General features: G+C 68.6%; 98 protein-coding genes. 54 read left to right on the top strand and 44 right to left on the bottom strand.

Annotated features, from left to right (window positions below):
* The coding region (gene rpoD, locus VKQ35_RS13020) for an RNA polymerase sigma factor RpoD (protein ID WP_324362250.1) at window positions 1–1657 on the bottom strand (1657 nt) is incomplete at its 3' end.
* A 571-nt stretch (window positions 1658–2228) separates the two neighbouring features.
* Here rpoD and VKQ35_RS13015 point away from each other — a divergent pair.
* Window positions 2229–2891: a response regulator transcription factor gene (locus tag VKQ35_RS13015; RefSeq protein WP_324362254.1), complete on the top strand. Its 663-nt coding sequence runs from the start codon at window positions 2229–2231 to the stop codon at window positions 2889–2891.
* Here the strand turns inward: VKQ35_RS13015 and VKQ35_RS13010 are convergent.
* The 3 genes from VKQ35_RS13010 to dnaG all read right to left on the bottom strand — a co-directional run bounded on the left by VKQ35_RS13010 (window position 2830) and on the right by dnaG (window position 8604).
* Window positions 2830–4653: a hybrid sensor histidine kinase/response regulator gene (locus VKQ35_RS13010; protein WP_324362248.1), complete on the bottom strand. Its 1824-nt coding sequence runs from the start codon at window positions 4651–4653 to the stop codon at window positions 2830–2832. The two genes, VKQ35_RS13015 and VKQ35_RS13010, sit on opposite strands and share 62 nt — an antisense overlap.
* A gap of 1 nt (window position 4654) precedes the next feature.
* Window positions 4655–6490, bottom strand: coding sequence for a hybrid sensor histidine kinase/response regulator (locus VKQ35_RS13005; RefSeq protein ID WP_324362245.1), 1836 nt, complete (start codon window positions 6488–6490; stop codon window positions 4655–4657).
* Between the two features lie 209 nt (window positions 6491–6699).
* Entirely contained in the window at window positions 6700–8604 is a 1905-nt protein-coding gene (gene dnaG / locus VKQ35_RS13000; RefSeq protein ID WP_324362243.1) for a DNA primase, read from the bottom strand.
* Window positions 8605–8785: 181 nt separating this feature from the next.
* On the opposite strand from dnaG, the gene VKQ35_RS12995 reads away from it, so the two are divergent.
* Window positions 8786–9031 (top strand): hypothetical protein, encoded by a 246-nt coding sequence (locus tag VKQ35_RS12995; RefSeq protein WP_324362241.1) that lies wholly within the window; start codon window positions 8786–8788, stop codon window positions 9029–9031.
* Between the two features lie 6 nt (window positions 9032–9037).
* Here the strand turns inward: VKQ35_RS12995 and VKQ35_RS12990 are convergent, their stop codons facing one another.
* Complete coding sequence (locus tag VKQ35_RS12990; RefSeq protein ID WP_324362239.1) at window positions 9038–9733, bottom strand: HAD family hydrolase; 696 nt, start codon at window positions 9731–9733, stop codon at window positions 9038–9040.
* A gap of 178 nt (window positions 9734–9911) precedes the next feature.
* On the opposite strand from VKQ35_RS12990, the gene VKQ35_RS12985 reads away from it, so the two are divergent.
* Window positions 9912–11018, top strand: coding sequence for a response regulator (locus VKQ35_RS12985; protein ID WP_324362237.1), 1107 nt, complete (start codon window positions 9912–9914; stop codon window positions 11016–11018).
* Here the strand turns inward: VKQ35_RS12985 and VKQ35_RS12980 are convergent.
* Entirely contained in the window at window positions 11015–11263 is a 249-nt protein-coding gene (locus tag VKQ35_RS12980; RefSeq protein WP_324362235.1) for a DUF1272 domain-containing protein, read from the bottom strand. The two genes, VKQ35_RS12985 and VKQ35_RS12980, sit on opposite strands and share 4 nt — an antisense overlap.
* A 61-nt stretch (window positions 11264–11324) precedes the next feature.
* Window positions 11325–11765, bottom strand: a complete 441-nt coding sequence (locus VKQ35_RS12975; RefSeq protein WP_324362233.1) for a DUF1330 domain-containing protein — start codon at window positions 11763–11765, stop codon at window positions 11325–11327.
* 119 nt (window positions 11766–11884) lie between these two features.
* Here VKQ35_RS12975 and carA point away from each other — a divergent pair, with 119 nt between their 5' ends.
* Window positions 11885–13054, top strand: coding sequence for a glutamine-hydrolyzing carbamoyl-phosphate synthase small subunit (carA, locus tag VKQ35_RS12970; RefSeq protein ID WP_324362231.1), 1170 nt, complete (start codon window positions 11885–11887; stop codon window positions 13052–13054).
* A 180-nt stretch (window positions 13055–13234) separates the two neighbouring features.
* Here carA and VKQ35_RS12965 read toward each other — a convergent pair whose 3' ends face one another.
* The gene (locus VKQ35_RS12965; RefSeq protein WP_324362229.1) at window positions 13235–13630 is read right to left on the bottom strand and encodes a GxxExxY protein; all 396 of its coding nucleotides are present in this window, start codon (window positions 13628–13630) and stop codon (window positions 13235–13237) included.
* Between the two features lie 101 nt (window positions 13631–13731).
* On the opposite strand from VKQ35_RS12965, the gene VKQ35_RS12960 reads away from it, so the two are divergent.
* Window positions 13732–14034 carry a hypothetical protein gene (locus tag VKQ35_RS12960; protein ID WP_324362226.1) on the top strand — a complete coding sequence of 101 codons (303 nt, stop codon included), beginning with the start codon at window positions 13732–13734 and terminating at the stop codon, window positions 14032–14034.
* Here the strand turns inward: VKQ35_RS12960 and VKQ35_RS12955 are convergent.
* From VKQ35_RS12955 to VKQ35_RS12945, 3 genes are all read right to left on the bottom strand, one after another.
* Window positions 14031–14753 carry an anti-sigma factor gene (locus tag VKQ35_RS12955; protein ID WP_324362224.1) on the bottom strand — a complete coding sequence of 241 codons (723 nt, stop codon included), beginning with the start codon at window positions 14751–14753 and terminating at the stop codon, window positions 14031–14033. The two genes, VKQ35_RS12960 and VKQ35_RS12955, sit on opposite strands and share 4 nt — an antisense overlap.
* Complete coding sequence (locus VKQ35_RS12950; protein WP_324362222.1) at window positions 14750–15304, bottom strand: sigma-70 family RNA polymerase sigma factor; 555 nt, start codon at window positions 15302–15304, stop codon at window positions 14750–14752. Before VKQ35_RS12950 ends, VKQ35_RS12955 begins: the two co-directional genes overlap by 4 nt.
* A 120-nt stretch (window positions 15305–15424) precedes the next feature.
* Window positions 15425–15649: a hypothetical protein gene (locus tag VKQ35_RS12945; RefSeq protein ID WP_324362220.1), complete on the bottom strand. Its 225-nt coding sequence runs from the start codon at window positions 15647–15649 to the stop codon at window positions 15425–15427.
* Window positions 15650–15929: 280 nt separating this feature from the next.
* Between VKQ35_RS12945 and VKQ35_RS12940 the strand changes: the two genes are divergently transcribed.
* Window positions 15930–16136 (top strand): cold-shock protein, encoded by a 207-nt coding sequence (locus VKQ35_RS12940; RefSeq protein WP_299540401.1) that lies wholly within the window; start codon window positions 15930–15932, stop codon window positions 16134–16136.
* A gap of 139 nt (window positions 16137–16275) precedes the next feature.
* Here VKQ35_RS12940 and VKQ35_RS12935 read toward each other — a convergent pair whose 3' ends face one another.
* Window positions 16276–16671 (bottom strand): GxxExxY protein, encoded by a 396-nt coding sequence (locus tag VKQ35_RS12935; RefSeq protein WP_324362216.1) that lies wholly within the window; start codon window positions 16669–16671, stop codon window positions 16276–16278.
* Window positions 16672–16894: 223 nt separating this feature from the next.
* Here VKQ35_RS12935 and carB point away from each other — a divergent pair, with 223 nt between their 5' ends.
* The 7 genes from carB to VKQ35_RS12900 all read left to right on the top strand — a co-directional run bounded on the left by carB (window position 16895) and on the right by VKQ35_RS12900 (window position 24974).
* Window positions 16895–20185, top strand: a complete 3291-nt coding sequence (carB, locus tag VKQ35_RS12930; RefSeq protein ID WP_324362214.1) for a carbamoyl-phosphate synthase large subunit — start codon at window positions 16895–16897, stop codon at window positions 20183–20185.
* Between the two features lie 41 nt (window positions 20186–20226).
* A complete protein-coding gene (locus tag VKQ35_RS12925) occupies window positions 20227–21231 on the top strand; it encodes an alpha/beta hydrolase (protein ID WP_324362212.1) in 1005 nt (334 codons plus the stop codon).
* Window positions 21232–21425: 194 nt separating this feature from the next.
* Entirely contained in the window at window positions 21426–21593 is a 168-nt protein-coding gene (locus VKQ35_RS12920) for a hypothetical protein (RefSeq protein WP_324362210.1), read from the top strand.
* Between the two features lie 461 nt (window positions 21594–22054).
* Entirely contained in the window at window positions 22055–22843 is a 789-nt protein-coding gene (locus VKQ35_RS12915; protein WP_324362208.1) for a glucose 1-dehydrogenase, read from the top strand.
* A 9-nt stretch (window positions 22844–22852) separates the two neighbouring features.
* Window positions 22853–23353 carry an ATP-binding protein gene (locus tag VKQ35_RS12910; protein ID WP_324362206.1) on the top strand — a complete coding sequence of 167 codons (501 nt, stop codon included), beginning with the start codon at window positions 22853–22855 and terminating at the stop codon, window positions 23351–23353.
* 11 nt (window positions 23354–23364) lie between these two features.
* Window positions 23365–24009, top strand: a complete 645-nt coding sequence (locus tag VKQ35_RS12905; RefSeq protein ID WP_324362204.1) for a carboxymuconolactone decarboxylase family protein — start codon at window positions 23365–23367, stop codon at window positions 24007–24009.
* Complete coding sequence (locus VKQ35_RS12900) at window positions 24006–24974, top strand: quinone oxidoreductase family protein (protein ID WP_324362202.1); 969 nt, start codon at window positions 24006–24008, stop codon at window positions 24972–24974. The genes VKQ35_RS12905 and VKQ35_RS12900 overlap by 4 nt, the downstream gene beginning before the upstream one ends.
* Before the next feature lie 309 nt (window positions 24975–25283).
* Here VKQ35_RS12900 and VKQ35_RS12895 read toward each other — a convergent pair whose 3' ends face one another.
* Complete coding sequence (locus VKQ35_RS12895) at window positions 25284–25916, bottom strand: glutathione S-transferase family protein (protein ID WP_324362199.1); 633 nt, start codon at window positions 25914–25916, stop codon at window positions 25284–25286.
* A gap of 82 nt (window positions 25917–25998) precedes the next feature.
* Here VKQ35_RS12895 and VKQ35_RS12890 point away from each other — a divergent pair, with 82 nt between their 5' ends.
* The gene (locus VKQ35_RS12890) at window positions 25999–26373 is read left to right on the top strand and encodes a nuclear transport factor 2 family protein (RefSeq protein ID WP_324362197.1); all 375 of its coding nucleotides are present in this window, start codon (window positions 25999–26001) and stop codon (window positions 26371–26373) included.
* A 13-nt stretch (window positions 26374–26386) separates the two neighbouring features.
* Here the strand turns inward: VKQ35_RS12890 and VKQ35_RS12885 are convergent, their stop codons facing one another.
* Entirely contained in the window at window positions 26387–27034 is a 648-nt protein-coding gene (locus tag VKQ35_RS12885) for a hypothetical protein (RefSeq protein ID WP_324362195.1), read from the bottom strand.
* Window positions 27035–27268: 234 nt separating this feature from the next.
* Here VKQ35_RS12885 and greA point away from each other — a divergent pair, with 234 nt between their 5' ends.
* The 14 genes from greA (at window position 27269) to VKQ35_RS12815 (ending at window position 41665) form a co-directional block, all read left to right on the top strand.
* Window positions 27269–27742 (top strand): transcription elongation factor GreA, encoded by a 474-nt coding sequence (gene greA, locus VKQ35_RS12880; protein ID WP_324362193.1) that lies wholly within the window; start codon window positions 27269–27271, stop codon window positions 27740–27742.
* A gap of 183 nt (window positions 27743–27925) precedes the next feature.
* Window positions 27926–28912: a mitochondrial fission ELM1 family protein gene (locus VKQ35_RS12875; RefSeq protein WP_324362191.1), complete on the top strand. Its 987-nt coding sequence runs from the start codon at window positions 27926–27928 to the stop codon at window positions 28910–28912.
* Window positions 28913–29013: 101 nt separating this feature from the next.
* A complete protein-coding gene (locus VKQ35_RS12870; protein ID WP_324362190.1) occupies window positions 29014–31182 on the top strand; it encodes a calcium-binding protein in 2169 nt (722 codons plus the stop codon).
* Between the two features lie 117 nt (window positions 31183–31299).
* Window positions 31300–32334, top strand: coding sequence for a UDP-2,4-diacetamido-2,4,6-trideoxy-beta-L-altropyranose hydrolase (pseG, locus tag VKQ35_RS12865; RefSeq protein WP_324362188.1), 1035 nt, complete (start codon window positions 31300–31302; stop codon window positions 32332–32334).
* Between the two features lie 106 nt (window positions 32335–32440).
* Window positions 32441–33580 carry a DegT/DnrJ/EryC1/StrS family aminotransferase gene (locus VKQ35_RS12860; RefSeq protein ID WP_324362185.1) on the top strand — a complete coding sequence of 380 codons (1140 nt, stop codon included), beginning with the start codon at window positions 32441–32443 and terminating at the stop codon, window positions 33578–33580.
* A 112-nt stretch (window positions 33581–33692) separates the two neighbouring features.
* Window positions 33693–34355, top strand: a complete 663-nt coding sequence (locus tag VKQ35_RS12855) for an acetyltransferase (RefSeq protein ID WP_324362183.1) — start codon at window positions 33693–33695, stop codon at window positions 34353–34355.
* 10 nt (window positions 34356–34365) lie between these two features.
* Entirely contained in the window at window positions 34366–35295 is a 930-nt protein-coding gene (locus VKQ35_RS12850; protein WP_324362181.1) for a hypothetical protein, read from the top strand.
* A complete protein-coding gene (locus tag VKQ35_RS12845) occupies window positions 35296–36054 on the top strand; it encodes a TylF/MycF/NovP-related O-methyltransferase (protein ID WP_324362179.1) in 759 nt (252 codons plus the stop codon).
* Window positions 36051–36842, top strand: a complete 792-nt coding sequence (locus VKQ35_RS12840) for a phytanoyl-CoA dioxygenase family protein (RefSeq protein WP_324362177.1) — start codon at window positions 36051–36053, stop codon at window positions 36840–36842. The genes VKQ35_RS12845 and VKQ35_RS12840 overlap by 4 nt, the downstream gene beginning before the upstream one ends.
* Entirely contained in the window at window positions 36839–37603 is a 765-nt protein-coding gene (locus VKQ35_RS12835) for a class I SAM-dependent methyltransferase (protein WP_324362175.1), read from the top strand. Before VKQ35_RS12840 ends, VKQ35_RS12835 begins: the two co-directional genes overlap by 4 nt.
* A complete protein-coding gene (locus VKQ35_RS12830; RefSeq protein WP_324362173.1) occupies window positions 37600–38475 on the top strand; it encodes a phytanoyl-CoA dioxygenase family protein in 876 nt (291 codons plus the stop codon). The genes VKQ35_RS12835 and VKQ35_RS12830 overlap by 4 nt, the downstream gene beginning before the upstream one ends.
* Before the next feature lie 9 nt (window positions 38476–38484).
* A complete protein-coding gene (locus tag VKQ35_RS12825) occupies window positions 38485–39138 on the top strand; it encodes a WbqC family protein (protein WP_324362171.1) in 654 nt (217 codons plus the stop codon).
* 51 nt (window positions 39139–39189) lie between these two features.
* The gene (locus VKQ35_RS12820; RefSeq protein WP_324362169.1) at window positions 39190–40905 is read left to right on the top strand and encodes a hypothetical protein; all 1716 of its coding nucleotides are present in this window, start codon (window positions 39190–39192) and stop codon (window positions 40903–40905) included.
* 49 nt (window positions 40906–40954) lie between these two features.
* Window positions 40955–41665 carry a class I SAM-dependent methyltransferase gene (locus tag VKQ35_RS12815; protein WP_324362167.1) on the top strand — a complete coding sequence of 237 codons (711 nt, stop codon included), beginning with the start codon at window positions 40955–40957 and terminating at the stop codon, window positions 41663–41665.
* A gap of 40 nt (window positions 41666–41705) precedes the next feature.
* Here VKQ35_RS12815 and VKQ35_RS12810 read toward each other — a convergent pair whose 3' ends face one another.
* From VKQ35_RS12810 to VKQ35_RS12780, 7 genes are all read right to left on the bottom strand, one after another.
* Window positions 41706–42563, bottom strand: a complete 858-nt coding sequence (locus VKQ35_RS12810; protein ID WP_324362165.1) for a class I SAM-dependent methyltransferase — start codon at window positions 42561–42563, stop codon at window positions 41706–41708.
* Between the two features lie 125 nt (window positions 42564–42688).
* Window positions 42689–43648 carry a hypothetical protein gene (locus tag VKQ35_RS12805; protein ID WP_324362163.1) on the bottom strand — a complete coding sequence of 320 codons (960 nt, stop codon included), beginning with the start codon at window positions 43646–43648 and terminating at the stop codon, window positions 42689–42691.
* A 43-nt stretch (window positions 43649–43691) separates the two neighbouring features.
* A complete protein-coding gene (locus VKQ35_RS12800; protein WP_324362161.1) occupies window positions 43692–44363 on the bottom strand; it encodes a DNA alkylation repair protein in 672 nt (223 codons plus the stop codon).
* A gap of 4 nt (window positions 44364–44367) precedes the next feature.
* Window positions 44368–45417, bottom strand: a complete 1050-nt coding sequence (gene pseI / locus VKQ35_RS12795) for a pseudaminic acid synthase (protein ID WP_324362159.1) — start codon at window positions 45415–45417, stop codon at window positions 44368–44370.
* Window positions 45414–45746 carry a DUF5615 family PIN-like protein gene (locus tag VKQ35_RS12790; RefSeq protein ID WP_324362157.1) on the bottom strand — a complete coding sequence of 111 codons (333 nt, stop codon included), beginning with the start codon at window positions 45744–45746 and terminating at the stop codon, window positions 45414–45416. The genes pseI and VKQ35_RS12790 overlap by 4 nt, the downstream gene beginning before the upstream one ends.
* Window positions 45743–45970, bottom strand: a complete 228-nt coding sequence (locus VKQ35_RS12785; RefSeq protein WP_324362155.1) for a DUF433 domain-containing protein — start codon at window positions 45968–45970, stop codon at window positions 45743–45745. Before VKQ35_RS12785 ends, VKQ35_RS12790 begins: the two co-directional genes overlap by 4 nt.
* 54 nt (window positions 45971–46024) lie before the next feature.
* On the bottom strand, window positions 46025–46219 hold the full coding sequence (locus VKQ35_RS12780; RefSeq protein WP_324362153.1) for a hypothetical protein: 195 nt from the start codon (window positions 46217–46219) through the stop codon (window positions 46025–46027).
* Window positions 46220–46252: 33 nt separating this feature from the next.
* Here VKQ35_RS12780 and trxB point away from each other — a divergent pair, with 33 nt between their 5' ends.
* From trxB to VKQ35_RS12765, 3 genes are all read left to right on the top strand, one after another.
* A complete protein-coding gene (trxB, locus tag VKQ35_RS12775) occupies window positions 46253–47278 on the top strand; it encodes a thioredoxin-disulfide reductase (RefSeq protein ID WP_324362151.1) in 1026 nt (341 codons plus the stop codon).
* 98 nt (window positions 47279–47376) lie between these two features.
* Complete coding sequence (locus VKQ35_RS12770) at window positions 47377–47577, top strand: hypothetical protein (protein ID WP_324362149.1); 201 nt, start codon at window positions 47377–47379, stop codon at window positions 47575–47577.
* Window positions 47578–47594: 17 nt separating this feature from the next.
* On the top strand, window positions 47595–48089 hold the full coding sequence (locus tag VKQ35_RS12765) for an N-acetyltransferase (RefSeq protein ID WP_324362148.1): 495 nt from the start codon (window positions 47595–47597) through the stop codon (window positions 48087–48089).
* Here the strand turns inward: VKQ35_RS12765 and VKQ35_RS12760 are convergent.
* The gene (locus VKQ35_RS12760) at window positions 48086–49231 is read right to left on the bottom strand and encodes a cell wall hydrolase (protein ID WP_324362146.1); all 1146 of its coding nucleotides are present in this window, start codon (window positions 49229–49231) and stop codon (window positions 48086–48088) included. The genes VKQ35_RS12765 and VKQ35_RS12760 overlap by 4 nt on opposite strands.
* A 285-nt stretch (window positions 49232–49516) precedes the next feature.
* On the opposite strand from VKQ35_RS12760, the gene VKQ35_RS12755 reads away from it, so the two are divergent.
* From VKQ35_RS12755 to VKQ35_RS12735, 5 genes are all read left to right on the top strand, one after another.
* A complete protein-coding gene (locus VKQ35_RS12755) occupies window positions 49517–51508 on the top strand; it encodes an ATP-binding protein (RefSeq protein ID WP_324362144.1) in 1992 nt (663 codons plus the stop codon).
* A 179-nt stretch (window positions 51509–51687) separates the two neighbouring features.
* Complete coding sequence (nadA, locus tag VKQ35_RS12750) at window positions 51688–52773, top strand: quinolinate synthase NadA (RefSeq protein WP_324362143.1); 1086 nt, start codon at window positions 51688–51690, stop codon at window positions 52771–52773.
* Entirely contained in the window at window positions 52774–54303 is a 1530-nt protein-coding gene (locus VKQ35_RS12745) for an L-aspartate oxidase (RefSeq protein ID WP_324362142.1), read from the top strand. It begins immediately after the preceding gene.
* Window positions 54304–54313: 10 nt separating this feature from the next.
* Complete coding sequence (gene nadC, locus VKQ35_RS12740) at window positions 54314–55159, top strand: carboxylating nicotinate-nucleotide diphosphorylase (protein WP_324362140.1); 846 nt, start codon at window positions 54314–54316, stop codon at window positions 55157–55159.
* A gap of 79 nt (window positions 55160–55238) precedes the next feature.
* Entirely contained in the window at window positions 55239–56696 is a 1458-nt protein-coding gene (locus VKQ35_RS12735) for a coniferyl aldehyde dehydrogenase (protein WP_324362138.1), read from the top strand.
* A 14-nt stretch (window positions 56697–56710) separates the two neighbouring features.
* Here VKQ35_RS12735 and VKQ35_RS12730 read toward each other — a convergent pair whose 3' ends face one another.
* Window positions 56711–58132 (bottom strand): ATP-binding protein, encoded by a 1422-nt coding sequence (locus VKQ35_RS12730; RefSeq protein ID WP_324362136.1) that lies wholly within the window; start codon window positions 58130–58132, stop codon window positions 56711–56713.
* A gap of 106 nt (window positions 58133–58238) precedes the next feature.
* Entirely contained in the window at window positions 58239–59843 is a 1605-nt protein-coding gene (locus VKQ35_RS12725; protein ID WP_324362134.1) for an MDR family MFS transporter, read from the bottom strand.
* Between the two features lie 147 nt (window positions 59844–59990).
* Here VKQ35_RS12725 and VKQ35_RS12720 point away from each other — a divergent pair, with 147 nt between their 5' ends.
* Entirely contained in the window at window positions 59991–60806 is an 816-nt protein-coding gene (locus VKQ35_RS12720; RefSeq protein WP_324362132.1) for a hypothetical protein, read from the top strand.
* A gap of 3 nt (window positions 60807–60809) precedes the next feature.
* Complete coding sequence (locus tag VKQ35_RS12715; protein WP_324362130.1) at window positions 60810–61490, top strand: hypothetical protein; 681 nt, start codon at window positions 60810–60812, stop codon at window positions 61488–61490.
* Window positions 61491–61674: 184 nt separating this feature from the next.
* Here VKQ35_RS12715 and VKQ35_RS12710 read toward each other — a convergent pair whose 3' ends face one another.
* The 7 genes from VKQ35_RS12710 to VKQ35_RS12680 form a co-directional block, all read right to left on the bottom strand.
* The gene (locus VKQ35_RS12710) at window positions 61675–62334 is read right to left on the bottom strand and encodes a YbhB/YbcL family Raf kinase inhibitor-like protein (protein ID WP_324362128.1); all 660 of its coding nucleotides are present in this window, start codon (window positions 62332–62334) and stop codon (window positions 61675–61677) included.
* Window positions 62335–62386: 52 nt separating this feature from the next.
* Window positions 62387–63103, bottom strand: a complete 717-nt coding sequence (locus VKQ35_RS12705) for a cytochrome c (RefSeq protein ID WP_324362126.1) — start codon at window positions 63101–63103, stop codon at window positions 62387–62389.
* A 74-nt stretch (window positions 63104–63177) separates the two neighbouring features.
* Window positions 63178–64128, bottom strand: a complete 951-nt coding sequence (locus VKQ35_RS12700) for an aldo/keto reductase family protein (RefSeq protein WP_324362124.1) — start codon at window positions 64126–64128, stop codon at window positions 63178–63180.
* A gap of 68 nt (window positions 64129–64196) precedes the next feature.
* Window positions 64197–64757, bottom strand: a complete 561-nt coding sequence (locus tag VKQ35_RS12695) for an AAA family ATPase (RefSeq protein ID WP_324362122.1) — start codon at window positions 64755–64757, stop codon at window positions 64197–64199.
* Between the two features lie 54 nt (window positions 64758–64811).
* Window positions 64812–65822: a GlxA family transcriptional regulator gene (locus VKQ35_RS12690; RefSeq protein ID WP_324362120.1), complete on the bottom strand. Its 1011-nt coding sequence runs from the start codon at window positions 65820–65822 to the stop codon at window positions 64812–64814.
* Window positions 65823–65888: 66 nt separating this feature from the next.
* The gene (locus VKQ35_RS12685) at window positions 65889–66164 is read right to left on the bottom strand and encodes a DUF4242 domain-containing protein (protein ID WP_324362118.1); all 276 of its coding nucleotides are present in this window, start codon (window positions 66162–66164) and stop codon (window positions 65889–65891) included.
* A gap of 118 nt (window positions 66165–66282) precedes the next feature.
* Window positions 66283–66981, bottom strand: a complete 699-nt coding sequence (locus tag VKQ35_RS12680; protein WP_324362116.1) for a DJ-1/PfpI family protein — start codon at window positions 66979–66981, stop codon at window positions 66283–66285.
* Between the two features lie 97 nt (window positions 66982–67078).
* Between VKQ35_RS12680 and VKQ35_RS12675 the strand changes: the two genes are divergently transcribed.
* Window positions 67079–68020 (top strand): GlxA family transcriptional regulator, encoded by a 942-nt coding sequence (locus VKQ35_RS12675; protein WP_324362114.1) that lies wholly within the window; start codon window positions 67079–67081, stop codon window positions 68018–68020.
* Here the strand turns inward: VKQ35_RS12675 and VKQ35_RS12670 are convergent.
* Window positions 68017–68937: a cell wall hydrolase gene (locus tag VKQ35_RS12670; RefSeq protein ID WP_324362112.1), complete on the bottom strand. Its 921-nt coding sequence runs from the start codon at window positions 68935–68937 to the stop codon at window positions 68017–68019. The genes VKQ35_RS12675 and VKQ35_RS12670 overlap by 4 nt on opposite strands.
* A gap of 408 nt (window positions 68938–69345) precedes the next feature.
* Between VKQ35_RS12670 and VKQ35_RS12665 the strand changes: the two genes are divergently transcribed.
* On the top strand, window positions 69346–69546 hold the full coding sequence (locus tag VKQ35_RS12665) for a hypothetical protein (RefSeq protein ID WP_324362110.1): 201 nt from the start codon (window positions 69346–69348) through the stop codon (window positions 69544–69546).
* Window positions 69547–69752: 206 nt separating this feature from the next.
* On the opposite strand, the gene VKQ35_RS12660 is transcribed toward VKQ35_RS12665, so the two are convergent.
* Together VKQ35_RS12660 and VKQ35_RS12655 are read right to left on the bottom strand one after the other, a co-directional pair.
* A complete protein-coding gene (locus VKQ35_RS12660; protein WP_324362108.1) occupies window positions 69753–70715 on the bottom strand; it encodes a hypothetical protein in 963 nt (320 codons plus the stop codon).
* Window positions 70715–71056 (bottom strand): PadR family transcriptional regulator, encoded by a 342-nt coding sequence (locus tag VKQ35_RS12655; RefSeq protein WP_324362106.1) that lies wholly within the window; start codon window positions 71054–71056, stop codon window positions 70715–70717. Before VKQ35_RS12655 ends, VKQ35_RS12660 begins: the two co-directional genes overlap by 1 nt.
* A gap of 123 nt (window positions 71057–71179) precedes the next feature.
* On the opposite strand from VKQ35_RS12655, the gene VKQ35_RS12650 reads away from it, so the two are divergent.
* The 7 genes from VKQ35_RS12650 to VKQ35_RS12620 all read left to right on the top strand — a co-directional run bounded on the left by VKQ35_RS12650 (window position 71180) and on the right by VKQ35_RS12620 (window position 79862).
* Window positions 71180–72118 (top strand): alpha/beta hydrolase, encoded by a 939-nt coding sequence (locus tag VKQ35_RS12650; protein ID WP_324362105.1) that lies wholly within the window; start codon window positions 71180–71182, stop codon window positions 72116–72118.
* Between the two features lie 61 nt (window positions 72119–72179).
* Window positions 72180–73352, top strand: coding sequence for a serine hydrolase domain-containing protein (locus VKQ35_RS12645; RefSeq protein ID WP_324362103.1), 1173 nt, complete (start codon window positions 72180–72182; stop codon window positions 73350–73352).
* Window positions 73353–73436: 84 nt separating this feature from the next.
* A complete protein-coding gene (uvrB, locus tag VKQ35_RS12640) occupies window positions 73437–75689 on the top strand; it encodes an excinuclease ABC subunit UvrB (protein ID WP_414692338.1) in 2253 nt (750 codons plus the stop codon).
* 486 nt (window positions 75690–76175) lie between these two features.
* On the top strand, window positions 76176–76976 hold the full coding sequence (locus VKQ35_RS12635; RefSeq protein ID WP_324362101.1) for a hypothetical protein: 801 nt from the start codon (window positions 76176–76178) through the stop codon (window positions 76974–76976).
* A gap of 139 nt (window positions 76977–77115) precedes the next feature.
* Entirely contained in the window at window positions 77116–77493 is a 378-nt protein-coding gene (locus tag VKQ35_RS12630; RefSeq protein WP_324362099.1) for a hypothetical protein, read from the top strand.
* Window positions 77460–78020 (top strand): type II TA system antitoxin MqsA family protein, encoded by a 561-nt coding sequence (locus tag VKQ35_RS12625; RefSeq protein ID WP_324362097.1) that lies wholly within the window; start codon window positions 77460–77462, stop codon window positions 78018–78020. Before VKQ35_RS12630 ends, VKQ35_RS12625 begins: the two co-directional genes overlap by 34 nt.
* A 6-nt stretch (window positions 78021–78026) precedes the next feature.
* Complete coding sequence (locus VKQ35_RS12620) at window positions 78027–79862, top strand: ParA family protein (protein WP_324362095.1); 1836 nt, start codon at window positions 78027–78029, stop codon at window positions 79860–79862.
* A gap of 75 nt (window positions 79863–79937) precedes the next feature.
* Here VKQ35_RS12620 and VKQ35_RS12615 read toward each other — a convergent pair whose 3' ends face one another.
* Complete coding sequence (locus VKQ35_RS12615) at window positions 79938–80225, bottom strand: hypothetical protein (RefSeq protein ID WP_324362256.1); 288 nt, start codon at window positions 80223–80225, stop codon at window positions 79938–79940.
* 428 nt (window positions 80226–80653) lie between these two features.
* Here VKQ35_RS12615 and VKQ35_RS12605 point away from each other — a divergent pair, with 428 nt between their 5' ends.
* Window positions 80654–80974 carry a hypothetical protein gene (locus tag VKQ35_RS12605; protein ID WP_324362094.1) on the top strand — a complete coding sequence of 107 codons (321 nt, stop codon included), beginning with the start codon at window positions 80654–80656 and terminating at the stop codon, window positions 80972–80974.
* 367 nt (window positions 80975–81341) lie between these two features.
* On the opposite strand, the gene VKQ35_RS12600 is transcribed toward VKQ35_RS12605, so the two are convergent.
* Window positions 81342–81620: a GNAT family N-acetyltransferase gene (locus tag VKQ35_RS12600; RefSeq protein WP_324362092.1), complete on the bottom strand. Its 279-nt coding sequence runs from the start codon at window positions 81618–81620 to the stop codon at window positions 81342–81344.
* A 71-nt stretch (window positions 81621–81691) separates the two neighbouring features.
* Between VKQ35_RS12600 and VKQ35_RS12595 the strand changes: the two genes are divergently transcribed.
* A complete protein-coding gene (locus tag VKQ35_RS12595; RefSeq protein WP_324362090.1) occupies window positions 81692–82432 on the top strand; it encodes a DUF3617 domain-containing protein in 741 nt (246 codons plus the stop codon).
* Window positions 82433–82666: 234 nt separating this feature from the next.
* On the opposite strand, the gene VKQ35_RS12590 is transcribed toward VKQ35_RS12595, so the two are convergent.
* The 5 genes from VKQ35_RS12590 to flgK all read right to left on the bottom strand — a co-directional run bounded on the left by VKQ35_RS12590 (window position 82667) and on the right by flgK (window position 88566).
* On the bottom strand, window positions 82667–83863 hold the full coding sequence (locus VKQ35_RS12590) for an acetyl-CoA C-acyltransferase (protein ID WP_324362088.1): 1197 nt from the start codon (window positions 83861–83863) through the stop codon (window positions 82667–82669).
* Window positions 83864–83902: 39 nt separating this feature from the next.
* The gene (locus VKQ35_RS12585) at window positions 83903–84094 is read right to left on the bottom strand and encodes a hypothetical protein (protein WP_324362086.1); all 192 of its coding nucleotides are present in this window, start codon (window positions 84092–84094) and stop codon (window positions 83903–83905) included.
* Window positions 84095–84132: 38 nt separating this feature from the next.
* A complete protein-coding gene (mnmA, locus tag VKQ35_RS12580; RefSeq protein WP_324362084.1) occupies window positions 84133–85317 on the bottom strand; it encodes a tRNA 2-thiouridine(34) synthase MnmA in 1185 nt (394 codons plus the stop codon).
* A gap of 161 nt (window positions 85318–85478) precedes the next feature.
* Window positions 85479–86414: a flagellin gene (locus VKQ35_RS12575; protein ID WP_324362083.1), complete on the bottom strand. Its 936-nt coding sequence runs from the start codon at window positions 86412–86414 to the stop codon at window positions 85479–85481.
* Between the two features lie 40 nt (window positions 86415–86454).
* Entirely contained in the window at window positions 86455–88566 is a 2112-nt protein-coding gene (flgK, locus tag VKQ35_RS12570; RefSeq protein ID WP_324362081.1) for a flagellar hook-associated protein FlgK, read from the bottom strand.
* Window positions 88567–88989: 423 nt separating this feature from the next.
* Here flgK and VKQ35_RS12565 point away from each other — a divergent pair, with 423 nt between their 5' ends.
* From VKQ35_RS12565 to VKQ35_RS12550, 4 genes are all read left to right on the top strand, one after another.
* Entirely contained in the window at window positions 88990–90546 is a 1557-nt protein-coding gene (locus VKQ35_RS12565; RefSeq protein WP_324362079.1) for a flagellar hook-length control protein FliK, read from the top strand.
* 7 nt (window positions 90547–90553) lie between these two features.
* Window positions 90554–91282, top strand: coding sequence for a flagellar hook assembly protein FlgD (locus VKQ35_RS12560; protein WP_324362077.1), 729 nt, complete (start codon window positions 90554–90556; stop codon window positions 91280–91282).
* A 118-nt stretch (window positions 91283–91400) separates the two neighbouring features.
* Entirely contained in the window at window positions 91401–92771 is a 1371-nt protein-coding gene (locus VKQ35_RS12555; protein ID WP_324362075.1) for a flagellar hook protein FlgE, read from the top strand.
* 164 nt (window positions 92772–92935) lie between these two features.
* Window positions 92936–93223: a DUF1153 domain-containing protein gene (locus VKQ35_RS12550; RefSeq protein ID WP_324362073.1), complete on the top strand. Its 288-nt coding sequence runs from the start codon at window positions 92936–92938 to the stop codon at window positions 93221–93223.
* Window positions 93224–93304: 81 nt separating this feature from the next.
* On the opposite strand, the gene VKQ35_RS12545 is transcribed toward VKQ35_RS12550, so the two are convergent.
* The 3 genes from VKQ35_RS12545 to VKQ35_RS12535 all read right to left on the bottom strand — a co-directional run bounded on the left by VKQ35_RS12545 (window position 93305) and on the right by VKQ35_RS12535 (window position 94237).
* Entirely contained in the window at window positions 93305–93508 is a 204-nt protein-coding gene (locus VKQ35_RS12545) for a DUF2007 domain-containing protein (protein ID WP_324362072.1), read from the bottom strand.
* On the bottom strand, window positions 93508–93852 hold the full coding sequence (locus tag VKQ35_RS12540) for a RusA family crossover junction endodeoxyribonuclease (protein ID WP_414692340.1): 345 nt from the start codon (window positions 93850–93852) through the stop codon (window positions 93508–93510). The genes VKQ35_RS12545 and VKQ35_RS12540 overlap by 1 nt, the downstream gene beginning before the upstream one ends.
* Before the next feature lie 64 nt (window positions 93853–93916).
* Entirely contained in the window at window positions 93917–94237 is a 321-nt protein-coding gene (locus VKQ35_RS12535) for a YbjQ family protein (protein ID WP_324362068.1), read from the bottom strand.
* 149 nt (window positions 94238–94386) lie between these two features.
* Here VKQ35_RS12535 and VKQ35_RS12530 point away from each other — a divergent pair.
* On the top strand, window positions 94387–95182 hold a 796-nt coding region (locus tag VKQ35_RS12530), incomplete at its 3' end, for a class II fumarate hydratase (RefSeq protein ID WP_324362066.1).

Below are 95182 nucleotides of genomic sequence, written 5' to 3'. Positions count from 1 at the left end.
CGCCGTCGCCGACGGGCGACTGGAGCGAGATCGGCTGCTGCGCCATCTTCATGATCTGCTGCACGCGCTCAACCGGGAGGTTCATCTCGTCGGCGACTTCATCGGGCGTGGGCTCGTGGCCGTATTCCTGCAGGAGTTGTTTCTGCACCTGCATGACCTTGTTCAAGGTCTCGATCATGTGGACCGGGATGCGGATGGTGCGCGCCTGGTCGGCGATGGAGCGGGTGATCGCCTGCCGGATCCACCAGGTGGCATAGGTCGAGAACTTGTAGCCGCGCCGATACTCGAACTTGTCCACCGCCTTCATCAGGCCGATGTTGCCCTCCTGGATCAGGTCGAGGAACTGCAGACCGCGGTTGGTGTATTTCTTGGCGATGGAGATCACCAGGCGCAGGTTGGCCTCGACCATCTCCTTCTTGGCCTGGCGGGCCTCGCGTTCGCCCTTCTGAACAGTCTGGACGATCCGGCGGTAGTCGTCGATCGGCACGCCGGTCTCGGTGGCCAGCGCCGCGATCTCGTTGCGGATGTCGGTGATCTGGCCGTTGTCGTTCTCGGCGAACTTGGTCCAGCGGACGCCCAGCGACTTGACCTGATCGGTCCAGGACGGGAGCAGTTCGGAGCCGAAATAGGCCTTCAGGAACTCGCCGCGGCTGATGCCATAGCTGTCGGCCAGCCGCAGCAGGCGCCCCTCCAGGCCCATCAGGCGCTTGTTGATCGCATAGAGCTGTTCGACCAGCGCCTCGATCCGGTTGTTGTTCAGCTTCAGCGTCTTGAGGTGCAGGACGATGGCGCCGCTGGCGGCGACATAGGCCGCGCGGTCCTTCTCCGAGAGGTCCTCGCCCTTCAGCCGTTGGCCGACCAGCTTTTCCTGCAACAGGCGGAAGCTCTCGAATTCGGACGCGATGGCGTCCAGCGTGATCATCACGCCTTCGCGCAGCTCGCCTTCCATGGCGCTGATGGTCGGGCCGGCGCCGTCGTCGAAGTCGTCGTCGTCGTCGCCCTTGGGGATCGCCTCGCCGTCGGCGTTGAGCTCGGGTTCGGATTCCTCCGCCTCGGCCTCGGCCGGCGGGGCGCTGGCGGCCAGCTCTTCGGCGGCCGCGGCGTTGACGCCGCCGTAGGTCTGTTCGAGGTCGATGACTTCGCGCAGCAGGATGCGGCCGCTACCCAGTTCCTCGCGCCAGACCATGATCGCTTCGAAGGTCAGCGCGCTTTCGCAGAGGCCGCGGATCATGGTGTCGCGGCCGGCCTCGATGCGCTTGGCGATGGCGATTTCGCCTTCGCGCGACAAGAGCTCCACCGAGCCCATTTCACGCAGGTACATGCGCACCGGGTCGTCGGTGCGGTCGTAGGCGGCTTCCTTGGCGGTCTCGACGACGGCGGACTCCTCGCGGACCGCGACCTCGCCGCCGCCCTCGGCGTCCTCTTCCGCCTCGACGACGTTGACGCCCATTTCGCTGAGCATCGCCAGGGTGTCTTCGATGGCTTCGGAGGTGACTTCCTCCGAGGGCAGGACCTTGTTCAGCTCGTCCATGGTGACGTAGCCGCGGGCCTTGGCCTGCTTGATGAACTTCTTGACCGCGGCGTCCGTCAGATCGAGCAGCGGACCGTCGCCACTGGTGGTTTCTGGCGTTTCGGCTTCGGCGGTGGTGGTGCTCATCTAAATCTCCGAGATCGGCGTACAAACCACATGCAAGGCTTGGGCCGAAAATGGTTACCGGCGGTCGGACGGATGAGCGGCCGCGGTCCTAGGACCCGCCGGCCATCCAAATCGTTCCCGTTCTGAATCGTGTGCTTCCAGTGCGTCGCGTTGCGTTTCCAAGCTCTGAACACCGCCGCCATAGCCTATCGACCGCGAAGGTTCCCCTTCACGGCTGGCGCGGTGTCGTCCAGGGCCGCCGGCAGGTTGCCGGCGAAACGGCGCGACCACTGGGATCACCGCACATCGAGGGAGGCATCTCTGATCTTTGCGAGGGGCGCGCCCGAAAAATCGCGGCGGCCCGATCGATGCCTGTCAACAGTGCGCTAAATCCGCAAGGGGCCAGATGGCGTCGATGGCCGTCTGTGTCAAGGTACGCGCGCGGCTGGCGAGAGCGGCGGAAATCCATCACCAGTACACCGACGATTAAGTGTCTGAATCTTAAAGGTCAATTTGTCGCAGGCCGAAAGTTGCGAATGACTCTCCGCGCGGGATGCGCCGGGCGGATCGGGAGGAGTGAGTCGCGGTGAAGATGCTGGTGGTCGACGATCACGCGGTCCTCCGCCAGGGTTTGGCCGCCCTGTTGATCGACAGCGGCGCGGCGCGCGAGGTGCTGCACGCCGCCGACCAGGCGCAGGGCCTGGCCCTGCTGGCGGCCCATCCCGACCTCGACGCCGTACTGCTCGACCTGAAGCTGCCGGACAGCGAGGGCCTGGGCGCCATCACCGCCTTTGGGCAGCAGAGCCCCAGCGTGCCGATTATCATCGTCTCCGCCTCCGAGGAGCCGGGCGATGTGCGCCGGGCGCTGGAACTGGGGGCGCTGGGCTATGTGCCCAAGTCGGCGAGCCCCGACACCCTGCTCTCGGCGATCCGGCTGGTGCTGTCCGGCGCGATCTATGTGCCGCCGCTAATGCTGGAGGCGGGCGAGGACCATGCCTCGGCCAAGGCGTCGGCGCTGACGCCCAGGCAGACCGAAATCCTCGCGGCGATCGCCGGCGGCGGCTCCAACCGCGACATAGGCCAGATGTTCGGCCTCTCCGAAAAGACCGTGAAGGCGCACGTCAGCGCGATCTTCCGCACCTTGGGCGTCAGCAGCCGCACCCAGGCCGCCGCCGCGGCGCAGGAGGCGCGGATCACGCCTCGACCGGTCCCGGCGTCCCCGCAGGCGGGTGGGACTGACGCAGAAGACTGGTGACCGTGGCGCGCAGCCGCGCGTGCGCCAGCGGCTTGTGCAGCAGGGGATAGCCGCTGGCCTGGGCCTCGCGGATGCGGTCGGCGGCGGTGTCGCCGGTCAAGAGGATCGCCGGGGTCTCGGCGCCGAGCGCCGCCGCCAGCCGGCGGATCACCGCCACCCCGTCCTCGCCGCCCTGCAGGCGGTAGTCGCAGATGATCAGGTCTGGTCGGGCCCCGCCACCTTCAGGGTTCAGGGCGTTGAGCGCCCTGAGCGCTTCTTCGCCGCCGGCCGCGGCCACCACCTCGTGGCCCCAGCTGCGCAGCAGTTCGGCCATGGCGGTGCGGATCGCGGCCTCGTCGTCGATGGCCAGGATCAGGCCGGGCCTGGGGTCGGCGAGCGCGATCGGTTCGGCCGGCGCCGGCGCGGCCTCCCCCGGATCGGCGCGCTCGGCGATCAGGCGGAACACCGAGCCGTGCCCCGGCCGGCTGTCGAAGGCCAGCCGGTGCCCCAGGATCTCGCTCAGCCGCCGCACGATGGCTAGGCCCAGCCCCAGACCCTTGGTCCGGTCGCGGTCCGGATTGGAGAGTTGGTAGAACTCCTCGAACACCGCCTCGCGCTGATCCTCGGCGATGCCGGGCCCGGTGTCCCAGACCTCCAGGCTGACCCGCCGCGATCCCAGCCGGCGCACGCCGATCACCACGCGGCCCGTCTGGGTGTAGCGCACCGCATTGCCGATCAGGTTGCGCAGGATGCGCTCCAGCAGGATCGGGTCGCTGCGCACCGCGAGCGACGTCGGCACGAGCGTCAGGCCGACGTGCTTGGCCGCCGCCTCGCCTTCCAGGTCGCGGCAGATGCGGGCGAGCAGCGGCTCGACCGGCACATGCACCGGATGGCCCTCGACCACGCCGGCGTCGAGCTTCGAGATGTCCAAGAGCGAAGTGAACAGGCTGTCCAGCGAGCCCACCGAGGCGTCGATATGGTCGATCAGGGTGACCGAGCGCGGCGGCAGGCTGTGGCTGCGCAGCGCGCCGATGAACATGCCCAGCGCATGCACCGGCTGGCGCAGGTCGTGGCTGGCGGTGGCCAGGAACCGCGACTTGGCCAGGCTCGCCTGCTCGACCATGACCTTCTGGGCCCGCAGGTCGTCGGCCAGCGCGGCGTTCTCCAGCTGCAGCGTCAGCGATCGGGCCAGCGTGCGTTCGTGCCGCCGCGCCAGGATCGAGACGGCGGGCAACCAGATGACGCAGCAGGCGGCGACCGCCAGGTGGGTCGCGTCCCCCTGCAGGGCGCACCAGACGCCGATGGGCGCGATGGAGGTCACCTCGAAGGCGAAAAACGCCGGGAACCAGCTCGCGAAGGCCGAGAGCGTCGCATAGACGATCGAGGTGACCGTCAGGATCAGCAGCATCTGCAGGTCGAAGCGCGCCGGCGGCATGATCAGGATTCCGCCGATGCCCCAGGTGATCCCCGCCACGGCCGCGCCGGCGGTGAAACGGTTGGCCCAGGCCCGCCAGTTGGACGCCGCCGTCGGTGAGCTCTGGAAGGACCGGCGAATGATCAGCCGGATCGAGATGTGGGCCACCATGACCCCCAGCCAGACCGCGGCGACCCAGGGCCGCATCACCCCCTGGTAGACGAACAGCGCGGCGATCGCGACGCCGGCCAGGAAGGTCGCGTACATGCCCAGCGCGGTGGCGTAGAGCAGCCGCACCTGCTCGGCGCGGACGGCCTCGATCTGCGGCGAGGCGGCGGTTTCGGCCCGGATCACCATCGGGCGGGACACCTCATTCGGCCGCCACGGCCGAGGCGCCGCCCAGACGGCGCAGCTGCAGGGTCACCGCCGCGCGCAGGCGGCCGGGCGCCAGCGGCTTGTGCAGCAGGGGATAACCGCCGCCCTGCGCCTCGCGCAGCTTCTCCGGCGCGGTCTCGCCGGTGAGCAGGATCGCCGGGATGCGCACTCCGCAGGCCGCCTGCAGGCGTGCGATGGCCTGTAAGCCCGTCTGGCCCTGGCCGAGGCGGAAGTCGCAGACGATGAGGTCCGGCACGATGATGCCGGTTTGGGGCCCGCCCTTCAGCGCTGCCAGCGCCGCGTCCGCGCCCGCCGCCGGGATCACTCGGTGGCCCCAGCTGGAGAGCAGCTCGGCCATGGCGGTGCGCACCACCGCCTCGTCGTCGATGGCCAGGATCAGGGCCGAGGCGGGATCGGCCGGCGGCGTGGCGGGCGCCAGCTCGGCGCCGACGCGCCTCGGCGTCGCGACGCGCGGGACCTGCACGCGGAACACCGAGCCGACGCCGGGCTCGCTCCACAACGTCATCGGATGCTCCAACAAGCCCGTCAGGCGCCGCACGATGGCCAGGCCGAGCCCCAGCCCCTCGCCGCCGTCGCTGGTCTTGCCGGCCACCTGATAGAACTCCTCGAAGATCACCTCCCGCTGTTCCGGCGCGATGCCGCGGCCGGTGTCCCAGACCTCCAGGCTCAGCGTCTTGCCGCCCCCCTCTTTCGCAAGGCGCCGGCAGCCGACCAGCACGGTTCCGGCGTCGGTGTAGCGCACGGCGTTGCCCACCAGATTGCGCATCACCCGCTCCAGCAGCACCGGGTCGCTGCGCAGCGAGACCGTGGTGGGCGCAAAGATCAGCCGCACGCCCTTGGCTTCGGCTTCGGCGGTCAGGTCGCGGCGGATGCGCGCGAAGAGCGGGCTGAGCTCCAGCGTCACCGGCCGGCTCTCGATCACGCCGGCGTCCAGGCGCGAGACGTCCAGGAGGGCGGTGAACAGGCCGTCGAGGCTGGCGATGGAGGCGTCCATGTGTTCGGCGAGCTCGGCGGACTTGGGCGCGAGGTCGTGACTGCGCAGCGCGCCCACGAACATCCCCAGCGCGTGCACCGGCTGGCGCAGGTCGTGGCTGGCCGCGGCCAGGAACCGCGACTTGGCGAGGTTGTTCTGCTCGGCCACATGCTTCTGGGCGCGCAGGCTGTCGGCGAGCGCGGCGTTCTCGAAGCGGAGCTCCAAGGCCTCGGTGAGGTTGGCGTTGTAGCGGCGGCCGAGCAGGGCCACGCTCGGCGTCCAGAGCACCATCACCAGCGCGAAGGTCAGGTGCAGGGCGTCGCCTTGCAGCACGAACCACAGCACCGCCGGCACGATCGGGATGAAGAAGGTGGAAAAGGCCGGCAGATAGGCGCCGGACGAGCCGATCAGGCCGTAGGTCCCGACCACGAACATCGCCAGCACCAGGGCCTGGAGGTCGAGGCGCCCCGGCGCCAACAGCCAGAAGAGACCTACGCCCCAGGTCACGCCGCCCGCGGCGGTTCCGGCCACAAAGGCGCGCGCCCACGGCCGCCACGCCGAGACCGCGGGCTTCGTCCGCCGGTACGCCATGACGGCGTAGAGCCGCGCGGCGGTGTGCAGCGTCATGAAGGCCATCCAGACGACCGCCGCCGTCAGGCTCAGGGTCTTTTCGTAGACCAGCAGGGCCGCCAGCATCCCGCTGATCACCAGAGTGTTGACCAGCGACACGCCACCGTCGGCGTAGATCAGGCGCACCTGCTCGGCGCGCACCGCGTCGCGCAGCGCGCCCTTTTCGCGGAGCGCCTGCAGATCGACCGATGTCGCCGCGTCCGCCATGGACGGCCTCCCCACGGCCAAGCCGAACCTTCCGGGAGGCATATTCGCGGACTTTCCCCTAAGCCGCCATGGCCAAGAGCTGGCGCATGGGCGCAGCCGTCCCAACGGCGGCCGCTATACGCTGTCCATTTATCAGGCGGGGCCGCGGCGCGGTATTGGACCAAAGTCCTAAGACCTTCGCGCCTGGTGCGAAGTCGGTGCGGCGGGCCTCAATGCGGCAGAACGGGGGCCTCGGCGTCCTCGGGGTGGGACCAGTCGCTGTTCAAGAGCTTGCGCAGGTGGTCGCGCTCGGTCTTCAGGCTGTTGAGGGTCGAGGAGTCGCGGTCGCGGTCGAGGTCGCGGGCGGCGGCCTCGACGGCGCGCTCCAGGCTCTCCAGCTGCATCAGCAGGTCGAAGGCCTGGCGCCAGAGGTCGCGGGCGCGCTCGCCGCTTTCGGCCAGGAAGGGGGCGCTGACGCCGGCGCGGCGGGCGTCCTGTTCCAGGAGGGTCAGCATGGCCGGATCGAAGCCGCGGGTCTGCAGGGCGGCGTCGAACTCCAGGCCGTCGGCCTCGTAGCGCAGGCGCACCAGTTCGTGGGCGAGGCCGTCCAGCTTCTCGTCGCCGAAGCCGCGGGCGCCGACCAGCTCGATCTTCTCGTCGATCACGCCGGGGTCGCGCACGGCGGCGAGCGCGAGCGCGGCGGCGAGCGGCTTGGGCGAGACCCGCAGGCGGCGGCTGGCGTCCTTGGCCTGTGGCGTCGAGGGCCCCTGCGAGACGCCGGACCGGTCCTTGTCCCAGCGGCGGCGCGACATCTCGCGGGCCGCCGCGCCGACGGTGAACACTGGCTGATGGGTCGGCCAGAGCTGCTCGTAGCGGCTGAGCAGGTCCTCCTTGTAGGCCTGGGCCAGGTCGGCGTCGGCGATGGTGGCGGCGAGCTTGCGCAGGCGGGCCTTCAGCGAGGTGCGCCGCTCGGGCGTGTCCAGCGGCTGGGCGTCCTCGAATTCGCGGGCGAACAGGGCCTGGGCGAAGGGCGTGGTCTGGGAAAGCTGGGTCTTCAGCGCTGCGGCCCCCTGCTCGCGCAGCACCTCGTCGGGGTCCTTGCCGCTGTCGATCAGCACGAACTGGAAACTGCGCCCGGGCTTCAGCAGCGGCAGCGCGCGGTCGAGCAGCCGGTTCGCGGCCTGCCGGCCGGCCCGGTCGCTGTCCAGGCAGATGGTCGGCTCGGGATGGTGGCGCCACAGCACGTCCATCTGGTCTTCGCCGAGCGCGGTGCCCATGGCGGCGACCGCGGCCACGCCCGCGCGCTGACAGGCGATCACGTCCATGTAGCCCTCGACCACCACGAGCGGCGTGACCTCGTCCGCCGGCGCCGCGGCGATGATCTTGCGCGCCTCCGCCAGGCCATAGAGCTGATGGCCCTTGTGGAAGACAGATGTCTCCGGGCCGTTCAGATATTTGGCGCGGGCCTGGGGGTCCATGGCCCGGCCACCGAAGGAGACGATGCGGCCGCGCGCGTCGCCGATCGGGAAGATGATCCGGTCGCGGAAGCGGTCGTAGGGGGCGCCGCCCTCCTCCGGCGCGATCAGCAGGCCCGTCTCGACCAGTTCGCCCGGGCGCGCGCCCTTGGCGACCAGATAGTCCTTGAGCGCGGTGCGGCCCGGCGGCGAGAAGCCCAGGCGGAAGCGCGCCCAATCCTTCTCCGGCAGGCCGCGCCGCTCCAGATAGGCGCGGGCCTCGCGCCCGGCGGGGCGGCGGAGCTCCGCTTCGAACCACTGGGCGGCCAGCTCCAGCCATTCGGAGAGCCCCTGGCGGACCTTTTCCTGCTCCACGGCGCGCGGGTCGACGGCGGGCAGCGGCACGCCGGCCTCGGCGGCCAGCCGCTCCACCGCTTCCACGAAGGTCAGCCGCTCGGCCTCCTGCAGGAAGGAGATGATGTCGCCGGTCTTGCCGGAGCTGAAATCGAAGAACTGGCCCTTGTCGTCGTTGACGTAGAAGGAGGGCGTCTTCTCCTTGGTGAAGGGCGAGAGGCCAACATATTCGCGCCCCTGCCGGCGCAGCTTCACCGTCTTGCCGATCACGTCGGAGGGGCGAAGGCGAGACTTGATCTCGTCGAGGAATCTTTCGTCGAAGCGCACGGCGCGATCATAAGGGACCTGCGAGCCGTGGGCGCAAGGCGCGCCTGTGGAGCGAACGCCGATGGCTGTGGGCGACGTCGGGAAACCGTCGCAATCTTGGTCCGGCAATTGACCCAAGGCCCCTCAAGGCCGATGTTACGGCCTTCTGTCGCGTTGTGATCTGGGGGATGAGCGCTTGCTCATGTGGCTCCGTCTCGCGGGCGCTGTTCTGGTGACGCTCGGCGCCATCGGCGCGCTCGAATATTTCGGTGTCAGCCGGATTCTGGGCGGCCGCACGCCTGACGACGCGCAGTCGAGCTATGCGCCGGCCAAGGAAATCTTCTGGGTGGCGATCTTCTTCGTCGTCTGGGCGACCTCGCTACTCGCCGCCGCGCGCCGCTGGGGCGGCCAGCTGAAGCGCGCGCTGGCGGGGCCCGCCAAGCGCTAGCGAAGGTCAGCTCAGTCCGGCGACCCATCCCGGCAGCTCGGAAATCGACTTGAGTTCGGCGAAGCGCGGATGGCCGGTGGGGGCATCGGCCATCTCGTGGGCCCAGGTGAGCGGATAGGGGATGTGGGCGGCGAAGGCGCCGGCCTGCAGCGCCGGCAGGATGTCGGAACGGATGGAATTGCCGCACATGGCCGCCTGCTCCGCGCCGGCGCCATGGCGGGCGAAGACGCGCTCGTAGGTGGCGGCGTCCTTCTCGCTGACGATCTCGACGGCGGCGAAGAGGTCGCCCAGGCCCGAGGCGGCGAGCTTCTGCTCCTGGTGCAGCAGGTCGCCCTTGGTGATCAGCACCAGCCGCCAGGCTTGCGACAGCTCGGCCAGGGCCTGGTCGACGCCCGGCAGGGTCTCGACCGGGTGGGCCAGCATCTCGCGCCCGGCGGCCAGGATGTCGGCGATGATCCGGCCGGGCGGATCGCCGCCGGTCAGCTCCATGGCCGTCTCGATCAGCGAGAGGGTGAAGCCCTTCACGCCGTAGCCGTAGAGGGCGAGGTTGCGCCGCTCCACCGCCGCCAGCCGCTCATCGAGCACCGCGGGCTCGGCGACCTCCGCCATCAAGGCCCGGAAACGGTCCTGGGTCAGCCGGAAGATCGTCTCGTTGTGCCAAAGGGTGTCGTCGGCATCGAGGCCGACCGTGGTGATACGCATGTGCGGGCTCATAGCAGCGCCCGGCGTTCGTTCGAAGCCTGCCCATTCCTGAGGCCCGGCGCCCAATCCGGCGGCGCCTGGGCAGGCGCCACGAGCGGACCCCTGCGCCTTAACCGCGAAATCGCCGGCCCGTGGAAAATGCGAAGCCGTGAGTCGGGGTGGGATAGCGGGAGCGCCTGTGGCGAGTCTCTGGCGTCGAGTTCTGGAGCGGCTGGCGCGCGGCGCGGTCAGCGCCGCCGACGCCGAGGCCAAGATCGCCCGCGACCGGCTGCACGACGCCATCGAGGCGATCCCCGAGGGCGTGGTCTTCCTGGACGCGGAGGGCCGCTACATCCTGTGGAACCGGCGCTATGCGGAGATCTATCACCGCTCCGCCGACCTGTTCCGGCCGGGCGCGCGGCTGATCGACACCCTGCGCGAGGGCGTCAGGCGGGGCGATTATCCCGCCGCGATCGGCCGCGAGGAGGCGTGGCTCGCCGAGCGGGAAGCCATGCTCCTGGCCGGCGCCGGCGAGCGCCATGAGCAGAAGCTGGCCGACGGCCGCTGGCTGATGATCGAGGACCGCAGAACCTCCGAGGGCGGTTCCATCGGCCTGCGCGTCGATATCACCGATATGAAGGGGCAGGCCGAGGCCTTGGCCCAGGCCTTGGCGCGCGCGGAGGCCGCCAACCGCGCCAAGAGTGAGTTCCTGTCCGACATGAGCCACGCGCTGCGCACGCCGCTGAACGGGGTCTCGGGGCTGGCGCAGGCGCTGGAGGGCACAACGCTGGATGCGGCCCAGCAGGCGCTGGTCGGCGACATCCGCGCCTCAGCGGCGGAACTGGAGCGGCTGGTGCACGGCCTGCTCGACTATGGCGAGGCCAGCCAGGCGAAGGAGGCCCCTGCCCTGAACAGCGGGAGCGGCACGGCGCAGTTGCGGGTGCTGGTGGCCGATGACAACCCGACCAACCGCAAGGTGATCGAACTGATGCTGACCGCCGCCGGCGCACGGCCAACCTGCGTCGAGGACGGCGCCCAGGCGCTGGAGGCGTGGCGGTCGGGCGCCTACGACGTGGTGCTGATGGACCTGCGGATGCCGGTGATGGACGGCCTTTCCGCCATCCGGGCGATCCGCGAAGCCGAGGCCGGCTCCGGGCGGCCGCGAACGCCGGTGATCGTGCTCTCGGCCAACACCTCGCCTCAGGACCTGCGGGAAAGCGCCGCGGCCGGGGCCGACGACCATATCGGCAAGCCGATCCAGGCCGACGCCCTGGTGGCCGCCCTCGGCAGCGCCCGCGCCGCTTAGGCCGCCGCGCAGGCCGCGTGCTGGCCGACCACGCGCTCCGTGGAGGGCGGGTGCCTGGCGAGGAGCGCCGCCGGGCGGATGGGGCGCGGCGTGAAATTCCCGCCGCAGTTGGGGCAGGCGCCGCCAAGCCGCGTCTCGGCGCAATCCGCGCAGAAGGTGCATTCGAAGGTGCAGATGCGCGCGTCGGCGCTGTCGGGGGCCAGATCGCGGTCGCAGCATTCGCAGTTGGGCTTGAGGATCAGCATGGCGTCATCCTGATCGCCCGGCGGCCTCGCCGAAAGGACGAGCTTCCCTCGTTTTGGGCCCTCAATGTCCCAGCTTGGCGTCCGGATCGAGCGGCTTGAGGCGCAGCAGGCGCGAGTCCGCCACCGCCGCCGTGCGGTGCGGCACGACGTTCTCGCGATAGTCCGGGTCACGGACCATGTCGATGAAGGCCTGCGAGCCGGGATATTCGACGATGAAGGCCAGGTCCCACGCCTCGGCGGCCGGCCCGGTGACCATCACCTGCGGCTCCCCCGCCCAGACCTGCCGGCTCTTAAGCCGGGCCAGGTGCGGGGCGATGGTGCGGCCATATTCGCGGTAGGCGTCCAGCCCGCTGATGGCCTTGCCGTGGCTGGGATGGCCTTCCGGATAGGCCGCGGTCTCGCGCAGGCGGATCAGGTTCAGCATGTGGATCGGCTGGTCGCGCGGCAGGCCCTTGAAGATGTCCCAGGCGGCGCGGTCGGGATCGATGTAGCCCTGGCTCAAAGGAAGTCCTCCCTGGGGTTATGTGGCCGGCCCGCGCATGCCATATGAGCGCGCATTGACCCGCCTTGCGGGACTCACTACCAACGCGCCCGTTTGCCCGCCAGAAGGACCCTAACCTCATGAGCCGCGATCTGCTGCCCGGATGCACCGGCGTGCTCGCCCTGGCCGACGGGACGATCCTGCAAGGCTACGGCGTCGGCGCGGTCGGCGCCGCGGTCGGCGAGGTCTGCTTCAACACCGCCATGACCGGCTACCAGGAGATCCTGACCGACCCCTCCTACATGGCCCAGATCGTCGCCTTCACCTTCCCGCACGTGGGCAACACCGGGACCACCGCCGAGGACCTGGAGCAGATGAGCGGCTCGGCGACCACGGCGGCCCGGGGCGCGATCTTCCGCGACCTGCCGACGCCGCCCGCCAACTGGCGCGCCGACGCGGACCTTGCGACCTGGATGGCGCGGCGCGGCGTGGTCGGCCTGGCCGGCGTCGACACCCGCGCGCTCACGCGGTCGATCCGCGAACACGGCATGCCGCACGCGGTCATCGCCCACTCGCCGGACGGCGTCTTCGACCTGGAGGCCCTGACCGCGCAGGCCAAGGCCTGGAGCGGGCTGGAGGGCCTGGACCTGGCCAAGGACGCCTCCTGCCTGCAGCCGTTCGTGTTCGACGAGGGGCTGTGGTCCTGGCCGGAGGGCTACGCCAAGCCTGCACCCGAACCGAAATACGAGGTCGTGGTCGTCGACTATGGCGTCAAGCGCAACATCCTGCGGGCGCTGACCAGCGTGGGCGCACGCGCCACCGTGGTGCCCGCCTCGACCAGCGCCGAAGACATCCTGGCCCGCAAGCCCGATGGCGTCCTGCTCTCCAACGGCCCGGGCGACCCGGCGGCGACCGGCGAATACGCCGTGCCGGAGATCCGGAAGCTGATCGACTCCGGCACGCCGGTGTTCGGCATCTGCCTGGGCCACCAGATGCTGTCGATCGCGGTGGGCGCCCAGACCATCAAGATGGAACAGGGCCATCACGGCGCGAACCATCCGGTGAAGGACCTGACCACCGGCAAGGTGGAGATCGTCTCCATGAACCACGGCTTCACCGTCGACCGCGCCACCCTGCCCGAGCCGGTGGTGGAGACCCACGTCTCGCTCTTCGACGGCACCAACGCCGGCATCGCATTGAAGGACCGTCCGGTGTTCTCCGTGCAGCACCACCCCGAAGCCTCGCCCGGCCCGACGGACAGCCTCTACCTGTTCCAGCGCTTCGCCGGCCTGATGGACGCGGCGAAGTAGCTGGCGGCGCGCTAAAGGTTTTTTCAACCACAGACGGACACAGACGCACACGGACGCGCCTTGGCTGTCGCGAGCGCAGCTCGCTTTCTGATCTCAAGCAGAGCCTATCGGTAGATGGCCTTCGGCCCTTCAAGCGGCAGGGCGCGTCCGTGTGCGTCTGTGTCCGTCCGTGGTTGACTCCTAGAGGACCAGCCGCTCGACCGTGGCGCGAGAGGCGCCCCCGAAATTCACCAGCAGGCCTACCGCCATTCCCGTGGCGCGCAGGTAGTTGAGAACCTGCGCCCGGTGGGCCGGTGCAATCTCCCGAGCCGCCTTCAGCTCCACGATGATCCTGTCGAAGCAAACGAAGTCCGGCACGTAGGTCTGCGCAAGGGCCGTCCCCTTGTAGGATAGCGCGACGCTCGGCATCTGCCGAAATGGAATCTCCCGGGCCGCGAATTCGAGCGCCAAGCATTCCTGATAGACGGCCTCCAGGAAGCCGCGGCCCATCACACGGTTGACCTCGAAGACCGCGCCGTGAATCCGATAGGTTTCAGAGGCGAAAAGGAGCGGGGGATCGGGCCGGACATCGGTCATGGGGCCAAGCTACACCAGGATGCCAATGGGAACAATACATGAACATCGCAACCTGTTTGACGATGCGCCGTTAGGTTCCGAACATTGTTCGGAGATTGATCATGTTGCGATTTTTGGTTCCTGCCGCGGCCGTCGCGCTGCTGAGCGCGGCGCCGGCCCTGGCGCAGCCGCCCTTCAAGTCGTCGACCGTGGGCCCGACGCCCGGCGAGCAGAACTCGATGCACACCGGCACGACGGCCTCCAACGGCTCATCGACCATCGTCACCGACCAGAACGGGACCCATCCCGAGGGCTACCCCGGCATGTCGCCGGTCAACCACGCCTCTGGTTCAAGCGCCTCGATCGCGCACGCGCGTCATCACCACCGCCGCCACGCCGCGGTCGGCGAGCCCTCAGCCCGCTAGATCTTGGCGAGTTTGCCGACGGCGGTGATCGGGCCGGTCGGCACGTCGACCTTCGGCGAGCCGCCGGGCGGTTCGATGGAGACGGCGAGCGCCGAGCCGGCGGCCAGCGAGGGCAGGAGCTTGTCCGACATCGGCATGGCGACCGTCTTGCCGGGCTGCAGGATGCCCAGCGGCCGGGGCTTGCCGTCGGCCGGGATCACCCACAGTTCGTGCACGTGCGCCGGATCGTTGTTCGGCGTCACCAGCGAGGTGACGATCAGCGCCTTGCGCGACGGGTCGTAGGCGGCGACGAACAGCGGCACCGGCGCGCCGGACTGGCTGACCAGGCTGGCGTCGAGCAATTGCCCGGGCGGCGGCGGGGTGAGCGTCACCGGCGGGCGGTTGCCCAGCATGACGGCCGCCGCGATGCTGGCCGCGGCCAACGTCAGCGAACCCGCTGTGGCGCCGCGCCAGAAGCGCAGACCCCGCTCGATCACCGTATTGTCGTTGGCGCCCAGGGATCGTTCGATCCTGAGCCACAGGGCGTGAGGCGCCGGGACCTCGGTCATGGCCTCGGCCATCGGAGCCAGCCGCTCGCGCCAGGCTTCCACCTGGGCTGCGAACACCGGCTCGCTCGCCATCCGCGTTTCCGCCTGCCTCCGTTCGTCCGAACCGAGGATGCCCAGGGCATGCTCGGCGGCGAAGGCTTCGGTTTCGGTCAGTTCAGGCGCTTCGCTCATTGCGACAGGCACCCCTTAAGCTTAGCCAGGCCCCGACGCACCCAGCTTTTTACTGTTCCTAACGGTGTGTCCATTCGGCGGGCCAACGCCTCATAAGTCACACCCTCGAAGAAGGCCGTGCGGATCACTTTTTCAGTGCGGTCGTCGAGTTCGGACAGGCATTGGTGCAGCCTCCCCTCCTCGCCGGCCGTGACCAGCAACGCCTCAGCACTCACGCCGCCATCGGGGATCTCTAAATCCTCGACCTGGTCGGCGTAGGCCATCGGACCGCGAGCCCGCAGACGGTCAATCGCCCTGTTACGGGCAATCGTGGAGACCCACGTCATGACGCTCGCACGGGCCGCATCGAAGCGATCAGCGCGACGCCAAACTGTGACATAGACCTCTTGCAATACGTCCTCGGATTCTTCGCGGTCGGACAAGATACGTAGGCAAACGGCGAAAAGCTTCGCGGAGGTGGCCTCGTAAAGTTGTCGCAGGGCGGCGCGCTCCCCCGCGGCGACGCGGGACATCAGGGCGGCGAGGTCTTCTGGAGTGGTCGCGACGGCCAAGGTAGGGCTCAGATCTCACGCAAGCTTGGGCGCAAACGTTGCCCGCTCAGGGCCGCGGGGGCAACCCTCTTACAACCACGAGACGCCGCGGGGACCGATCCGCCCCCGTTCGCGCCCCTGTCAGGCGGCGGCCTTTTTCGGCTTGCGGGCGGCGGCGCGCTTCTCCTGGGCGGCGGCCAGACGGGCGTCGCGGCGCTCGGCGGCGGCGGCTTCCAGGGCCGGCAAAAGCTCCGCCGCGGCCGCCTGCTGACGCTCGTCCCCGCCCTGCGCCAGGCGTTGCGCGTTGGCGAGCAGATTGACGACTTCCACATCGGTCAGGGTGGGAATCTTCTCGATGAGGGTCATGGCAAGCGTCTCCGCGGCGGCCGCGAGCAACGGGGCCGCACCTGATGTTATATGGCTAAGCCGCCAATTGGTTTCGAGCTTTCGGCAAAATTTTCGCCCGTCTTGCCTCGCGTTTGGAAATCCTCCACGGTGATCGTCATCGAATTCGTTGCGGTTCGGCCGACTTTCCCCGCCTGCTAACCTGGGCGCCGGACCTGCCTCCCGACCCCTTTCGAACTTTGATCGTCGGCGCAAATGCTTTGGGCCGGCGGCGATCACCTATCGAAGGACTTGAATTTACATGGCTACCGGCACCGTCAAATGGTTCAATGGCGCCAAGGGCTTCGGCTTCATCCAACCGGATGAAGGCGGTCCTGACGTGTTCGTGCACATTTCCGCCGTCGAGCGTGCGGGCCTGCGTTCCCTGAACGAAGGCCAGAAGATCACTTACGAGCTCGAGAAGGATCCGCGCAGCGGCAAGTCCGCCGCGGGCCAACTGCAAGCCTAGGACTACAGATTTGCGGGGCTGAACCCCCGCCAAGTCACAACCGATGGGCCGGCGCTCCAGCGCCGGCCCATTTTGTTTGGGCGCGCGCCAAGGAAGGAAGAAGGAACCACGGAAAACACGGAAAGAGCACGGAAAGAGGTCAGAGAACGAACCGCTCCATCTCGATCTTTGGCGAAGCGCCGAAATTGATGAGCAATCCCAGCTTCATGTTCGTAACGCGGAGGTAGTTGACGGTTTGCGCCCGATGCTCGGGCGCGATTGTTCGGACTGACTTCAATTCGACGATAATCCGGTCGTAGCAGAAGAAGTCCGCCACATAGGTCTGCTGAAGCAACTGGCCCTTGTAGGCCAGGGCCAGTGGGCGGCGCGCCTCGAAGGGCACGCCACGATTGGCGAATTCGACTTCGAGGCACTCCTGATAGACGGCCTCCAGGAACCCCGCGCCCATGGCGCGATAGACTTCAAACGCCGCCCCGCGGATTTGAAAGGCCTCATTCTCATAGAGGAGGCCGTCGATGCGCCCGCCATCGTCCATAGCCCGACCATACGACATCGCATCGACAAGAACAATATAGGAACATATCTTCTTTCTCTCCGTGCTCTTTCCGTGTTTTCCGTGGTTCCTTTTCTTGTCCTCGACGACCGCACCGCGACCGGGGTTGCGCGGCCACGACTCCGTCTCTAAACGGGCGGCTTAACCTGCAGATTTGGCCGGGCCTCGCGTGGACAGCGCGCATGCCCTCGCGCGCGAGACGAGATTGCCCAAGCGTACCGATATCTCCTCGATCCTGATCATCGGCGCGGGGCCGATCGTCATCGGTCAGGCGTGCGAATTCGACTATTCCGGCGTGCAGGCGTGCAAGGCGTTGCGCGCCGAGGGCTACCGGATCGTGCTGGTGAACTCCAACCCGGCGACGATCATGACCGATCCGGACGTCGCCGACGCCACCTACATCGAGCCCATCACGCCGGAGATGGTCGAAAAGATCATCGCCAAGGAGCGGCCGGACGCCCTGCTCCCGACCATGGGCGGCCAGACGGCGCTGAACACCGCGCTGGCGCTCGACGCGTCCGGGGTGCTGGCGAAATACGGCGTCGAGATGATCGGGGCGCGGGCCGAGGTGATCGACAAGGCCGAGGACCGCCAGAAATTCCGCGACGCCATGGACCACCTGGGCCTCGAAAGCCCCAAGTCCAAGGCGGCGCATTCCATGGACGAGGCGCTGGAAGGCCTGGAGTTCGTGGGCCTGCCGGCGATCGTCAGGCCCAGCTTCACACTGGCCGGCACCGGCGGCGGCATCGCCTACAACGCCAAGGAGTTCCGCGAGATCGTCGAGCGCGGCCTCGACCTTTCCCCCACCACCGAGGTCCTCATCGAGGAGAGCGTGCTGGGCTGGAAGGAGTACGAAATGGAGGTCGTCCGCGACAAGGCGGACAACTGCATCATCGTCTGCTCCATCGAGAACATCGACCCGATGGGCGTGCACACCGGCGACAGCATCACCGTCGCCCCGGCCCTGACCCTGACCGATAAGGAATACCAGCGCATGCGGGCGGCCTCGATCGCCGTGCTGCGCGAGATCGGGGTGGAGACCGGCGGCTCCAACGTGCAGTTCGCGGTCAATCCGGCCGACGGGCGGATGGTGGTCATCGAGATGAACCCGCGGGTCTCGCGCTCCTCGGCCCTGGCGTCGAAGGCCACGGGTTTCCCGATCGCCAAGGTCGCCGCGCGCCTGGCCGTCGGCTACACGCTGGACGAACTGATGAACGACATCACCGGCGCGACGCCGGCCTCGTTCGAGCCCTCCATCGACTATGTGGTCACCAAGATCCCGCGCTTCGCCTTCGAGAAGTATCCAGGGTCGGAGCCCTACCTGACCACCTCGATGAAGTCGGTGGGCGAGGTCATGGCGATCGGGCGCACCTTCGCCGAGAGCCTGCAGAAGGCCTTGCGCGGGCTGGAAACCGGCCTCTCCGGCCTCGACGAGATCGAGATCGAGAACGCCGCCGACCCGGAGATGGGCCACGCCGCGGTGTTGCGCGCGCTGGGCCAGCCGACGCCGGACCGCCTGCTGGTCATCGCCCAGGCCTTCCGCCACGGCCTGTCGGTCGAGGACATCCACGCGGCCTGTTCCTACGAGCCCTGGTTCCTGCGCCAGATCCAGACCCTGGTGGCGCAGGAGGCGCGGGTCCGCGCCGAAGGTCTGCCGGCCACCGCTGACGGCTTCCGCGCGCTGAAGGCCCAGGGCTTCTCCGACGCTCGCCTGGCGCAGTTGACCAACTCGACCGAGGCGCTGGTGCGGGCCGACCGGCGCGTGCTGGGCGTGCGCCCGGTCTATAAGCGCATCGACACCTGCGCCGGCGAGTTCCGGGCCGAGACGCCGTATATGTACTCGACCTACGAGACCGGCGCGCTCGGCCAGGCGCCGGACTGCGAGAGCGACCCCAGCGACCGCAAGAAGGCGATCATCCTGGGCGGCGGGCCCAACCGCATCGGCCAGGGGATCGAGTTCGACTACTGCTGCTGTCACGCGGCCTTCGCGCTCGACGAGATCGGCGTCGAGTCGATCATGGTGAATTGTAATCCGGAGACGGTGTCGACGGACTACGACACGTCAGATCGCCTGTATTTTGAACCACTTACGGCGGAGGATGTGCTCGAGCTCATCCACGTGGAGCAGTCGAACGGCACCCTCCTGGGCGTGATCGTCCAGTTCGGCGGCCAGACGCCGCTGAAGCTCGCGCAACCGCTCGAAGACGCCGGCATCCCGATCCTCGGCACCTCGCCCGACGCCATCGACCTGGCCGAGGACCGCGAGCGTTTCCAGCAGCTGCTGCACAAGCTCAACATCGCCCAGCCGATCAACGCCATCGCCCGCAGCCGCGACGAGGCCTTCGCCGGCGCCCATCAGGTCGGCTATCCGGTGGTGATCCGGCCCTCCTACGTGCTCGGCGGCCGGGCCATGGAGATCGTGCGCGATGACGAGCAGCTCGAGCGCTACATCACGCACGCGGTGAAGGTCAGCGGCGACAGCCCCGTCCTGATCGACCAGTACCTCTCCCGCGCCACCGAGGTGGACGTGGACGCGCTCTGCGACGCCGACGGCGAGGTCTTCGTCGCCGGCGTCATGGAGCACATCGAGGAGGCCGGCGTGCACTCCGGCGACAGCGCCTGCTCGCTCCCGCCCTTTTCGCTGAAGCCCGAGACCATCGCCGAGCTGAAGGTCCAGACCACCGCCATGGCCCGCGCCCTGGAAGTCCGCGGCCTGATGAACGTGCAGTTCGCCATCGAGGAGCCCCACTCCGAAAGCCCGCGGATCTTCGTCCTCGAGGTCAACCCGCGCGCCAGCCGCACGGTGCCCTTCGTCGCCAAGACCATCGGCCGGCCGCTGGCCGCCATCGCCGCCAAGGTCATGGCCGGCAAGAAGCTTTCCGAGTTCGATCTGGTGGAGAAGCCCTACGACCACATCGCGGTGAAGGAGGCGGTGTTCCCGTTCGCGCGGTTCCCCGGCGTCGACACGGTGCTCGGCCCCGAGATGCGCTCCACCGGCGAGGTCATGGGCCTGGACTGGGTGCGGCCGGGCGAGAGCCTGGCGCCGGCCTTCGCGCGCGCCTTCGCGAAAAGCCAGCTCGGCGGCGGGACGGTGCTCCCCAAGTCCGGCGCGGTGTTCGTCTCGGTGAAGGACGCCGACAAGCCCTGGATGCTGGAGCCGGTGCGCCTGCTGCAGGGCCTGGGCTTCAAGGTCCTCGCCACCGGCGGCACCGCGACCTACCTCCAGGGCGAAGGGCTCAAGGTCGAGCATGTGAAGAAGGTGCTGGAAGGCCGGCCGCACATCGTCGACGCCATGAAGAACGGCGAGGTTCAGCTGGTCTTCAACACCACCGAGGGGCGCCAGTCGCTCGCCGACTCGTTCGAGCTGCGCCGCACCGCGCTGATGATGAAGACGCCCTACTACACCACCGCCGCCGGCGCGCTGGCCGCGGCCCAAGCCATTGTGGCCACGGTGGAGGACAGCCTCGAAGTGCGGCCGCTGCAGAGCTACGCCTGACGACGCCAGGCTGCTAACCTCCGGCAAAACGGGAGGTGGCGATGGCGCGGTGGATGATCGTGGCGGCGGCGTTCTGGCTGGCCCTGACGGGCGGCGCCTCGGCGCTGGCCCAGGGGGCGCGGCTGGAGACCGGGGAGCTGGCGACCAAGCTGGTCCCCTCGCCCGGCAAATATACGGTGCTGCTGCCGCCCGGCTACGATCCGGCCAAGACCTGGCCGCTCGTCCTGCTGCTGCATGGCGGCAACGGCGACAACGGTTTCCTGGCCGCGGAGCGTCCGGTTATCGAGGCGGCCTGGGCGGCGGGCGACCTTCCGCCGGCCATCATCCTGACGCCGGACGCCAAGCGCTCGCTCTACATGGACTACCGCGACGGCTCCCAGAAATGGGAGAGCTACATCGTCGGCGAGCTGATCCCGGCGGTGCGCGCGCGCTACCACGCCTCGTCCGACCGTTCGCAGACGGTGGTCACCGGCATTTCCATGGGCGGGCTGGGGTCGCTCAGGCTCGGCTTCGACCATCCGGAGGTGTTCGGCGGTCTGGCCGCCCTGGAGCCGGGGATCGAGCCGGCGCTCAGCTTCGACGATGTGAAGATGCGCAACCGCTTCCAGCGCGACGACGCCTTCTTCAAGTCGATCTTCGGAGACCCGGTCGACCGCAACTTCTGGAAGAAGGCCAATCCGGCCAACATGGCGCTCGACAACCGCGAGAAGATCCTGGGCCAGCATCTGCAGATCTATCTGGAGGTGGGCGACCTCGACATGTTCCACCTGGACGAGGGGACCGAGTACCTGCACCGGGTGATGTGGGACCACGGCATCCCGCACGAATACCGCCTGGTCCACGGCGCCGACCATCTGGGCAAGTCGCTGGGGCCGCGCCTGCGCGACGGCTTCAGGTTCCTCACCGCCCACGTGCTTGCGCCGCCGCCGCCCGACACCAGTTTCGCCGCCGGCAAGGCGACGATCGACGCCCTGCGCCGGCGGATGGGCGTGCCGGACGACCAGCCGCGCCCCGCCCTCCCGCCGACCAGCCCGCCGAAGCCTTGAGGGGCGCAACAACAAGCTTTGGTTGACCAATGTTCCGCCTGAGCGCAGATTCCGACGCAGAAGCCTGACTGTTGCAGGCTCCAAGGGCGCGCTCCGGCGGCCCCATAGATAGACCGGCCGGGACGACGCCGCTTGGCGTCTGACGCAGTCTGGCGGGGGCGAAGAACCCCCAAGCAGATTGGGAAGGACGTTCTATGCACTCTGATCAAACGGAAGTCAGATCGCATCGGCCCAAACATACGGCCGAGCGAATCCAAAGCCTTCTGGGCAAGCTGATGCTGGTCGCCGTCGCCGTGCTCGCCGTCGGCATGATCTACGGCATCGTGACCACCGGCAGCGCCACGCCCAGCTGGATGCACTGACGACCAAGCCGGGTCCCGGCGGTCCAGAAGGGCCCGCCGGCGCCCACTGAAACCCGCCCCAACACTGGGCCGACGCCGCGAGCCCCTGGCGGCAGGCGGCGCTGTGCGCCAAGCGGCCCGCAGGATCAAGAGCGGCCCCCAGGATTCTGGCCGCGAACCACGCGAACGGGTTCGGGCCTTGAGGCTCCGCGGCAGCCGAGGCTCTGTCGATTCAACCGCGGAGAACGCAAAGATCGCAAAGAGGCCGCGCGAGCCGTACCGCGGCGCGATCATCATCTTAGTCTCTGCGATCTTGGCGTTCTCCGCGGTTTGAAAAAGGAGTGCCCGCTGCGCGGGCCTCTCAGGACCAGACCCGTTCATGTGGTTCGTGGATATTCTTCGCTCCGTGGGCGCCGCTCGCAATTGCGATGGATGTCGATCCGCCCTAGGCCTCCGTCCAAGAACAGGGAACGGAGATGGTCATGGCGGGTCGGGTTGCGGGCAAGGTGGCGCTGATCACCGGCGGGGCGAGCGGCATCGGCCGCGGCTGCGCCGAGAAGCTGGCCGCCGAGGGCGCCGTGGCGATCATCACCGATGTGCAGGACGCCAAGAGCGCCGAGGCGGTCGCCGCCATCGAGGCCGCCGGCGGCAGGGCCGAGTACCTGCGCCACGACGTCACCGACGAGACCGCCTGGGAAAGCGTCATCGGCCAGATCAAAGCCCGCCACGGCCGGCTGGACATCTTGGTCAACAACGCCGGCATCGCCATCTCCGGCTCGATCCTCGACATGAGCCTGGCCGACTGGCGCAAGCAGACGGCGGTCAACCTCGACGGCGTCTTCCTGGGCGTGAAGCATTCGATTCCGCTGATGCGCGCCTCGGGCGACGGCGGCTCGATCATCAACATGTCGTCGGTGGCCGGGCTGAAGGGCTCGGCGACGCTCGGGGGCTATTGCGCGACCAAGGGCGGCGTGCGGCTCTTCACCAAGTCCATCGCCATGGAATGCGCCAACGCCAAGGACGGCATCCGGGTCAACTCGGTGCACCCGGGCATCATCGAGACCCCGATCTGGCTCTCGATCTTCAATCCGGCCAATCCCGGCGCCAATGCGCCGCCGGACCTGGACGCCATGTCGACCATGGCCGTGCCGCTCGGCGTGAAGGGCTATCCCGAGGACATCGCCAACGGCGTCCTGTGGCTGGCCAGCGACGAGAGCCGCTACGTCACGGGCGCCGAACTGGTGATCGACGGCGGCCTCTCCGTCCGGTAGCAAGCCTGCATGACGGCGACGCTGAATGTGATCTTCGGGCCGTGCGGCGCGGGCAAGACGACCTACGCCCACGCCTTCGCGCGCCGGGAGAAGGCCGTGGCCTTCATCCTCGACGACTGGATGGCGCGGATGTTCGGCCCGGACATGCCCGAGCCCCTGCAATACGACTGGATGCTGGAGCGGGTGGCGCGCTGCGAGGCGCAGATCTGGTCGGTGGCCGCGGGGACGATCGCGGCGGGGACTTCGGTGATCCTCGACATCGGCCTGATGCGGATCGCCGACCGCGCCCGGGTGCGCGAGATCGCCGAGGCGACGGGCCTGCCGCTGCAGTTCCACTTCGTGGACGCGCCGCAGGCGGTGCGCCGGGCCCGGGTCTCCAGCCGCAACGTGGTCCGCGGCGAAAGCTTCGCTATTGAGGTGACGCCGGACCTTTTCGAATTTATCGAGGGTGTCTACGAGCCGCCCGAGCCTGCCGAACTGACTGGAGCCGTCCTTAGCCTCAGCGAGTAGGAGCGCCGACCATGGGCAAGACGACTGGACCCGTCTTCGCCGCGACCATGGGCCTGACGATCGCCGCGGCCGGCGCCGCGCGGACGGCGGAGCGTTTTCCCACCCTGACGCCCGATCAGATGACGCCCGCTCAGCGCAAGGTCGCCGACGCCATCGTCGCCGGGCCGCGCAAGGGCCTCGGCGGGCCGTTCAACGCCTGGCTGCGCAGCCCCGAACTCGCCGACAAGCTGCAGCAGGTGGGCGAGCAGCTGCGGTTCCACTCCAGCGTGCCGCCCAAGCTCAATGAATTCGCCATCCTGATCACCGCCCGCGCCTGGGACGCGGACTACGAGTGGTCGGCGCACTATCCTCTGGCCATGAAGGCGGGGCTCGAACCGTCCGTCGCAGCTGACCTTGCGTCAGGTAGGCGACCTAAGGCTATGTTGCCGGATGAAACGGCGGTCTACGATTTCGTCACAGAGCTTCGCCGCACCCACCGGGTCAGCGACCCCACCTACGCCGCGGCCAAGAAGGTGCTGGGCGACCAGGGGATCGTCGATCTGGTGGCGCTGAGCGGCTACTACGACCTGGTCTCCATGACCTTGAATACGGCGCAGGTGGCGGCCCCCGAAGATGGCCCCCGGTTGCCGCCGCCGAGCAGAGGGGCGAAGCGATGAGAGCGTATATTCTCACCGAGCAGGGGCCGGCGATGCGCGACGCGGCCAAGGCGCCCCCAAAACATGGGCAGGTGCTGGTCAAGGTCGCCGCCAACGGGCTGAACCGCATCGACCTGGCCATGTCGACCGGCGCCCTGCACGGCGCGCGCGGCGGCCTCGGGACGGTCCTGGGGTCGGAATGGTCGGGGACCGTCGAGGCGGTCGGTCCCGGCGTCACCGGCTTCAAGGAAGGCGACCGGGTGATGGGCGCCTCGGCCAGTTCTTTCGCCGAATATGTCACCGTGCATGCCGCCCACGTGCTGGCGATACCGGACGGCATGAGCTTCGAGGACGCCGCCTGCTTCCCCGTGGGCCTGCGCACCATGCACGACGCCATCGTCACGGTGGGCAGGTTCCAGCCCGGCCAGACGGTGATGATCCAGGGCGCCTCGTCCGGGGTCGGCATCCTGGGCCTGCAGATCGCCAAGGTGCTGGGCGCCAAGTCGGTGATCGGCTCGTCGATGAACACCGAGCGCCGCGCCAAGCTGGCCGACTACGGCTGCGACTTCGCCGTCGATTCCAACGACGACGCCTGGCCGGACAAGGTGCTGGAGCACACCAACAGCGTCGGCGTCGACCTGATCGTCGACCAGGTCTCCGGCCATGTCGTGAACGGCAACATGCGCGCGACCAAGCTGGAGGGGCGGATCGTCAACGTCGGCCGGCTCGGCGGCACGCGCAGCGAGTTCAACGCCGACCTGCATGCGCTTCGCCGCATCCACTACCTGGGCGTCACCTTCCGCACCCGCACCCTGGACGAGATCGCCGAGATCAACCGCCGCGCCGACGCCGACCTCGCGGGGCCCTTGGCGGAGGGCAAGCTGAAGATGCCGATCGACGAGATCTTCCCCTTCGCCCAGGTCGAGCAGGCCATGGGCAAAATGGCGAGGAACCAGCACTTCGGCAAAATCGTCCTGAAGCACTGAGACTCCGCGGCGGCGGTGACGCCGCCCTTTTGAACCACGGAAAACACGGAAAGAGCACGGAAAGAGGCGCGAAGCGCGACAGGCCCGGGCAGGGCGAAGGCCCTGAGTGGAACACGAAGACCACAAAGGACACGAAGGTCACGAAGAGGCTGAGTAGTCCCATCCGCCTTCGCGAGGATTTCCAGGCGCTACGCGCCCTTTGTGGTCTTCGTGTCCTTCGTGGTCTTCGTGTCGATCTTGATCACGAGCCGTCAGGACAGCACCTTCCGTGCTCTTTTCGTGTTTTCCGTTGTTCCCTTCCTTCCTTCGCTACGCCAGCGCCCCGTAGAACTGGGAGGGCCAGGTGGCGTCGGCGGCGCGGTGGAAGGCTTCGCGCTGGGTGAGGCGGTCGTTGTAGTCCATCAGCACCGGCTCTTCGGGCAGGATCTTCTGATAGAGCAGCCGCGAGAGCGTGCCGCCCAGCACCACGTCGGCGGCGGTGAAGCGCTCGCCGAGCAGGAACTCGCGGTCCTTCAGAACGCCGCTCAGCACCTGCACCATGTCCTCGAAGGCGCCGAAGCTGAAGTTGAAGCCCGGCAGGTCGATCTTCTGCTCGTGCAGGCTGGCGACGGGGTCGACCACGGCCGTCGAGAACACCATCCATTTGAGGTACGGCCCGCGCGCGGCGTCCTCGATCCTGGGCGCCAGCGTCCCGTAGCCGTAGCGGTCGGCCAGATAGATGGCGATGGCCGGGTTCTCGCTCACCACCACCTCGCCGTCGGTCAGCGTCGGCACCTTGCCGGCCGGATTGAGCTTCAGATAGGCCGGCGCCTTCTGCTCGCCCTTCTTGATGTCGATGGTCTTGACGCCGAACGGGACGCCCAGCTCCTCCAGCATCCAATAGGCGGTGAACGCCCGGCTGGCCGGCGAGTGGTAGAGGGTAATTCCGCGCGGCGCGGCCATGGCAATTCTCTCCCGAAGCGCCACTTAACTAGGGCGCGCGCGCGCGCCTCGCCAGCCCCGTCCGATGCTTCATGGAGCCCCAATGCCCGCCAGAGACCGCGTCGAAGCCTTTGTGCGTCTGGTGGAGGCCGCCGACTACGTGACCGCGCTCGAGCAGTTCTACCACGCAGACGCCTCGATGCAGGACAACCAGCAGCCGCCACGGCTGGGGCTCGAACGGCTGATCGCCGACGAACGGGCGACCATGGCGCGCTTCGCCCAGATGAAGACCGACCCCGTCACCGACCTGCTCATTGACGGCGACAAGGTCGCGATCCGCTGGAAGTTCACCTTCACGCCGGCCGAAGGGCCGCCGATGGTGATGGAGGAAGTGACCCTGCAACGCTGGGAGGGCGACCGCATCGCGCAAGAGCGCTTCTTCTACGACCCGCGCCAGACGCGGCCCGCGACCGCCTGAACGGACGTCGCCTCTATTGAGGCTTTGGTTTCTGCAGGCGGATTCGCTTCCCCGCCCAGACGCCATTCGCACCGCGCGACAACCGGTCCGGATAGGCTTTGGCCGGGTCAAGGTCACAGAGCTTCACTTTGAGCGCCGCGCCATCCCAGCCCTCGACATCGCAGCAGGGCGAATCTTCAGGCGCCGCCGCCACCGGAATGAGGCGGCCAAACTCGTCGGCCTCGAGGATCGTCAAACTGAACGATGACTCGAAGTCGCACTCGCCCATCGCCCAATGGCGCCTGTCCGCCGAGATGTGGGGTTCGGCGTCGAGCGTGACGACTGCGCCGCTACCGCGGCCGATTGCGAGCCAATAGCCGCCTTCGCCCTGCTCAAACTGGATCAACCAATAGTCCGCGGTTCCTCGCTGCGCAGGAACCTGAACCGCGCCGTGAAACGTCCAGCGGCGGCATGTGTAGAAGCCCTCGCAGACGCCGGCGTCGATAAACCGCAGCTGGATGCCTTCTTCCGTGTCGACCGTAAGAACATCGCCGCGTCGCCAAGCTCCGCCCTTGGCGAGCGTGTCCTGCCCGGAAAGACCCTGCACGGCCGCCAGGTCCTTTGCTTCCTGAGCTCGATCCGCCTGAGCGGCACGGTCCAGCTTCCCGTGTTGCTGGAGCACAAGCGCTTTCGGTTCAAAAGACCCGCATGCGGCGAGTAGCGTTGACAGGACCGCGAGAAGGCCAAAGGCTGCAAACCTTCGGCGAGCGTCGGCAACGCGTATTTGGAATTGTCGCATATCTGCGTCACCTTGCGTTTTGCGGCGCACAATTCTATCTTCTTTCCCCCCGGACGCCTGCGCCCGCGGCCGGCAACTGCGAACTTCCAACTAGGGCGAACTCGAGTCACCACCTTGATGGATAAAGTCCCGATGACCGCCGAGGGCTACCACGCCCTCGACGAAGACCTGAAGCGTTTGAAGACGATCGAGCGGCCTGCTGTCATCGCCGCGATCGGAGAAGCGCGTCTGCACGGCGACCTCTCCGAGAACGCCGAATATCACGCCGCCAAGGACCGCCAGGGCTGGATCGAAGGCCAGATCGCCGAGATCGAGGACAAGATGGCGCGCGCCCAGGTGATCGACGTGTCCAAATTGTCGGGCAAGCAGGTGAAATTCGGCGCCACCGTCTCGGTGATCGACGAGGACACCGAGGAAAAGGCCCGCTACCAGATCGTCGGCGAGCACGAGGCGGACGTCCGCCAGGGCCGGGTCTCGATCACCTCGCCGATCGCGCGCGCGATGATCGGCAAGGAAAGCGGCGACGTGGTCGAGGTGACCACGCCCGGCGGCGTCAAGGCCTACGAGATCACCAAGGTGGAGTGGGTCTGACAGACCGCCTCTCCCCACGGCGAAGCCGAGAGGGAGAGGGTAGGGAGAGGGCGGCTCGACCTGTCCGCTCCCCCGAAACCGTCGCGAGGACCCGGGGGCTATGGCTGAACCGCGAGCGCTGTGGGCCGCGCAGGAGCCGCCCTCTCCCTACCCTCTCCCTCTCGCTGCGCGGGGGAGAGGCGATTGAGCGCCGTCCCTGAACTGACCATCTGGGCCGTCTCGGACGGCCGCGTCGGCATCGAGGCCCAGGTCCTGGGCCTGGCGGAGGCCGTGGCGCGCCGGCGGCCGGCGAGCATCGTCGTCAAGCGGATCGGCTGGAAATGGGGCCTGGGGCGCCTGCCCTGGCGGCTGATCCCACGCTTTGCGCTCGCCGCCGATACGCCCATCGCCGCGCCCTGGCCGGACATCTGGATCGGCGCCGGCCGCGCCAGCCTGCCGCTCTCCACCCGGGTGGGCGCCTTCTCCGGCGGCAAAACCTTCGTCGTCCAGACCCAGGATCCCGGCGGGGCCACGCCGCTGCTCGACCTGGTGATCCCGCCGACCCACGACGAACTCGCGGGCGACAATGTGCTCGCCATCGTCGGCGCCCCCAACCGCATGAACGCCGAAGGCTTCGCCCGCGACCTAGCGCGGTTCGGCGCGGCGATCGATCCCCTGCCCCACCCGCGGGTGGCGATGATCGTCGGCGGCAAGTCCAACTCGCACGACCTGTCCCCCGACCGCGCGCGGCGCATGGCCGCCGAGGTGGCCCAGGCGGTCCAGGCCACCGGCGGCTCGCTGCTGGTCAGCTTCACGCGCCGCACGCCGGCGGCGGCCCAGGCGGCGCTGACCAAGGGCCTGGCCGGCGTTCCAGGCTGGATCTGGGATGGCGAGGGCGACAATCCCTACTTCGCCTTCCTGGCGGCGGCCGACATCATCCTGGTGACCGAGGACTCCACGAACCTGGCCACCGACGCGGCCACGACCGGCAAGCCCGTGCACGTGCTGGCTATGGATGGCGGCGGGCGCAAGTTCGAGCGGTTCCATGAAGATCTGGCGCGCCGCGGCGTGACCCGCCGCTTCGACGGCAAGCTTAGCCATTGGAGCTATCCGCCTCTGGATGAGACGAACCGGGCCGCCGCCGAGTTGTTGGCGCGCTTTGACGCACGAAAGACGTCGGCTCGGCAGTGACGGCGCCTTGCCACATGGTAAACGGGGCCGCAATTTAGCAAGACTTTGGCAACATCCTCGCGGCATGGTTCCCGGGGACATTTTTGAGTCGGGGAATCCACGTGGCCACCTTCTTTTTCGATTCGATGACGCAAGCGAACGCCGACGCGTTCAACCCTGCGAGCGACGCCATCGTCTTCCGCACCGGCTCGGCAAGCCAGGCCACGGTGATCTTCAACCCGCTGACGCTGAGCAGCGCGCCGAGCGTGACGCTGAGCTACGCGGGCAATTCGGTGACCTTCGCCAACGACGGCGCGGCGGTGCGCTTCCCGGCGACGCCTGCCTTCATCTTCCCCGACGCCTCGAAGCTGTTCATCGGCAGCGCGGGCGCCGACGGCACGCTTGGCGCGCAAATCACCGGCACGGCCGGCTCCGACGGCCTGTTCGGGGGCGCTGGCGACGACGTCATGAACGGCGGCTCGGGCGGCAGCGACCTGCTGCAGGGCAACCAGGGCGACGACACGCTCACCGGCGGCGTCGGGGCCGGAAACTCCAGCCTCAACACCATCTTCGGCGGCCAGGGCGACGACAGCATCATCCTGACCGGTTCCGGCAAGTCGGCGACCGCGACGAACTTCGCCCAGGGCAACCTCGGCAACGACAGCATCACCGGCTCGGCCAACGCCGACACCATCCTCGGCGGCAAGGGCAACGACACCATTTCCGGCGGCGGCGGCGGCGACTTCCTGGACGGCAACCTGGGCGACGACACCATCACCGCGGCCGCTTCCGCCACGGCGCACAACAATATCCTCGGCGAAGACGGCGACGACCTGCTGACCTCGACCGGCGGGGCCGGCATAGGCGGCGACACGATCAGCGGCGGCACGGGTGACGACACCATCAACGCCTCGGGCCTCGGCGGCCACTATGTGATCGACGGCGGCACCGGCAACGACCAGATCACCGGTCTGGGCGGCCACGACACCATCACCAACACCGCCGGCAACACCACGATCCACGACCTGGGCGGCAACGTCATCGTCACGGGCGCGGGCAACGACGCGATCACGGTGACCAGCGGCGGCAACTCCATCACCGCGGGCGACGGCTCCAACACGATCGTCGACGCCACCGACGCGGCGGGCGACACGATCACCAGCGGGTCGGGCCTGGCCACCATCACCCTGACCGGCAACGGCAACGACATCGTCTCCTTCGGCGCCAGCACCGTGAACAGCACCGTGTCCACGGGCGGCGGCGACGACACCATCACCGCCGGCGCGGGCAACGACATGATCACCGCCACGGGATCGGCCGTGATCTCCGCCGGCGCCGGCAATGACGTCGTCAGCACCGGCGGGTTCAGCAGCGTCGACGGCGGCGCCGGCAACGACCAGATCACCGCAACCGCCGCCCACGACACCATCACCGATGCCGCCGGCGACAATACGATCATGTCCGTTGGCGGCGACGACTCGATCAGCGTCGGCGCCGGCAATGACTCTGTGACCCTCACCGGGGGCGCGGGCCACAACGTCGTCAGCCTGGGTGAAGGCTCGAACACCGCCACGGACGCCGGCGGCAGCGACACCATCACCGGCGGCAGCGGCGGCAACCAGATCACCACCACCGGAAACGGCAGCGACAGCATCGCCACCGGCAACGGCGCCGACACCATCAGCTCGGGCGGCGGCACGGACATCATCAGCGCCGGCGCCGGCAACGACCAGATCACCTTCACCGGCCAGGGCGCGGTCCAGGGCGGCGACGGCGACGACACCATCACCGGCTCCAACACCGCCTCGATCATCGACGCCGGGGCCGGCAACGACCAGATCACCATGGGATCGGGCGCCGACACCATCACCGGCGGAACCGGCAACGACATCATCACCGCCGGCGGCGGCGGCATGGGCAACCACGACGTGATCTCCGGCGGCGGCGGAGCCGACACCTTCATCTTCGCGGCCGGCCAGTCGGGCGCCAATATCAACACCGCCGAGGTGATCACCGACTGGAACAACACCGATCACATTCAGTTCGGCGCGCTCGGCCACGCGGCCGGGGCCTTCTTCGGCGGCGACACCGTGACGGCGCCCAGCCTGAACGCCGGCATCGCGCAAGCGAACACCGACCTGGGCGCCCACATCTACGTCGCCCTCCAGGTGGGCAGCGATGTGGTGGTCTACATCGACAGCAACGCCGACGGTCACATCACCACGGCCGACGATGCGATCATCCTGACCGGCAAGGCCCTGGCGGACATCACGCTCGCCAACTTCATCTAGCGGATCGGCAAGAAAATCCGTTTCCCGCGGGGCCGCTCTTCGGAGCGGCCCTTTGCGTTTGGGCCTAGGGTGTCAGCCGTTGATTCGCCCTGATTCACCCTTGGGAGGCGACCGGTCATGAGCGGCCCCCGCATCCTCTTCGCCGTCGACGCCGGCCCGGCGGTCGGCGGCGGCCACGTCATGCGCTGCCTGACGCTCGCCCAGGCGCTGGAGGCGCAGGGCGCCAGCTGCCGTTTCGTGGCGCCGCCGGCGGTCGAAGCGATCCTCGACGCCTTCGCGCCGGAGACGGCCCGCACGCTCGCGGGGTCAACGGCGCCCGCCGATCTGGCGCTGGCCATGGCCGGCGAGATGTTCGACGCCGCGGTCTTCGACCACTACGGCCTGGCCGAGGGCGACCACCGGCCCATGGCCCAGGGCCGCCCGACCCTGGTGATCGACGACCTGGCCGACCGGCCGCTGGGCGCGGACCTCTTGCTGGACTCCGGCCCGGCGCGGCGGGCGGAGGACTACCTCGGCCTGACGCCGGACGGGGTTCGGCTGCTGCTGGGGCCGCAGTACGCCCCGGTGCGACCGGAGTTCGCCGCGCTCCGCGAGCAGGCGCTCGCCTGGCGCGGCGAGCCGGTGGGCCGGGTGCTGGTGTCGCTGGGCCTGACCGACGTCGACGGCATAACCGGCCGGGTGGTCGAGCGCCTGCGGCCCAAGGTCAGCGAGGTCGGCATCGACATCGTGCTCGGGGCCGAGGCGCCGAGCCTGGCGTCGCTCAGCAAGATCGCCCGGCGCGACACCCGCATCGTGCTGCACATCGACAGCCCGCACATGGCGCGGCTGACCGCCGAGGCCGACATCGGCATCGGCGCCGCGGGCTCGTCGACCTGGGAGCGCTGCACGCTCGGCCTGCCGACCCTGATGGTGGTGCTGGCCGACAATCAGCGGGCGGCGGCGCAGACGCTGGCCGAGCGCGAGGCCGCCCTGGCAGTCGACGCCGATGACTCGGACTTCGACGCCGCCTTCGACAGGGCGCTGCGCCGCCTCACCACCGATGCGGACCTGCGCCGGAGCTTGGCCAGCGCCAGCGCCGAGCTCTGCGACGGCCAGGGCGCGCCGCGCGTCGCCGAGGCCTTCCTGAAGATGATCGGCGCGCGCTCGAACTAGCCCGGCGGCCCGCCACCCGCGGCGGCGAACCGCGGCGGTCCTAATCCGCCGTTAACCGCAAACGTCCCACCCTGCCGGCTGGACTTTTGCCGGAAGGACTATGGGCTTGGCGTCGCCTCAGCTACGGCCGCACCCGCAACCGCAGGCCGAGCCGCGCGCGACGGTCGCGGTGGCGCGTCCGCGCATGCCCAACGCGCAGGCCGTGCTCCCCTATCTGCAGCGGATCGACGAGGCCCGCTGGTATTCCAACTTCGGCCCGCTGCTGACCGAGATGGAGCAGCGGCTGGCAGACCGTTTTTCGCCGGGAACCGCGGTGACCACCGTCGCCAACGCCACCCAGGCGCTGACCCTGGCCCTGATGGCCATGGGCCTGCCGCCCGGCGGCCATGTGATCGTGCCGGCCTGGACCTTCGTCGCCACCGCGCACGCGGTCGTGCAGGCCGGCTTGAAGCCCTGGTTCGTCGACGTCGATCCGCAGACCTGGATGCTCGACCCGGCGCGGGTCGCGGCCTTGCCGCAGCTGAACCCCGAGGCGGTCGCGGTGATCCCGGTCTGCGCCTTCGGCGCCCTGCCGGACCTGGCCGCCTGGCGCGCCTTCCGCGACCAGACCGGCCTGCCGGTGCTGATCGACGCGGCCGCGGCCTTCGACACGATCTCCGACGCCCGCCTGCCGGTGGTGGTCAGCCTGCACGCCACCAAGGTGCTGGGCCTGGGCGAAGGCGGTTTCCTGGCGGCGGAGGACGCGGCCCTCGTGCAACGGGTCCGCCAGCTCACCACCTTCGGCTTTCACGGCAGCCGCGAAAGCCTGGCGCCGGCCACTAACGCCAAGCTCTCCGAATACGCTGCGGCCGTGGGCCTGGCGGCGCTGGACAGCTGGCCAGGCGACCGCCTGCGCTGGATGCGCACCGCCCAGATGCTGCGGATCGCCCTGATCGGGCGGCCGGAGGTCAGGTTCCAGGACGGCTGGGGCAGCGACTGGGTCACCAGCGTGTGCACCGTCGGCCTGCCGGAAGGCTCGTCCGACCAGGTGGCCGCGGCGCTGCGCGACCACGGCGTCGACACCCGCCAGTGGTGGGGCGCGGGCTGCCACGCGAGCCGCGCCTTCGCCGACTGCCGGCGGGAGCCGCTGGCCGTCACCGATGCGCTGGCCGGCTCGACGCTGGGCCTGCCCTTCTCGATCGACATGGACGCCGACGAGATCGCCCGGGTCGCCCAGGCCCTGGAGCTGGCGCTCAGCCGCGGCTGACGCTGCCGCCGGCGGCGAAATCTTGCCGGCCATTAACCATTCCGTAGCCGCGCCGCCCGAGACTCAATGGACGCGGGCGCCACGGCAGGCGCCCGGTCGGTAGGCAGGCGCAATGCGGGACGTCGTCATCTTCGGAATGGGGCAAGTGGCGGAGGTCATCCACCACTATCTCACCGAGGAGGGTGGGCGGAACGTCGTGGCCTTCACGGTCGACGCCGCCTACCGCACCGCCGATCAGGTGTTCGGCGTCCCGGTGGTCGATTTCGAGAACGTCGAGCAGCGCTTCCCGCCGGCGACCCACGACATGTTCGTGGCCATCAGCTTCAAGGGCGTGAACAAGCTTCGCGAGGCGAAGGTCGCCGAGGCCGAGGCCAAGGGCTACCCGCTCACCAGCCACGTCAGCCCGCGCGCCAGCGTCTGGTCCAAGCTGGTGGTGAACCCCAACACCATCATCATGGAAAACAACGTCATCCAGCCCTTCGTGACGATCGGGCGCAACGTCATCATGTGGTCGGGCAACCACATCGGCCACCACACGCGGATCGGCGACAACTGCTTCATCGCCTCCCAGGCGGTGATCTCGGGCAACTGCGAGATCGGGGCCGGGACCTTCATCGGCGTCAACGCCACGCTGCGCGACAACATCACCATCGGGGCGCGCAACGTCATCGGCGCGGCCGCGCTGATCCTGAAATCCTCGACCGACAACGCCGTCTTCATCGGGCCCGCCACCGAGCCCGCCCGGGTCACCAGCGACCGGCTCCGGTCGATCTGAGGCGCGCGCGATGGGTTGGCGCATCATGGGGCGGATCTTCGACCCCGCCGAGCACGACTGGGCCGGCACCCACGCCCAGGTGCCGACCGCGCTCGTCTATGAGGACAAGGTGCGGGTGTTCTACGCCGACCGGTACGCGGACGGGCGCAGCTACACGACCTACCTCGACCTCGACCGCGGCGACCTGAGCCGGGTGACCTATTTCCACAAGGAACCGATCCTGGGCTTCGGCGCGCCGGGGACCTTCGACGACGACGGCGCCATGCCTAGCTTCGCGGTGCGCGAGCCGGACGGGCGCGTGCTGCTCTACTACAGCGGCTGGAACCGCGGCGTGACCGTGCCCTACCGCAACTCGGTCGGCATCGCGGTCAGCGACGACGACGGGGCGAGCTTCCGGCGGCTCTACGAGGGCCCGGTGCTCGAACGCAATCCGCTCGAGCCCTACATCGCGGTCACGCCCAGCCTGCTGAAGGAGGGCGAGCTTTGGCGCATGTGGTACATCTCCGGCGTCCGCTGGGTGGAGGTCGAGGGCAAGTTCGAGCCGGTCTACGTCATCAAGTACGCCTCCTCGCGCGACGGGGTGAGCTGGGACCGCCCCAACCACCTCTGCATCCCGCCGACCCATGACCGCGAGGCCTTCTCCCACCCCACGGTGATCCGCGACGGGTCGCTCTATCGGATGTGGTACTGTTTCCGGGACTCGGCGGACTATCGCGATGGCAAGGGCGCCTACCGCATCGGCTACGCGGAATCCGCGGATGGCCTGGACTGGCGGCGCATGGACGACGTCTGCGGACTGGACGTCGGCGGCGCGCCCTGGGCGTCGACCATGACCTGCTACCCCTTCGTGACCCAGATCGACGGCAGGATCGTCATGTTCTTCAACGGCAACGGATTTGGCCGGACCGGCTTCGGCTACGCCGTCCTGGAGGAAACCTAGATGAGCGATGAGGCGCCGGTCGAGGCCACCACGGCCCAGGGCGAGGCGCTGACCTCGCGCACCCGCCTGCGCGAGATGATGCAGGCATCGCCGCTCGCGCCCGACGAGCTGATGTTCAACCTGGGCCTCTACGTCCGAAGCTCGCTGCTGGTGAAGTTCCTGGTGCTGCATGACGTCTATCGGCGCATCCAGGCGCTGCCCGGCGCGCTGATCGAGTTCGGCACCTGGCGCGGCCAGAACCTGGTGCTGCTGGAGAACCTGCGGGCGATCCACGAGCCGTTCAACAAGCAGCGCCAGATCATCGGCTTCGACACCTTCACCGGCTATCCGGAAGAGGCCGGCATGGCGGCCAAGTCCACCGAGACCCACGGTGGCTATGACACCGGCGGCGCCTATCCGGACTATCTGGGCGAGCTCCTGCAGGTGCATGAGGCGATGAACGCCTTTGGCCATATTCGCGGCGCCCACCGGCTGATCGCCGGCGACGTCGTGGAGACCGCGCCGAAGTTCTTCGCCGACCATCCCGAGACCCTGGTGGCCTTCGCCTTCTTCGACATGGGCCCCTATGAGCCGACCATCGCGGCGCTGAAGGCCATTCGCCCGCACCTGATGCCGGGCAGCGTGATCCTGTTCGACGAACTGACCTGGGCCGGCGCGCCCGGCGAGGCGATCGCCTTCAAGGAGGTGTTCAAGGACGTCCGCTATTCCATCGAGAAGTGCCAGTTCTATCCGTCCAAGTCGCTGGTCACCCTGCTGTGAAACTGAACCTCAGCCTCGACGACTTCCGCAGTCAGATGGCCACCCGCGGCTGGGTGGTGTTCGAGGCCGCCGTGGGGCCCAAGCTGCTGGCGCGGATGACCGCGGATCTGGAAGCCGCCTGGGACGTCTGCCGCGCCATCCAGGTGCGCAATGGGGTCGCCAATGACGCCGATCGCACCGTCCACCACCTGATCGGCATCAAGCCGAGCTTCCTGGACTATGTCGACGAGAGCGAGGCGCTGGACCCCTATCTGGAGGCTTATTTCGGCGGCAAATACGTCCTCAACTCCTTCGGCGGCGCGATCAACACGCGCGGGCGGACCTCCTACGCCCAGCGGATCCATCGCGACATCCGCAGCTACTCCGGCGACATGCCGTTGCTGCTCAACACCCTGGTCATGCTGGACGCCTTCACGCCCGAGAACGGCGCGACCTTCATGCTGAGCGGGTCGCACCTGGCGGCCGAAAAGCCCTCGGAAGAGGACTTCTACGCCCGCGCCGAGCGGGCCGTGGGGCCGGCCGGCAGCGTGCTGGTGTTCAACTCCAACGTCTGGCACGCCGGCGGCGACAACACGACCGACCACACCCGCCGCTCGGTGACGCCGATGTACGCGCGGCCGTTCATCAAGCCGCAGTTCGACTATCCGAGGGTGCTCGGCTACGACGCCGGCGCGTCGCTGAAGCCCTATGCGCGTCAGGTGATCGGCTTCAACGCCCGCATCCCGGCCAATCTCGACGAATGGTACCAGCCGCCGGAGCACCGCATGTATCGGGGCGACCAGGGATGACCGCCGCCGCAGACGCCAGCCGCGACCTGAACCGCGAGTTCGCCGATACCGAGACGCGCAAGTACGCCTACGACTTCGACTACCGCATGCACGGCTACATGCTGCGCGCCTTCGAGGGCAAGCTGCCGGCCGGCCGCGCGCTGGAGATGGGCTGTTTCGAGGGCGAGTTCACCAAGCGCCTGGCGGCGATCTATCCGGACCTCACGACGCTCGAAGGCTCAAGCGAGCTGATCGCGGTGGCGCGCAAGGCCGCCCCGGCCGGCGTGAACTTCGTGCTGAGCCGCTTCGAGGACTTCGCGCCGGCGGAGCGGTTCGACGCGGTGTTCCTGACCCACACGCTGGAGCACCTGGACGAGCCGGTGGAGATGCTGCGCCGCATCGGGACCTGGCTGACGCCGACCGGCCGGCTCTTCGTGGTCGTGCCCAACGCGCATGCCGCCTCGCGGCAGATCGCCGTCGCCATGGGGCTGATCTCGCACCCGACCGCGGTGACGCCGGGCGAATATGAGCACGGCCATAGGCGCACCTACGACCTTGCAGGCCTGAGCGCTCACGTAGCCGAGGCCGGACTTCGCCAGGTGGAGACCGGCGGGGTGTTCTTCAAACCCTTCGCCAACTTCCAGTTCGACAAGCTGATCGCCAGCGGCGCCATCGCCGAGGACTACCTCGAAGGCTGCTTCAAGCTGGGCGCCCTCTACCCCGACCTCTGCGCAAGCATCTACGCCATCTGCGCCCCGAGCGGCGCCGGAGACCCCGCATGACCCAAGCCGCCCGCCTGGCGACGCCTAAGGCCCGTCCGTTCGTGGATCGCGAGAGCTACCTCAAGCAGGGCTACGTCATCGTCCGGGGCGCCCTGGACACCGCCGCGCTGGCGGCGATCAACAGCGAGATCAGCGACCTCTTCGCGGTGCAGCTGCGGCGCCTGGGCCTGCCGGTCGATCGCGGCGGCTCGCGCGAGGCGGTCCAGGCCAACGCCGCGCGGCTGCTGGCCATCGACGTCGAGGCCTATATCAACACCGCCCGCATGACCCAGATGCTGGCGTCGGCGCACCAGCTGATGGCGTCGGACGCCATCGTCGACATCGTCCGCGCGCTGGGCCTGAGCTTTCCGGTCATCTCGACGCGGCTCTCCAACCACATCATGTCCGACGTCCTGCGCATCCCCGGCGGCTACCACAAGTCGCCGCCGCACCAGGACTGGCGCAGCATGCAGGGCAGCCTGGACGCCGTCGTCCTATGGGCGCCGACCACCCCGGTCACCGAGCGCTCGCACCCGCTGCAGGTGGCGCCCGGCTCGCACCTGCTGGGCCTGCTCGACACCGTCGACCACATCATGACGCCGATGGTCAGCGACCCGCGCATCACCGAGGAGAGCTACGTCTCGCTCCCCATGCAACCCGGCGACGTGGTGGCCTTCTCCTCGTTCCTGGTGCACCGCACCGGCGAGACCGGCGACGGCCAGGTGCGGATCGCCTTCAGCACCCGCTACAACAACGCCGAGGAGCCGACCTACGTCGAGCACGGCTACCCGACGCCCTACAAATACTCCTACCGGACCGATCTGATCGTCCCCGACTTCCCCAGGGCTTGCGACATCGCGCGGATCTTTCCCGACGCTTCCGGCGAGGACTGACATCCGGCCATGACGGCCATCGCGATCATGCAGCCCTACTTCCTGCCCTACGCGGGCTATTTCCGGCTGATCGCCCAGACCGATCTCTTCGTGATCTACGACTGCGTGCAGTTCCCGCGCCGCGGCTGGCTGCACCGCAACAAGCTCACCGACGCCCAGGGCGCCGAGCAGTGGCTGACCCTGCCGCTGAAGCCCGCGCCGCAGGAGGTGCTGATCGCCGATCTGGAATTCGCCGACAACGCCGCCGACGCCCTGGCCGAGCGGCTGCGGCCGTTCCCGGTGGCCTCGCGCGACGGGCCGCACGCCGCGCTGCTGGCCCAGGTGCGCCGCGTCGAGGGCCGGCCGGCCGGCTACATCGCCGGCCTGCTGGAAGCGGCGTCGCGGCAGCTGGGACTGCCGTGGAATGTGATCCGCTCCTCTTCGCTGGACGTGCCGCAAAGCCTGCGGGGCCAGGACCGCATCCTGGAGATCGCGCGCCGGCTGGGCGCGACCCGCTATGTCAACGCGCCGGGCGGCCGCGACCTCTATGAGGCGCGGGCCTTCGCCGACGCCGGCATCGAACTGTCGTTCCTCGAGCCCTGGGCCGGGGCCGGCGGCTCGATCCTGCAGCGCCTCGCCGACGACGACCCGGCGGCGCTCGCCCAGCAAGTTCAACATGGTTAACGCCTCCTCAATCGGGCCCGTCGATAGTCGCCGCCAGACTTGGAGACGACGATGAGCGCGCTGGCGGCCCTTGAGGGCTTAGAGACCCCCGATCGGCTGGCGCAGGGCGTCGCCGCCTTCGAGGCCGGCGACCTCGCCGTCGCCATCGGACACCTGCAGGCGCGCATCATGGAGGCGCCGTCGGACTATGAGGCGCGCTACTGGCTGGCGACCGCGGCGGCCGCCGCCGGGGCCGGCGATCAGGCGGCCGGCCTGCTGGCCGACGCGCGCACCCTGCACGCCTATGCCGTGATGTCCGGCGCCGGGGTCGATGTCGCGCGCCTGACCACCGACAAGGCCTACGCCGCCCAGATCGGCGGCACGCTCTACGCCAACAAGTACATGGCCGCAGCCACCGAGTGCTATGGCCGAGCCCTCGACTTCGACAACCTCGATCCGACGCTGATGCTGAGCTACGGCCTGTCGCTGCAGCACCAGGGCCGCGCCCAGGAAGCGGTGGACGTGTTCACCGCAGCGTCCGAGGTGTTCGCCATCCCCTCGGTGCACCAGTTCCTGCTCTACCCGCTGCTGCTGGTGGAGAACCGCGCGGCGCGGGTGTTCGAGGAGAGCCGGCGCTGGGGTGAGCTCTACGCCCCGCCGCCGAGCGCCACGCCCCGGCCGTTCGAGAACGCGCGGACCGCCGACCGGCGCCTGCGGATCGGCTATGTCGGCCCAAGCTTCACCAAGAACCAGGTCGCGCCCTCGACGGTGCCGGTGTTCGAAGCCCATGACCCCGAGGCCGTGGAGGTCTTCCTCTACACCCCCGATCCCAGCGCCGAGGGGCCGCTGCCGGCCACCTGCACGGTGCGAGCGCTTGCCGGCCTTTCCGATCACGACGCCGTCGAGATGATCCGCCGCGACAAGATCGATATCCTGGTGGACGTCTGGGGCCACACGGCCGGCAGCTGCCTGCGGATCTTCGCCCAGAAACCGGCCCCGGTGCAGTTCGGCTGGATCAACTTCATGCAGTCCACGGGCCTCAACTGCATGGACTATGTGATGCACGCCGACTCCCTCGAGGTCCCCGGCGACGAGGCCTATTTCACCGAGGAGATTTGGCGCACCGGCGAGATCATGGCGCCCTACCGGCCGAGCGCCGAGCGGCTGCCGCCGGTCCCGACGCCGGCGCTGAAGAACGGCTATGTGACCTTCGGCTCGTTCAACAATCCGGCTAAGCTGAACGACGCCACCGTGGCGGCCTGGGCGACCATCCTCAAGGCGCGGCCCAACGACCGGCTGGTGCTGAAGTACGGCATGTTCGTCGATCCCGTCCTGCAGCGGGTGACCCAGGCTCGGTTCGCCGCCTATGGCGCGCGCCCGGGCCAGCTGGAGTTCCGCGGCCACAGCACCGGCGCCGACTACACCCGCGAGTTCCAGGACATCGACCTGGCGCTCGACCCCTCGCCCACGCCCGGGGGCACCACCACGGTGGACGCCATCGCCAACGGCGTGCCGGTGCTGGCGCTGAAGGGCGACGACTACTATGCGCGCTCGCCGCTCGCCCTGCTGCTGCCCTGCGGGCTTGGCGAGCTGGTGGCCGACAGCTGGGAGGCCTACGTCGAAAAGGCGCTGGCGCTGACCGGCGACGTCGCCGCGCTCGACGCGCTGCGCGCCCGCATCCGCCCGGCCTTCGACAACTCGCCCTATCGCGACGAGGTCGGCTTCACCCGCCGGCTGGAGGCCGACTACCGCCGCATGTTCCAGCGCTGGCTGGACAAGACCGCCTGAGATGAAAAGGGGCCCGGCGCCTGGCCGCGGCCCGCAAGGAGACCAGACCGTGAGCGCAGCCGCGCAACAGAGCTCGATGCAGAATTGGGAGGCGTACTACGCCAACCTAAAAGAGTCGTACCTGTTCCCCAACGAGTTCGTGGTGCGGACCTTCCTGGCGCACTACCCGAACCTCGACATGCCGCACAACTACCAGGGCGCGAAGGTCTGCGACGTCAGCTGCGGCGACGGCCGCAACCTGGTGCTGCTGAACAAGCTGGGGCTCGAGCTGTTCGCCACCGAGGTCAGCCCCTCGATCTGCGAGGTGACGCGCCAGAAGCTGGCGCAGCACAGCGACCGCATCGCCGTCGATATCCGCCCGGGCGTCAACTACGACCTGCCGTTCGAAGGCAATTTCTTCGACTACATGCTGTCCTGGAACGCCATCTACTACATGGCCGATGCGCAGAGCGATTTTCGCGACCACGTCCGCGAGCACGCCCGCATCCTCAAGCCCGGCGGCTATCTGGTCTGCTCGGTGCCAGGCCCCGGCTGCTTCTCCCTGAGAGGCGCGCAGGAGCTTGGGAACGACCTGATCCAGATCCAGACGGACTCGAAATGGAACATGCTGAACGGCACCATCTATCGCCGCTTCCGCGACTTCGAGGACATCGAGTCAACGTTCGGCGAGGGCTTCGAGGATTTCCGCCGCTGCACGATCCGGGACGACTGCTACGGCCTGCCCCTGGAATATTCGATCTTCGTTTGCCGTAAGAAATAGGACGACACGGTCGCATTTGCGCCCGCTCGCCGGCGCGGCCTCAGGGCCTGGCGGTGAGGTAGAAGGAGTAGTCGCGGCGGATCGCCGAGGGGTGGTCGAGCGCCGGGTCATAGGGCTCCTCGGTCACCTGGCTGAAGCCGTTGGCGAGCAGGGCCTTGGAGAGGTTCTCCGGATCCCAGATGTATTTGTGGGTGTAGGATTCGTAGACCGAGCGGCTGACCACGTCGGCGAAATTCCGCGCATATTCCGGATTTGCGTCGAGCAGCCTGTGGGTGTTGAGGCAGGTGTCCAGGAAGCCGGTGTCATTGGCCACATAGGCCTTAAAGGTCCCGTGGAAGTCGGGCATCTGGAACCGCGCCAGGCCATCGTCGCGCAGCACGCGGCGGCACTCGCGCATGAGATTGACCCCTTCCTCGTGGCGCAGATGCTCGAAGAAGTGGCTGGAGAAGACCACGTCGACCGACTTGTCCTCCAGACCCGGCAGCCCCTGGCGCAGGTCGTAGTTGAGGAAGCAGGTGGCGGGGTTGTAGCCAACCGGGGCGCCCGGCTGATAGTCGATGTTGAGCCAGCCGGGACGCAGGTCCGGACCGCAGCCCAGGTGGACTTTGCTGCGCAGCTCGGCCGGGATGTCGAGGGCGGCTTCGCGGCCGGCGAAGTTGGTGACGAAGCCGGTGGCTTCGTAGGTCGCCGCGCGCAGGGTCTCGGGCATGTTGGCGAACAGCGAGTTGCAGTAGGGCACCAGGTCCTTTTGCAGCGCCGCGTACTCGGGATCCAACTGGATGCTGACCTGGCCGCCGGCGTTGGCGAGCCGGCCGATCGACTGGCCGTTCAAGAGGATGCGGAGCAGGCCCTGCTCGGCGTCCATCGCCAACCAGACCTTGACCGATGCTTCAGACATTTTTCGTCCCTCAGATGTCGCGCGGCGCGTGACGGCGTCAGGGAGGGGCGATGGCGCGCGGCCTCCAGGAGTGCAGTGGAGCGTCGGCGATCATGGTTAACGGCTGTTGAAGGACAGCCGAGAATTCAGGCCTTCAGGACCGTGTTGCTCTTGATCGCCGCGGAGCCGTCCGCGGCCAGATCGGCGCGCGTGGACGTCATGCTGAGGGGGCCTTTCAGCGTCGCGTTGACCGCGTCCATGCCGGTCGGGCCGGCGTGCTTTTTGGCGATCAGATAGCGCAGGGAAATGCGCTCGTGGTCGGCGGCGCCCGGCTGGGTGCCGTGCAGGGTGCAGGCGTGCCAGATGGCGGCAAAGCCGGTGTCGCCGGTCAGCACCTTCTGGCGGGCCACCACGTCGCCGTGCTCGCCGTTGCGGTAGAGCCAGTCGGTGTCGCCGATGCGGGTCAGGTTGTGCGGGAAGACCGCGCCGCCCAGGACGTGGCTGCCCTCCAGCAGATAGAGCGGCGCGTCGGCGCGGCTGACCGGATGCAGGTAGATGTAGAGGGTGATGAAGTCGGCTTCGCGGGCCTTGTAGTCGATCAGGTCCTGGTGGAAATCGATGCCGTAGAAATAGGTCACATCGCGGTATTGCGGGCGCACATAGGCGCCCAGGTTGTTCACCGGATTGCCGAGGATGCGCTCTTTCAGCCAACCGGGCACGGCGCCGGCCGGCACCCCGCAGACCACCTTCTTGTTGAGGATCTCGTAGTCGGGGCCCAGCAGGGCGGTGATGCCGCCGACCAGCTGCGGATCGTGCTCCACGAAGCCCAGGCGGTCCTCGAAGCGCTCCAGGAGGTTGCGGCCCGGACGCGGATTGACGCCGGTGTACTGCGGGTCGGCGTCGAACTCCTCCTCGCTCAGGAACAGGCTCGCGCCGAAGTCGCGGGTGGCGCGGATGCGGCCCAGCAGGTCGGCGCAGGCGTGCTGGTCGATCGGCTGGTCGAACAGGTGCGCGCCATCGCGGATGAAGTCGTCGACCACGGTCTCGGCCAGCGGCGGCGAGGCGGCCGACGACGACAGGTCACGGGCTTGGCGCAGGGCGTTCATCGACGGTCTCCCGGAAACGGTACGGATGAGGCCGCGATTTGGGTTAATCCGCGGTTGCGTTTCGCGCCTTTCGCGGGGTCTTCAGGCCGGTTTGAAGCTTGTGGCGCACCTCGCGCTTCACCCGGGGCGCCAGGACCGCGTCCATCTCGGCCATGAAGCGCTCGACCGCCGGCCGGTCGCGCTGGGAGAGCGCGCGCAGCGCCCAGGAGAGCGCCTTGACCACCATGTCCTCGCGGTCTGGGGCCAGGCGGCGGCAGACGGGAAGCGTGCGCGCCGCGTCGCCCGGTCCGCCGGACGCCCGCGCGTTCAGCCCCACCGTCGCCACCAGGGCTGAGCGGCGCAGCCAAAGGTCCGGCGACCGGGACCAGGCCTCGACGCGCCCATCGGCGAGCCGCCCCTGCGCCCACAGCGGCCCGGTCAGGATCGTGCCGAGCGCGTCGACCGCATACCAGCTCTGGGCGCGGGCCGCGAAAGGCTCAATCTGGACTTCGGTGACGGCGGCGAAGGCGCCGGGATGGAAACGGATCAGTTCATAGGCGAGCCACTTGCCGGTCTGGCCGGAACGGGTTTCCAGAGCCGCGGCCGTGGCCAGAACCTCCTCCGCCGACGCCGCGCGGAGGGTCTTCGACCAATGCTTGCGAACGGCGCGCATCGACGGCGTGTCGCGCCGGGGCAGGTTGTCGAGGTCGCGGAGGATATCGGCCGCGGCGTCCATCGGCCTAGGCCAGCATGTCCCAGGCGAGCGCCTCGCCGCGGGTCAGGTCGCGGGCGGCGCTGCGGCCCAGCACCTCGTCGTAGTGGGCTGGCGCCAGGCCGTTGCCGGGGCGCACGGAGCGGACGTTGGCCTTCGTCAGCGGTTCGCCCGCCTTCACGTCGGCGACGACGTACAGCGAACGGCGGAACTGGCGATTGGCGCGCTCCGACCCCAGCAGGTCGTAGTGGGCGCGGCCGAGCGCGGTCCAGGCGTCCTTGCAGTCGCGCACCAGGCCGGCGAACTCCGCCGGCTCCAGGCTGAAGGCCGCGTCCGGCCCGCCGTCGGACCGCGCCAGCGTGAAGTGCTTTTCGATGACGCTGGCCCCCAGCGCCACCGCCGCCACCGAGGCCGCCGCGCCGTGCGTGTGGTCGGAAAGGCCGATGGGGCTTTCGAACCGCGCCGCCATGTCGGCGACCGTGCGGACATTGGCGTCGCAGAGCTCGGCCGGATAGCTGGAGACGCAGTGCAGCAGCACCACGCCCGCCGCGCCGGCCTCCAGCGCCGCGGTCCGCGCCGCCTCGATCTCAGCCAGGTTGGCCATGCCGGTGGAAATGATCAGGGGCTTCCCCTGCCGCGCCGCGTAGCGGATCAGCGGCAGGTCGACGGCCTCGAAGGAGGCGATCTTGTAGGCCGGCGCGTCCAGGCCGGCGAGCAGGTCGACCGCCGTCTCGTCGAACGGGCTCGAGAACAGGGTCACGCCCCGCTCGGCCGCGCGCGCGAACAGCGCGGCGTGCCATTCGTAGGGCGTCTGGGCCTCGCGGTAGAGCTCGTGCAGGCTGCGCCCGTCCCAGAGACCGCCGGTGATCTTGAACTCGGGCCGGTCGACATCGAGGGTGATGGTGTCGGCGGTGTAGGTCTGGATCTTGATCGCGTCGCAGCCCGTGGCCGCCGCCGCGTCGATCAGCTCCAGCGCCCGCTCCAGGCTGCCGTTGTGGTTCCCCGACAGCTCGCAGATCACATAGGGCGGATGGTCCGCGCCGATGCGGCGGCCAGCGATCTCGACGAACGGAGTCATGGGCCTGCCTCCACCACCGTCGCGCCGATCTCAAGGCTCGCGACAATTTGCGGCCAAGCTCGTTCAAGACGGGCAAGCAGAATAGATCGCTGCAGATTGCCGAAACGCAACCAGAGCACGGTTGCCGACGGCCGTCGCGCGACTGACCATTCGATGAAGTCGCGGTCCTTCGTGACGATCACCGATTGCGTCGCCAGCGCGTGATCCCAAATCGCTTGGTCGGACGCCGCGCCCATCCGAATCGTGCGGACATGTTCCGCCTCGTGACCCATGCCGGCCAGCCAGTGCGCGATGGCCTCAGGCAGTTGCTCGTCGACGAGGAACCTCACGCCGCGATGATCGCGGTCCCAGCGACTTGGTTGGCCGCGTAGACGAGCGACGCGCGGATGTCGTCGACCTCCAAGTCAGGGAACTCGTCGAGGATTTCCTCGGCGGTCATCCCGGATCCGAGCATCTCAAGAACATCCTGCACGCGAATACGAAGGCCCCTGATGCAAGGCTTTCCATGCATCTTTCCCGCATCAAGGGTGATCCGCGCCATCAGCTCGCTCATTCTCGGAGCATACCGCATCCTTGGCTGCCGAGACAGTCCTGGGGATCGAGGCTCCTAGAGCTTCGACGGCGGCGGCAGGGCGTCGGCGGCCTTGCGCGCGCCAAGCGTCAGGCCCAAGGCGACGCCGGTTCCAAGCCCTACCATGGCGACGCCCGAGAACAGCCGCAGGCCCAGCCCCAGCGCGACGCCCGCGCCCACGGCGGCCCCGACCAGGCCGATGACACCGGCGGTCTTCAATTCGTCTTGCATGTGGCGCTCCAGAATCGCACCTACATAAGGGCCATGTCCGAAGATCGTTCCTCCCCCCGCTCCGAACCGCGCTCCGTCCGCTGCCTGATCATTGGATCGGGCCCCGCCGGCTACACCGCTGCGATCTACGCCGCGCGCGCCCTGCTGAACCCCGTGCTGATCCAGGGTATCCCAGCGGGCGGCCAGCTCACCATCACCACTGACGTGGAGAACTACCCGGGCTTCGCCGAGGTGATCCAAGGCCCCTGGCTGATGGACCAGATGCAGGCCCAGGCCGAGCATGTCGGCACGGAGATCGTCAGCGACACGGTGCTCTCCGCCGACCTGTCGCAGCGGCCCTTCCGCCTGACCACCGACAGCGGCCAGGAATGGCTCGCCGAGACTCTGATCATCGCCACCGGCGCCCAGGCCAAGTGGCTGGGCCTGCCATCGGAGCAGAAGTTCCAGGGCTTCGGCGTCTCGGCCTGCGCCACCTGCGACGGCTTCTTCTACCGCGGCAAGCAGGTGGTGGTGGTCGGCGGCGGCAACACCGCGGTCGAGGAGGCCCTGTTCCTCACCAACTTCGCCTCCAAGGTCATCGTCGTGCACCGCAAGGACGAGTTCCGGGCGGAGAAGATCCTGCAGGAGCGCCTGTTCGCGCACCCGAAGATCGAGGTCATCTGGGACAGTTCCATCGACGAGGTGACCGGCGCGACCGATCCGATGGGTGTCACCGGCGTGCGGCTGAAGAACGTCAAAACCGGGGCGACCCAGGATGTGGCCTGCGACGGCGTGTTCATCGCCATCGGCCACGCGCCGGCCTCGCAGCTGTTCAAGGGCCAGCTGGAGATGGACGCCGCCGGCTATCTGAAGGTGAAGGCGGGCTCGGCCTCGACGGCGATCGAGGGCGTCTACGCCGCCGGCGACGTCACCGACGACATCTACCGCCAGGCGGTGACGGCGGCCGGCATGGGCTGCATGGCCGCGCTGGAGGCCGTGCGCTTCCTGGCCGAGGAGGACCACCGCAAGGCGCACCACCCGATCAGCCATCACGAGGCCGAGAAGATCGGCGTTTGGTAAGCCGGCCAACGGCCTAGTTCACAATCGCGCCTTAGTTCCCGGCCACGGAAACTTTGCCGCCTGCCCGCCTGTTGGGGAGGCGGGAGAGCTAGGACGCGATGCGCGACAGCGAACGATATGACGCCCAGGCGGATTCGGTCTTCCGGATGGCGGCGCGGGCGGCGAGCCCGGCGGAGAAGCAGGTCTACCTGAGCATCGCCGAAGGCTGGCGCAAGCTCGCCGCCGAGGCCGCGCGCAACGAGCGCCAGCCGACCCGCCCGCCGGAGCCGCGCAGCTTCGACTCCAGGTTCGACGACTGAACCTTTAGGGTCGGCGGATGATCCGCCCTGCCCGCCCCGCCGACCACGCCGCCATCGCCCAGGTGATCACCGCCGCCTTCGGCCAGGCCGACGAGGCCGACTTGGTGGCCAGGCTGCGCGCCGACGGCGACACGGTGTTCGAGCTGGTCGCCGAGGAAGACGGCGCGGTCGTCGGCCATATCTTCTTCAGCCGCCTGTGGGCGGACCGGACCGGGCTCTACGGCGCGCTGGCGCCGCTGGCGGTGCTGCCGGCGCGGCAGGGCCAGGGCGTCGGCGGTCAGCTGGTGAAGAGCGGCCTGGACTACGCGCGCGAGTTCGGCTGTCACGGCCTGCTGGTGCTGGGCGATCCGGCCTACTACGGCCGCTTCGGCTTCACCGCCGCGGCGGCGCGCGAGGTGAGCACGCCCCACTATGCCGGCCTGCCCGCCTTCCAGGCTCTGGCGCTGGAGGACGGGGCCTTTGCCGGACCGTTGGAAGTGACCTATCCCGACGCCTTCGCGGGCGGCGTCTAGAATTCGTCCTTGGTCGGCGCGGCGGGCTTGGCCGGATCGGGCGCGACGGCCTCGCCGCCCTTCTCCAGCGCCGTCAGGCGTTCGTTGATCTGCTTGACCTCGTCCGGCGTCGGCTGGCGGCGCGCGGCGTAGAGCGTGCCGGCCACGCGGGTGCGCTCGCCGGTCGCCGTCGTCGGATCGGCGACGCTGTAGGTGCGCACCTCGCCGGCCACCGCCAGCGTGATCTTGCGGTCAGGCGGGATGCCCTGGGCCTGCGGCGCCAGATAGCCCTGGGTGCGCGGGTCGAGGCTGGCCAGCAGCGCCGGCGAGAGCTCGGACTCCCGGCCCTCGTAACGGCCGGTAAAGGCCGGCGGCTCGCCCCACGGCCCGGTCCAGCGGTAGAAGATGTGCTGGCCGACCTGGGTCATCTTCACCAGCGTCGGGGCCCAGTAGGGGATCACATAGGCCGCGTGATAGTGCGTCGCCGAACCCACGTCCTTGTCGACGAAACCGGCCAGGGCGCGCTTGGCCACGTCCTGCGCCTGGCGCCACAGCACCGCCTGCGGCGTCCAGCGCAGCGCGCCGTCGCAGGTGAAGGTGAACTGGCAGCCGGTGGGCCGCGCCGAGCCCTGATAGACCACGCCGCAGATCGACTTCGGGTAGGCCGGATGGCGCACCCGGTTCAGCACCACCTGGGCGACGGCCTGCTGGCCGCGCACGGGTTCGCGGGCCGCCTCGTAGTAGATCGCCTGGGTCATGCAATGCAGCGCGCGCGTGCTGTCGTCGGCGTCGGCCCGCAGCACGAAGGGCCGCATCGGCCGGATCGGCAGGCCGGCGAACGGGCGCAGGTTGTTGAGCGCGACGGCGTCATCACCCTGCTCGGCCGGAATGCCCAGGTCCGGGACCTGGCGCAGGTCGAGGCTGCTCCAGCCCAGCGGCCGGCCCCAGAGGTCGGCGCGGCGCAGGCCGGGATCGTGACGCTGGGCGAGATCGAGGACCGCCGGCTGGAAGCCGGTCGTGGCGGCGAAGAGCGCGGTGTCCGACAGGCCGTGCGCGGCCATCGCCTGAGCGCTCGCCGGGGCGTGCGTCGCCGCCGGCGCGCAGGCGGTGAGCGCGGCGAGCGCGAAGACCATCGCCAGTCCGGCGCGGCTGCGTCTGTCCAACAGATCGGCGATCGGGTCGTCTTCCCTGCTTCAGCCAGCAATCTGGCCTGCTTCGACCAGCAACCTGGCCTGCCTCAGCCCGAAATCCCGAGCCAGCCGCGCCTCTACAGCCCTGGCAAGGCGCGGATTGGGCCGCATCCGGGCCAAAAGGTGCGCGGCGAAGGCGCCCAAGCGACAGTGCGCCGCGCGGCCAAGGGTCATATCCCCGGTTGCGCCTCGCGGCCAGCGCTCCCATGCTCGTTTTCGCAGGTCGGGCTTGCTCACTTTGGCCGGAGACGCCTTCGAATGACGCCATCCGAGTGGCCGCTGCGGTTCGTGCCGCGCCGGTCGCCACCGCTTTGGCGGGCCGCCCTGATCACTCTGGCGGCCTTCGCGGGCGCGATGGCGATCCGCGGCCTGCTGCTGGGCTGGGATCAGGCCGCCGGAATCTCGGCCACCTATTTCCCGGCCTTCATCATCGCCACGCTCTACGCCGGCCCGCGGTTTGGCTGGGGATCGCTGATCGCGGTCATGGGGCTGGGCTGGTTCGGCCCGAACGCGGTCATCTCGACGATTTCCCGCGAGGCCGTGCTCGCGCAGTTCGGCGTCTCCGGCGCCGCCACCGTGCTGGTCGCCGCGGGCCTGCGCGAGGCCCTGCTGCGGCTCGACGAGGCCAAGGCCGCCGAGGCGCAGGTCCAAGCCAGCCTGATCGCCACCGAGCAGCGGTTCCGCGTCCTGGCCGACAGCGCCCCGGTGCTGATGTGGGTCTCCAAGCTGGACGGCAGCCGCGAGTTCGTGAACCGCGCCTATCTCGAATTCCTCGGCCTCGACTACGACAGCGCCATGCGCTTCGACTGGCGCGCGCTGATCCATCCCGACGATCTGGAGCGGATGGCCGCCGAGGAGGCCGCCAGCGTCGCCAACGGCGGCGACTTCATCTGGGAGGCCCGCTATCGCCGGGCGAACGGCGAGTACCCCTGGATCCGCTCGATTTCGCAGCGGCGGTTCGCGCCGGACGGCGAACTCACCGGCTATATCGGCGTGGGCTACGACATCTCCGATTCCAAGCGCGCCCAGGCGGACCTCACGCGGATCAACGACCTGCTGGCCGAGCGGGTGCAGGCCGCGCTCAGCGAACGCGACGAGGCCGAAGCCGCGCTGCGCCGGGCGCAGAAGATGGAGGCGGTGGGCCAGCTCACCGGCGGGGTGGCGCACGACTTCAACAACCTCTTGACCGTGATCATCGGCGCGCTCGACCTGATGCAGCGCCACCCGGGCGACGCGGCGCGGCGCGAGCGGATGATCGAGGCGGCGCAGGGCGCGGCCAAGCGCGGCGAAAAGCTCACCCAGCAATTGCTGGCCTTCTCGCGCCGCCAGGCCCTGAAGCCGGAGCTGGTCAACATCGACGACCTGCTCATCGAGAGCGAACCCCTGCTGCGCCGCGCGGTGGGCGAGGCGGTCAGCCTGACCGTCACCGCCGGCTCGTCCGGGGCCATCGCCAACATCGACGCCAGCCAGTTCGAGGCGGCGGTGATGAACCTGGTGGTCAACGCCCGCGACGCCACCCCGCAGGGCGGCGGCATCCGGGTCGAGACCCACACCTGCGCGCTCGCGGCCGGCGAGGCCGAGGACGCGCCGGCCGGCGACTACCTCTGCGTCGCGGTGCACGACACCGGCGAGGGCATGGACGCGGCGACCGTGGCCCGGGTCTTCGAGCCGTTCTTCACCACCAAGGAGCCGGGGCGCGGCACAGGCCTGGGGCTGAGCCAGGTCTACGGCTTCGCGCGCCAGAGCGGCGGGGCGGTGACCGTCGACTCCGCGCCCGGCAAGGGCGCCACGGTGCGCATCTACCTGCCGCTGGCGCAGGCCAGCGCCCAGCGCGCGGCTGCGTCTGACGAGACGGCGACTTCGGACCACGGGCCGGCGCGCCGCATCCTGCTGGTCGAGGACGACGCCAGCGTCGGCGAAATGGTCGAGGCCATGCTCGCCGACCTCGGCCACGAGGTGCTGCGCGCCGAGGCCGCTGCGCCGGCGCTGAGCATCCTGGAAGCGCCCGGCCGCATCGACCTGATGCTGACCGATCTGATCATGCCGGGCGGCATGAACGGCGTTGAGCTGGCGCATGCCGCCGTGGCGCTGCGGCCCGGGCTGCCGGTGATCCTGACGTCCGGCTATACGGGCGAGGCCCTGGGCGCGGCGGCCGAAGCCCCCTGGCCCCTGCTCGCCAAGCCCTACCCCGCCGAGGCGCTCGCCGCGATCATCGATGCGGTGATGGGCAAGACGACCGCCGCCGCCTGAATCCCAAAACCGCCTGTCACCGTTCGTGACTTGCGCCCGCCGAAGATCGGTCTATATGTGACCGGACGCTTTTGCTCTCATTGAGCATAAGCCGCAGCATGGAACGCCAGCGAGACAGAGCCTTGTCTGGCGTTTTCTTAAGCCGAAGAAATGCTCATTTTGAGCATAAGGAGGCTCCGATGGCCGCCGACGGGTTCCAGTTCGCGTTCACCCCTGACGTCGAGGTTCAGACCGCCCCGATCTGGGAAAAGGTCCGCCGCCATGTCACGCCGATGGAATGGCGCGCCCAGGCGCCGCTGATCGCCGCGATCAACCGGCTGAAGGCGGAGAAGGACGCGGTCATCCTGGCGCACAACTACATGACGCCGGAGATCTTCCACGGGGTCGGCGACTATGTCGGCGACAGCCTGGGCCTGGCCAAGGAAGCCGCCAGATCCAAGGCCCGGGTGATCGTGCAGGCCGGCGTTCACTTCATGGCCGAGACCTCCAAGATCCTGTCGCCCGACAAGACCGTGCTGATCCCCGACCTGCGCGCCGGCTGCAGCCTGGCCGCCTCGATCACCGGCGCCGACGTGCGGCTGATCAGGCAGCGCTACCCCGGCGTGCCGGTGGTCACCTACGTCAACACCACCGCCGAGGTGAAGGCCGAGACCGACATCTGCTGCACATCCGCCAACGCCGTCCAGGTGGTCGAGGAGGCCGCGCGGATGTGGGGGACCGACCGGGTGATCCTGATCCCCGACGAGTTCCTCGCCCGCAACGTGGCGCGGCAGACCGACATCAGGATCATCGCCTGGCAGGGTCGCTGCGAGGTGCACGAGCGCTTCACCGCCGCCGACATCCTGGAACTGAAGGCGGCCTATCCGGACGCGCAGGTGCTGGCCCACCCGGAATGCCCCGCCGAGGTGCTGGAGGTCTCCGACTTCGCGGGCTCGACCCAGGCGATGAACGACTATGTGCTGACGCGGAAGCCCAAGCGCGTGGTGCTGATCACCGAATGCTCCATGGCCGACAACGTGGCCACCGACGCGGTCGACACCGAGTTCCTGCGGCCCTGCAACCTCTGCCCGCACATGAAGCGGATCACGCTGGAGAATATCTACGAGGCTCTCCTGCACGGCGCCCACGAGGTCACGGTCGACGCGGCCGTCGCCGAGCGCGCGCGGCTGGCGGTGCAGCGGATGATCGACCTGCCGCCGCCGGCCGTCCCGGCCCGCTACGACCTGGTCAAGGCGCGCCACCACGTCGACGTGGAGCTGATCTGAATGTCCCGCCTCGTCCATGACGGGGTGTTGGTGGTCGGCGCGGGCCTCGCGGGGCTTTCCGCCGCCCTGGCCGCCGCGCCGCGCAGGGTGCTGGTGCTGACCGACGCGCCCTTAAGCGAAGGCTGCTCGTCCGCCTGGGCCCAGGGCGGCATGGCCGCGGCGCTCTCGGACGGCGACAGCGCCGGGCGGCACGCGGACGACACCGTTGCGGCCGGCGCCGGCCTGGTGGACGCGGCCATGGCGCGGTTGCTGACCGAGGAAGGCCCCGCGGCGGTCCGCGCGCTGGCGGCGCTCGGCGCGCCCTTCGACCGCACCGCCGACGGCGGTTTCGCCCAGGGCCTGGAAGCGGCCCACTCGCGGCCCCGCGTGGCGCGGGTGAAGGGCGACCAGGCGGGCGGGGCCATCATGGCCGCCGTCATCGCCGCGATCCGCGCCGCGCCGCACATCGAGGTGCGGGAGGGCTCACGCCTGCGCGGCCTGCTGCAGGACGCCGAGGGGCGCGTGCGGGGCGTGATCGCCGAGGCGGCGGGCGAATTGGTCGAGATCACGGCGGCGGCCACGATCCTGGCGACCGGCGGAGTCGGCGGCCTCTACGCGGTCACCACCACGCCCGCCGAGCTGAAGGGCGAGGGCCTGGGCCTGGCGGCGCTGGCCGGCGCGCTGATCGCCGACCCGGAGTTCGTGCAGTTCCACCCCACCGCCATCAACATCGGCCGCGACCCGGCGCCGCTGGCCACCGAAGCCCTGCGCGGCGAGGGCGCGGTGCTGGCGAACGCCGACGGCGAGCGGTTCATGGCCGGCTATCACCCGCAGGCCGAGCTTGCGCCGCGCGACGTCGTGGCCCGCGCCATCCACGCCGAGCGCGCGGCGGGCCGCGGCGCCTTCCTCGACGCGGGCGCCGCGGTCGGCGAGCGCTTCCCCGAGGAGTTCCCGGCGGTTTTCGCGGCCTGCATGTCCGCCGGCCTCGATCCGCGCATCCAGCCGATCCCCGTGGCGCCGGCCTGCCATTACCACATGGGCGGGATCGCCACCGACGCCGACGGGCGCACGTCGCTGGCCGGCCTCTACGCCGCCGGCGAGTGCGCCTCGACCGGCGTGCATGGCGCCAATCGGCTGGCCTCCAACTCCCTGCTGGAGGCCGCCGTGTTCGGCGCGCGCGCCGGCCGCGCCGCCGCCCGGGAGGCCGAGCCCGCGCCTGCGCGGCTCGTGCGCCTGCTCACCCCTGCCCTGCCGGACGCCTCGGTCCAGGTCCTGCGCCAGGCCATGAGCCGCGACGCAGGCGTGATCCGCAGCGCCGACGGCCTGCTGCGCCTGCTGGAGACCATCGAGGGCCTGGAGGCGCGTCATGGCCGCACCGCCGCGCTCGCCGCCGCGCGCCTGATCGCCGCCGGCGCGCTGGCCCGCACCGAGAGCCGCGGCGGCCACTACCGCGCCGACGCCACCCGCACCGACGCCGAGCCCCACCGGACCTTCGTCCGCTGGGCCGAGCTGCTGCCCGCCGCCCACAGTTGGAAGTACGCCGCCGAATGACGGAGCCCCAATGACGGAACCCTTGCCGGATTTGCTGATCTCGCCCGTGGTCCAGGCCGCCCTGGCTGAGGACCTCGGGCGGGCGGGCGACGTCACCTCGCAGGCCTGCGTGCCGGCCGAGGCGCGGCTGCGGGCGGTGTTTGTGGCCCGCAAGCCCGGCGTAGTCGCCGGCCTCGCCTGCGCGCGGCTGGCCATCGCGGCGCTCGATCCGGGCGCCGACTTCAAGGCCATCGTCGAGGACGGCGCGCGCGTCAGCGCCGGCCAGCAGCTGATCTGGGTGGACGCCAATGCGCGCGCCCTGCTCGGCGCCGAGCGGGTGGGCCTGAACCTGCTGGGCCACCTCTCCGGCGTCGCCACCCTGACGCGGGCCTATGTGGATGCGGTGGAGGGCACGGGCGCCGTCATCGTCGACACCCGCAAGACCACGCCGGGCCTGCGCGCGATGGAGAAGTACGCGGTGCGTTGCGGCGGCGGCGTGAACCACCGCTTCGGCCTGGATGACGCCATCCTGATCAAGGACAACCACATCGCCGCCTGCGGCTCGGTCGGCGAGGCCGTGCGCCGCGCCAAGGCGGCGGCCGGCCACCTGATGAAGGTCGAGGTGGAGATCGACAGCCTGGCGCAGCTGGAAGAAGCGCTGAAATACGGCCCCGACGTGGTCATGCTGGACAACTTCAGCCTGGCCGACCTGGCCGAGGCGGTCGGCCGCGCCAAGGGCCGCGCGGTCCTGGAGGCGTCCGGCGGCGTCAGCCTGGAGACCGTCCGCGGCATCGCCGAGAGCGGCGTGGACGTGATCAGCGTCGGCGCGCTCACCCATTCCGCCAGCGTGCTGGATATCGGCCTCGACGCCGCCTGACGGGTCCGGTTGACGTCGGGGCGTGCTTGCTCCCTGCGCGGCGCCGGTCCACCGTGACGCCGATCAGGGAGACACCAGCATGAACGCGGCTGCGAAGATCGAGCCGGGGACCGAAGCCCAGCGGATGGCGCAGGTGCTGCGCCGTCAGAAGGCCGCGCATATCCGCGATGGCGCGCCCACCGCCGAACAGCGGATCGAGCGCATCGACCGCGCCATTGGAACCTTGATCCAGCACGAACGGGCCATCGTCGCGGCGCTCACCCAGGACTTCGGCGCTCGCGCCGAGGCGGTCAGCGGCATCACCGACGTGGGCGCTTCGCTTGGACCCATGAAGCACGCCAAGGCGCACCTGAAGACCTGGATGAAGACGGAGAAGCGCAAGACGACGCCGGCCATCCTGGGTTTCCTCGGCGCCAAGGCCGAGGTGCGCTTTCAGCCCAAGGGGACCATCGGCATCATCAGCCCGTGGAACTTCCCGATGAACCTGACCTTCGCGCCGCTGGCCGGCGTGCTGGCGGCGGGCAACCGGGCGATGATCAAGCCGTCGGAATACACGCCGGCGACCTCGCAACTGATGGTGCAGATGTTCGCGCAAGCCTTCGACGAGGAGGAGATCGCGGTCTTCCCGGGCGGGCCGGATGTCGGCCAGGCGTTCGCGGAGCTCGCCTTCGACCACTTGGTGTTCACCGGCGCGACCGCGATCGCGCGGCACGTCATGAAGGCCGCCGCGGCCAACCTCGTGCCGGTGACCCTGGAACTCGGCGGCAAGAGCCCGGTGATCCTGGGCAAGTCGGCGGACTACGCGACCAGCGCCGGGCGGATCATGGCCGGCAAGACCATGAACGCCGGCCAGATCTGCCTGGCGCCGGACTACGTCATGGCGCCCGCCGATCAGGTCGGGGCCTTCGTCAGGGAAGCCACCGCGGCGGTCACCGCCATGTTCCCGACCATCAAGGACAACCCCGACTACACCGCGGTGATCGCAGAGCGGCACTACGAGCGGATCAAGGGCTATGTCGACGACGCCCGCGCCAAGGGGGCCGAGATCGTCGAGATCAATCCGGCCGGCGAGGATTTCAGCCAGCAGGAACACCGCAAGATCCCGCCGACACTGATCCTCAATCCCACCGACGAGATGAAGGTGATGCAGGAGGAGATCTTCGGGCCCGTCCTGCCGGTGCTGACCTACAGGAACGTCGACGAGGCGATCGCCTATGTGAACGCTCACGACCGGCCGCTCGGCCTCTACTACTTCGGCGACGACGCGGCCGAGGAGGCCAAGGTGCTGACCGGCACGACCTCTGGCGGCGTCACGGTCAATGACGTGATCTTCCACGTGGCCATGGAGGACCTGCCGTTCGGCGGCGTCGGGCCGTCCGGCATGGGCAGCTATCACGGCGTCGATGGCTTCCGCGAATTCAGCCACAGGAAGTCCGTCTACCGCCAGATCAAGAAAGACCTGGGCCCGATGAAGGCGCTGCGTCCGCCCTATGGCGCCGGCGTGAAGGCCTTCCTGGCCGGGCAGCTCAAGCCCTAGCCCTAAGTCTGGGCCTAGGCCGCGACGCGTTGCTCGGCGACATCCGCCGCCGCCGCGGGCAGGTCGACCTCGAAGGTGAAGGTCGAGCCTTCGCCCGGGATAGAATGACAGTCGAGCTTGCCGCCCAGGTCCGTCGCGAGGCGATAGGCCAAGGCGAGCCCAAGACCCGCGCCGCCGTAGCGCCGCGTGAGACTGTCGTCCGATTGGGTGAAGGCCTCGAAGAGCCGCGCCTTCTGATGCTCGTCAAAGCCGATCCCGGTGTCGGCGATCTCGAAGCGATAGCGCCCGGCGCCGGCGCTCAGGACGCGCAGGGTGATGTGTCCCCGCTCGGTGAACTTGAGCGCATTGGAGATGAGCGCTTCGGCCAGCCGCCTCAGCCGCGCGACGTCGCACATGACGGTTGTTTCGGCTCCGGTCGCGACTTCGATCCGAAGTTCAAGGCCCTTCGCCTCCGCCGCGCGCCGGTATTCGAGCGCGATCCGGCGTGCGGCGCCGCCCAGGTGGACAGCCCTCACCGTCGTCGGCTGGTCCTCCGCCTCACCGGCGCGCGACAGCGCCAGGAGGTCCCCGATGAGGCCGTCCAGGGTCGCCGCCGAAGACCCGATTACGGTCACCAGCTCGCGCTGGCCCGGATCGAGCGGCGTGACCGCGAGCACCTGGGTCATGCCCAGGACGCCGTTCAATGGCGTGCGCATCTCGTGGCTCATGTTGGTGAGGAACGCCGCCTTGGCCCGTTCTGCGGCGTGGGCGAGGTCCAGGGCCTCCTCAAGCCGTGTCGCCGACTCCTGCGCCGCCAACTGCTGCGCCACCAGGCGGCGGAATGACCGCGCCGCCAGCAGCAGGGCGAGGCCGAGCGCCAGGCCGGACCCCAGCAAGAGCGTGATCCGGCTCTGCCAGAAGGCCACGCCCCACAAGCCGTCCCGCTGTTCGAGCAGTCGCATCTCACCATCGCGCAGAACCGCGAAGTCGACGCGGATGGCGTTGACCTGATCCCGACCGGTTGGCGGATGGCGCAAGGCCGACGGTCCCGCACGGGCGGCGTCGATTTCCGGCTGGGCCACGGTCTGGGTCCAGCTCTTGGCTTGCCGCAGAAGGTCGGCGACGCGCAGGCGCATGTACGGCGGATCATCGGCCGCCAGGGCGATCAGGCGCGGCGTCCCGGCCTCAAACGCCGCGCGCCCGGACTCGTAGGTCTTGAGGTCTTGCGGATCGTGGCTGGCCAGATAGCCGCTGAGGCCGACCTCCTGGTCCTGCATCGCCTCGACCATCACGGCGTCATGCAGGAGTTCGGCGCGCGCCTCGTCGTCGGCGTCGTCCAAGGCGTGAAGGTGGTCGATGGTCGTCCAGACGATCGCCGCCTGGATCACGACGGCCGCGACCAGGGCGCCCAGTCCCGTCACCAGCTCCCGGAACACCTTTCTGCTCGTCGTGCGCATGCCCACCCTCGTTGCGTAGGCCCGCAGACTAGACGGATAGGTTTAACGCCAGCCCTCCGCAAAGAGCTGTTTTGCCTCGGGAAAACTACTTAGTCGAAGGCGATGCCTAGAGGTGCGCCTCGGCGGGGATGACGGTCTCGTCGTCCTTCTCAGAGGCCTGGGCGCCCATCATGCTGCGGTCGCGCATCGGCAGCACCGGGATCAGCAGGGTCACCAGGAAGGCGACGGCCACCACATAGAGTCCCAGCGCGAAGACGTTGGTGATCGCGTCGGAGATGATCACCTTGATGAAGGTCGGCAGCACCGGCGCCGCGCCCGCGTGCGCCGCCCCGCCCATGGCCCTAAGCTTGCCCACGTCCACGCCCGGCATGATCTTGCCGAGGCCCGAATTGAGGTTGGCGGTCAGGAAGGTGCCGAAGATCGCCACCCCCATGGTCGAACCGATCTGGCGGAAGAACTGGCTGGAGCTGGTCACCACGCCCAGCTTCTCCGGCGGCATGGCGTTCTGGATGACCAGGCCGAACATGCTCTGGCCGGGTCCCAGCCCGATCCCCAGCACCAGCATCCGCCAGGCGAGGTCGATCCGCGAGGTGTCGGCGTGCATGCGGCTCAAGAGCCAGATGCCGGCGAAGGTGACGATCAGGCCGCCGATCATCATCGCCCGGTACTTGCCGGTCTTGCTGACCAGCTGGCCGGAGAGGATCGAGGAGCCGAAGAGGCCGACCATCAGCGGCAATTGCGCCAGGCCGCTGGTGGTCGCCGCCACGCCCTGCCCCAGCTGCTGAAACAGCGGCAGGAAGGCGACCGTCGACATGAACGACATGGAGACCAGGAAGCCCGCCAGGTTGGCGGTGGTGAAGGTGCGGTTCTTGAACAGCTCCAGCGGCAGGATCGGATCGGACGCGAAGCGCTCGTTGAAGATGTAGAGCAAAAGCCCCAGCGCCGAGCCGCCGAACAGGCCGATCTCGGTGAGCGAGGTCCAGGGATACTGGTGGCCGCCGAAGGTGAGCGCCAGCAGCAGCGGCACCACGGTCGCGATGATCAGGGCCGCGCCGATGAAGTCGATCTTGCCCTTCGCCTGGTGGCTCATCTTGGGCATCTTCACGATGATCATGAACAGCGACAGGATCGAGAGCGGCAGGTTCAGATAGAAGACCCAGCGCCAGCCGGCGATCACGCTGCCGAACAGGCTGACCGTGCCGTGGTCGGTGAAATAGCCGCCGATCAAGGGGCCGATGGTGCTGGAGAGCCCGAACACCGCCCCGAACATGCCGCCGATCTTGCCCCGCTCGCGCGGCGGGTAGAGGTCGCCGATGATGGCGAAGGCGGTGGTGAACAGCGCCCCGCCGCCGATCCCCTGGATGGCGCGGAAGACGATCAGCTGCACCATCCCGCCGCCGATCAACGGCATCGGCCCGAACTCGCCCGAGAGGCCCGACAGCCACGAGCCCGCCAGAAAGATCAGAATGCCGGCCAGCAGCACCGGCTTGCGCCCGAAGAGGTCCCCGAGCTTGCCCCAGATCGGCACCATCACCGTCGACGACAGCAGATAGGCCGTGGTCACCCAGCTGTAGAGCGCCAGGCCGTTCAACTCGGAGATGATCCGCGGCATGGCCGTGGCGACGATCGTCTGATCGAGCGCCGACAGCAGGAAGACGATGGCGACGCCCCACAAGGTGACGCGTTTTTCCGTCTCAGTGAATTCCGCCACCCAAGCCCCCGATCCCCGAATCCCCAGGCTTCATAAACTAGGTACGGTGTACGGTATTACAAGGCAGGGTGTCGCAGGGGCCATTGCCGCGGTTCGGCGAGTCCGCTTAGCTGCCTTCCGATACGCGTGATCCGTCGGGGGGCGGCCATGGACATCCACAAACCCAAGCCCTGGCACGGCCTTCGCGAGTTCCTGAAGGAATACGTCATCATCGTCGTCGGCGTGCTGACCGCGCTGGGCGCCGAGCAGGGCGTCGAGTGGCTGCACTGGCGCCATCAGGCGGCGGTGGCGCGCGAGGCCATCGTGTTCGACCTGCGCAGGCTGATCGGCGCCGCGGCGACGGCCGACGCGCAATCGGCCTGCGTCGGGACCCGGCTGGTGGAACTGGCGGACATCCTGGATCAGGCGCAGGTGACCCACCGCCTGCCGCCGCTCGGCTTCGGCGGTACGCCGGCGACGCCCGCCTGGAGCCTGCGCAGCTGGACGGCGCTGACGTCCAGCCAGACGCTGGCGCACATGCCAAACCGCGAACAGCTCATGCTGACCGGCATCGAGGGTTACGCCGAGACGCTGCGCGCGAGAAGCCTCGACGAACTGCAGCAATGGGCGGTGCTGCAGTCGACGGTCGGGCCCGGCCGCCCGATCTCCGACGCCGAGATCGCCGCGCTGCGGACCGCGCTCAACCGGGCCTACAGCGATGCGCTGGCCGCCAAGACCAGCCATCAGATGTCCACCCTGGTGGCGCGCAGCGGCTACCTCAGCCGCCAGCAGCTCGACGCGTCGTTCGACGAAGGAATCGAGGCCTCGAAGGCCCTGTCCATGTGCCAGCCCCGCAGGCCGCCGCCGGCGCATTCGAGCGGCCTCTTCCACGAGCTGTGGCTGTTCTCACCGGTCAAGCGGCCGGGTGAGGCCCGCTACAACGGCACCGTCGGCGTCGACGGCGCCCTCAGCACGGAGCGCTGAGCCATGGACATCCACAAACCCAAGCCCTGGCATGGCCTGCGCGAGTTCCTGAAGGAATATGCGATCATCGTCGTGGGCGTGCTGACCGCGCTGGCGGCGGAGCAGACCGTCGAGTTCATCCACGTCCAGACCCAGGTGCGCGAGGCGCGCGAGGCGCTGCGTGACGAGATCAGCCGCGACGCCACCTTCGCTGAGGAGGCCGTGGAGGAAAATCGCTGCATCGACGCCTGGTTCGGGAAACTGACGGCTTGGGCGAAGGGGGGCTCGCGGCCGGACCTGAAGGGTACGACCACCATGCTCGCGATCTACCCGACCACCGTCTGGGATGTCGTCAAGACCGGGGCCGTGTCACACATGCCCCTCAAGGACCAACTCGCCTACGCCCAATTCTATTTCCAGCTGCAAAACGAAAACGGCATCGCCCAGCATCAGCGCGACGACGGCCAGAAGATCTCGTCCTACCAGGCGCAGGAGAGCCTGACGCCGGATCAGGCGCGCGGCCTCTTGGAAACGATCGCCTACGCGCGCCCGCTGGTGCATGCGACGCAGATGAATGGCGCGCATCTGGTAGAGATGGCGAGTGGCCTCGGGGCCGGTCCGACGCCAATGCCGAATTGGATGGTGCGGCAGTTGACCGCCTTCTGCGCCGTGGCGGGCGCGGCTCCGCGGACCACTCAGCGCTAAGTCCTCGCGTCCTCCTCCCCTTGTGGGAGGAGGTGGCCTGCGAAGCAGGTCGGAGGTGGGGTTTCTCAGAAGTCTAGGAGCTATCCAAAGCCTCGTTTCGCGCGGAGGGCGGAGCGTGACCCCACCTCCGTCAGGCGTCCGCCTGACACCTCCTCCCACAAGGGGAGGAGGGCCCGGGAAGAATTTACGGCTTCGGCGCGGCCGCCGCGGGCCTGGGCGCGGGCGGCGGGGCGTTGGGGTCGGCGATGCCGTGGCCGACGACCTCGCCGCTGGCCAGGACGTGGCCCTCCATCGCCTTGGTGATCGCCGCGTAGTCGCTTCTGCCCTCGTCGGGGATCGTGGTGTCGAGCGCGAAGATCTCGAAGTGATAGTCGTCGCCGGGGCCGGGCGGCGTGCGCGGGCCCGTGTAGGGCTTGGACGCGCCCATGTAGTTGGGGCCGTAGAACGAGCCGGGTGGGTTGGCGGTGGGCGCCATGCCGGCGTCCAGCTTGGTGACGCTGGCCGGGATGTTGAGCAGGGTGGAGTGCAGGATCGGCGCACCGCGCAGGATGAGCGTGTTGTCCTGCATGATCAGCGCATAGGACTTGGTTCCCGCCGGCCCCTTGCTCCACTGCAGGCCCGGGAAGGTGTTGGTCCGGTACTGGGTATTTTCGAAGGGGATCTGCTCGCCGCTCTTGAAGGCCGGGGTGGTGACGGTGAGCTTGGCCTTGGCCGGCATCAGGTCCATGGCCGTGCGCGCCTCGGCGTCGCCGGGGTTGGAGCGGTGCGCCTGGGCCAGCGCGGCGGGCGCCGCGGCAAGGCCCAGCACGGCGGCGAGCATCGCCGCTCGGATCGGCATGTTCATCGGTCTCTCTCCCTGGTCCTGTTGTTATTTCTTCCGGTGGCCGCCTTCTTTTCTATTTCGGCCTGTGGCCGATGGCCCAGACGTAAGCGGCGACGGCGTTCAACTCGTCCGGCGACAGGCCCGCGCCGCCGAGCGGCGGCATCGGGCTGCGGTACTGCTTGGGCGCCGGCACGCCCTTGCTGATCAGGTCGGTGATCTGGGCGAGCGACCCGTCGGTCCAGATCGGGCTGCCGGTGTTGAGCGGCGGACCGATCGAGCCGCCGGCGGCGTCGGCGCCGTGGCAGGCCGCGCAGGTCTTGCCCTGGAAGAGCGCCATGCCGGCGGTGACCTGGGCGGCGGTGGCGCCGGGCGGCGTCGGGAGCGCGCCGGGGGCCTCGGCCGGCGGCGCCTGTTCGGCGGAGGTCGGCGCAGGCGCGCCGGCGCCGGGCTGGCCCTGATAGGTCACCTTCCAGATCCGGCCCCTGTTGTCCTCGGAGAAGCCGCCCGGGTCGCCCTTGGTCCCGCGGAAGTAGGACGAGCCGTTCCAGGTGTTGGCGTAGACCGTGCCATCGGCGGCGACGGCGATATGGCGGGTGTTGCCGAGGTTGTCGGCGAAGATCGTGGCGCAGAAGCCGGGCGGCAGGGTGATGCCGATGTCGGCGTTGACGCAGGCGCCGCTCTTGCCGGCCGGAGCCTTGGGTTGCGCCTGCACCGAGAGCGCCGCGGCGCCCGCGAGCAGCAGCGCCGTTGCAACGCTCGCCACCGCAGCGGTCTTCAGTCTAGCGTTCATCGGCGCCTCTCATCCCTTCGTTATGCAGACTACCTACCTATCGATTCGCCGGCCGTCCTGAAAGTCCCGCCGTCCTAGGCCGCGCGCCGCACGTCGGCGACGATGGCCTCGGCCTTGGCGAAGAGCGCCGGATCGATCGCGAGGCCGGAGGCGGCGGCGTTCTCGTCGAGCTGATCGGGCCGGCTCGCGCCGACGATGGCCGAGGCGACGTTGGGCTCGCGCAGCACCCAGGCCAGCGAGAACTGCGACAGCGAACAGCCGGCCTCCTCGGCCAGGGGTTTGAGCTTCTGCACCGCCTCCAGGATCGAGGGTTCCAGCCAGGTCTTCATGGCGTTCCCCATGGAGTCGCTGGCGCCGCGGCTGTCGCCCGGCAGGGCCGCGCCCGGCCGGTACTTGCCGGACAGGACGCCCTGGGCCAGCGGCGACCAGACGATCTGCGAGACGCCGTTGGCCGCCGAGATCGGGATCACCTTCTTCTCCGGCCGCCGCCACAGCAGCGAGTACTGCGGCTGACTGGAGACGAACCGCTCGACGCCCGGGAGCGCGAACGCCGCCTCGATCTGCTCCGGCGACCATTCGGAAAAGCCCAGCCAGCGCGCCTTGCCGGACTTCACCACCTGGGTCAGCGCGGCCATGGTCTCTTCCAGCGGCGTGTTCACGTCGTAGCGGTGGCACTGGTAGAGGTCGACGTAGTCGGTCCGCAGGCGCTTCAGCGAGGCGTCGATCTGCTTTTCGATCTGGGCGCGCGACAGGCCCTGGTCGGTGTCGCTCATCTGGCCGAACACCTTGGTGGCCAGGATGTAGCTGTCGCGTTTGCGCCCGGCGAGCGTTTCGCCTAGCACGCTCTCGGCGGCGCCGCGGCCATAGACGTTTGCCGTGTCGATGAAGTTGATGCCCAGGTCGAACGCCCGGTCGACGCAGGCCCGCGCCGCGTCCTCCTTCACGCCCACCCCGTAAGTCAGCCACGAGCCCAGGGAGATTTCCGACACCTCGAGGTCGCTGGCGCCGAGCTTGCGGTACTTCATGTGGAATATCCCGGGGTTGGCCGACGGTGGGCGGCGGCATCAAGCCCATCGGGGGCTATGAACGCAAGCTAGGCCGCGCGATCCCAGGCCAGGACGAAGCGCCCGTGGGTCAGGCCGTCGCGAACGGCCGTCGCGGTCTCCTCGATCCGTTGCCGGGTCGTATCGACGAGGTTTTCGGCCAACGGCGCAAAGGTGTGAAAGCGTCTCCACAGCCCCTGCACGACCACCGGATCGGTCAGTGAGCCGGGCGCGGTCCGCAGCGTCGCACGCGCGATCGTCGCCGCCTCGCTGGGCATCAGCACCACATAGCGCAGATCGAGCCTGTGCTTGCGCGCCACCGCCAGCCAGGGATCGATGAACCAGGGGCCCACGATACCGTCGACGATCACCTCATAGCCGCCGCAGGCAAAGCTCGCCGCCGCGGCGATCAGCGCTTCCATGATCACGATGTTCTGCGGCCGGGCCTCGGCCAGCCAGGGCGCGACAGAGCCCTTGCAGACGTAGTTGTAGAAGTCGTCGCTATGGAGATGAGCGGTCAAATTCGCCGGGGTGTCGACGGCCAAGCGCTCGGCGATCGTGCTCTTGCCGGCGCCTGGCGGACCCGAGACGATGACGATCCGACCACGCATATCATCGGTATATGACGATTCGATCAAACCGGAGCGTCCCGGCGACCGCCTGGGTCAGGGCCGCTCGGCCTCATGGGCGCGGCGCACGCTCATCGGGCCGAAGTGGGCGCGGTATTCAGCGGGCGTCATGCCGGTGGAACGTTTGAAAAGGCCGCGGAAGAAGGCCACGTCGTCGTAGCCCACCGCCGAACTCACGGCCTGGATCGGGTCGCTGTCGCGCTCGATCATCGCCTTGGCGGTCTCGATGCGCACGGCCTGCAGATAGGCGGCGGGGTGGCGACCGGTCGCGGCCTTGAAACGCCGCGCGAAGGTGCGCGCGCCCAGGTTCGCCTGCCCGGCCAGGGTCTCGGTGGAGACGTCGTCACGGTAGGCGACCTGCAGATAGGCCTCGGCCGCGCGGATCTTCTCGTCCCCATGCGGCGGCGAGAGCGGCAGCATGGCGTAGCCCGACTGATGCGTGCGCGGCATGGGCAAGAGCAGCGCCTTGGCGCACTGCACCGCGACCTCATGGCCGCAGAGCTTCTCCACCAGGTAGAGGCTGACGTCGATGGCGGCGTAGACGCCGCCGCTGCACAGCACCCGGGAGTCCTCGGTGACGAACAGGTCCGGGCGCCAGTTGACCCGCGGATAGCGGGCCGCGAACTGTCCGCTGATCGCCCAGTGGGTGGTGCCGGTCCGCCCATCGAGCAGGCCGGCTTCCGCCAGATAGGCCGCGCCCATGCAGGTTCCCGCCACATAGGCCCCGGCCTCGTACTGCGCCTTGAGCCATGGCGGCAGGACGCTGTTTTCCAACAGCTTGGCGTTCCACTGCAGGCCCGAGGTCGGCACGATGACGATGTCGCTGTGCTCGACGTCGGCCATGGCCTTGGCCGGCTGCAGGTCCAGGCCGTAGGGGCTGCGCACCGGCCCGCCGTCCAGCGAGGCGGTGGTCACCCGGAACGCCGGCTCCGCCGGGCGGCCGTGCAAGGCGTTCCACAGCGCGCCCGCGCAGTGGAAGATCTCCACCGGCATGATCGCCGTCGACGACAGCCCGTCGTCCAGCAGCACCACCGTCACGTCGAACATGGGACCACCGCTCCGCTCGGCGAACGGGGATATTCCCACGGACCGCGCGGGCTGGCGAGGCAGGGCTCAGGCTCGCGCGGTGGTCGGGTCGATCATGCCGGTCACCTCGGTGATCGTGCTGGCCGGAAAGCCGCTGAGGCGCGCGTGCTCGTGGATCGCGGCCTCGTCCTCGGCCAGGTAGATGCAGAAGGTCTTGTCGGCGGCGACATAGGACTGCACCCACTGGACCTTGGGCGCGAGCTGGGCCAGCGCGCCGTTGGAGGTGGCCGCCGCGCCCTTCAGCTGCTCGCCGTTCAACTGGCCGACGCCCGGAATGGCGCGCTCGATCACATACTTCTTCATGGCGGTCTCCTTTGACTGTGGATCGAGCTTGCGGCCCGGGCGTCCCGACCGGAAGGCGGTGATCGCGACAATCAAGGGGGTCGATCGTGACAGCCGCCGGACCTCCGGCGTCAGGGGGTCAGGCCGGCTGCAAGCGCCGGGCCGCCTCCCGCGCCGCCGCCATCCGCCCGGCGACCAGCGGGGCCATGCGCCGGTTGTGGGCTTCCAGCACCGCCGGCTCCGCCAACTCCGGGCGGCCGCCCTCGAACGGCGGCGCGGGCGCGTATTCCAGGCCGAGCACCAAGGTCTTGGCGACCGTCTCGCCGGCGATTTCGGCCAGGACCGTGAAGGCGAAGTCGAGGCCCGCGGTCACGCCGCCGCCGGTGATGATCCGGCCGTCGCGCACCACGCGGCCCTCATCGACGATGACCCCAAACGGCTGCAGCAGCTCGCGCCAGGCCCAATGGGTCGCCGCCCGGCGTCCGGTCAGAAACCCGGCCGCCGCCAGGATCAGCGAGCCGGTGCAGACCGAGGTGAGGTATCTCGCCGGGCCGCCGAGACGGCGGATCTGGCGCAGGAAGGCCGTGTCCAACATGGCCTCGGTCGCCCCAAGGCCGCCGGGCACCAGCAGGAGGTCGCAGGCTTCGACCTGCGTCAGGTCGGCAAGGCCGGTGAAGGTCAGGCCTTCGGCGGTGATGTCGCGGCCGCCCAGCGAGGCCACGGTCACCTTCACCCCCGGCGCGCGGCTCAGGACCTGGTGCGGGCCGGTGAAGTCGAGCTGGGTGACGTTCGGATAGAGCGCGATGACGATGGTCAGTTTGGGGGCGAGTTCGGCCATGGCGGCCTCCGGTGAGCAATTGACGCCGGCATCTTCCCAGGCCTAGCTTCTGGCCGAAATGACATTGATCCCTCGAAATACGCCATAGGCCCGATCCATGACCCGCCGCGTCGCCGTCGTCGTCTTCCCCGAGTTCCAGATCATCGACGCCACCGGTCCGATCGGGGCCCTGGAGGTCGCCAACCGCGTCTCGCCCGGCGCCTATGAGCTCGACCTGCTGTCGGCGTCCGGCGGCGAGGTGGCGAGCTCGGCCGGGGTGAAGATGGTCACCGAGCCGTTCAACGACCGCGCCTACGACACCATCCTGGTCTCGGGCGGTGTCGGCACCCGCCACTTCGCCGACCGCGCGCCGGACGCGGCCTGGATACGCCGCCGCGCGGGCGACGTGCGCCGCGTCGCCAGCGTCTGCTCCGGCGCCTATGTGCTGGCCGAGGCCGGCCTGCTGGACGGCAAGCGCGCCACGACCCACTGGAGCCGCTCCGACGATTTCGCGCGGCGCTATCCGAAGATCCGCATGGACGCGGACCGCATCTTCGTGCGCGAGGGCGAGGTCTGGACATCGGCCGGGATCACCGCCGGGATCGATCTCGCGCTCGCGCTGATCGAGGACGACCTGGGGCGCGACGTGGCGCGGCATACGGCCCAGCAGCTGGTGGTGCCGCTGCGTCGGCCCGGCGGGCAGTCGCAGTTCTCGGCGCTCCTGGAGATGGGCGGACCCAGCGGGCGGTTCGCCGAGCTGATGGACTGGATGCGCGAGCGGCTGTCAGAGCCGCTGAACGTCGAACGCCTGGCCGACCGCGCGGCGATGAGCCCGCGCCACTTCGCCCGCGCCTTCACCGCCGAGACCGGGGTCACGCCCGCCAAGGCCGTCGAGCGGCTGCGCCTGGAGGCGGCGCGCGTGCGGGTCGAGGCGGGGCACGAGCCCATCGACCGGGTGGCGCTGAGCGCCGGCTTCCGCGATCCGGAGCGAATGCGCCGCGCCTTCCTGCGCGCGTTCGGCCAGCCGCCGCAGGCGCTCCGCAGGGCCGCCAGAGCCTAGGAGGCGGCGGCTTCCGCCGGCTGGCCGGCCGGTTCGGCGAGCTTGGGGGCGTCGGCCGGCTTGGAGGCCGCCTTGGCGGCCGTGTCCGTGGCCTGGCCGGTCGGGGCGAGCGCCACGGCCGAGGCCTTCTCCAGGACCGGCGGCGCCACGCGCGGCGCCGGGACCGGCAGGCTCACATAGGTGGCGCGCTCGGGGATGGGGTTCAGCGGCGCGTGCGGGTTCAGCCGGTAGAAGACGTGCAGGCCGACCTGGGCGACGCGCAGCATCTGCGGCCCCCAGTCGGGCCGGACGCTGGTGGTGTGGAAGTGGGTCGCCCCGCCGATGTCGGCCAGGACACGCCCGGAGAGCGCGCGTTCGGCCACCTGGCGGGCGCGGTCCCAGGCGTCGGTCTCAAGGCCGTGACGCATGGAACCGTCGCAGGCGAAGCTGAACTGGCAGCCGTGGCTGGCCGCGCCTTGGAAGACCACGCCGCAGACGGTCTTCGGGAACGAGGGGCTCGCGACCCGGTTCATCACCACCTGGGCCACGGCCGCCTGGCCGCGCGCGGTCTCGCCGCGGGCCTCGAAATAGACCGCCTGGGTCAGGCAATCGAGCTGGCGCGCGCCCTCCAGCGCCGAGACGCGGTGACCGGCGGCCTGGCGCTCGCCCATCGCCAGGGGCCAGCCCTGGCCGGAGACGCTGTCGTTGGCGCGGGGATCGTCGGCGGCGAACTGGTCGTGCGCGCGGGCCAGCTTCAGCGCCGCCGGATCGAGGCGATCCATTTCGCGCTGCAACATGGTTTCCGACAGGCCGCCGTCGGCCGCTTGCGCGATCCGAACGGCCCGATGGTGGTCGGAAATGGCCTGGGCCATACCGCCGGTAAGATAGATGACGCCCAGAGCCAGGCCGAAGCCGGAACCCATCAAAGCGGCGCTCAACAGCCCACGGCTCACGCCGTTGGCCTGCGTTCCTACTGTCAAAACAAACGTGTCCTGAACGACGAGGGCGAACTGCCCCCCGACATTGTCGCCGCGATCGCCCCTGCTCGTGCTGGCAGTGACCGCTGGCTGGGCCTGCCCGGGACTCGGTGGGGGCAGGCGACGGCAAATGGTGAAGGAGGTATGAACAAATTCCGTCCGGTTGGCAAGTCTATATTGCGCCGCAACATGAAATCGAAGACGCCGAGCGCCTTAACCTTGAGTTGTTCCCTTCTGAGCCGGCGAAGTTCAAAGCCGCAAAACACGGGCCATCTCAGGCTTTGCGGCCGCGCCGCGAATCGCGGCCGGAACCACAGGCGCCGCCGTCCCGTTTGCTTCGCCGATCAACGCTCGATTGGAGAGACAACCATGCGCAAGACGCTCAGCCTGCTCGTTCTCGCCGGCGCCCTCGTCGGCCTCGGCGCCTGCAGCAGCACCACCGAAGAGAAGGCTGGGGCCGGCGCGGTCGCCGGCGCGGTCGTCGGCGGTCCGGTGGGCGCGGCGGTCGGCGGCGCGGCGGGCGCGGTGGCCGGCCACGTGCAGGAAGACGCCGACAAGCCGCACAGCTGACGCTTCGACAGCCGACGCCGCGCGTTTTGCTCAGCCAAGGACTGGCGTCCGAAGCTTGGCCACATACGTATGGACTCCTGACGGGAACGGGAGCGCGTACTCACGTGCGCCATATTCTGATCGCGCTCGCCGCGCTGGCGGTCAGTGTGCTGGTGCTGGCCAATGCCCCTCACGGGCTCTAGGGCGCGGACTTTAGGGCCCGGCTCCTAGGCCGCCTGCAGCCCGGCGTCATGCCACTGCCGCCAGCGACGGCCCTCGATCAAGACCCGCACGGCCATTCCGACGATCGTCAGCCCGATGCCGACGCGCATCCCCAGGTCGCAGTTGGCCTGCAGGATCGCCATGGCGTGCGGCGGAATGGTCTGGGAGCTGACCACCAGCCAATGGCCGGCGCGCAGGATCCCGGCCAGGATGCCGATGCCGATCAGGTAGCGGCCGGCCAGGAGCGCGGCGTTGGCGGTGATCCAGCCGGGCCGGGCCAGCACGATCAGGTTCGCCGCCGCCTCCAGCACATAGTAGCCCAGGATCGGCCAGTGCCAGGCCGTCCAGACCGGCGCCATCTGGATGCTCAGCCCACCGGGATAGGACGGAACCCAGTCGCGGAAGTGGATGAAGCCGCTCCACCACAGGACGAACACCACGTCCGCGGCGATCTCGGCGGCGACCTCGAAGCGCGAACGCTGCTTGATCGCCGGCGGCAGGTTGCGGGGCTTCCACTTCTGCAGGAAGGCGGTCTTGCCGAACCGCTCGAAGCCCATGAAGGCGAGCGTGATCATCCCGAACAGATAGACGCCCACATACCAGATCGAGGGGACGCTGCGGTTGAACTCGGCCGGCGTCTTGCCGGTCAGCGCCCCGATGGCGACCAGCACCAGATAGACGCCGGCGACGATCGACAGCATGACCTTCACCGCCGCCCACCAGAACGGATAGACCTCCGGCCCGATCAGGTGCTGCGCCTTGCGGTAGCGGGCGGCGACTTCCAGCGGATGGCCGAACCCGATCAGCAGGGCCTCGAACTCGGCGCGGTCCAGCGGGCGGCCGCGCTCGGCCTCCTGCTCCTCGACACGCGACAGCAGCAGGTCGCGCAGCTCGGCCTTGATGTCCGGGGCCTGTTTGGACGGCAGGTTGCGGCCGACCGCGGCCAGGTAGCGTTCGATGAGATCCATCACGATCCCCCCTTGAGAATGTCGGAGATCGAGGCGTTGAGCTGCGCCCACTCCTCGACCAGGCGGGCGAGCACGGCGCGCCCCTCGGGCGACAGGCGGTAGAAGCGCTTGTTGCGCTTCTCCTCCTCGCGCCATTCGCTGGTCAGCAGCCCCTGGGTCTCCAGACGCCGCAGCATCGGATAGAGCGCGCCTTCGTCGATCTCGACGCCGGCCTCGGCCAGCGCCTTGCGCAGCGTGTAGCCGTAGTGCTCGCGGCGCAGGTGGCCCAGCACCGCCAGGATCAGCGATCCGCGGCGCAGCTCCAGTCGCAGGGCTTCGAACAGCTCGGTTTCCGTCGGCATGCTGTGCGTCATATACTGTGTGACACATACTGTCCAGCACATAGCATGGCGTCGCCGCCAACGACGGCTTTGGTTTACGTCGTAAGCGGTGCTACGGTCGCCGAAACGGGAGGGATTTCTAAGATGCGTGGATTGCTTATCGCCGCCGCCGTGACGGCCGCCGCGGCGCTCGCGCCGCTCGCGGCGCAGGCGGCTCCGGCCAAGAAGCCCGTGCATGCCGCGGCCCTGAAGCTCGAGGACCACTACGCGACCAACAACGGGGTCAAGATCCACTACGTCGCCGAGGGTCATGGGCCGCTGGTGGTGATGGTCCACGGCTACCCCGACTACTGGGCGACCTGGAAGCCCTTGATGGCGACGCTGGCGGCCGACGGCTATCGCGCCGTGGCCATGGACAACCGCGGCTACAACCTCTCCGACAAGCCGCAGGGCGAGGCCGCCTACGCCATGCCGAACCTGGTCGGCGACGTGGCCGCCGTGATCGGCGCCGAGGGCCAGACGTCGACCATCCTGATCGGCCACGACTGGGGCGCGTCGATCGCCTGGAACACCACCTTCGCCAAGCCCGAGCTGGTCAGCAAGCTGGTGATCATGGCCGTGCCGCACCCGGCCGGGCTGGCCCGCGAGATGGCTGTCAACAAGGCCCAGCAGGCCGGCTCCAACTACGCCCGCAACTTCCAGAAGGAAGGCTCGGAGAAGAACCTGACCGCCGAGGGCCTGGCCCGCTGGGTGCAGGACCCCAAGGAGAAGCCCGGCTACATCGAGGCGTTCAAGCGCTCGGACTTCGGGGCGATGATGAACTATTACCGCGCCAACTATCCCAAGGGCGTCGGCGAGACCGCCGCCCCGCCGCCCGCGACCCCGCCGGTGACCGTGCCGGTGCTGGTGATCCACGGCATGAAGGACACCGCGCTCAACGCCGCCGGCCACAACGGCACCTGGGACCACGTCACCGCCGACACCACCATCCTGATGATCCCCACCGCCGGCCATTTCGTGCAGCACGACGCCGAGGCCTTGGTGAACCGGACCGTGAAGGACTGGCTGGACGCGCGGCGCTGAGCCATTGCGCGGCGCCGCGGGCTGTGGTGAAAATCACATCCGTAAATCACAGGGGCGCGACATGGACCTGAACCGACGGGCCTCGCTGGCCGGAATGCTGGCGCTGGCCGCCGCGCCCGCCCTCGCCAAGCCGGCGAAGGTCGCCAGGGCGGCCTCCCCCTGGGCGGACGTGGACGCCAAGGCCCAGGCGATGATCGCCGGCAAGCTGACGCCGGGCCTGCAGGTCTGCGTGCGCAGGAAGGGCGCGGTGGTGTTCTCCAAGGGCTTCGGCGCGGCCAATCTGGAAACCGCCACGCCGATGACGCCGGCCAGCGTCTGCCGCATCGGCTCGATCACCAAGCAGTTCACCGCCAGCGCGATCCTGCTGCTGGCCCAGGACGGCAAGCTCAGCCTGGACGACAGCCTGGGCGTCTACCTGCCCGACTTCCCCAACGCCTCGAAGCTGCGCATCCGGCGGATGCTCAGCCACACCTCAGGCCTGGGCAACTACACCCAGATCAATCCCCTGCAGTTCCTGCAGATGACCCGCACCGACCGGTCAGCCTCGGAGCTGGTCAAGGCGATGGCAGAGGCCAGCCCGACGCTGGCCTATGAGCCCGGCACCGACTGGCGCTACTCCAACACCGCCTTCGTCCTGCTGGGCGCGGTGATCGAGGCGGTCAGCAGCCAGAGCTACGCCGACGTCTTCCAGCAACGGCTGCTCACGCCCAACGGCCTCACCCACACCGCCGTCGACAACGCCGCCCGCGTCGTGCCGAACCGCGCGTCCGGCTATTCCAGCGCGCGGGTGGGCGCGAGCGGTTTCGACAACGCCTCGTTCATCGGCATGAGCTGGCCGGGCGCCGCGGGCAACCTGCGCTCGACGTGCGAGGACCTCTGCGCCTGGCATGGGGCGCTGCTGGGCGGCAAGGTGCTGCAGGCCGACAGCCTGAAGGCCATGCTGACGCCGGTGCGGCTCAACGACGGAAACCTGCCGATGGGCGGGCCGCCCGGCAAGCGCGCGCCCGTCTACTACGGCTTCGGGATCGGCCTCGATCCGCGCGACGGCAAGCCCAGCGTCTCCCACAACGGCGGCATCCAGGGCTTCGCCTCGCACCTGGAGACCCTGACCGACGAGCAGATCACCATCGCCACGGTCATGAACACCGACGGCGGCCCGTTCGCGCCCAAGGCGTTGGCCACCGCGCCCGGCGAGCTGGAAGCGGCGATCCGCAAGGCCGCCCGCGCCCTCTGACTGCTGCCAACCTCATGTCAGCAACCGCGCGCCAGAGCGTCGCGGAGGGTGGCGTCGCGCGGGTAGAAAACCTACCTTGGGACCATGTCCCAGGCCCCCACGACTCCCGGCGTCGCCGACATGTCGGGCTCGTTCGACTACGACGAGCAGACCATGCCGATGCTGTGGAAGCCGCACCGGCCGTCGCGGCCCGCCAAGTCGGAAGGCGGCAAGCTCTTCAAGCTGGTCAGCGACTATGAGCCGGCCGGCGACCAGCTGAGCGCGATCCCGGAACTCGTGGCGGGCGTCAACGCGCGCGAGCACGACCAGGTGCTGCTGGGCGTCACCGGCTCGGGCAAGACCTTCACCATGGCCAAGATCATCGAGCAGACCCAGCGTCCGGCCCTGATCCTGGCCCCCAACAAGACCCTGGCCGCCCAGCTCTACAGCGAATTCAAGAGCTTCTTCCCGGAGAACGCGGTCGAGTTCTTCGTCTCCTACTACGACTACTACCAGCCCGAGGCCTATGTGCCGCGGACCGACACGTTCATCGAGAAGGACTCCTCGCGGAACGAGCAGATCGACCGCATGCGCCACTCGGCGACCCGGGCGATCCTGGAGCGCGACGACGTGATCGTGGTGGCGTCCGTCTCCTGCATCTACGGCATCGGCTCGGTCGAGACCTACACGGCCATGACCTTCACGCTGGAGCCCGGCCAGAAGCTCGACGAGAAGCAGCTGATGAGCGACCTGGTCGCCCAGCAGTACAAGCGCAACGACCAGGCCTTCGAGCGCGGCACCTTCCGCCGCCGCGGCGACACCATCGAGATCTTCCCGGCCCACTACGACGACCGCGCCTGGCGCATCAGCCTGTTCGGCGACGAGATCGAGACGATCACCGAGTTCGACCCGCTCACCGGCAAGAAGACCGCCGACCTCAAGGGCGTGAAGATCTACGCCAACTCCCACTATGTGACGCCCAGGCCGACGCTCAACCAGGCCATCGGCCGGATCAAGGAGGAGCTCAAGGAGCGCCTCGACTGGATGGTCGCCGAGGGCAAGCTGCTGGAAGCCCAGCGGCTGGAACAGCGCACCACCTTCGACATGGAGATGATCCAGGCCACCGGGTCCTGCGCCGGCATCGAGAACTACAGCCGCTACCTCACCGGCCGCCGGCCGGGCGAGCCGCCGCCGACCTTCTTCGAATACATCCCGGAAAACGCGCTCTTGTTCGTCGACGAGAGCCACCAGACGGTGCCGCAGATCGGCGGCATGTACCGGGGCGACTACCGCCGCAAGTTCACCCTCGCCGAATACGGCTTCCGCCTGCCGTCGGCGATCGACAACCGCCCGCTCAAGTTCGAGGAGTGGGACGCCATGCGGCCGGACACGGTGCACGTCTCGGCGACGCCCGGCCCCTGGGAGATGGACCGCACCGGAGGCGTCTTCACCGAGCAGGTGATCCGCCCGACCGGCCTCATCGACCCGCCGGTGGAGATCAAGCCGGTCTCCAAGGACGGCTTTTCCCAGGTCGACGACGTCATCGACCAGGTCCGCCAGGTCGCCGCCCAGGGCTACCGCTCGCTGATCACCGTGCTCACCAAGAAGATGGCCGAGGACCTCACCGAGTACATGCACGAGCAGGGCCTGCGGGTCCGCTACATGCACTCCGACGTCGACACCCTGGAGCGCATCGAGATCATCCGGGACCTTAGGCTCGGCGCCTTCGACGCATTGGTCGGCATCAACCTGCTGCGCGAGGGCCTCGACATCCCCGAGTGCGGCCTGGTCGCCATCCTGGACGCCGACAAGGAAGGCTTCCTGCGCTCGGAGACCAGCCTGATCCAGACCATCGGCCGCGCGGCGCGCAACGTCGACGGCCGGGTGATCCTCTACGCCGACAGCATCACCGGCTCGATGGAACGCGCCATGGCCGAGACCAAGCGCCGCCGCGAGAAGCAGGAAGAGTACAACGCCGCCCACGGCATCACGCCGGCCAGCATCAAGAGCAGCATCAAGGACATCCTGGCGAGCCCCTACGAGAAGGACCGCGTCACCGTGCCGGTGGGCGTCGCCGAGGACGGCTCCAAGCCGTTCCTGGGCGACAACTTCAAGGCCACCCTGCGCGACCTGGAGGGCCGCATGCGCGCCGCCGCGTCCAACCTGGAGTTCGAGGAGGCCGCCCGCCTGCGCGACGAGATCAAGCGGCTGAAGATGCTCGACCTGGAGTTCGCCAACGACATCCTCACCGCCCAGGGCGAGGACGTGGACCGGGGCGCGGTCAAGCGCCTCAAGGCCGAAGCCAAGGCGGAAGCCGACGAGCGCTTCCGCAAGGCCCGGCTGGGGAAGCGGCGCTAAGCCCACCACAACTCAGGACGGCCAAAGTTGGGTCCGTCGCAGTGTTCCGCGCGCGCGTGTAGGCCGTTCCACGAACCGCAAGAACGAACTCTTCCCCGAGGCTCCGCGGCAGCGGAGGCTCAGTCTTTTGAACACCAAGACCACCAAGGGCGCGAAGACCACGAAGACGCCCAGCCTGTCCCGGCGCCGTAACCTTCGCCGACCTCTTCGTGATCTTCGTGGTCTTTGAGGCCTTCGTGTCCCCTTGGTGTTCTTGGCGATCTTGGTGGTTCGAACTGACTGAGCCTCCGCTGGCGCGGAGTCTCGGGGTCCCAGTCCCCTACAATTCAACCTGTCAAAGATCTTGAGTTCGCGTTTTGTTCAGGGTAAGGTGCGGCTGGACGAATGTCCAGGATTCTCGCCGCCGCGCTGGCGAACGCGGGTATTCAGCCCGCGCAATCTGAGTCATCCTCCCCGCACGCTGTTTGCAACCGGGGGGAACGCAGGATGGCCGAAGCGACCATGGGCGCCCGCGCAGGGATCAGCCCGCGCAAATTCTACATGATGATCGCCTGGACCTGCCTGGCCGTAGCGGTGCTGGGCTTCATGCCGACCTATTTCCTGCCGCTGGCGCAGAGCAAGTTCGACGCGCCGCCGATCGTCCACATCCACGGCCTGGTGATGTTCTCCTGGGTCGCCTTCTTCGTCGTCCAGGCCTCCCTGGTCTCGCGCGGCAACCTGCTCGCGCACCGCGCCTGGGGCGTGGTCGGGGTCTCGATCATCACCGCCATGGTGTTCATCGTCACCGCGGTGGTCAGCATGCGGGTGCGCCAGGTGTCGCAGCCGGGCGTGCCGGCCGCCATCACAGAGGGGACCAAGGCCTTCTCCTGGGTGACCATGGGCACGCTCTTCCTGGTCGTGCCGGCGTTCGTCGCCGCCATCGCCAACATCAAGCGGCCGGAGATCCACAAGCGGCTGATCCTGCTGATCACCGTCGCCATGCTGGCCGCGCCCATCGCCCGCTGGTTCCTGACCTTCCTGGCCCCGCCGCCCGACCCCAACGCCCCGCCGCTCCCGGCCGGCGTGGTCCCGGCCCCGCCGGTGCAGGTCGCCATCGCGCCCGCCCTGGTCGGCGACATCATCCTCCTGATCGCCATGACCTACGACTGGCGCACCCGCGGCCGCCCGCACCCCGTCTACCTGATCGGCGGCGCCATCCTGCTGATCCAGCAGGTGACCGTGGTGCAGGTGGGGCACTCAGCGGCGTGGGAGGCGGTGGCGACGTGGATCGGGAAGATGGCGGGGTAGCGGACAACGGCTCATTTGATACCGCAGATAGACGGGAACCGACTTTTCTCTATTGCCTTTATGATGTCTGGTATCATATGATGCCATCACGGATTTTGGAGAGGCACAATGATAACCTCCTGGCATAGGGGCGGCGGGCTTGGCCGTATCAAAAGATATCCGCCAGCAGCTCGCTCTGCTGGCGCGCTCTAGGGGAACGCGCGGTTCTATCTCTACCCAAAAAATGCCGTGCAAGTGGTCGCCGCTGGGCATCACTCAGCCCGGCACTAGCTTCCCATTCACTGACGATTCCGCCTGGACCTACGTCGCCGACGCCATCGACGCCGGCTGCGAGATCGCGACCATTGCGCTCGACAACCCCCCGGGGAAGATCGGCTACGTGATGTTGCTTGCAAGCGCCAACACAACGCCCATCTACGTCAAGCTACAATTGTTAAGTGGTCGAGTGCTTGGGCGAAGCTTCCATTACAGCGAATACACCGTATGGACGGAACCTACACAGAAAACAGAATGCTAAATTCGCCGCCTAACAACCAGCCAATCAGCAGCAAGCGTTGCGATATTTGCGGCGAAGGGACGGCGTCAGCCTCGCTTGTGGACCAAGAATTCCAGTACGGCGAGGGAGAAGACGCCGCGATCCTTAAGGCGCGGGTAGTCATGTGGTCTTGCGACGAGTGCGGCGAACAGTTCACCGAGGGTGACGCCGAAATCGCGCGGCATGATGCGGTTTGCGCGCACCTCGGCAGATTGAATCCCGCCGAGCTTCGTACAATCCGCGAATATTTGGGCTACAGCCAAGACGCTTGGGCGAATTTTACGAAGATCGGTGTCGCCTCAATCAAGAGATGGGAGACCGGCGGACAAATTCAAAACCCCGCGCTCGACCAATATATTAGGCTTTTGCAAAACCCTGAGGCCTACAAAATATTGCTCGGGCATAGCGTCTCGCCGTCGCAAGCAACCCCGCAATTTAGGACGCCTCTCACCGAGGGAGTACGTCAAAGGGCCAGGCTATTCGAACTCAGGCTTGAGCACGAAAAATAGAAGACGATGTTCATCACGTCATTTTATTCTTTCAAAGGTGGCGTCGGTCGGACGATGGCGCTGCTCAACACCGCCGTCTTTTTGGCCTCAAAAGGCCGCCGGGTTCTGGTCGTCGACTTTGATCTTGAAGCGCCGAGCTTACCCACATACGCGTCGTTGGGATGTGCACAAGGAACCCCGGGCGTCGTAGATTTCATCGCGAAATTTAAAGACACAAATTCGGCCCCAGACGTCTCAGAATACATCGCCCAATGTGACCTGGATGAAGCAGCGCTCTGGGTCATGCCAGCGGGCAGCGCAACAGAGTCTTATGGAATGCGCCTCCAGGCCATCGATTGGGCTGATCTATACCAAAATCACAACGGCTTCCTTTTGATGGAAGATCTCAAAGAGCAATGGCGCGCTCTAGATTTCGATTATGTTTTGATTGACAGCCGAACCGGCCACACTGACGTAGGCGGAATCTGCACGAGGCAGCTTCCCGATCTTGTCGTTGTTATGTTTGTTCCCAATGAACAAAATATTTCCGGCCTGGAAGAGGTCGTGGAGGGGATACGCTCAGAGCGGAGCCGAACAGGCGGCAAAGACATTTCTCTTCTGTTTTGTCCATCGAACGTGCCCGATCTGGATGACGAGAAAGGCATTCTCAAACTGCTTCTAGAGGACGCGAGTCGCCGCTTAAAATTCAACGCACCAGCTACAATAATCCATCACTATCCGAGTTTGGATTTGCTCGTCCAAAAGCCTTTCGTCAGTTACCGGCCAAACGCAAAATTATCTCATGAATATAGGGAGCTAGGATCCGCGGTACTGGCATCAAATCTCGATGACCGAGATGGCGCACTCATCAACATTAGGCGCGTGCTCAAGGAACTGCGAAATCCAGATTTTCGAGCCACGCCGTGGCGCCTTGGCGAATTCGCGAGCGTCACGTCTGCGGTTCGTCAATTCCACCTGAAGGATGCCGAGATCGCATATGAGCTCTCTCGTATTTTCTCGATCTTGGGCGATATGGAGGGGGAGCTAGATGCGCTTTCGATTGCGATCGAAGGCGGAGTCATGGTCGAGGAGTGCCTCCGCCGGAGGGGCGCGATACTCCTGCAGATAGGGCGTCGCGAAGAAGGCGTCCGCGATCTTCAAGAAGTGATCAGTCGAAGCGGCGCAAGTTCAATCGACGTGCTTCATGCTGCGGAGACCCTTCGTTCGGTTAGCAAAGACTGGGTGTCGGCGGTGGAGGACTCGCCGGCGGTGCGGAATCTCGACAGCGCATCCAAAAACTCGATTATCGACCTGCTTCTATCTAGCAAGAAGGGCTTGTCCAGAGCTATAGATCTCGCAGAAGAGATAATTGTAGATAAAACCACTACTCGTTTCGTTAGAACTTCGGCGAGAGTAAGCTTATCTCTGGCTTTGATTTCTTACGGCGAATTCAAGAAAGCTCTCAGCGTAATCGGAGTAAGCTTTAAGGACATCGTCAGAGGTGGGGTAGATGTTGTTGATCAGTTCAATTTTGCGATGGCCTCGTGGGGTGACAACGGAGAACCACCCGTAGAAATTTTTGATTTGATCGCGCGGGCCGCCTCGCCGAGCCGAGTGAACGATCCCAACTACAATCAATGCCTCGCCATGGCGAATTTCGTTTCTGGAAACACCGAAAAGGGATTTGAATTTATTCAAGCTGCGAGAGACGCGATGGAATCCTCGGGTAGGCCATTTAGTTGCTGGCGGTATCTCTACGCTACTCATCAAGCATTTTTGGCTGATTTGAATGCAATGGAACTCCAAGCGGAGAAGGGAAGAATTCAACCTCCGGTTCTCAAGGCTCGAAGAATAACGCGCTAGAGTTCAGATTTCGGGATGTTGAATGAGTTGATCTGGAAGCGCTCTGATTCCTTGATTCTCACGGCTGCCTCTCCCCTAGTGCGGCGTCATCATCATCGCGTCGGCGGGTTTGCCGGACTGGGCCTGGGCGGCGTTCAGGCCCTGGCGGTCCATCTGGCGGCGGCGTTCGGCTTCGGCCTGGGTCATGCAGACGCGGGTAGACAGCCGGCTGCCGGGCAGTTGCTCGGAATGGCACACCAGCGCGTTGGGGTCGGAGACCTTGGCGGTCGGGGCCTTGGCCGTGGCGGGCGGCGCGGCGCTGGGCGGCGTCGCGGCCGGCTCGGCCGCCGCCAGGATCGCGCCCGCGAGCATTGCGGCCAGCATCGGTCCCTCCTTCGCCTAGGCGCCAAACTCGGTTGGCGCCGCCAGTCTTGCTGGCGAATTCAAGCCCATAAAACCCGTCATCCCGGCCGCAGCGCCAGCGGAGAGCCGGGACCCAGGGGTTCAGGCTGTGCGGTCGCCCCTGGGTCCCGGCTCTACAGCCCGCAAACGCGGGCCTCCGGCCGGGATGACGGAGCGGTTTGCAAATTCCATCGGACAGGAACCCTACGCCCGACCCTCGCCCGCGTTAACCGCCCACTGTGTCCCCCACACCCCACCGCGCCCACAAGCGGCGCCGTTCATGCAGCGGTCAGGGAACCTGTGACGTAATCTGTACGTAACCGAGACATCACAGGGCCGAGGCCCTTCGCGGGTCATGGGGATCCGCGGGACCTCGAGGAACCTGGGATGTTCTTTTGAGGTGCTACCGTATGAGCCCGTCTCTGAGCGTAGTGGCCGACAACGACCTGCAGGCCGTGGCCGCTCCCAAACTTGAAATTGGCAAACTCGAAACCGCCAAGCCCGAAACCGTCGCCGAACGCGTGCGCCGGCTGCAGGCCGAGGCCAAGCAGCTGGCCAAGGACCACATCCACGCCCTGACCGCCGCGATCGCCGACGCCGAGCGCATGGCGGTCGAGATCGCCGAGGGCGGCGACGCCTACCCGGCCGGGGTGCGCGACCTCGCCCGCCGCTTCGCCGAAGACGCCGAGGCCCGGGTGCAGACCCTGGAAGCGATCACCGCGCGGGCCTGAGCCCAATCACCTACCGCTCATCCCGGTGAAAGCCGGGACCCAAGCGGAGTGGGTGATTTCGCGACGCGGAGCTGACAAGCACAGAGTCGGCTTGGGTCCCGGCTTTCGCCGGGATGAGCGCAATAGGCGCGTGCTCTCATCGCGACGCGTCCCGCCATCCATCCGTCCAGGCGGCCGCCCTCACAGCCGGACCTGCGAAATTCCTCGACTTCCGGCTCCACGCAGGCTACCGTGAACAGAACGAGAACTCTGGTCTTTGACACGGTGAACGCGCAGGTGGGGACATTCGCTACCCCATGCCATTGCGCTATCTCGCCGCCCGAAGGGGCGACGCGCCGTCAGCTCCCGGCGTTTTTGTGACGGGCGCCTACCGCGCCAGGTCGCCGAACTCCTTGCTCCGCCGCAGCCAGGCCGCCGCGTAGCCGCAGATCGGGGTGACCTTCAGGCCCTTCGCGCGGATGTCGGCGCTGAGCGCCGCCATCAGGCGGCCGGCCGCGCCGGCGCCGCGGAGCGCCTCCGGCGCCTCGACGTGGTCGATGAAGATGCGGTCGCCGGCCTTGCGGTAGTCGGCCCAGGAGGTCTGGCCCTGCTCGTCCAGCTCGTAGCGGCGGCCGGTGTCGCGTAGCTCCATCTTGGGCTCTGACATAACCTGTTCTCCTGCGGCCGGATCGCGCCTAGCCTCGTAGAACAACTGGGCATGGGATGGGAGGGTTCAAGATGAAGCGCATGGTTCTGGTCTCGGGCATGGCGGTGCTGGCGCTCGCCGCCTGCAGCAAAAAGACCGACACCGCCGCGACCGGGACCGCGGCCCCGGCCAACGCCACGGCGCCTGCGTCCTCCGGGCCGATGGGCCTGCCGTCGCGCAAGGCGGGGCTGTGGGAGCAGACGCTCATCTCCGACCGAAGCGACAAGGCGGGCGGCGACAAGGGTATCCGCCAGACGATCAGCATGTGCCTGGACGCCGCCTTCGACCAGAAGATGAAGCTCTGGGGCAGCCAGGCCGGCCGGTCGGCGGAAGGCAAGCCGAACTGCAGCGAGGAACGGATCACCCAGCATCTGGGCGGCGGCTGGGACTTCCACGCGGTCTGCGCCATGGGCGAGAGCGGCACGGTCACCTCCGACGGCCAGGCGACCGGCGATTTCGGCTCGCACTACACGGTCAACGTCACCTCGACGACGGCGGGCTCGCCGATGGCCCAGGCGAACGGCGTGCACAAGATGAGCATCGAGGGGACCTGGAAAGGCCCCTGCCCGGCCGACATGAAGCCCGGCGACATGCGGATGGGGAACGGCATGACCATCAACATGGCCGGCGGGACGCCCACCATGGTCGGCGGCCCCGGCGGCGCCGACATGGCCAAGATCCGCGCCGAAGCCATGAGCGGCCACGTGGACAAGGCCGACATCGCCAAACTCCGCGCCCAGGCGGAAGCGATGCGGAAGCAGAGCGGGCAGTAGGTTCGGAGAGAGCCCGGAAAGAGGATTCAACCACGGACGCACACAGACGCACACGGACGCGCCTTGCCCTAGCGAGCTCGGCTCGCCTTCTGATCCTAGGCAGAGCTCATCGGCAGATAGCCTTCGGCCTTTCAAGCGGCAGGACGCGTCCGTGTGCGTCTGTGTCCGGCCGTGGTTCTGCTTTGCCTATGCTCTTTCCGTGGCCGAATAGCTGAGGTCAGGCCACCCCGGCGCCTAGACCAGCTCAACCGCCATGGCGGTGGCTTCGCCGCCGCCGATGCAGAGGCTGGCGACGCCCTTTTTGCCGCCGCGGGCTTCGAGGGCGGAGAGCAGGGTGGCCAGGATGCGCGCGCCTGAGGCGCCGATCGGGTGGCCGAGCGCGCAGGCGCCGCCGTTGACGTTCAGCTTGGCGCGGTCGATGCCGAGGTCGCGCTCGGCGATCATGGCGACCACGGCGAAGGCCTCGTTGACCTCGAACAGGTCGACGTCGGCGACGCTCCAGCCGGCGCGCTTCAGGCACTTCTGGATGGCCGGAACCGGCGCGGTGGTGAAGAGGCCCGGCTCATGGGCGTGGGCGGCATGGGCGGCGACGCGGGCGACGATGGTCATGCCCAACCGTTTGGCGACGCTCTCGCGGGTCATCACCAGGGCTGCGGCGCCGTCGCTGATCGAGCTGGCGTTGGCCGCGGTGATCGCGCCGTCCTTGGCGAAGGCGGGCTTCAGCGTCGGGATCTTGGCCGGATCGGCCTTGGCCGGCTGCTCGTCGTCGACGATCAGCACCGCGCCCTTGCGGGTGACCACCTCGAAGGGGACGATCTCGCGGGTGAAGGCGCCGCTCTGCGTGGCCGCCTTGGCGTTGTTGAGCGAGCGGATGGCGAACTCGTCCATGGCCTCGCGGGTGAACTGGTACTGCTTGGCGGTCTCCTCGGCGAAGGAGCCCATCAGCCGGCCGGGCTCATAGGCGTCCTCCAGCCCGTCCAGGTACATGCTGTCGTAGGCGGTGTCGTGGCCGATGCGGGCGCCGGCGCGGTGGTTCTTCAGCAGGTAGGGGGCGTTGGTCATGCTCTCCATGCCGCCCGCGACGATGATCTCGGCGGTTCCGGCGGCGAGCGCGTCGTGCGCCATGATCGCGGCCTGCATGCCCGAGCCGCACATCTTGTTGACCGTGGTGGCCTCGACCGATTTCGGCAGGCCGGCCCCGATGGCGGCCTGCCGCGCCGGCGCCTGGCCCAGGCCCGCCGGCAGCACACAGCCCATGACGATCTGCTCCACCGCGTCCCCCGACGCGCCCGAGCGCTCGACGGCGGCGCGCACGGCGGCTGAGCCAAGCTCGGTGGCTTTCACCGGCGCGAACACGCCCTGGAAGCCGCCCATGGGGGTGCGGGCGTAGGAGGCGATGACGACGGGGTCGGAGGCGGAGGTGCTGGTCATGGGGCGGGATATAGCGATCCGCCCGCCCCTTCTCCAGCGCTAGTGGTGTTTGTGGTTGAGCCCCTTGAGCGTCTCGGCCAGCCGCGCCTCCTTGCCGACCTTGCCGCCCTTCTTGGCCGCGGCGTGCAGCTTGGCGGCGGGGATCTTCTCGTCCTTCGGCACGTGCAGGGCCTCGTGCAGCTTGCCCTTCTTCCTGGTCGCGCCGGCGATCCACTTCTTCGTGCTGGCCATGGGAGGTCTCCTTTGCGGAGCCAAACCCGCGAGGCAGCCTAGAGGTTCGCCCGCACGGTCGACGCAATGAAGCCGCCGCCCAGAACCCTGGTTTCGGCTTCCGGGGCGTAGAGCGCGCAGGCCTGGCCCGGCGCGACGCCTTCCTCCGGGGTGTCGAAGACCACGGCCGGCGCGCCGTCGATCAGCGCCAGGCGGCCCAACGCCGGCTCGCGGGTGGAGCGGACGCGGGCCAGCACCGGGCGGCCAGTTTCGCAGGCGGCCGCGAAGGCCGGACCGTCGCCGATCCAGTTTACTTCCTTGAGCGTCAGGCTGTGGGTCAGCAGGGCCTCGCGGGGGCCGACGATCACCTGGCGGGTGTCGGCGTCAATGCGGACCACGAACAGCGGGTCGCCCACCGCGACGTTCAGGCCCCGGCGCTGGCCGATGGTGTAGCGGGTGACGCCCTCGTGCTGGCCGAGCACCCGGCCGTCCATGTGGACGATGTCGCCCGGCAGCGCGCCTTGCGGACGCAGGCGGTCGATGACCGTGGTGTAGCGGCCTTCGGGGACGAAGCAGATGTCCTGGCTGTCGGGCTTGTCGGCCACGGCCAGACCCAGCTCGGCTGCGGCGGCGCGCACGGCGGGCTTGGGCAGGCCGCCCAGCGGAAAGCGCAGGTAGTCGAGCTGTTCGGCCGTGGTGGCGAACAGGAAGTAGCTCTGATCGCGGTTGGAATCCGCGGCTCTGTGGAGCTCTGGCCCTGCGGCGCCCACGTCGCGGCGGACGTAGTGGCCGGTCGCCATGGCGTCCGCGCCCAGGTCGCGGGCGACGTCCAAGAGGTCGCGGAACTTCACCGTCTGATTGCAGCGCACGCAGGGGATCGGGGTCTCGCCGCGCAGATAGGCGTCGGCGAAATCCTCCATCACTTGGTCGCGGAAGCGGCTCTCGTAGTCGAGGACGTAGTGCGGGATGCCCAGGCCCTCGGCGGCGGTGCGCGCGTCGTGGATATCCTGGCCGGCGCAGCAGGCGCCCTTCTTCTGGATCGCCGCGCCATGGTCGTAGAGCTGCAGCGTCACGCCGATCACGTCGTAGCCCGCCTTGGCCAGCAGGGCCGCGGTCACCGTCGAGTCCACCCCGCCGGACATGGCCGCCACGATCCGTGTTCCCGCGGGCAGGCGCACGGCCTCGCGCGCGGCGGCGATGAGGCCGTCGCTGAGGCTCGCGGTGGTGAGAACGGGCGCGTTCATGGGGCCCATATAGCCATCCCTCCCCGTTTTGGGGAGGGTGGCGAGCGATTGCGAGACGGGTGGGGAAGTGTGGGCCGGATCGCTGAATCGGCGCTTGAACGCGACTGCCCCACCCGACCTCGGCTTCGCCTCGGCCACCCTCCCCTAAAGAGGAGGGAGGGCTAGCCGGCCGGCAGCAGGGTCAGCAGGCTGTCGCTCTGCAGGGACTGCAGCACCTTGGCCGAGGCCTGGACCGAGAGCTGGGCGTTGGCGAGGTCGGTGGCGGCCTTGGCCATGTCGGCGTCGGTGATGTTGCCGATCATGCTGGTGAGCGTGTTCTGCTGGGTGACCAGGTTCTTGCCCACGGTCTCCACCTGCTGCTGCACCAGGCCGTTCTGGGCGGCGGACGAGGTCAGGTTGGTGCCGATGGTGGTCCAGTTCTGCATGGCGGTGGTCAGGAAGGTCGCCTGGGCGGCCGTCAGCGGACCGTTGAGCGGGCCGTTGGGGCCGTCGTTGTAGGCCTGGATCGCCTGAAAGGCGGTGAGCATCGGCGTACCCAGGTTGCTGGCCAGCTGGCCGGTGGTGACGGTGGTGGAATCGTCCAGCTTGGCCTGCACCGCGTAGCTGTCGTTCTTGAAGAAGCTGGCGATCGGCGGGCCGGCGGTGAGGTCGGTCATCTGCTGGGCGGTGACCGGCTGGGTGTTGATCTGGCCGCCGGCGAACAGGTACTTGCCGTCGAACTGGGTGTTCAGCCCGCTGACCGCGGTCTGGAACTGGTTCTGCACCTCCTGCATGAAGGTGTCGGCGTTGTTGGAGGCGAGCGCATCGGCGATCGCCTGGCGCACCGCCGTGGCGGAGTCGGCGACCGCCGTCAGCCCCTGATCCTGCTGGGTCAGCTTGGCGGCGATCTGGCTGTTCTGGGCCTGATAGTTGGTGATCCGCGCGTCGACCGACTTCATCGCCGTCAGGGTCTCGGCCTGCTGGGCGAAGGCCTTCAGGTCGTTGCCGTTCTTGGTCGATGAGACGCGGTTTTCGGCGTTGGTCTGCGCATTCTCGGCCGCCATCAGGTTGGCCAGGATGGCGGAGTATTGTCCGGCGGTGGATACGCGGTCGACCATGGTGTGGTCCTCTTAAGATCGGGCTGGGCTTGGCGCCCGGCTAGTTCACAACGGCGAGCAGGGCGTCGAAGACGTCCTTGGTGGCTTGGATCATGCGGGCGTTGGCCGAATAGGCCTGCTGGAAGGTGGTCAGATTGACGAGCTCTTCGTCGATATTGACCCCCTGGACGGACTGCAGCTTGGCGTTCGCCTCGGTCTGGACGGCGGTGGCGCTCCCGGACTGGCTCGACGCCGTCGCGGCGTCGCGGCCAAGCGAGCCGCCGAACTGGGCGGCGTAGGCGTTCAGCGACATGTTGACGTTGCCCAGGTCGCCGGCCGCCTTGAGTAGCGTCGCCGTCTGGGTCGCCTGCGAGAGCGCCAGCGCCCCGGACCCGTCGCCCGGCGCGACCGCGGGCGTGCCCGCCGCCGCGCCAAGGTTGAGCGTCGCGAACGGGACCAGGGTCGGATTAGCCGAAAGCGTCGGGTTGACCTCGTAGTTCCCCGCGCGCGCCGAGCGCACGCTGGTGCCCAGCCCGAACAGCTGGCTGATCGAGGGCCCGCCGACGCCGCGCGCGGTGGTGTCCTGCGCGACGCTCAGCTGGGCGTTCTGCGGCGCGGTCCCGGTGAAGGTGAGGTTCCCCTGGGCGTCGAGGCTGAAAGCCCCGTAGAGGCCGACGCCGGTGGCGTTGTTGTTGAGCGCGTTGACCAGGTCGCCGACGGTCGGGTTGCCGGCTGGCGGCACGGCCACGGTGACGGTGCGCAGCGGATTTCCCGCCGGCGTCGAGAGCTGCAGGGTGATGGTCGAGCCGGGCGCGAACCCGTTGGCGTCGCCCAGGGTGAGCCCGGTGTCGTAGGTCGAAAGCCCGGTGGCGCTGACCACGTCGTTGAGGCCGAAGAACTGCGAGAAGCCCTGGCCGGCCTTCTGCGATGTGCCCTCGTCGATGGCGACGCCGTTGCCGCCGGCGGCCGAGATCGACAGCGCGCCATTGGCGAAGCTCGCCGTGCCGGAGGCGCCGAGCGCGGTGTTCAGGCTGGTGACGAAGTTGGCCGGCGTGAAGGCGACGCCCGGCCCGCCGTTGACGCTCATGGTGCCGGCGGTGAAGTCGATGGCGACGGTCTTCTGCACCACCCCGTTGGCGTCGGTGATCGCCACCGTCGAGGCGCCGGTGAAGTTGCTGGCCGCGGTGGTCGAGTCGAGGCCGGTGTTGCGGCCGGTGAGCGAGGCCGGCGGCGGCGAGGCGGTGGCCGCGTTGCTGGCGGCGTTCAGCTGCTGGGCGGTGCGCGAGACGAACTCGCCCAACTGATCCGACACGCCCGGCAGCTTGGTGTTGCGCAGGTCGAGCAGGCCGCGGATCTCGCCGGAATTGATGGTGATCGGCTGCGGCGTGGGCACGCCGCCCGGCGTGGTCGCCGTCAGGTAGCCCGGCGTGGTGGCCGAGGAATTGTAGGCGATCTGCGAGGCGCCGCCGTCGCCGACCAGCTGGATGCCCTCGGTGGAGCGGATCGTGACGCCACCCTGCGCGCGCGGCGCGACGTTGATGTTGATCAGGCCGGAGAGGGTGTTCAGATCCTGCTGTTGGATGTTCTCCGAGCCCGTGGAATCGCCGCCGCTCACCTTGGCGCGGGCGATGTCGCTGTTCAGGCTGTCGATCTGCTGCAGCAGGGTGTTGATCTGGGAAACGTCATTGGTCACCTGGCTGTCGACGGCGCCCGAGAGCGCGTTGACCTGGGTGTTGATGCTGTTGGCGTCGCTCAGGAAGTTGCCGACCGTGGTCAGGGCCTGGCCGCGTAGCAGGCTCGACGAAGGGTCGTCGGCGGCGCTGGCGAAATTGGCCGAGATGTTATCCGGCATGTTGAAGAAGTAGTCGCTGGTCGTGGGGTCGCCGAACAGCGACTGCACGTTGTCGAGGAACTGCGAATAGATCGAGTAGCGGCTGGAGTCGGAGCCGGCGGTCATGCTGGCCGACTGCAGGTACTGGTTGGTGACCCGCTGGACGCCGGTGATATCGACGCCCACGCCGGCGCCGTTGACCACCTGCTGCTGCTGGGTGACGGTCTTGCGCGTGTAGCCAGGCGTGTTGACGTTGGCGATGTTGTCGGAGATCGCGTTCAGGGCCGCTTGCGCAGCGCTCAGCCCTGAAGTCGCGGTCTGCAGGATGCCGTTGAGGGACATCGGGTTTAGGTCTCCGCCCGGCAAAGGCTGACGTGCCGCCCGGCGAATTCTGCCGAGGCTGCAACGAACGCCCACATGAGGCGCCGGGAAATCTTATTTGTTTTCAACATGGTCCCTTCTGGGAGCCGGTGAGATCGTGTGGTTAACCGCAAGACCGGCGCCAGTTCGCAGATGGGCGGCGAACGGCCCGCGCCGGACGGCCTGACCGGGCCACCCGGCGGGCGGCAGGAAACGCCCCATGCGGCGCCGAATGGCTCGGCAATTTCCGCTCTCACCCCTCCCCAGGCGCCGGGGGTGATGGGGTGATTAAATGTGCAAAAACAACGACCTGACGAGTTGGCGCAAAGGTTGCTCCAGCTTGTCCGAATGTACCCGGCGCAGCAGGCGTCCGCTTCATCCCCCATCCGAAAGCGTCACAAGCGCATGTCCGCCGCCGCGATCAACACCGCCACGACCCCAGTCCCCGGCGCCACCGGCGCGGCGGGCCCGACGGCGGGCTTGGGTACGGGCGCGGCGCATGGCGCTCAGGCGAGCGGCCTGCCCGCGATCTTTCAAGCCATGCTGGCCACCCTGGCGCAGGCGGAAGACGCCGCCACCGGCGGCGCGGCCTCGGCCCAGGTGACCGCCGGCGGCAAGCTGCTGACCGGAACCATCAAGGCCGGGACCATCAAGACGGCGACGCCCGACGACGGCAAGACCAAGGCCAAGACCGCCGGCGCCGCGGACAGTCAGGCCGCCGCCGCGACGACGGGGACTGCGACGACCGGAGCTGCGACCGCGCCCGACGCCACCGTCGCCCTGCTGGTCCCCGCCGTCACGACGGCGCCCGCGCAGGTCACGCCCAAGACCGCCGAGGGCGGCGAAGAGGCGACTGACCAGGCGACGGTCCCGACCGGCGTCCTCAGCGGCAAGGTCCGCGCCCTGCCCGTCGCTACGCCGCTCGTTCAGACCGCCGACGCCGGCGACGCCGCCAAGACCGCCACAGCCAAGACCGCGGTGGCCGCCGCCGCCCTGGCCCCGAGCGGCGCGGCGGTGAACGCCAACGAGAAACCCGACGCCACGCCGGCGCAGACGCAGACCCAGACGCAGGCGCAAACGCAGACTGCGCCGGCGATCCCGGCTCCAACCGACCCCGCGGCGGCCGCTCCGGCCGCAGCCGGCGTCCCGGTCGCGCCAGCGTTGCTCGCCGCCAACGCCGCCACAACGCTTGCTTCCAACGCCAAGACCGCGACCACCCCGACGCCCGTGGACGGTAAGGCGTCGACCCCCAAGGCCGCCCGCGCCGACGCTCCCAAGGCCCCCGCCGGTCCCGCCGACACCACCGCGCTCTCCGCCAACACCGCCGGCAAGAACGCCGATGCGCTTGCGCCCATCGTGAGCGGTGGCGGCAAGGCCGGCGCGGCGGACAAGGACGGCCAAGCCGCTCTCGACGCCGAAGCCGGCGCCGATCAGCCCGCCCCCAGCCAAGCGCCGGGCGATCCGGCCACCGCCTCCACCACGACGCCGGCCACCGTCATCGCCGCCGCGGCCGCGGCGGTGCGCGGCTCGCCGCAGACCGTGGCCAACCTCGCCGCCCAGATCGTCAAGAAGCTCGACGCGCGCTCGACCCAGTTCGACGTGCAGCTCGATCCCGCGGGCCTCGGCAAGGTCGACGTGCGCGTGGAGATCGGCGCCGACGGCAAGATGAGCGCGGCGATGTCCTTCGACACCCCGCAGGCCGCCGCCGAGCTGCGCTCACGCTCGGTCGAGCTGCAACAGGCGCTCGCCCAATCCGGCTTCGATGTCAGCGGCGGCATGTCCTTCGACGTGTCCACCGACCGCGGCCAGAACGGTCAGGCGCAGAACCAGCAACAGGACTCCGGCGCGGCGTTCCGCGGCCGGGCCTTCCAGGCGGCGCTCGACACCACGGCCGACACCCCGCCCGTCTCGCAACTCTCGCTCAGGCGCACGTCTGCGTCGGGCGTCGATATCCGAATCTGAGGACGTCATGACCGTCACTGCCCCCACGACCACCCCGCCGACCACGGGAACGCCGACCGCCGGCACGCCCGGCGCGACCCTGCAGGGCCTCGGCAGCCTGGCCGACAACTTCAACACCTTCCTGACCCTGCTCACCACGCAGCTGAAGAACCAGGACCCCACCGCGCCGCTGGATTCCAACCAGTTCACCCAGCAGCTGGTGCAGATGACCGGCGTCGAGCAGCAGCTCAACACCAACAGCCTGCTGCAGCAGGTGGTCAGCAACACCTCCGGCGGCGTCTCGGGCGCGGTCGCGATGATCGGCACCGACGTCAAGGCGACCAGCACCACGGCCAACCTGACCAACGGCCAGGCGCAGTGGGTCTACAACCTGCCGGCCGGCGCCGCGGATCTGAAGGTCCAGGTGCTGGACAGCGCCGGCAACGTCGTCGCCGCCCAGGCGCCTACCGACATGAGCGCCGGCGACCACAGCTTCAGTTGGAACGGCAAGAACCTGGCCGGCAGCCAGCTGGCCAACGGCGGGACCTACACCCTGCAGGTCACGGCCACCGACTCCACCGGCGCCTCGCTGGCCACGACGAGCTATGTCGAGGGCCTGGTCACCGGCGTCGTCCAGAACAACGGCGCGGCCTCGATCATCGTCAACGGCTCCACGGTGCCGGTCTCAAGCGTGATCAGCGTCAACAAGCCCACCACGACCGCTTCCACACCCACAGGCGCGACGACCGGCTCATGAGCCAGTCGCGCCACCCCTTTGAACCCGGACGGCAAAACGCCGTCTCCCGCTCCGGCCTAACCAAGGCGCCGAACGACCCCGCAGCAGGCGGTAACCTAGGAAAGAACGGACAAGAACCATGAGCATCAATTCGGCACTGCTGGCCGGGGTCTCCGGCCTGGCGGCCAACTCCTCCGCCCTGGCGGCGATTTCCGACAACATCGCCAACGTCAACACCACCGCCTACAAGCGCAACCAGGTGGACTTCTCCACCATGGTCACCTCGCAGGCGGTGACCGGCGACTACTCGGCCGGCGGCGTGCAGGGCAGCAACATGCAGCTGGTCAGCACTCAGGGCCTGATTCAGAACGCCTCGTCGCCCACCGATCTGGCGATCAGCGGCGACGGCTTCTTCGTCGCCAGCACCTCGTCCGGTGCAACCGCCTCGGAGTTCACCCGTGCGGGCACCTTCACGCCGGACGCCAACGGCTTCCTGGTCAACGACGCGGGTCTCTACCTGCAGGGCTGGCCGGTGCAGGCCAACGGCACCATCAACTACGACCCGTCGGACCTTACGAAGATCAGCTCGATCAACGTCAAGAACCTGGGCGCCGCCGTCCAGGCGTCGACGAGCCTCGGCGTCAGCGCCAACCTCGACGAGACCACCGCGGTCAGCGCCGGCGCGGCGACCTACAACGCGGCCACCAAGTCGATGGCGCTCTACGCGTCCAGCAACGGCGCCTCGGGCACCGCGCCGGACGCCGCCCCGATCGAGTTCAGCGTCATCGATTCCGTCGGCGGCACCCATAAGTTCGCCCTGGCCTTCGAGAAGACCGCGACGCCCAACCAGTGGAACGCGGAAATCTACGCGGTCCCGGCCACGGACGTGAGCTCGGCCGGCCCCAGCGGCCAACTCGCCGCCGGCCTGGTGAACTTCAACACCGATGGCTCGATCAACCTGGCGACCTCGACGCTGTTCGGGGCGGCCGGCGCGCCGCCGACGCTGACCCTGGCCGCATCCGGCGGCGCGGCCCCGGCCTGGGCCACCAACCTCGGCATCGCCGGCCAGAGCCTGAACATCGACCTCAGCAAGGTGACCCAGCTGGCCGCGGCCTCGACAGTGAACTCGGTGAGCGCCGACGGCGCCAGCGCCGGCAACATCGTCGGCGTCTCGGTGGGGGCCGACGGCGTGGTCTCCGCGCTGTTCGACAACAGCCAGGTCCGCAAGATCGCCCAGGTGGCCATCGCCACCTTCCCGAACGTCGATGGACTGACGCCCCTCAGCGGCAACGCCTACGGCGGCTCGATCAAGGCCGGCACCATGACCCTGAAAACGCCAGGGACCGGCGGAGCCGGCAAGATCTCGCCCTCCAGCCTGGAAGCCTCCACGGTCGACCTCTCGACGGAGTTCACCGGCCTGATCACCACCCAGAAGGCCTACTCCGCCTCGTCGAAGATCATCACCACGGCGGACACGATGCTCGACGAACTCATCAACATCATTCGGTAGTGGTAGTCTTAACTCAGATTAACTGAGTGTAAAATCGCACTGTGCCGAATTAATACACGGGGAAAGCAATGGTTAGAGCTTCATTCACTAATACGATTCAGCGGCTGTTAGGAGCCGTGTCGTATTGTTCTCATCAACAGTGATGGTGGGAAAGGCGTAAAGCCATGTTGCAGCAACAGCAGACGCGCACGAATAGCCGCGGGGAGTCGTATGTTATCGGCCCCACGGGCGCGCCGTTGACGCTGAGGGACTTGCCGCCGGCCGATACCGGCCGGTGGGTGATTCGCCGCAAGGCCGAAGTTGTGGCCGCGGTGCGCGGGGGCTTGCTCTCGCTCGAGGATGCGCTGGAGCGTTACCGGCTGACCTCGGAAGAGTTCCTCGCGTGGCAACGGTCCATCGATCGCCACGGCCTCGCGGGTCTTCGGACCACGCGTATTCAGCAGTACCGCTGAACCCGGCAGCTTTCCCCGGTTGGGTTCAACGACGACGCGGCCGCGCCCCCGCCACAGGGGCGCGGCCGTTGCCGTTTTGGCCTATCCCCCGCCGGCGGCCTTCTCAGCCTCGTCGATGACGCGGCGGGCCAGGACCTCCTCGTCGTCCGGCACCAAAAGGCGGCTGGCCAGTACGCCGGGATAGGCCGAGGCCTCCACCAACAGCGGATGCAGGTCGGCCTCCTCCAGCATGGCCTTGAGGAAGTGCAGCCGCACCGGATTGGTGGTCTTCAGGATCTCGATCATCAGCGGACCTCGCCCACCCGCGTCAGCGGCGCGCCCATGGCCGCGCCCGGCAGCTTGCGTACTGTGACCGCGATCCTCTCCCGGTCGCCCGCCGCCCGCTCGACTAAGAGGCGCGCCACCTGGGCGTCGTCGTGGAAAGCGTAGCCCTTGATGGCGTCCAGGATCGCCTTGGCGACGTTGTCGAGGTCGAGCCAGGGCGGATCGCCGACATATTCCAGCTGGATCTCAACCGAGAACTCTCCCCAGGCGGGGCGCGAGCCGCGCCAGGCCTTGCGGAAGAATTCGTAGATCAGTGGCTTGTAGTACTTGGCCTGACTGGTCAGGCCGTCGACCACCAGCTCCATGACGCCGTCCGCCTCGCGGACGCGGACCTTGCCGTGCTGGGTCCAGTCGGCGTCCACGGCGCCTCTAGACCCGCTCGACCTTCACCGCCGTGCCATAGGCCAAGACCTCGGTGATGCCTTCCATGATCTCGTTGGCGTCGTAGCGCATGCCGATCACCGCGTCAGCGCCGGCCCGGCGCGCATGGTCGACCATCAGGTCCAGCGCCTCCTGACGGGCATGCTCGGCCAGCTCGGTGTAGATCGTCAGATTGCCACCGAAGATCGACTGGATGCCGCCGGCGAAATTGCCCACGACGCTGCGCGAGCGGACCGTGACGCCGCGCACCAGGCCGATATGGCTGGTCGTCTTGTATCCCGGGATCTCATTGGTGGTGGCGACGAGCATGGTCTTTCGCGGCTCCAAGCTGGACCTCACCCATATATAGGCGCGGCCCGGCGCACGCCACGGGCCGTTGCGGCGGCGCCTCTGCGGAGCTAGACCCGCCGGAGCGGCGAGCTCGCCGCCGCAGCCAGCGCCCTTGGGGGGACCAAGCGATGACCGCCACCCGCACCGAGACCGACACCTTCGGCCCCATCGAGGTCGCCGCCGACCGCTATTGGGGCGCCCAGACACAGCGGTCGCTGCAGAACTTCAAGATCGGCTGGGAGAAGCAGCCGATTCCGGTGGTCCGCGCGCTCGGCGTCGTCAAGCGCGCCGCCGCCGAGGCCAACATGGCGCTCGGCAAGCTCGACCCGAAGATCGGCGAGGTGATCGTCGCCGCCGCCCAGGAGGTGATCGACGGCAAGCTCGACGACCACTTCCCGCTGGTGGTCTGGCAGACTGGGTCGGGCACCCAGTCGAACATGAACGCCAACGAGGTGATCTCGAACCGGGCCATCGAGATGATGGGCGGGGTGATGGGCTCTAAGAGCCCGGTCCACCCCAACGACCACGTCAACATGAGCCAGTCGTCCAACGACACCTATCCGACGGCCATGCACATCGCCTGCGCCGAGCAGGTGGCGCACGACCTGATGCCGGCGCTGGCCCACCTGCACACGGCCCTGCATCGCAAGGAGAAGGATTTCGCCCACATCATCAAGATCGGGCGAACCCACACCCAGGACGCCACGCCCCTGACCCTGGGCCAGGAGTTCGGCGGCTATTCCGCCCAGGTCGCGGCGGCGACCCGGCGGATCAAGGACAGCCTCTGGGGCCTCTACGAGCTGGCCCAGGGCGGCACCGCCGTCGGCACCGGCCTGAACGCGCCGGTGGGTTTCGCGGAGAAGGTGGCCGAGAAGATCGCGGCCATCACCCGCCTGCCCTTCGTGACCGCGCCCAACAAGTTCG

This window comes from Phenylobacterium sp., from assembly GCF_035309685.1.
Classification (GTDB): domain Bacteria; phylum Pseudomonadota; class Alphaproteobacteria; order Caulobacterales; family Caulobacteraceae; genus Phenylobacterium.
The sequence above is the reverse complement of the archived record's forward strand: the minus strand, read 5'-3'. Positions and strand labels throughout refer to the sequence as shown.

What these genes read in the sequence shown, in the direction of transcription:
- VKQ35_RS13015 (WP_324362254.1), top strand. Translation starts at nt 2,229, where the DNA reads ATGCTGGTGGTCGACGATCACGCGGTCCTCCGCCAGGGTTTGGCCGCC.
- VKQ35_RS13005 (WP_324362245.1), bottom strand. Translation starts at nt 6,490, where the DNA reads ATGGCGGACGCGGCGACATCGGTCGATCTGCAGGCGCTCCGCGAAAAG.
- VKQ35_RS12995 (WP_324362241.1), top strand. Translation starts at nt 8,786, where the DNA reads ATGTGGCTCCGTCTCGCGGGCGCTGTTCTGGTGACGCTCGGCGCCATC.
- VKQ35_RS12990 (WP_324362239.1), bottom strand. Translation starts at nt 9,733, where the DNA reads ATGCGTATCACCACGGTCGGCCTCGATGCCGACGACACCCTTTGGCAC.
- VKQ35_RS12980 (WP_324362235.1), bottom strand. Translation starts at nt 11,263, where the DNA reads ATGCTGATCCTCAAGCCCAACTGCGAATGCTGCGACCGCGATCTGGCC.
- carA (WP_324362231.1), top strand. Translation starts at nt 11,885, where the DNA reads ATGAGCCGCGATCTGCTGCCCGGATGCACCGGCGTGCTCGCCCTGGCC.
- VKQ35_RS12965 (WP_324362229.1), bottom strand. Translation starts at nt 13,630, where the DNA reads ATGACCGATGTCCGGCCCGATCCCCCGCTCCTTTTCGCCTCTGAAACC.
- VKQ35_RS12960 (WP_324362226.1), top strand. Translation starts at nt 13,732, where the DNA reads ATGTTGCGATTTTTGGTTCCTGCCGCGGCCGTCGCGCTGCTGAGCGCG.
- VKQ35_RS12955 (WP_324362224.1), bottom strand. Translation starts at nt 14,753, where the DNA reads ATGAGCGAAGCGCCTGAACTGACCGAAACCGAAGCCTTCGCCGCCGAG.
- VKQ35_RS12945 (WP_324362220.1), bottom strand. Translation starts at nt 15,649, where the DNA reads ATGACCCTCATCGAGAAGATTCCCACCCTGACCGATGTGGAAGTCGTC.
- VKQ35_RS12940 (WP_299540401.1), top strand. Translation starts at nt 15,930, where the DNA reads ATGGCTACCGGCACCGTCAAATGGTTCAATGGCGCCAAGGGCTTCGGC.
- VKQ35_RS12935 (WP_324362216.1), bottom strand. Translation starts at nt 16,671, where the DNA reads ATGGACGATGGCGGGCGCATCGACGGCCTCCTCTATGAGAATGAGGCC.
- VKQ35_RS12925 (WP_324362212.1), top strand. Translation starts at nt 20,227, where the DNA reads ATGGCGCGGTGGATGATCGTGGCGGCGGCGTTCTGGCTGGCCCTGACG.
- VKQ35_RS12920 (WP_324362210.1), top strand. Translation starts at nt 21,426, where the DNA reads ATGCACTCTGATCAAACGGAAGTCAGATCGCATCGGCCCAAACATACG.
- VKQ35_RS12915 (WP_324362208.1), top strand. Translation starts at nt 22,055, where the DNA reads ATGGCGGGTCGGGTTGCGGGCAAGGTGGCGCTGATCACCGGCGGGGCG.
- VKQ35_RS12910 (WP_324362206.1), top strand. Translation starts at nt 22,853, where the DNA reads ATGACGGCGACGCTGAATGTGATCTTCGGGCCGTGCGGCGCGGGCAAG.
- VKQ35_RS12905 (WP_324362204.1), top strand. Translation starts at nt 23,365, where the DNA reads ATGGGCAAGACGACTGGACCCGTCTTCGCCGCGACCATGGGCCTGACG.
- VKQ35_RS12900 (WP_324362202.1), top strand. Translation starts at nt 24,006, where the DNA reads ATGAGAGCGTATATTCTCACCGAGCAGGGGCCGGCGATGCGCGACGCG.
- VKQ35_RS12895 (WP_324362199.1), bottom strand. Translation starts at nt 25,916, where the DNA reads ATGGCCGCGCCGCGCGGAATTACCCTCTACCACTCGCCGGCCAGCCGG.
- VKQ35_RS12890 (WP_324362197.1), top strand. Translation starts at nt 25,999, where the DNA reads ATGCCCGCCAGAGACCGCGTCGAAGCCTTTGTGCGTCTGGTGGAGGCC.
- greA (WP_324362193.1), top strand. Translation starts at nt 27,269, where the DNA reads ATGGATAAAGTCCCGATGACCGCCGAGGGCTACCACGCCCTCGACGAA.
- pseG (WP_324362188.1), top strand. Translation starts at nt 31,300, where the DNA reads ATGAGCGGCCCCCGCATCCTCTTCGCCGTCGACGCCGGCCCGGCGGTC.
- VKQ35_RS12855 (WP_324362183.1), top strand. Translation starts at nt 33,693, where the DNA reads ATGCGGGACGTCGTCATCTTCGGAATGGGGCAAGTGGCGGAGGTCATC.
- VKQ35_RS12850 (WP_324362181.1), top strand. Translation starts at nt 34,366, where the DNA reads ATGGGTTGGCGCATCATGGGGCGGATCTTCGACCCCGCCGAGCACGAC.
- VKQ35_RS12845 (WP_324362179.1), top strand. Translation starts at nt 35,296, where the DNA reads ATGAGCGATGAGGCGCCGGTCGAGGCCACCACGGCCCAGGGCGAGGCG.
- VKQ35_RS12835 (WP_324362175.1), top strand. Translation starts at nt 36,839, where the DNA reads ATGACCGCCGCCGCAGACGCCAGCCGCGACCTGAACCGCGAGTTCGCC.
- VKQ35_RS12830 (WP_324362173.1), top strand. Translation starts at nt 37,600, where the DNA reads ATGACCCAAGCCGCCCGCCTGGCGACGCCTAAGGCCCGTCCGTTCGTG.
- VKQ35_RS12825 (WP_324362171.1), top strand. Translation starts at nt 38,485, where the DNA reads ATGACGGCCATCGCGATCATGCAGCCCTACTTCCTGCCCTACGCGGGC.
- VKQ35_RS12820 (WP_324362169.1), top strand. Translation starts at nt 39,190, where the DNA reads ATGAGCGCGCTGGCGGCCCTTGAGGGCTTAGAGACCCCCGATCGGCTG.
- VKQ35_RS12810 (WP_324362165.1), bottom strand. Translation starts at nt 42,563, where the DNA reads ATGTCTGAAGCATCGGTCAAGGTCTGGTTGGCGATGGACGCCGAGCAG.
- VKQ35_RS12805 (WP_324362163.1), bottom strand. Translation starts at nt 43,648, where the DNA reads ATGAACGCCCTGCGCCAAGCCCGTGACCTGTCGTCGTCGGCCGCCTCG.
- VKQ35_RS12800 (WP_324362161.1), bottom strand. Translation starts at nt 44,363, where the DNA reads ATGGACGCCGCGGCCGATATCCTCCGCGACCTCGACAACCTGCCCCGG.
- pseI (WP_324362159.1), bottom strand. Translation starts at nt 45,417, where the DNA reads ATGACTCCGTTCGTCGAGATCGCTGGCCGCCGCATCGGCGCGGACCAT.
- VKQ35_RS12785 (WP_324362155.1), bottom strand. Translation starts at nt 45,970, where the DNA reads ATGAGCGAGCTGATGGCGCGGATCACCCTTGATGCGGGAAAGATGCAT.
- VKQ35_RS12780 (WP_324362153.1), bottom strand. Translation starts at nt 46,219, where the DNA reads ATGCAAGACGAATTGAAGACCGCCGGTGTCATCGGCCTGGTCGGGGCC.
- trxB (WP_324362151.1), top strand. Translation starts at nt 46,253, where the DNA reads ATGTCCGAAGATCGTTCCTCCCCCCGCTCCGAACCGCGCTCCGTCCGC.
- VKQ35_RS12770 (WP_324362149.1), top strand. Translation starts at nt 47,377, where the DNA reads ATGCGCGACAGCGAACGATATGACGCCCAGGCGGATTCGGTCTTCCGG.
- VKQ35_RS12765 (WP_324362148.1), top strand. Translation starts at nt 47,595, where the DNA reads ATGATCCGCCCTGCCCGCCCCGCCGACCACGCCGCCATCGCCCAGGTG.
- VKQ35_RS12755 (WP_324362144.1), top strand. Translation starts at nt 49,517, where the DNA reads ATGACGCCATCCGAGTGGCCGCTGCGGTTCGTGCCGCGCCGGTCGCCA.
- nadA (WP_324362143.1), top strand. Translation starts at nt 51,688, where the DNA reads ATGGCCGCCGACGGGTTCCAGTTCGCGTTCACCCCTGACGTCGAGGTT.
- VKQ35_RS12745 (WP_324362142.1), top strand. Translation starts at nt 52,774, where the DNA reads ATGTCCCGCCTCGTCCATGACGGGGTGTTGGTGGTCGGCGCGGGCCTC.
- nadC (WP_324362140.1), top strand. Translation starts at nt 54,314, where the DNA reads ATGACGGAACCCTTGCCGGATTTGCTGATCTCGCCCGTGGTCCAGGCC.
- VKQ35_RS12735 (WP_324362138.1), top strand. Translation starts at nt 55,239, where the DNA reads ATGAACGCGGCTGCGAAGATCGAGCCGGGGACCGAAGCCCAGCGGATG.
- VKQ35_RS12730 (WP_324362136.1), bottom strand. Translation starts at nt 58,132, where the DNA reads ATGCGCACGACGAGCAGAAAGGTGTTCCGGGAGCTGGTGACGGGACTG.
- VKQ35_RS12720 (WP_324362132.1), top strand. Translation starts at nt 59,991, where the DNA reads ATGGACATCCACAAACCCAAGCCCTGGCACGGCCTTCGCGAGTTCCTG.
- VKQ35_RS12715 (WP_324362130.1), top strand. Translation starts at nt 60,810, where the DNA reads ATGGACATCCACAAACCCAAGCCCTGGCATGGCCTGCGCGAGTTCCTG.
- VKQ35_RS12710 (WP_324362128.1), bottom strand. Translation starts at nt 62,334, where the DNA reads ATGAACATGCCGATCCGAGCGGCGATGCTCGCCGCCGTGCTGGGCCTT.
- VKQ35_RS12705 (WP_324362126.1), bottom strand. Translation starts at nt 63,103, where the DNA reads ATGAACGCTAGACTGAAGACCGCTGCGGTGGCGAGCGTTGCAACGGCG.
- VKQ35_RS12700 (WP_324362124.1), bottom strand. Translation starts at nt 64,128, where the DNA reads ATGAAGTACCGCAAGCTCGGCGCCAGCGACCTCGAGGTGTCGGAAATC.
- VKQ35_RS12695 (WP_324362122.1), bottom strand. Translation starts at nt 64,757, where the DNA reads ATGCGTGGTCGGATCGTCATCGTCTCGGGTCCGCCAGGCGCCGGCAAG.
- VKQ35_RS12690 (WP_324362120.1), bottom strand. Translation starts at nt 65,822, where the DNA reads ATGTTCGACGTGACGGTGGTGCTGCTGGACGACGGGCTGTCGTCGACG.
- VKQ35_RS12685 (WP_324362118.1), bottom strand. Translation starts at nt 66,164, where the DNA reads ATGAAGAAGTATGTGATCGAGCGCGCCATTCCGGGCGTCGGCCAGTTG.
- VKQ35_RS12680 (WP_324362116.1), bottom strand. Translation starts at nt 66,981, where the DNA reads ATGGCCGAACTCGCCCCCAAACTGACCATCGTCATCGCGCTCTATCCG.
- VKQ35_RS12675 (WP_324362114.1), top strand. Translation starts at nt 67,079, where the DNA reads ATGACCCGCCGCGTCGCCGTCGTCGTCTTCCCCGAGTTCCAGATCATC.
- VKQ35_RS12665 (WP_324362110.1), top strand. Translation starts at nt 69,346, where the DNA reads ATGCGCAAGACGCTCAGCCTGCTCGTTCTCGCCGGCGCCCTCGTCGGC.
- VKQ35_RS12660 (WP_324362108.1), bottom strand. Translation starts at nt 70,715, where the DNA reads ATGGATCTCATCGAACGCTACCTGGCCGCGGTCGGCCGCAACCTGCCG.
- VKQ35_RS12655 (WP_324362106.1), bottom strand. Translation starts at nt 71,056, where the DNA reads ATGCCGACGGAAACCGAGCTGTTCGAAGCCCTGCGACTGGAGCTGCGC.
- VKQ35_RS12650 (WP_324362105.1), top strand. Translation starts at nt 71,180, where the DNA reads ATGCGTGGATTGCTTATCGCCGCCGCCGTGACGGCCGCCGCGGCGCTC.
- VKQ35_RS12645 (WP_324362103.1), top strand. Translation starts at nt 72,180, where the DNA reads ATGGACCTGAACCGACGGGCCTCGCTGGCCGGAATGCTGGCGCTGGCC.
- uvrB (WP_414692338.1), top strand. Translation starts at nt 73,437, where the DNA reads ATGTCCCAGGCCCCCACGACTCCCGGCGTCGCCGACATGTCGGGCTCG.
- VKQ35_RS12635 (WP_324362101.1), top strand. Translation starts at nt 76,176, where the DNA reads ATGGCCGAAGCGACCATGGGCGCCCGCGCAGGGATCAGCCCGCGCAAA.
- VKQ35_RS12625 (WP_324362097.1), top strand. Translation starts at nt 77,460, where the DNA reads ATGGACGGAACCTACACAGAAAACAGAATGCTAAATTCGCCGCCTAAC.
- VKQ35_RS12620 (WP_324362095.1), top strand. Translation starts at nt 78,027, where the DNA reads ATGTTCATCACGTCATTTTATTCTTTCAAAGGTGGCGTCGGTCGGACG.
- VKQ35_RS12615 (WP_324362256.1), bottom strand. Translation starts at nt 80,225, where the DNA reads ATGCTGGCCGCAATGCTCGCGGGCGCGATCCTGGCGGCGGCCGAGCCG.
- VKQ35_RS12605 (WP_324362094.1), top strand. Translation starts at nt 80,654, where the DNA reads ATGAGCCCGTCTCTGAGCGTAGTGGCCGACAACGACCTGCAGGCCGTG.
- VKQ35_RS12600 (WP_324362092.1), bottom strand. Translation starts at nt 81,620, where the DNA reads ATGTCAGAGCCCAAGATGGAGCTACGCGACACCGGCCGCCGCTACGAG.
- VKQ35_RS12595 (WP_324362090.1), top strand. Translation starts at nt 81,692, where the DNA reads ATGAAGCGCATGGTTCTGGTCTCGGGCATGGCGGTGCTGGCGCTCGCC.
- VKQ35_RS12590 (WP_324362088.1), bottom strand. Translation starts at nt 83,863, where the DNA reads ATGACCAGCACCTCCGCCTCCGACCCCGTCGTCATCGCCTCCTACGCC.
- VKQ35_RS12585 (WP_324362086.1), bottom strand. Translation starts at nt 84,094, where the DNA reads ATGGCCAGCACGAAGAAGTGGATCGCCGGCGCGACCAGGAAGAAGGGC.
- mnmA (WP_324362084.1), bottom strand. Translation starts at nt 85,317, where the DNA reads ATGAACGCGCCCGTTCTCACCACCGCGAGCCTCAGCGACGGCCTCATC.
- VKQ35_RS12575 (WP_324362083.1), bottom strand. Translation starts at nt 86,414, where the DNA reads ATGGTCGACCGCGTATCCACCGCCGGACAATACTCCGCCATCCTGGCC.
- flgK (WP_324362081.1), bottom strand. Translation starts at nt 88,566, where the DNA reads ATGTCCCTCAACGGCATCCTGCAGACCGCGACTTCAGGGCTGAGCGCT.
- VKQ35_RS12565 (WP_324362079.1), top strand. Translation starts at nt 88,990, where the DNA reads ATGTCCGCCGCCGCGATCAACACCGCCACGACCCCAGTCCCCGGCGCC.
- VKQ35_RS12560 (WP_324362077.1), top strand. Translation starts at nt 90,554, where the DNA reads ATGACCGTCACTGCCCCCACGACCACCCCGCCGACCACGGGAACGCCG.
- VKQ35_RS12555 (WP_324362075.1), top strand. Translation starts at nt 91,401, where the DNA reads ATGAGCATCAATTCGGCACTGCTGGCCGGGGTCTCCGGCCTGGCGGCC.
- VKQ35_RS12550 (WP_324362073.1), top strand. Translation starts at nt 92,936, where the DNA reads ATGTTGCAGCAACAGCAGACGCGCACGAATAGCCGCGGGGAGTCGTAT.
- VKQ35_RS12545 (WP_324362072.1), bottom strand. Translation starts at nt 93,508, where the DNA reads ATGATCGAGATCCTGAAGACCACCAATCCGGTGCGGCTGCACTTCCTC.
- VKQ35_RS12540 (WP_414692340.1), bottom strand. Translation starts at nt 93,852, where the DNA reads ATGGAGCTGGTGGTCGACGGCCTGACCAGTCAGGCCAAGTACTACAAG.
- VKQ35_RS12535 (WP_324362068.1), bottom strand. Translation starts at nt 94,237, where the DNA reads ATGCTCGTCGCCACCACCAATGAGATCCCGGGATACAAGACGACCAGC.